We start from the raw sequence: 112,632 nt of genomic DNA, 5'->3' as shown, positions 1-112,632 counted from the left end.
GGACTTCGCCGGGAAGAACCCCGACAAGGTTCGTGACGGTATCGACAAGGCCGAGGCCGTCGTCAACGAGAAGACCGGCGGCAAGTACTCCGACCAGATCAAGAAGGGCGCCGACGCCGTCGAGGGTCAGCTCGGTGTCGACCAGAAGGCGCCGCAGGGTGGCGATGCGCAGTCGGCTCCGCGGGGCGACGCGTCCGCCCCGCCGGCGGCCGGGCAGACCCCGCAGGCCTGACCACCGGGCCTCAAAGAGTCTTCAGTGAAAGATCGGTGTTGCCATGACAGCACCGATCTTTCACTGGAGGCCGGCAGTGCGGGCTACTGCTTCCAGCTGATCTCCACCCGGCGGTTCATCGCGCGGCCCTGCGGGTCGTCCGAACCATCGGGCTTCACGTTGGGTGCGGTCGGCTGGGTCTGGCCGGCGCTGCGCACCTCGGTGCTCAGCCCGGGGATGAGGCGCTTCAATTCGTTCGAGACGGTGGTCGCGCGCCGCATGCCGAGTGCCATGTTGGCCTCCGGCGTGCCCTTGGAGTCGGTGTGGCCGACCACGCGGACGGTGCGCCCGCCGACCTCCGGGGCGATCGTCATAGCCGCCGCCTTCACGAAGACCGCGCCGGTCGGGCTGAGCCTGTCGCTGTCGAACTCGAACAGCACGTCGTCGAACGCCTCAACCGAGCTGCGTCCGCCCACATTGCAGACGCTGTAGCGACCGACCATCGTGCCCCGGTCGCCCGGCTTGCCGATCGTGGTCTGCTTGCCCGCTGCGTCGACGAAGATCGCGCCGCCGGTGTTGGCGTTGCCGCGCCGTCCGTCGCTGGTGACGAACGCGAGCTTCTTGTCGGTGGCGCAGGCGACCGATCCGTCAGCGGTGATCGCGATGACACCGGTGCGGTCGATCACCGAGCCGGCGCCCTGCCGGTTGACGGTCGCGCGGGCGGTGAGTCCGTTGCCGGCCCAGCTCGCTTGGCCGTTCTTCAGCGTGAGGGTGCCCTTGCCCGACTTGTAGGTGCCCGTCTTCGGGTCGCTGATCGCGGTGCCGGTGTCGACCACGTAGCGGGTGCCGCTGCGGTAGACGAAGGTCACGTAGCTGCCGCTCACGATCCAACCGCCGCTGGTGGTGAGGGTGTCGGCGCGTCCGGGATCGGTGGTCGGTGCCGGCGCGGTCGGGTGCTCGTCGGCCTCGGTCGAGCCCGAGCTGCTGGGCGAACCGTCGGACGAAGTACCGGACGAGCCGCTGTCGGACGAGGTCGACGACGCGCTGTCTTCCGCGGTCGACGTGGTGCTGGTGGCGGACGCGGAGTTCGGGCTCACCGTGGCGTCACGGGAGTTGCAGGCGGTGAGGCCGACGCACGTGGCGGCGACCAGCACGCTCGGGACGATTCGGCGGAATGAACGGTGTGACATCGGCGCCTCCTGGGGCGATCGCGGACAGTTCTCGAGCTTGGTCTCGAGCGTGTCTCGAGCGTGGTTCGGCGAGCAGTACGCCGGTTTCTCCCGCGGTGCGACGTCGGCCGGGTCGTTGTGGTTCCAACTGGGTCGCAGCAACCGGCCAAACGTTCCGAGCCGCGCAATATCCTTGTGCGCAAATCCCGCCGCAGCTTGGAAGGACGACCAATGGTCAGCACCCTGCACCCTCAGCCGCTGCGCGCCCACCGGGTCGCGCCGGCGGCCGGCGCGCTCGGCGGCATCGTGCTGCTGCCGGGGTTGCGGGAGATCGACGAGTCGGTGCCCGAGCTGGCGCACCGCCTCGCGGCGCAGCGTTACCTGGTGATGGTGCCCGAGTTGGTGAGCAGCCTCGGGCTCGATCCGGAGGCGGCGGCCGCGGCGGAGCAGTGCTGGCACGAGGTCGACCACGACGACTCCGTCAGCGACGTCCTCACCCTGGTGAAAGGTCCCGACTACAGCCGTTGGGCGGTGCGCGCGCTGCGGGCCACCGTCACCGCGCTGTCGCGCGAACCCGGCGTCGACGAGCGGATCGCGGTGATCGGTTACGGCACCGGCGGCGGGCTCGCGTTCACGATCGCGTCCGCCGACCCGCGGGTGCGGCTCGCGCTGGCCTACGACAGCGTCGGCACCGACATCGACCTCGTCGAAAACATCAAGGGTGCGGCGGTGAGCTTCTACGCCGCCGACAATGTCGCCGCGGCGCAGAGCCTGCCCGACCTGCGCGCCGCGATGCGGCGGGCCGGGGTGCCGTTCTGCGCCAAGCCCTACCCGGCCCGGCACCTGTCGTTGACCGACCTGGTCACGCCGCGTCCGCACGGCTCGGTGGCCGGCGACCTGTGGCAGCGCTCGCTGGCGATGCTGCGCTTGCATCTGGTCTGAGCGGCGCGCCCGACCGCGATCGATGGGCCATGCTTGGTGGCGTGATGCGCAACGGTGATGTCTCGTGGTGGTGGCGACAGGTCGGCGGTGCCCCCGGCGCCCGTAATCGGCGGCCTTCGCTGACCGGGGACGTCGAGGCCGACGTCTGCATCATCGGCGCCGGATACACCGGCCTCTGGGCCGCCTATTACCTCGCCACGGCAGACCCGACCCTGCGCATCGCGGTGGTCGAGCAGACCTTCGCGGGTTTCGGTGCCTCGGGCCGCAACGGTGGCTGGCTGACGGCCGCGCTGCCCGGCTCGCGGGCCGTGCTGAACAAGGTCGACGGGCCCGACGGCACCAAAGCGCTCGAGCAGGCGCTGCGCGACCAGGTCGACGAGGTCATCGCGGTCGCCGCGCGTGAGGGCATCGAGGCCGACATCGTGAAGGGTGGGGAGTTCCGGGTGGCGACCTCGGCGCCCCAACTCGGACGGTTGGAGCGCGCCTACGCGCACGAGCAGACCTGGGGCACCCCCGACGAGCACTGGCTGGAGGAGAACGAACTCGCCGACCGCATCCGAATGAACGGCGCGCTCGCTGCGATCTGGACGCCGCACTGCGCGCGCATCCATCCGGTCAAGCTGGTGCAGGGTCTCGCCGAGACCGTCGAACGGCTGGGCGTCATCATCTACGAGGACTCCGCGGTGACGGAGGCCGGTGAGGGGCTCGTCCGCACCGCTGCCGGCTCGGTCAGAGCGCCCGCCGTGCTTCGTTGCACCGAAGGATTCACCGCGCAGTTCCCCGGCAAACGCCGCACCTGGTTGCCGATGAACTCCTCGGTGGTGGTCACCGCGCCGCTCACCACCCAGCAGTGGGACGCGATCGGTTGGGAAGGGCGCGAGGTGCTCGGCGACGAAGCCCACGCCTACATCTACGCGCAGCGCACCGCCGACGACCGCATCGCCATCGGCGGACGCGGAGTGCCCTACCGGTTCGGTTCGCGCACAGACGATTTCGGCGTCACGCAGCAGATCACGATCGACCAGCTGCGCGGCTCGTTGGAGACGCTGTTCCCCGACCTGCAGGGCATCGAGCTCGACCACGCCTGGTCGGGCGTGCTCGGTGTGCCGCGCGACTGGACGGCGACGGTCACCTACGCCGACGGCTTCGGCTACGCGGGCGGCTATGTCGGTCACGGGGTCAACTCCGCGGCGCTCGCCGGCCGCACGCTCGCCGACCTCGTGCTCGGCAACGACACCCACCGCACGACGCTGCCCTGGGTGCAGCGCAAGGTGCGCAAGTGGGAGCCTGAACCGTTCCGGTACGCCGGGGTGATGGGGCTCTACGCGGCCTACCGGCAGGCCGACCGGCGCGAGTCGCTCACCGGCCGTCGCTCCGGCATCGCGGGGATCGCCGACAAGATCTCCCGCAAGCCCTGAGGAGGGCGAGCGCAGCGAGCCCGTTGCAAAGTCGCGCCTGACGCGAGTTACTGCGGCGTATCGGCCCGAACCCGTGAGTAAGTCGCGCCTGACGCGACTTCGTGCGACGTAAGACCTCAGCCGGTGCTCGGCCCGCCGGTGGAGGCCCAACTGCCGAGCGGCTCGTCGGGGTAGTCCTCGTCGGTGACGGTCTGGTCGATCAGCTCGAGCCCGCGCGCGGTGTAGGTGTGCAACGCGGCCGGGCCGTCGAGCGAACAGGTGTGCACCCACACCCGCGACACCGGCGGCACATCGTCGAGCTCGGCTGCGCGCCAGGCGCGTTCGATGCCGCGGGTGAGCAGCGCGGTGCCGAGGCCCTTGCCGATGGCGGCGGTCACGAGGCCGAAGTACTTGATCTCGATCTCGCTCGTCTCACCCACCGCCGACGCGCCGAGGTGCAGATAGCCCTGGGGCACGCCGTCCGCAGAGGCAATGAGGAAGGTGGTCGCCGGCGCCGCGAGGTCGGCGACCCACTGCTCCCGGGTCCAGCCGAGCCGGTCGGTCCAGCGCCACGGCCCGCCGACCATCGCGTAGAGGAATCGAGCGAATTCCGGTGTGACGCTCGATGTTTCGTCGACGCGAACGCCGTCCGGAAGATCGGTGCGGCCGGAGAGCGCAGCGGGGTCGCGCATCTCCAGCGTCCAGGTGGTGACCTCCAAAGCGCGGGTCAGCGGTTCAGCAGCGCGTCGATGCGCTCGATGGTCGCCGCGGTCGCCGCGGCGTCGCCGTCCGGGCCGTGCACGTCGGTGAAGAGATGGCCGCGTCCGGGGGTGACGAAGTCTTCGAACGAGGCGCCCTCGGCCTCGACCGACGCACGCAGCGCCGCGACGTCGTCCTCCTCGATCCACGGGTCGCTCTCGTAACGGTGCAGTTGCACGGGAGCGCCGGGCCAGCGTCCGAACGGTGCGGCCACGCTGTGCATCAGGATCACCCCGGCCGCCTGCGGACGGGTCGCGGCGAGCGTCTGCGCGAAGGCCGACCCCAACGAGAACCCGGCCAACGCTGCCTCGGCCGGCAGCTCGTCGACCACCGGCAGGATGCGCTTGAACAGGTCGCGCGCACCGACGCGGTCGCGGTATTCGATGCCGGCCGCCTCGTCGTCGAACACCTGACCGTCGTAGTAGTCGGGCACGGTGAGGGTGTGGCCGCGGTCGCGCAGCGCATCGGCGAACTCGAGCACCGCCGGGCGCAATCCGATCGCGGAGTGCAGCAGCAGGATGTGGGCCATCGTTGGTCTTCCTTCCGAGCGGGATCAGCCGAACAGTACGGCCGCTTCGTCCCAGCGGGACTGAGGCACCGATTTGAGGTCGCGGGTGGCATCGTGCAGCGGAACCGTCTCGATGTCGATCCCGCGCAACGACACCATGTGCCCCCACTTCGCGTCCATCACCGCGTCGATCGCGGCCAGGCCGAAGCGGGTCGCGAGCACGCGGTCGTACGACGTGGGCACGCCACCGCGTTGCAGGTGACCGAGGGTCATCACCCGGGTCTCGATGCCGGTCTGCTCCTCGATGATCGGGCCGAGCCATTCGCCGACCCCACCGAGGCGCGGGCGGCCGAACCCGTCGAGCGCGTCGCGCACGATCTCCGTGCCTTCGGGTTTGAACCCCTCGGCCACGACCACCAGCGGGGCCCGGCCGCGGTCGCGTGCGGCGTCGACCCACGCACAGATCTGCTCCATCGACACCGGCTGCTCGGGGATGAGGATGGCGTGGGCGCCGCCGGCGAGCCCGGAGTGCAACGCGATCCAGCCGACGTGGCGGCCCATCACCTCGACCACCATGCATCGGCTGTGTGATTCGGCGGTGGTGCGCAGCCGGTCGATCGACTCGGTGGCGATCGAGACGGCGGTGTCGAAACCGAAGGTGTAGTCGGTGGCCGAGAGGTCGTTGTCGATCGTTTTCGGCACCCCGACGATCGGGATGCCGTCGTCGTTGAGCATCCGGGCGACGGTGAGCGTGCCCTCGCCGCCGACGGCGATGATCGCGTCCATCTCGTGACGCTCCATCACCTCTCGCACCCGCGCGGAACCGCCGGCGCCCTCGGCGAAGGGGCCGATCCGGGAGGTGCCCAGGATGGTGCCGCCTTGTCGTGACAAGCCGCGGACGTCGTGGCGCGGCAGCGGTCGGATGTCGTCGTCGACGAGTCCGCGGAACCCGTCCCGGATGCCGAGGAACTCGACCCCGTAGATCCGGTCGCCCTTCATCACGGCCCCGCGGATCACCGCGTTCAGTCCGGGACAGTCGCCGCCGCTGGTCAGAATGCCTACCCTCACGGGCACCAGCATGGCTGCTACCAGCGGTTCGGAGAAACCACCGGGCCGAGTGTCCGGCATGCGGATGCGTGGTGGCACGGTGCGAGGATCGGCGGGTGACCGAACCCGATCTCGCAATGTGCCTGATGCTCGTGCTCGATCCGCAGCGCTCGCGGATCCTGCTGGGTGACAAGCTGCGCGGTTTCGGCCGCGGCAAGGTCATCGCCCCCGGCGGCAAGCTCGAACCGGGCGAAGAGGGCGTGGACGCCGCATGCCGGGAACTGCTGGAGGAGACCGGGGTTCGGGTCGAGTCGGCCGATGCACAGCTGGTCGCAATGCTCCGCTTCACCTGGGCGGACGGCTCGCGTCCGTTTGCGGTGGACGTCTTCGCCGCGTCCCGCTGGGTGGGGGAGCCGGTCGCGAGCGCCGAACTCGATCCGTTCTGGTGCTCGGTGAACGACATTCCGTATTCGCGGATGTGGGACGACGACCGCATCTGGTTGCCGAACGTGCTGCGGGGGCAACGGGTTTCGGCGCAGATCGGCTACGACCTGTCCGGACGGTTCGTGGACCGGGTCGAGATGGTGCCGCTGGAGGTGCCCGGCACGGTGCCGTCGGCACTAACGTGAGCCACCCCACACGACGAGCACGGAAGCCGACCGCCACGTCATGAGCACCATTTCGTACAGCCGCACGGGATCCGGTCAACCGATCGTGTTGATCCACGGCATCGGCCACCGCCGCACGGCGTGGTTCGACGTCTACGACCGGCTCGCCGCGCAGTTCGACGTCATCGCGATCGACCTCCCCGGGTTCGGTGAGTCGCCGCCGCCTGCCGCGCCCGACAGGTACGCGATGCTCAGCGTCGCCGAACAACTCGAGGGTCTTTTCGCCGATCTCGGCCTCGACCGCCCGCACGTCGTGGGCAACTCCCTCGGAGGTTTCCTGGCGCTGATCCTGGCGGCCCGCGGTTCGATCTCCAGCGCCGTCGCGTTGTCGCCGGCCGGGTTCATGGGCCGTTCGGGCAGTTTCGTCGCGGGAGCGGTGCTCATCGGGATGAAGGCGGCCAGCCGCAGTCCGCGTCCGGTGTTGCGGCTGTTCGCGAAGAAGCCGGCGTTGCGCCGGCTGGCTTTCTCGTCGCTCTACGTGCACCCCGAGCGGCTCACGCCGCAGGTCGCGTACGGCGACTCGATCAACCTGCGTGAGTCGCCGGGCTTCTGGCCGTGCTTCCGCCAGGCTGTCGGTCTGCGCATCGACGTCGACCCCGAGGTGCCCGTCACCGTCGGCTGGGGCGACAAGGACCGCCTGCTGCTGCCGAGCCAGGCCGAGGTGGCGCGTCGTCGCCTGCCGCACGCCCGCCACGAACCGCTGCCTGGCTGCGGGCACGTGCCGATGCTCGACGACCCGGACGCCGTGGTGCGGCTGGTCGTCGAGACGGTCGAGCGCGCCGAGACGGCCGACCACGCCGGCATGACGGCGTGACGCATCACTACGCCACGGCCCTGCACTGGGCGGGCTCCACCGGTGTCGGCTACGACGACTATCCGCGCGCGCACACCGTCGGGCCGGTCGACAAGCCGCTGCTCGAACTCAGCGCCGACCCGTCGTTCCGCGGCGACCCGACCCGCACCAACCCAGAGGAACTGCTGCTCGCCGCCGCGAGCAGCTGCCAGCTCTTGTCCTTCCTTGCCGTGGCGGCACGTGCCCGCGCCGACGTGGTGCGCTACGACGACGCCGCCGAGGCCGTGATGGACGACGACCAGAAACCCTTGTGGGTCAACGAGATCCACCTCAACCCGCAGATCGAGATCGCCGGTGACGTGCCGGTGGAGAAGTTCGAACGCTGGGTGCGGATCGCGCACCAGGAATGCTTCATCGCGCGGTCGCTCCGCTCGCGGCTCGTCGTGCGGGCGACGCTCGTGACCGCGGCGGGCAGCACCGTCGTCGAGGTCGCCGACTGAGCCCGCAACCCCCACGCGGCCCCGCCCGACCGCCCGTCCCATCCGCAACACTGCACCTCCGGCACACGCTGCAGCTGCAACAGCAGCGTCTGCCGGCAAGCGCAGCGTTTGCGGGTGGGACGGTGTGCACCATCCGCCCAGCCGGGGGTGGCATGCTCACGCTCATGACGACGAAGCCGACGACCAAGCCGACGGTCAAGACCGTCACCTTCCTCATCCTCGGCGCCGGCGGCGACCTCACCCAGCGACTACTGCTCCCCGGCCTCGGCAGCCTGCTCGCGGTCGAACCGGAGCGCGACGTGCGGGTGATCGGAGCCGACCGCGCCGACCTGACCGACGCCTCCTTCCGCTCGCTGGTGGGCGACCGCCTCAAGCAGGGCGGGGCCTCTGCCGCGACCGCCCGCAAGGTGTCGGGCAAGGCGCGCTACATCAAGGCCGACCTGCTCGACCCGTCCGCGCTCACCGACCTGATCGCTGCCGCGGAGGGCGAACTCGTCATCTACTTCGCTCTGCCGCCGGCCATCTCGATGAAGGTCAGCGCCGAGTTGGAGAAGCTCGACCTCCCGGCGAAGACCAGGCTTGGCCTGGAGAAGCCGTTCGGCAGCGACCAGACCTCGGCGCGCCGCTTCAACAAGCAGTTGCAGCGGGTGGTCGGGGAAGACCGCATCTTCCGGGTCGACCACTTCCTCGGCGTCTCCACCGTGCTCAACCTCATCGGTCTGCGCTTCGCCAACCGGCTGCTGCAACCGGTATGGAACTCCGAGCACATCGAGCGGGTCGAGATCATCTACGACGAAGACCTCGCCCTGGAGGGCCGAGCGGGTTACTACGACAACGCCGGCGCCCTGCGCGACATGCTGCAGAGCCACCTGCTGCAGATCCTCGCGATCTTCGCGATGGAGCCCATCGCCAGCCTCGACCCGCAGGAGCTCGCCGACCTCAAGGCGCAGGTGCTGCGTGCGACGTCGATCTGGGACGGCGACCCGCAGACCTACGCCAAGCGGGCCCGCTACACGGCCGGGTCGATCGCCGGCCGCGCCGTGCCCTCGTACGCCAAGGAGAAGGGTGTCGACCCCGCGCGGGGCACCGAGACCCTCGCTCAGCTGACCGTGCAGGTCGCCAACAACCGGTGGTCGGGGGTGCCGTTCGTGTTGCGCAGCGGCAAGGCGCTCGGTGCGGCGCGCAAGCAGATCATCGTCTACTTCCGCGATGTCCCTCACCTGCCCGTGGGCTTCGTCGGCGACCACACCGGCGACGCGATGATCATCGACCTCAAGCCCGGGCGCGTGTCGTTCAAGCTGTCGATGAACGCCGAAGGCGACCCCCTCGACCTCGAACAGAAGACGCTCACCGCCGAGCTGGCCAACGCCCAGATGACGGCGTACGGCGAAGTGTTGCGCTACTTGCTCGACGACAACCAGCTGCTCAGTGTGCGCGCCGACACCGCCGAACTCTGCTGGAAGATCGTCGCGCCCGCGATCAAGGCGTTCGAGGAAGACCGGGTGCCGCTGCAGCGGTACAAGGCCGGCTCCGACGGCCCGGCGGGCTGGCTGTCGGCCGATTCGGTGGCCATCGGCGCAACCGACACGGGTGCGTCCGACCTCACCGGCTCGCGGGGCGCCCGTGACAAGACGAAGGCGGCCCGGCCCGTCGCGAAGCTGGCGAAGTCGCCCGGAGCGTAGCGTTCGAGCGGACTCGACGGCTGCGGGTTCATGGGATCCACAGCCGTCGAGACCCCGCCCAACTCGTCGGTAACTTAGTCTGGTGGAGCCCGTGTCCCGCCCCGAAGGAGGAGTCGCCATGCCACTCGCCGCAGAACTCAAGGACCGTTACGACGTCGTCGTGGTCGGTGCGGGTCTGTCGGGTATCGACGCGGGATACCGGCTGCAGACGATGTGCCCGGACAAGGACTACGTGATCCTCGAGGGGCGCGAGCAGATCGGCGGCACGTGGTCGCTGTTCAAGTACCCGGGAGTGCGGTCCGACTCCGACATGTTCACCCTCGGGCTGCCGTTCGAGCCGTGGACGGGTGAGAAGTCGATCGCCGACGGCGCCGACATCCGCGACTACCTGGAGCGCACCGCCGCGAAGCACGGCATCGGCGAGCGCATCACCTACCGCACCAAAGTGACTGCGGCGTCGTGGGATTCGAGCAGCGCGGAGTGGACGCTCACGTTGTCCACCGCCGAGGGAGAGCGCACCGTCCGGGCCGGGTTCATTTACCTGTGCTCGGGCTACTACGACTACGACCAGGGCTACACCCCCGACTTCGCCGGACGCGACGACTTCCGCGGGCAGGTCATCCACCCGCAGTTCTGGCCCGACGACTTCGACGCCGCCGGCAAGAAGGTCGTCGTCATCGGTTCGGGAGCCACCGCGGTCACCTTGGTGCCGGCCCTCGCCGAGCGTGGCGCCCAGGTGACGATGCTCCAGCGCACCCCGTCGTACGTGCTCGGGTTGCCCAACCACGACCCGTTCGCCGCGTTTCTGCGTCGCACCGTGTCGCCCGACAAGGCCTACACCGCCATCCGGATGAAGAACGCCGTGCAGGCGCAGGCCCTCTACCAGGCCAGTCGGCGGGCACCGAAGACCGTCGGCAACATGCTGCGCAAGGGTGTGCTGTCGCAGGTGCGCGGGTCGAGCGTGACCGAGAAGGACTTCACCCCGCCGTACGGTCCGTGGGACCAGCGCCTGTGCGTCGTGCCCGACGGCGACCTGTTCAAGACGCTGCGCGACGGCAGCGCCCGCGTCGTCACCGACACCGTCGATGCGTTCGTGCCCGAAGGCATCCGCACCGGGTCGGGCGAGGTGATCGAGGCCGACGCCATCGTCACCGCGACCGGGCTGCGGATGCTCGCCGGCGGCGGCATCGACCTCACCGTCGACGGCGCGAAGGTCGAGTTCGGCACCCGCTACGTCTACCGCGGCCTGATGATGAACGGCGTGCCCAACGCCGCGATGTGCGTCGGCTACACCAACGCGTCGTGGACGCTGCGGGCCGACCTATCGTCGCAGTACGTCTGCACCTTCCTCAATCACCTGCAGGCGCAGGGCTACGCGTTCGGATACCCGCACGTGGCCGACCCGATGGCGGCCCGCCCGGCTCTCGACCTCAACAGCGGCTACGTGCTGCGCGGCATGACCGACTTCCCCAAGCAGGGCGACCGCGCACCGTGGTTCCTGCACCAGAACTACCTGCGCGACCGACGTGACACCAAGCGGGCCGACCTGACCAAGGACATGGTTTTCGTGCGTCCGGGGCAGGCCCACGACATCGAGGAGATCGCCGCACCCGCGGTTGTCTGAGGAGTCCATGCAGTTCGCACACGAGCCGGCCGATGAGGCAGGCGGCCTCCGGGTCGCCCTGTCGTCGTACCGCAGCAAACCCCACTCCGGCGGCCAGGGCATCTACGTGCGCAACCTGTCGCGCGAACTCGTCGCACTCGGTCACAGCGTCGAGGTCTTCAGCGGTGCGCCGTTGCCCGAGCTCGACCCGGGTGTCGGCCTGACCAAGGTCGAGGGGCTCGACCTCTACCGCGAACCCGACCCGTTCCGGCGTCCGCACCTTCGCGAATTCCGTTCCGACCTCGACGTGCTCGAGTACGCCACGATGTGCACCGCCGGCTTCCCTGAGCCGCGGGTCTTCAGTCTGCGCCTCGCGCGGATGCTGCGCTCGCGGGTCGGCGATTTCGATGTGCTGCACGACAACCAGACCCTCGGCCCGGGCATTCTCGCGCTCGAACGGCGCGGCCTGCCGGTGCTGACCACCATCCACCACCCGATCAGCCGCGACCGCCGCCTCGAACTCGAGCAGGCCACCGGGTGGGAGCGGCTCTCGAAGCGCCGCTGGTACGGGTTCGTCGCGATGCAACGCCGGGTGGCCCGCCGCAGTTCGCACATCCTCACCGTCTCCGAGGGCTCGGCACAGGACATCGTCACCGACTTCGCAGTGCCCGCGGAGCGCATCGACGTCGTGCCGGTGGGTGTCGCGGTCGACGTCTTCACCCCGCCCACGGCGCCGCGGGTGCCCGGACGGCTGGTCACCATTGCCTCGGCCGACGTGCCGCTCAAGGGCGTGCCGGTGCTCATCGAGGCGTTGCAGGCGATGGCACCGGACGCGTGGTCGGAGTTGATCATCGTCGGCACCGCGAGCGAACGCACCCAGAAGTCGCTCGCCGATGCCGGCCTGCTCGACCGGGTGAGCTTCCGCTCCGGCATCCCCGACGAGGAACTGGCCGCGCTCATCGGGTCGGCCCAGGCGCTCGTCGTGCCGTCGCGCTACGAAGGCTTCTCGCTGCCCGCCGTGGAGGCGATGGCCTGCGGCACGCCCGTCGTGGCGTCCGCCGTCGGTGCCCTGCCGACCCTCGTCTCGGGTGGGGCTGGGGTGCTGGTGCCACCGAACGACTCTGTCGCACTGGCAAATTCACTGACCGAGGTGCTCGCCTCGCCGTCCCGACGGGCCGCCATGGGCGATGCCGGACGGCGTCGCGCGGTCGAGACCTACAGCTGGCGCGCCGTCGCCGAACAGACCGCCGAGCTCTATCGCCACGTGATCCGTGCGCGATCGCAGCAGGGGACGAACAAGGAGAACAACTGATGCTGACCGTCGATTTCGACAAGTTCCCGGTATCACCGGGCATGAGCCTCATCGACGTCGGGGCGGGGCAGGGGCGCCACTCGTTCGAGGCCTACCGCCGCGGCTGCAATGTCACGGCGTTCGACATGAACGAGGCCGACCTCGTCGACGTGAAGTCGATGTTCGGTGCGATGGAGCTGGAGGGGGAGGCCGGCTTCCCCGCGATCGCGCAGGTGCAGGTCGGTGACGCCCGGCAGATGCCCTACGACGACGACAGCTTCGACCGGGTCATCGCCTCGGAGATCCTCGAGCACATCCACGAGGACGAGCAGGTGATCGCCGAACTGTTCCGCATCACCAAGCCCGGTGGCCTGGTCGCCGTCACGGTGCCGCGCAACTGGCCCGAGCAGGTCTGCTGGAAGCTGTCGGACGAGTACCACGAGGTCGAGGGCGGACACATCCGCATCTACAAGGCGTCGGAGCTGGTCGACAAGCTGCGCCGTGCCGGCTTCGTCCCCTACGCCCAGCACCACGCGCACGCCCTGCACGCGCCGTACTGGTGGCTGAAGTGTGCCGTCGGCACCGACACCGAGAACTTCGCGACGAAGGCCTATCACAAGCTGCTCGTGTGGGACATGATGTCGGCGCCGCTGGTCACCCGGGTGGCCGAGCGCTCGCTCGACCCGGTGCTCGGCAAGAGTTTCGTGGTCTACCTGCGCAAGCCGGAGCATCGGTGACTTCGGCGGCGGGTTCGGCGCTGCTGCGCGCCGAACTCCCGGGCGGCATGACCGGCGAGCAGGTGCGCTCGATCGGCGATTTCATCGCCGCCCAACAACAACCGGACGGCGCGCTGCCGTGGTTCACCGGCGGTCACCTCGATCCCTGGGACCACGTCGAATCGGCGATGGGTCTCACCGTCGTCGGACGCCACGACGAGGCGATGCGTGCCTACGTGTGGTCGGCCCGCACCCAGCGCGCCGACGGCTCGTGGCCGATGCGGCAGACCGACGGTGTCATCGACGATGCCGCGGCCGATACCAACCAGTGCGCCTACATCGCGGTCGGTGTCTGGCACTACTTCCTGGTGACCGGGCAGACCGCGGCGTTGGCCCGCCTCTGGCCGACGGTCGAGGCCACGATCAACTTCGTGGTGCGCGGCCAGTTGCCCAGCGGCGCGATCTCGTGGGCGATGGACCCCGAGCGCCGGTGGGCCGACGAGGCGTTGCTCACCGGGTCGGCCAGCACCCTGCAGTCGATCGAGTGTGCCTGCCTCATCGCCGAGACGCTCGGGCACGACCGTCCGCGCTGGCGGGCCGCCGGGCGCACGCTGCGCGAGACGATCCGGCATCGTCCGGAGGCGTTCGCCGATCGCAGCCGCTTCTCGATGGACTGGTACTACCCGGTGCTCGGCGGGGCGGTGCGCGGCGACGCGGCGCTCGCCCGTCTGGACGCCGGTTGGGAGACCTTCGGCTGGCCCACGCGCGGCATCCGGTGTGTCAGCGACGAGCCGTGGGTGACCGCCGCGGAGACGGCCGAGCTCATCGCGACGCTCGATGCTGTCGGTGAAACCAACAGGGCGGCAAGCCTTTTCGCTGACGTGCAGTTCTTGTTCGACGAGTCCACCGGCGGCTACTGGACCGGCATGAACATCCCGAACGGCGAGGTCTACCCGGTCGAGCAGACCGCATGGTCGGCGGCGGCGGTGCTGCTCGCGGCCGACGCACTGACCCAGGCGACCGGTGGTTCGGCGATCTTCCGTGACGCCGGCAGATGGAACGGCTGGGGCGGCGCACTCGAAGGAGCAACAGGATGACCGACACCCACATCCCGGCCGAGTTGGCCGACGCGGTGGCCGCGACCAAGGGCTTCATGCCGGTCGACGAGGGCCAGGCGATCTACACGACGGCCCTGGCTGCGCGGGTCGGCACCTGGCTCGAGATCGGCACGTACTGCGGCAAGTCGACCCAGTTGCTCGCGCACGCCGCGCGCCGGGTCGGGTCGCGGCTGGTCACCGTCGACCACCACCACGGGTCGGAGGAGAACCAGCCCGGCTGGGAGTGGCACGACACCTCGATGGTCGACGAACGGACGGGCCGGCTCGACACGCTGCCGACCTTCCGTCCGGTGCTCGACGCGTACGCCGATGTGCTGAGCGCCGTCGTCGCCGACACCACCGTGGTCGCCGGTTGGTGGGGGTCGCCGGTGGAACTGCTGTTCCTCGACGGCAACCACACCGAACAAACCGCCCAGCACGACTACCGCGCGTTCGCGAAGCACCTCGTGCCCGGCGGGCTGCTGCTCGTGCACGACGTCTTCCCCGACCCCGCGGACGGCGGCCAGGCCCCCTGGCACGTGGTGCAGGCCGCGCTCGCGGACGGCTTCGAGCAGGTCGCGCAATTGGGCTCCCTTCGCGTCCTCCAGCGCTGACCCACACCCCGCGAAAGTTTGCAGGTTTGAGCAGTTGGCTCGCGTGTCTTGCAAAACTTTCGCGGGGTTGGGGGCCCGCGAATGTTTGCAGGTTTGAGCAGTTGGCTCGCGTGTCTTGCAAACTTTCGCGGGGAGGCTACTCCGGTCCGCCTGGGTTGCAGTAGGCCGCGATGACATCGTCCATCGACACGGTCGGGCGCCAGAGTTCGAGGTTCCAGGTCGGCTTGCCACGGGCGTAGCGCCAGTGGCAGTCGAACTGCCGCTGCATCGACACCGTGTTCGCGGTGGGGGCTCGGCGGACGACCTCGTTCCAGGCGGCGGCCTCGGCGGCCTGGTCGGTCACCGTCCGGCCGGCCGTCGTGGGCGTGAGGATGAGGTCGTTGCCGTGCCGACCGGGCACCCACTGCAGAGTGCCGATGTACGGCGGGCCGGGCTGGGTGGTCGACGAATCGGTAGTCGACACAGCCGAACTCGCGACCGGAGGCGTTGACGCAGTCGGCTGGGTCGCCTGGCTGGACGTCGCGGTGGAGGTCTGCGTGGACGTCGCTGCAAATGTCGCAGCAGCGGTCTGCGTCGGGCTCGACCCACCGCTCGAACACGCCGCGCAGCCGAGCGCAAGCAGCGCTACGGCGACGCGGCGCATGCTCAGTTCTGCGAGCCGCCCTCGGCGGCCTGCTGCTCGGCGATCTCGGCGTGGATCTTGTCCATCGGCAGCTCACGGATCTGGCCGATCAGGTCGGACAGCATCGCCGGGGGCATCGCGCCCGACTGCGAGAAGACCATGACGCCCTCGCGGAAGGCCATGATCGTCGGGATGCTGCGGATGTTCATCGCGGCACCGAGTTCCTGCTGGTCTTCGGTGTCAACCTTCGCGAACACGATGTCGTCGTGCTTGGCCGACTCGGCGTCGTAGACCGGCGCGAACATCTTGCACGGACCGCACCAGTCGGCCCAGAAGTCGACCAGCACGATGTCGTTGTCCTGGATGGTCTGCACGAAGTTGTCGGTGGTCAGGGCGGTGGTGGCCATCGGTGGCCCTCCTCGAAGCTGGAAGTCTCGTTTCCCATGTTCCAACGTCCGGGCGGCGCAGGCATTCCCCGAGGTGTCGCTGATTACGCTGGCCGGGTGACCTCCCTGATCAGCTGCACCGTCCGTGACGGCATCGCCGACGTCCGTCTCGACCGGCCGGAGAAGTACAACGGCCTCACCTTCGAGTTGTTGCGTGAACTCATCGCCACCGCGCACCGGCTGCGGGGCGACCGCACGCTGCGTGCAGTGGTGATCAGCGGCAACGGCGACGCGTTCTGTGCCGGCCTCGACTTCGCGTCGGTTTCGAAGAAGCCGTGGCAGATGCCGGTGGGGATGCTCCCGGTGCCGTGGCGCGGCACCAACACCTTCCAGGAGGCGTGCTGGGCCTGGCGGCGTGTGCCGGTGCCGGTGATCGCCGCGGTGCACGGCCACTGCTACGGCGGTGGCATCCAGATCGCGCTCGCCGCCGACTTCCGCTTCACGACCCCTGATGCGAAGTGGTCGGTGATGGAGGGCAAGTGGGGGCTGGTGCCCGACATGTCCGGCGTGCGGTCGCTGTCGCAGTTGGTCGGAGTCGAGACCGCGAAGCGGCTGACGATGACCGCCGAGGTGATCAGCGGACAGCAGGCCCACGACCTCGGCCTGGCCGGCTGGGTGACCGACCAGCCGCTCGACGACGCGTTCGCGTTCGCGCGCGAGTTGGCCACCAAGTCGCCTGACCAGTTGGCCGCCGCGAAGCGCTTGTTCGACTGGCACCACGCCTCCTCGGCCCGGCGCACCTTCGCGGCCGAACGCCGCGAACAGGTGAAGCTGCTGCTCGGACGAAACCACAAGATCGCGCGCACCGCCGGGATGAAGCGCGAGACCCCGCAGTACGTCGACCGCGGCGCCCGCTGACCGCTGTCCGCTGACCGCCGTCCGGCCCGGGTGTCCGATCGACGCCGAGGCACCCGGCAGGCACTCGAGGTCTCAGACGACCTGACTGCCGGGCGTCGGCCCGTCGCCGCGGTGACGCATCCACCACTGCGACGCCCGGAGTTCGACGGCGGAGTCGACCCGCACCTGGTGACCGAGCATCCCGAGCGCCATCAGCGCCTCGGCGCGGTATCTCGGGTCGGTGCACAACACGGTGAGTCGCGCTGCGGCCTCCTGCACGCCCCCGCGTCCGGAGGCGACGATGCCGTTGGTCACGACGTGCGGGTCGGGGGAGTCGAGTAGCCGGGTCAGCTGCACCCGGTCGTCGGGTGCGACTTGGCGCAGCATGTTGGCCGCGGCGTGGCGGGCGATCGGGTCGGGGGAGGAAGTGGCGACCTCCACCGCGGTCAGCGCGACCGCGTCGCGGTAGGGACTGGCACTGATGAGCTGATTGGCCATTTGCTGCTTCTCCAGCAACACCTCCGACAGCGCCTCCTGCAGCAGCCTTTCGATCATCGCGTCGTGTTCGATGCCCGAGGTGCGCCGCACGGCGTCGACGTACTGCTCGTAGTGAGGCGGCTTTTCGACGTAGCTGCGCCGGGTCCACACCGGCGCCGGCGGGTAACCGAGTTCGGACATCGTCGTCGGTCCAAGTCGCCCGGCCAGCATGTAGCCCATCTCCTGCTCGGCCGCAGAGCCGTCGTCGACCAACAGCCGCAACCGCGGACGCAGCCGGAACACGTCGTCCCGGCTGAGCTCGACGCGTCCGATCATCGTGGCGAGGCCGTACGCCAGCCCGAGCGAGCGTTCGTCGTCGCCGGGCACCAGCCGGTCGATCAACGACCGCGCGATACCCGGTCTGGTCGCTTGCGACAGCGCATCCCACCCGTTGCGGGCCAACGGCACGCCCGGCTCGGCGATCGCGCTGACGATCTCGGCCTCGACCGGTTCGGCGAACAACGGGTCGGCGAGCAGGATCGACAGGGCCGACCACCGGCTGGAGTAGTCGAAGTGCCCGGACCGCAGCATTTGCACACTCAGCGTGTAGGCCCAGCGCCGGACGGTCGACTCGGCGGGTGGTGTGACACGGGGGTCGGTGAGCAGCTCGGCCAGGGCGATCCAGTCGGCGCCGGTCGCGATGTCGGCGACGATCCGCTCGTCGAGCTGCGACAGCCGCCGGAAGACCTGCGCCCGGTCGGCGGGTTGGCGGTCGACCGCGTGGATCCGGGCGGTCTGCTGCATGCCGCCGACGGCGCCGAGCAGTTCGCCGGGCGCGAGGCCGAGTGCCCGTTCGTACGCGCCGACCAAGCCCAGGGACGTCGTCACCCGGCCGCTCTCCCACAGCGACACCTGTGAGGCGTGGCGTCCGGGATAACCGACCTCGGTGAGCCGGTCGACGAAGCGTTCGGCGGTGGTCGATCCCCACGGCGAGGCCAGCCGGCTGACCCGCAGCAGCCAGGCGGTGCGGGCGGTGACGTCGATGACAGGGTCGAGCAGGTCGCGTCCGTCGACCGGCAGCCGACGCGGTGCTCCGCGAATACGTGCCCAACCCATGAATCACCCCTTGCCCGGGTCGAACCCCTCTCGACCGACCGGGCCAGGGTGACGCACGTGGTGGCGTGTGCGCCAGTCCCTCAGCCGAAATTTCTTCGATTGTCCAAGCAGCGGAACGCCCTCCCGGGATGAGGTCGACCCCGTTTGGTGGACATCCTGATCGTCAGGTTGAGGCCGTTCGCACAGACGCCCCAGTTCGTCGACCGCGCCTGACGTCCTGCGTCGGCGCAGCCCGGAGCAGACGCGCCGAGCACGAGGGCCGGCCCCGATCCGGGTGAACGGTCAACCCAGGTTCAACCGGTCGAGGAAGCCCTCGACATCGGCGACGGTGAGCGTGGCATTGGGGTGGGTGATGAACCCGGTGGGGTCGATTCCGCGGACCGTCTCTTTGAACGACAGGCACACCGCCGCGTCCGCGTTGGTCGCGAAGGTGACCCCTCGGTCGGCCAGCGACAGATGGGCCGGTCCGGCGGTCTTGAGGAACGAGAACCCGCCGGTCCGCTGCGCGGTGTCGATGTTGGCGAGTTCGGTGCGCAACTGCCACGGACCGAAGCGCACCCGCAGTACGTCGTCGCCGATCTCGGCCCATGCCGTGCGCGCAGTGACGCCGAACGGAAGCCCTGCGACCCGGTAGGCGCGGGTGAAAGCGAACGGGAATCGGGTCGGCGTCCCGCGCCGGGTCGGTCGGGTGTGGTCGCCGGTCACAAGGAGCGCAGCGGACGGTCTAGAAGTCCGGCAGTTCCGCGCGTCACCAGGTGGACGGCGCGAATCGTCGTGCTCATCACAGTCATGCGGCTGATGTTAGGAGGCGGGGAGCATGCCCGCTACACCCCTACCGGCCATCGACGTGAGGAGCGCCAGGGCCGCCGTACACCCGCAACGCGTCTACGATCGACGGTCCGGGTATGGGCTGGAACGGGGACGAAGGGGGCACGGATGGCAGTCGATCGGGACGGTGTGGAGCGGACGCCCGACGGGCGATACCTGGTCGTCGGCGGCCGCAAGTGGCGCGCCGCCGACCCGTCGATCCCGGACGACCTACGCGTCCAACTGGTCTCGGTGCTGATGCGTGGCCGACGGCTGGTGAAGACCTGCGGTGACCTGGCCCGCCCGGTGGTCCACGACGCGAAGGTCGCGCTCGGTGAGCGTGGCCGACCCTGGTGGGACACCGACGTCGAGGGGCAGCAGGAACGCCTCGCTGCGACCATCCGCACCCTGCTGCGGCACCGAGCCGAGGGGGCGACCATCTGCCCGAGTGAAGCTGCGCGGGTGGTCGGCGGTCAGCAGTGGCGAGAGCTGATGCCCCTCACCCGGGAAGTGGCTGTGGGTCTCAGCAGTCAGGGCATCGTCGAGGGTCGGCAAGGCGGCCGGGTCATTGATCTCCAGGACGCTGTCGGACCGGTCAGGCTGGCTGCCGGGCCCCGCTTCGAACGAGGCCCGGACTGACGTTCGTGGTCGGCGCATCCTCCATCGCCCTGTGCACCGCGCCGGCCCGGTCCGACCGGACATACTCGATCCGTACGCGCCGCGGGAGAGCGGCGCATCGTCCTGACAACGAGGGGAATGCGTGATGTCACCCACCACCCACGACGTGGTCGTCATCGGAGCGGGGCTCGCCGGGCTGCAGTGCGCCCAGCGACTCGCCGGCGCGGGCGTCGACGTCCACGTCCTGGAAGCCGACGACCATGTCGGCGGACGGGTCAGCACCGACGTCGTCGACGGGCATCTGTGCGATCGAGGTTTTCAGGTGCTCAACCCGTCCTACCCGCGGGTCAGACACGACATCGACGTGGATGCGCTCGGGCTGAGCCGGTTCGGACGCGGGGTGGAGGTCGTCCGTGACACCGGGCGGGTCGCCCTCGTCGACCCGACCAGGAAGCCGGGCGCGCTTGGCTCGATGGTGCGCTCGGGATACCTGACGCCAGGTCAGCTCTCCGGCCTCGTCCGCTGGGCCGCGCCTGCACTCGGACCGGTCGGCAGGCTCGTGCGCGACGAACGAACCTGGGCGAAGTCGCTCGACGACGCGGGTCTGCACGGCGGGCTGCGCACCGAGGTCGTCGAACGGTTCGTCGCCGGCGTCGTGCTCGACGGCGACGGGAGTTCCTCTGCAGCCTTCGTGCGCCTGTTGGTGCGCTCGTTCATCCTCGCCACACCGGGTCTTCCGCGGGACGGCATGCGGGCGCTGCCCCAGCAGATCGTGGCCGAGCTGGGCGACTGCGTCACCACCGGGGTGCGGGTGACCGCGGTCGACCAGCGCTCCGACCACGTCACCATCCGAACCGCCGCGGAAAGCGTCACCGCCCGCAAGGTCGTGGTCGCGGTCGGCCCGCAGCACCTCGCGGACCTCGTCGATCTGCCCGCGCCGCAGACCAAGGGGTTGGTGACGTGGTGGTTCAGCAGCAAGGAGCGGCCGGACAGCTCGGACATGCTCGTCCTCGACGCCCGCACCGACGCGGCCGGTTTCGTGAACACCGCCGTCGTGAGCAACGCCGCCCCGAGCTATGCGCCGGCAGGGCGGCACCTCATCCAGGCAACCGCGGTCGACGCGTTGGGCGTGCCGTCCGACGCCGAGGTGGTGCGCAGGCTCGGGTCGATGTACGACTGTCGCGCCCAGGACTGGGATCTGCTGGTGCGGCACGACATCCCGCACGCGCTGCCGGCGCAGCCCGCCCCGATCGAGATGCGCAAACCGGTGCGGGCGGGTGACCACGTGTTCGTCGCCGGTGACCACCGCGACACCGCGTCGATCCAAGGAGCCCTCGCATCCGGCACGCGCGCCGCCCGCGAAGTGCTGGCCGATCTCGGCGCTGGAGGGTGAGACGTAGCGCGCCGGATCAGGACAGGCCGAGCCGGGCCGACGTCACCTCACGCATCTCGACCTTGCGCACCTTGCCGGTGACCGTCATCGGGAACTCCTCGACCAGTTCGACGTAGCGCGGCACCTTGTAGTGGGCCAGCTGCCCGTCGCAGAACTGCTTGAGCGATTCGGCGGTGATCGGCTCGGCGCCGGGTCGCATCCGGATCCAGGCGCACAACTCCTCGCCGTACTTCTGGTCGGGCACCCCGATCACCTGGGCATCGACGATGTCGGGGTGGGTGTAGAGGAACTCCTCGATCTCGCGCGGGTAGATGTTCTCGCCGCCGCGGATCACCATGTCCTTGATGCGGCCGCTGATCTGCACGTAGCCGTCGTCGTCCATCACCCCGATGTCGCCGGTGTGCATCCAGCCGTCCTCGATCGCCTCGGCGGTCTTGTCGTCCTGGTTCCAGTAGCCGAGCATCACCGAGTAGCCCTTGGTCAGGAACTCGCCCGACTTGCCGCGCGGCTGGGTCTCGCCGGTGACGGGGTCGATGATCTTGATCTCCAGGTGAGGGCCCACGAAGCCGACCGTGCCGACCTTCTGCTCGAAGGTGTCGTCGGTGCGGTTCTGGGTCGACACCGGGGAGGTCTCGGTCATGCCGTAACAGATCGTCATCTCCTCGATGCCCGTGGCGATGAGCTTCTTCATCAGTTCGGCCGGGCAGGGCGAGCCGGCCATGATGCCGGTGCGCACCTTCGACAGGTCGTAGTCGGCGAAGTTCGGCAGGCCCCACTCGGCGATGAACATCGTGGGCACGCCGTAGAGCGAGGTGCATTGCTCGTCCTGGGTGGCCTGCAGCGTGGCGGCGGGGTCGAACCCTGGGGCCGGGATCACCATGCAGGCGCCGTGTGAGGTGCACGCGAGGTTGCCCATGACCATGCCGAAGCAGTGGTAGAAGGGCACCGGGATGCAAACCCGATCGGCCTCGGTGTAGTCGCAGCGCTCGCCCACGAAGAAGCCGTTGTTGAGGATGTTGCGGTGCGAAAGGGTCGCTCCCTTCGGGAATCCCGTTGTGCCCGAGGTGTATTGGATGTTGATCGGGTCGTGGTTGTCGAGTCCGACTTGCGCCTGTGCGAGTTCGTCGGCCGAGACCTGATCGGCGCCGGCGAGCAGGTGCTCCCATTCGGGGGTGCCGAAGTAGATCGCATCGCGCAGGTCGGGGCAGTCGCCGCGCACTTCCTCGATCATGCCGCGGTAGTTGCTGGTCTTGAACTCGCTCACCGCGAACACCAGCGAGATGCCCGACTGGTTCAGCACATACTTCAGTTCGTGCGCCCGGTAGGACGGGTTGACGTTGACCAGGATCGCGCCCATCTTCGCGGTCGCGTACTGCACCAGCACCCACTCGCTGCAGTTGGGCGCCCAGATCCCGACCCGATCGCCCTTGGTCACCCCGGCCGCCATCAGCGCGCGGGCCAGCCGGTCGACGTCCGCCTGCAGTTCGCGGTAGGTCCACCGCTTCCCCTGGGCCACGTGGACGAGCGCCTCGCGGTCGCCGAACCGGGCGACGGTGGCGTCGAAGTTGTCGCCGATCGTCTGCTCGATCAGCGGGGTGTCGGTCTCGCCCTTGGTGTGGGACACGGTCTGGGTCATCGGCGAACCTCCGGTCGGGTGTCGGTCGCCCGCCAGCCTAGTGAGCCGGGTCACACGGCGATGGTGTGGCCACCGGTCACCCACCGCGAAGAATCCGCGTGAGTTTGTGGGGTTCGCGCACGCGACGAACCCCACAAACTCACGCGGATTCTGCAGGCGGGCTGTTCGGATGCGGGCAGATCCCGCACCGCGGCGACGACCTGACAAGATCGGACGCATGGCCGCCAGCTTCGATTTCCGCAGTGCCTACGCCCACGGTTACGCCCGGATCGCCTCGTGCACCGTGCCCACCTCGATCGCCGATCCCGACACCAACGTCGCGACGGTGATCGAGCAGGTGCGGGCGCTGCACACCCAGGGGGTGGCGCTCGCGATCTTCCCCGAACTCGGCCTCAGCGGCTACGCGATCGAAGATCTTCACCTGCAGGACGTCGTGCTCGACCGGGTGCTCGCGGCCATCGACACCCTGGCCGCGGCGACGAAGGACCTGCGGCCGATCGTGGTCGTCGGCGCACCACTGCGCAACGGCAACCGGCTCTACAACTGTGCGGTGGTGGTGCAGGGTGGCGAGGTGCTCGGGGTGGCGCCGAAGTCATACCTGCCCAACTACCGCGAGTTCTACGAGAAGCGACACTTCGCGGCCGGCGACGAGTCGTTCGGCGACTCGATCGCCTTGGGCGGCAAGCAGATTCCGTTCGGACCCGACCTGCTGTTCGAGGCTGTCGACGTGCCCGGTCTCGTCGTGCACGTCGAGGTCTGCGAAGACATGTGGGTGCCGGTGCCGCCGTCGTCGATGGCCTCGCTCGCCGGTGCGACCGTGCTCGCCAACATCTCCGGCAGCCCCATCACGGTCGCCCGCGCCGAAGACCGGCACCTGCTGTGCCGGGCGCAGTCTGCCCGCTGCCTGGCGGTGTACGCGTACGCCGCGTCGGGCCAAGGGGAGTCGACCACCGACCTCTCGTGGGACGGCATGACGATGATCTACGAGTGCGGCGACCTCCTCGGGCAGACCGAGCGGTTCCCCGACGGTCCGCGCAGCACCGTCGTCGACATCGACCTCGACCGCATCCGCCAGGACCGCCTGCGCGACGGGTCGATCGACGACAACACACGCACGCACGGTGAGGTGACCGGCGCGTTCCGCACCGTCGAGGTCATGCTCGACCCGCCGTCCGGTGACATCGGGCTGCTGCGCAAGGTCGACCGCTTCCCGTTCGTGCCCGACGACGAGTCGCGCCTCGCGCTCGACTGCTACGAGGCGTACAACATCCAGGTGTCGGGCCTGGTGCAACGGTTGCGTGCGATCGGCGACCCGAAGGTGGTCATCGGGGTGAGCGGTGGGCTCGACTCCACCCACGCGTTGATCGTCGCGGCCCGGGCGATGGACCAGATGGGTCGCCCGCGCACCGACATCCTGGCCTACACGATGCCCGGCTTCGCGACGTCCGACTACACCAAGTCGAACGCGTACAAGCTCGCCGAAGGGCTCGGCGTCAGCTTCGCCGAACTCGACATCCGACCGACCGCCACCCAGATGCTCAAGGACATGGGCCACCCGTTCGGCGACGGCGAGCCGGTGCACGACGTGACCTTCGAGAACGTGCAGGCCGGCCTGCGCACCGACTATCTCTTCCGGATCGCCAACAAGGAGAACGGAATCGTGCTCGGCACCGGCGACCTGTCCGAGCTCGCGCTCGGCTGGTGCACGTACGGCGTCGGCGACCAGATGTCGCACTACACGGTCAACTCCGGCATCCCGAAGACGATGATCCAGCACCTCATCCGGTGGGTGGTCGACGAGAAGCTGTTCAACGACGAGACGGGTGCGGTGCTCACCGACATCGTCAACCAGGAGATCAGTCCCGAACTCGTGCCGACCAAGCCGGGCGAGAAGATGCAGTCGACCGAGGACAAGATCGGGCCCTACCCGCTGCAGGACTTCAACATCTTCTACACGCTGCGCTACGGCTACCGGCCCAGCAAGATCGCCTTCCTCGCCTGGCACGGTTGGAAGGACGCCGAGACCGGCCAGTGGCCGGCCGGCTACCCGCAGGAGAAGCAGATCGCCTACGACCTGGCGACGATCCGCTCCTGGCTCGAGGTCTTCCTCCAGCGGTTCTTCGCGTTCAGCCAGTTCAAGCGGTCGGCGCTGCCGAACGGACCGAAGGTGATGGCCGGCGGGTCGGTGTCGCCGCGCGGTGACTGGCGGGCGCCGTCCGACGGCAACGCGCAGGCCTGGCTGGCCGATCTGGAAAAGGTGCCCGGGCAGTAATCGCCCGTTCACCTCCGATTTCCCGGACGTCCCCGTGATTTCCCGGATGTCGGGGGATCGGGTTAAGTTCGGAAGATGGTCTCCTCACCCTCGCTCCAGGTGCGCGGCGCGGCCTGGCTCGCCCAGGTGAGCGACGAGGAGGTCATTGCCCACGTCGGACGCTTCGCCTACGAGCGAGCGCTGGGCTATGTCGACGCCGAGCGCGTCGAGTCGATCAACGTCGGCGACAACGGACGGCTGCTGATCGGCACCATCTCCGGTGGCGCGGTGCGGCCCTACACCGCGATGTTGACGGTGCCGCGCGTCGGCGCCCCCGCGCGCGAATGGAGGTCGCGCTGCTCCTGCCCGGTGAAGCAGGCCTGCAAACACGTCGCGGCGATGGTGCTTGCCGGACGCGAGGCCCTCGGCGGTCACTCCCGTCCCGAACCCGACGGCAACGAGACCTGGCGCGAGTTCACCGACCGGTTCCTCGGTGACGACGAAGGCTCCCAGACCTTCACCGACGCCGACGCGCTCGGCCTGCGCATCCAGCCCACGATGGCACCCCGGTCCGGCACCGACTCCTCCCCGCGCACCCGCTTCGAGCTGGTGCCGTGCCGGCGCGGCAAGACCGGCCGCTGGAACATGTCGATCGAGTGGACCGACGTGCGCACCGACGCCCGCAGCACCGGCCGCCGGTTCTTCGTGCCCGAGCAGTCGCAGGCGCTCGCCCGCATCCTCGAACGCTGGCGTGCCGGCGGCAATGTGATGACCCGCGCACCCCGGTTGACCCTCGACGAGCTCGGCGGCGGCGTCTGGGACGACCTGCAGTTGGCCGTCGCGGCCGGCGTCGAGTTGCTGCCCGCGTTCGCCCACCCCGACGCCACGGTCGAGTTGTTGTCGAGCCCGGTGCGCACCGACGTCCGGTTTGCCGACGGGCCCCACGGCGAACTCATCGGCCGCACCGAGATCGACCTGCACCGGCCCGGACGGCTCGTGCTGATCGGTGACCCGGTGCACGGTCTGGTGATCGTCGAAGACCAGAGCCTCGTGCTCGCCGGGCTCGACCGGCCGATGTCGTCGATGGCGCAGTGGTTGGCCACCAACGGGCCGGTCACCGTGCCCGAGGCGATGGCCGACTCGTTCCGCGAGGCGCAGCTGCCGAAGCTGGCGCGCCGCTACGGCGTGGTCTCCGGCGGGTCGATCGACCGTCCGCGGGCCGCGCTCGTCGAGCCGCTGCGGCTGCACCTGCGGGTCGAGCGCGAGTCCGACACCGCCGTCCGGGTGAGCACTCGGGTGCGTTATCCCGGTGGCGAACTGCACTCGATGGCGCTCGACGCCACCGCGTGGGCCGGTCGCGACCGGTCGGCCGAACGGGTGCTGGTCGAGCAACTCGAGGGCGTGCTGCGACGCGCGTCGATGCTCGAGGCGATCGGCGGCATCGGGTGGTGGCCCAAGGACGTCGAGGTCTTCTGCGACTTCGCCGCGGTGAAGTTCACCAACCTGTTGGCCGAACTCGACGACCACGACCTCGTGATCATCGAGCGGGCCGACGACCTGCCGATCTTCGAGGAGGCGCAGGACGAACCGCTGATCGAGATCGGCGCCGAGGAGTCGGACGACATCGACTGGTTCGACCTGCGGATCGAGATCACGGTCGGCGGCGAGAAGGTGCCCTTCGAACCGCTGTTCCGGGCCCTGGCCCGGGGCGACGACCTGCTGCTGCTTGATTCCGGCACGTGGTTCTCACTCGATCACCCTGAGCTGCAACGGCTTTCGTCGCTCATTTCCGAGGCGAGGGAGCTGTCCGACCGGCGCGGTGACGGCCTCAGCCTCAACAAGTTCCAGCTCGGCTACTGGGACGAACTCGTCGAACTCGGGGTCGTCAGCAGCGCGTCGTCGGCGTGGACCGAACGGGTGGCGGCCGTCAACGCCGTCGGACGCAGCGAGCCGCCGGCGGTGCCGAACGGGTTCAAGGCGACCCTGCGTCCGTACCAGGTGGACGGCTATCACTGGCTCGCGAGCATCTGGGACGCCCAGCTCGGCGGTGTGCTTGCCGACGACATGGGTCTGGGCAAGACCGTGCAGACGCTGGCGATGTTGGCTCGTGCCCACGAGGCGGGCGAACTGACCGACCCGGTGCTCGTCGTGGCGCCGTCGTCGATGGTCGGCACCTGGGTGCGTGAGGCCGCGACCTTCGCGCCCGACCTGCCGGTGGTCGCGGTCCGCAACACCGCTGCCAAGCGTCCGGAACCGTTGAGCGACACCGTTTCCGGTGCCGCGATCGTGGTCACCTCCTACACCGTGCTGCGGTTGGACGCCGACGAGTTCAGGTCGCTGGGTTGGCGCGGTCTGGTGCTCGACGAGGCGCAGTTCATCAAGAACCACCAGAGCAAGACCTTCCACGCGGCCAAGCGGCTGCGCTCGCCATTCACCCTGGCGATCACCGGCACCCCGCTGGAGAACTCGCTGATGGATCTCTGGTCGATGCTCGCGCTGGCCGCACCGGGGCTCTTCCCGAAGCCGGAGCTGTTCTCCAGCACCTACCGCAAGCCCATCGAGTCGGGCGCCGAGCCCGACAAGCTCGACATGCTGCGCCGCCGGATCCGTCCGTTGATGATGCGCCGCACCAAGGAGGTCGTCGCCGCCGACCTGCCGCCCAAGCAGATCCAGCTGCAGGAGATCACGCTCACCGGCAAACACGAGGGCTACTACCGCCGGCAGCTGCAGAGGGAGCGGCAACGCATCCTCGGTCTGCTCGACGACCCCGACGCCAACCGCATCGCGATCCTGTCGTCGCTGACGCGGTTGCGGCAGATCTCGCTCGACCCGAGGTTGGTCGACGACGAGTACACCGCACGCGAGCCGAGCGCGAAGATCGGATTCCTCGTCGACCAACTGCGCGAACTGTCGGCCGAGGGGCACCGGGCGCTGGTGTTCAGCCAGTTCACCTCCTACCTGCGGCTGGTCGAGTCGGCGCTGCACGACGCGGCGATCACCACCACCTACCTCGACGGTTCGACCACCAACCGGCAGGCGGTCATCGACGAGTTCAAGGACGGCGACGCCGCGGCGTTCCTCATCTCGCTCAAGGCCGGCGGCGTCGGACTCACCCTCACCGAGGCCGACTACGTGTTCGTGCTCGATCCGTGGTGGAACCCCGCCGCCGAGGCGCAGGCCATCGACCGCGCCCACCGCATCGGTCAAGACCGCCCGGTGATGGTCTACCGCCTCGTCTCCCAGGGCACGATCGAGGAGAAGGTCGTCGAACTGCAGGAGCGCAAGCGTGACCTGTTCGCTCGGGTCGTCGACGGCGGCGAAGGCGCCAGCGGTGCCATCACTGCCGACGACATTCGCGCGATGCTCCAGGACGGCTGACCCACTGCACCGTGACCAGGCAGTCACGGGTCAGGCCGCAGACGCGGTCTTGGCGTAGTCCCACGTGACGCCGGTGGCGGTGAGGTTGTCGCGGTGCACGATCCGGTGATGTGTTGTGCAGAGGAGGGCACTGTTCTGAAGTGAGGTTCGCCTCCGGCCCACCAGGATTCGACGTGGTGGACTTCGCACATGACGGGTGGTCGGTCGCAGCCGGCGTAGGTGCAGTGTTTGTCGCGGTGGATGACGGCGCGTCGTAGTTCGTTGTCGACGAGTCTTCGTTTGCGTCCGACGTTCAGGGGTTGGTTCTTAGATCCGAGGACCATCGGCAGGATGCCTGCGTCGCAGGCGAGTTGTCTCACCGTGTCGGGGGTGATGCCGACGCCGGTGTCGGTGATGCCGAGGCCGGCGAGGATGCCAGCGAGGACTGCGAAGTCGATGGTGACGACCAATGTTGCTGATCCGCGGGTGTTGACCTGTCCGTCGGCGTCGACTGCTTCGGCGCCGAGGCCGAGCAGAAGTAGGAGGGCGTCGACGCGGCGTTTGCCGGGGGTGCGGGGGTCGGGGTCGCCGGTCTTGCGGGAGTTGCCGTTCTCGTCGGGGGTGTGGCGGTGGTGCGGGTTGTCGCAGCAGTCGGACTTCGGTGACGGTGCGGCCAATGCCTGGATGGCTTGGATGAAGGCTTGGGCGTGGTCGGGGGACAGGTCGGCGATGAACCGGATCATCCCTTCGGGCAGGTCGGTCCAGGACAATGATTCGACGTTTTGGAGGGCGTCCTCTTTCTCGTCCAACACGTCGTCGCCGTATTGGGCGAGGATCCGTTTGGTGAGTTCCCGGACGGTTTTCGCACCGGAGCCGGGGCCGAGGGTGAGTAGCCAGTCGTAGATCTCGTCCCATTCCGCGTTGGGCAGGACGGCTTTGATCTTGTCAATGGTGTCGAGGCTGGTTTTGGCGATGGTGGTGTTGACCTGTCCGGTGATGACCGCGTCGATGAGTTTCTGGTGCCGGGGTGTTTGGGCGGCGTCGGCGAGTTTGCGGATCCGCGTGGCGTGCGCGGGTTCCATGCCGGATCGCCACAGTTCCTCGCAGGAGTCTTCGGTCGAGCCCTCGGTCGAGCCGCCGGTCGAGTCGGTGGTCGCTTCATCGACGGGTTCATCAATGGGGACCAGCGGCCCGGACACCGTGACCGTTTCGGCGCCGAGCAGCGCGGAGGCGGCTTCGCCGGTGGACAGGCGTTGAACCCATTGGGTCGCGTCGGCTGCGGTGGAGCGGTAGACCGCACCGCGTTTGATCGCGTCCGCGGTGAGTGCGACCACGGTCGCTTCAGCTTGTTGCATCACCAGCAGAGCCGAGCGGGTGACGTCGGTGAGTTCGGCGTCGGTGAGGTTTGCGGGCAGGTGGGCGAGGCGGGTGATCGATTCGAGTGAGGACGTGATGGCCTCGGCGCAGGCGGCGGCTTCACCGGGGTACGAGTCGTACCGCTGGTCGAACTGTTCGTCGATGCTCATGCGCGGATCCCCCTCCCCGGGTGTGCCGTCCGGAATGCCTTCATCGTACGTCCGTTCGAACCGGCGCACAAGGGTTCAGGACACGAATTTCGCTGAAAGACAGAAGAATTCGCTACCGTTCGGTATCCACAGCCCCTCGAAACCCTTGGTTCATCCACAGGGCGACTGGCCGTGCAGCACCACCACCCGCAAGCCGCAGACCCGTCCACCCGCAAACATTCGACCCGCCCACCCCGCAAACGCTGCACCTGCCGACAGAGGCTGCTGTTGCAACAGCAGCATCTGTCGGGAACCGCAGCGTTTGCGGGAGGGTGTGCGGCCTCTGCGGGACGGGTCGAGCCGGTAACGTCCCGCGCATGAAGAACCCGTTGCGACGCGACCCCGAATCCTTCACCGGCAAGCGAGCCCTGGTCACCGGCGGTGCGTCGGGTCTCGGGCTGGCAATGACGAAGGAACTGGTGGCGGACGGCGCGAAGGTGCTCGTCGTCGACGTGCACGAGGTCGCGCCGGAGGGCGTGCTGCCGGCCGGCGTCGAATACCGGCAACTCGATGTGCGATCGGACGAGGCGTGGGAGGAGACCCGCAACTGGGTCGAGGCCACCTGGGGCGGGCTCGACCTACTGTTCAACAACGCGGGAGTCGCCGCCGGCGGACGGATCGATGTCGAGTCGATGGCCAACTGGCACTGGATCATCGACATCAACCTGCTCGGCGTCGTCCGCGGCTGCCGCACGTTCGTGCCGATGATGCGCGAGGCCGGTGGCGGTCACATCGTCAACACCGCATCGCTCGCCGGTCTGGTTCACGCCCCCACGATGGCGTCGTACAACGCGGTGAAGGCAGCGGTCGTCGCGGTGTCGGAGACGCTGCGTCACGAACTCGCCCCCGACAACATCGAGGTGTCGGTGATCTGTCCGTCGTTCTTCCGCACCAACCTCGCAGATTCGTTGCAGGGCAAGGATGTCGAGACTGAACAGAGCGCGGTCGACCTCATCACCAAGGCGCCGCGTTCGGCGGAGCAGGTGGCGGCGAAGGCGCTCGAGGGCGTGCGGCAGCGCAAGTTCATCGTGCTGACCGACGCCGACGGCGTGGCCGCCTACAACGCGAAGCGGTATGCCCGCAAGGCGTACGACGCCGCGATGATCCGGTCGGCCAAGCAGGTGCGCGCCGGTAAGGACCCGATGGGCGAAGTCGGCAAGTTGCAGGAGCGGATGCGCCGCCGACGTGGCTGATCCTGCCCGGCGGCCGCGCCGATCTTCTGGCCGTGCCGCTGCCCGAGCCGGCGGTTACGTGGTCTGGTTGGTCGCCGAGGCCGGCTTCGTCGGCACGCTGCCCTGACCCCACGACGGGGGCTGCTGGCCCTGCTGACCCTGCTGGCCCTGCTGACCCTGCTGCGTCGACTCCGAGCCGCACCCGTTCGGCATCGTCCCGCCCGGGAACTCACCGCCGCCCGGGAATCCCATGCCGCCGCGTCCGCCGGGCCCCATCTGGCGACCGTCACCCCCACCGATGCTCGACCCGAGTGGGACGGACGCCGACGCCCCGGCGGCGCCGGCCGACGCCAGCCCGATCGCCATCGCCGCAACCACCGCGGTCTTCTTGCCCGACCAACGTCGCTGGTTGGCTTCGGGCACGCTCAGTTCGCGCTCCTGCGTGACCGAGGCCGGCTTCATCTGCGCGGGCGACTGACCTGCGGGCGACTGCTGAGCGGACGACTGCTGCGCGGGCGCACCGGCGAACGGGTCGTGGGCAGAGCGGGGGTGATCGGCAGGGTTCATCGAGACCTCCAGTGACGTGGTGTCGGGACGTGGTGTCGGACGGGAAAGACGATGGCGCCGTCCGCTGTGGCACGCCTGTGTCGCCGGTGTCACCCGGCGATGGGACGAACTACCCATGGCGCATCACCGACGGCGGGAGGACAGTGGAAACCACGAGGTCGGGCGACCTCGTGAACGGGGGTTCGGATCATGGACTTTTCACGTCGTTCGCTGCTCGGAGCAACGACCGGTGCCGCCTTCGGCGCGATGGTCGGACGCGCCGCACCTGCCACCGCACTCGCCTCGGCGGCGCCCGACTGGACGGCGCTCGACCGTGCCGTCAGCGGTCCGGTGTACCGACCCGGATCGAGCGGTTACGGCTCCAGCAAGTTGATCTTCAACACGCGCTACGACGGTGCGACGCCGTTGGCGGTGGTGCGGCCGGTCGCGCAGGCCGACATCCAGCAGACCGTCGCGTTCGCCCGGCGATACGGGCTGAAGATCTCGCCGCGCTCGGGCGGACACTCCTACGTCGGTGCCTCGGCGGCGTCGGGCACGATCGTGCTCGACCTGCGCGGCATGGCCTGGGGCTCGATCATCACCGGCACGTCGGTGCAGGTCTTCACCGGGTCGACGCTGTACCCGGTGAAGGCCGCGCTCGCCGCGCGCGCACTGGCGATCCCGACCGGCACCTGCCCGACCGTCGGCGTCACCGGACTCACCACCGGCGGCGGCATCGGGGTGGAATCCCGACGCTGGGGGATGACGTGCGACCGTGTCACCTCGATGACGGTGGTCACCGGAACCGGTGCGGCACTTCGGATTTCGGCATCGGCGCAGCCCGATCTTTTCTGGGCGTTGCGCGGTGGCGGCGGAGGCAGCGCCGCGATCGTGACCAGCCTGACCTTCGCAACCCACAGCGCCACCGCCAAGGGCACCTTCCGACTGACCTTCCCGAGTTCGGCTGGTGTGGCCGTGCTGAACGGGTGGGCCCGATGGGCCGCATCGACGGGGCTCGGACGCTGGGCCAACGTGCATGTCAACGCGCTCGGCAACGGCGGGATCTCGATCAGCGTCGTCGGTTCGACCGAGGCCGGCGACGAGCGAGCCGCTGCCGCAGCCCTCGTCTCGGCGATCGGCGTGCGCGCATCGTCGGCGAGCTACCAGCAGCTGTCCTACCTGTCCGCCGTGCGCTACTTCGGCGGTGGTACGACCTCGGCGCGGCAACCGTGGTCGGCCGGCTCCGACGTGTTGCGCGGCATGAACACCGCGGTCGCCTCCGCGCTGCTGGGCACCATGCGGGCGCGCTCGGCCGCGGGTGGAACCGGGTCGGCGATCATCGACCCGCTGACCGGCGCAGTCTCAACGCCGTCGGCGACGGCGACCGCCTTCCCCTGGCGCGACCATCTCGCGACGGTGCAGTGGTACGTCGGCGGCACCAACTACACCTCCGCCTACCGGTGGATCGGCCAGGCGCACGCGGCGCTCGCGCCCTACTCGACCGGCGGCTACGTGAACTATCTGGAGGCGGGCGCCTCGATGGGGCGCTACCTCGCCGGCAACCTGGCCCGGTGGCGTTCGGTGCGCAGCACCTACGACCCCGCCGGCGTGCTCGCAGCCCCGATCGCCCCCTGACGAATGTTTGCACGACACGCGACGGCCGCGCGCGGATCTGCACACTTTCGCGGGTGGGTCAGACCAGCCCGGCCTTGGTGACGAGCACCGCGACCCCGACGCGTCCGCCGACACCGAGCTTGCGTTGCGCATTGGCGAGGTGTGTCTTCACCGTCGCCTCGCCGAGGTAGAGCTTGGCGCCGATCTGCGCGTTGGACAGTCCGCGGGCGACCTCGACGGCGACGTCGCGTTCGCGCGCGCTCAACCTCGACAACGCCGCGCTGGCCGCGTCGCGATCGCTGCGGCCCTCGTTGAGCACGTCGAAGACGTAGGGCACCTTGTCGGGCGACAGCACCCCCGCGCCGGCGTGCACCGTGCGGACGGCCTGGACGATGTCGGCGGGGTTGGCGGTCTTGAGCAGGAACCCGGCCGCGCCGCCGGCGATCGCGCGCCGCACCACGTCGTCGGTGTCCCAGGTGGTCAACACGATGATCCGTGGCGGGTGCGGCAGCCGGTTGAGCGCCGCGGTGGTGACCAGGCCGTCCTGCCGCTTCATCCGTACGTCGAGCAGCACCACGTCGGGGTGGTGCCGGTGGATGGCGTCGATCACCTCGTCGCCGTCGGTCGCGGTGCCCACCACGTCGATGTCGGGTGCCGAGCCGACGATCAGCTCGAGCCCGGCGATCACCATCGGGTCGTCATCGACGATGAGCACTCGGATCGGTCGAGGGTCGGTCATCGGCTCACCTTCTGTTCGGCCGGACGGAACTGCCACGGCAGACGCACCAATACCCGGAACGCACCGTCGTCGTCGACCCACGCCCACGACTGACCACCGCATTGGGTGACGCGTTCGTGGATGCCGGTCAGGCCGTTGCCCGGGCGGAACGACGCCCGGGTGCCTGGGGTGCCTTGGGTGCCCGGCGCCATCCGGTTGGCCGTCGAGATCTCGATGCCGCTCGACGGACGCGCCTCGAGGTGCAGCCGGATCATCTCGTGCGGGGAGTGCTTGCGGGCGTTGGTGAGGAGTTCCTGAGTGATGCGGTAGACGGTGTGGCTCACCTGTTCGTCGAGGGGCGAGGAGTCGTCGATGAAGATCGACGACGCCACCGGGCTGCCCGCGGCGAGCGACTCGTCGATCAGCCGGGGCAGGTCGTTGAGAGTGAGCAGCGCCTTGCTGACATCGGGGTCGCCGGGCTCGCGCAGCAGCCCGAGCAACGACCGCAGGTCGGCCATCGACTGCTGGGCACTCTCGCGCACGACCCGCGCGCTGCGCGCGATCTTCGGGTTGTCACCGGCGGCCATCTCCAGCGCCCCGGCGTGCAGGTTGAGCAGCGACAGCCGGTGACCGAGGGCGTCATGGATCTCGCGGGCGATGCGCTCGCGCTCGGCGCGCCGGGCCACCTCCTCGCTCAACCGGCTGATCTCGACGGTGGCGATCGCTTGGCTGCGGGTGGTCGTGTCGAGCGCGCGCCGGCTGCGCAGCAACGCCACGATCAGCACGTCGGCCCCGACGAGCACCAGGGTGATGATCAGCACCAGCCACCACGGGAACGCGGTGTCTTTGGCATAAGGAAAAACGCTGCGCCACATCGAGGACACCGACGGCACGCCGTCGTGTACGTCGCGAGCCACCGAGACTCCCACAGCGACCGTGGCCAGCGCGGTGGCCGCCGCGGCGCGTCGTGGTGCAGTTCCCAGCAGCAGCACAGTGAACAGCCCGGCGAGCGGCAGGAATCCGTCGATCGGCAACACGATGGTGGCGATGCACCCGGCGAGGAAGATCTGCCACGGCCAACGCCGGCGCCAGACGAGGCACACGCAGATGGACACCGCGACGAACCAGCCGAGCAGGCTCCAGCCGTTGGTTTCGGTCTGCACGTCGGACGAAGTGACACCGGCCTGCCGGGCGTCGTAGTAGGCGACGCCGAGCGTGGTGGAGCAGATCGCCATCAGCACGAGCGTGGTCGTCCGCACCCGGCGCCACGCTCGTGCGCTGCGTCCGGACGAGTCGTTCATGCGCCCAAACATAGGGGCACGCACCGACAGCCGGATCCCCCGATCGGTGCGGCCGTGCCGGGCAGGCTCCCCCGATCGGTGGAGGCAGGGCGAGCCTGCGGACGGAGGTGGCAAGGGGCCGTGCCGGCGTCCACTTGGGGCATTCAACCGAACACCCTCGGAAAGGACCCGAAATGAACGCTCAGCAGCACCCCGGCAACGGTCAGAACCCCGTCCAGAACAACGGCCAGGCGCCGGGCAACGCCCAGGCACCAGGCAACGGCCGGCAGTGGCACGGCCGGCAGCCCTCGCCGTACAACCAGCAGGGTCACCTGCCGCCGGCGCCGCCGTACGTCGGCGCGCCGCAGAAGAAGAACTGGTTCCTGCGCCACAAGGTGCTCACCGGGCTCGGCGCTCTCCTCCTGGTCGGCGGCGGTGCGGCGGCCGCCGGCGGTGGAGGGGACACCTCGACCGACACCGCGTCGACGCAATCCTCGTCGATCTCCCCGGAATCGTCTGCGGCACAGTCGAGTTCGTCCGCTGCGACGAGCGGGGCGACGACCAAGGCGACGACCGGCGCAACGTCCGAGGCGGCGAAGAAGAACACCACCCCCGGCCTCAACACCCCGGTGCGCGACGGCAAGTTCGAGTTCACCGTCACCAAGGTGCAGACCGGCGTCAAGAGCGTCGGCGACCAATACCTCGGTCAGCAGGCGCAGGGGCAGTACGTGCTGATCACGCTGACCGTGAAGAACATCGGCGACAAGCCGCAGACGATGTTCGACAGCAACCAGGAGCTCACCGACGCCCAGGGCCGCACCTTCAGCCCCGACTCGACGGCGGCGATCTACATGAAGAACAACGAGATCTGGATGAAGGAGATCAACCCCGGCAACCAGATGAGCGGCACGCTGGTCTACGACATGCCGGCGGGTGCCAAGCCGGCCTCCATCGAGCTGCACGACTCGATGTTCTCCGGCGGCACGAAGGTGTCGCTCACCCAGTGACCGCGCGGTCGTCCCGCTCTTCGCACCAGGGGCGAAGAGCGGGATCCGCGTGTGGACGACGGTCCATCAGCGCGACCTAAGCGACCCACAGCAGCCGCATAGCCGGCGCCGCCACGGTGGTCGGCATGGACGACGCCATCGCGCAGCTGCGCACCACAAATCCCCAGTCGCAACCACGCAGCCTCAGTCGCTGGCGACCGACGCGTGCCACCTCTGCCGACTCGGCAGCCGCAGAACGCGGTGAGCGTGGCGCACCCGGCCACTCCGGCGGACGGTTCGCCCGGGTGGTTCGGGGCGCCGACACCGACCCGCGGTGGGCGCGTCCGGCGTTGCTGGGACTGTTGCTCCTCACCGCGATCGCCTACTTCTACAACCTGACGGCGAGCGGTTACGCCAACTCGTTCTATTCCGCAGCGGCACAGGCCGGTTCGCACAGCTGGAAGGCGTTCTTCTACGGATCGTCCGACGCCGCGAACGCGATCACCGTCGACAAGCCGCCGGCTTCGTTGTGGGCGATGGCGCTGTCGATCCGGGTCTTCGGGCTGAACTCGTTCGCGATCCTGCTGCCGCAGGTGCTCATGGGCCTCGCGACCGTCGGCGTCGTGTACGCGACGGTGAAGCGCTACTTCGGCGCCGCGGCGGGTCTGCTGTCGGGCGCGGTGATGTCGCTGACCCCGGTGGCGGTGCTGATGTTCCGCTTCAACAACCCCGACGCACTGCTCGTGCTCTTGATGGCGCTCGGTGCCTGGGCCACGATGCGCTCGATCGAGAAGGGCTCGGCCAAGTGGATGATGCTGGTCGGCGTCTTCATCGGGCTGGGCTTCCTGACCAAGACGCTGCAGGTGCTGCTCGTCGTGCCGTTCTTCGGCATCGCCTACCTGGTTGCCGCCAACACCACCCTTCGGCGTCGCGTCGTCGGGGCGGTCGCGGGTGTTGCCGCGATGGTGTTGTCGGCCGGCTGGTGGGTCGCGATCGTCGAACTCGTGCCGGCATCGATGCGGCCCTACATCGGTGGCAGCCAGGACAACTCGTTCCTCTCGCTCACCTTCGGCTACAACGGTTTCGGCCGTCTGAACGGCAACGAGACCGGCTCCGTCGGCGGCGGCAACGGCTGGGGCACCACCGGCATCGGCCGCATGTTCAGCAGCCAGATCGGCGGGCAGATCTCCTGGCTGATCCCGGCCGCACTCGTGCTGCTCGTGGCCGGTCTGGTGATCCGCGGACGCCGTCCGCGCACGGACCTGCGGCGTGCCGCCTACCTGGTGTGGGGCGGTTGGCTGCTGGTCACCGGCCTGACCTTCTCGTTCATGGCGGGCATCTTCCACGAGTACTACACCGTCGCTCTCGCCCCGGCCGTCGCCGCTGTCGTGGGCATGGGTGCGGCCGAGGCGTGGGAGAAGCGTGACGGCTGGTTCGGACGCGGCACGCTCGCCGCGGCGACCGTCGCGGCGTCGGTCTGGGGCTGGGTGCTGCTCAGCCGCACCACGGCGTACGGCGACTGGCTGCGCTTCGGAGTGCTGGCTGTCGGCCTGGCCGCGGCGGCGCTGATGCTGGGGCTGAACCTGTTGCACCGCAAGGCGATTCCGTTCGTGGTCGCGGGTGCGATCGTGGCCGGTCTCGCGGGCCCGGCGGCGTACTCCTGGACCACCTTGCAGACCGGGCATGTGGGCTCGATCGTGACGGCTGGCCCGAGCACCGGCGGCATGGGTGGCATGGGTGGCGCTCGCGGCGGCACCCCGCCCACCGGTGGCTTCGGCGGAGCCCCGGGTCAGGGCACGAACGGCACCGGTGGCACGAACGGCACGACCCCGGGTGCTCCTGGTGGCACCAACGGAGGCACCAACGGAGGCACCACGGGTGCACCCGGCGGTACCACGGGCGGCGCCACCGGCACCGGCCAGACCGGCGGCATGGGCGGTCTGCTCAACGCCAGCACCCCGAACACCGCGGTTGTGGCTGCGCTGCAGGCGGATTCGTCGAAGTACACCTGGGCGGCGGCCGCGATCGGCAGCCAGAACGCGGCCGGGCTCCAGCTCGGCAGTGGTCAACCGGTGATGTCGATCGGCGGCTTCAACGGCAGCGACCCGTCACCGACCCTGGCCCAGTTCAAGCAGTACGTCGCCGAGGGCAAGATCCACTACTTCCTCGCCGGTGGCGGCATGGGCGGGGCTACGGGCGGCGGCTCGAACACCGCGTCGCAGATCAGCTCGTGGGTGACCGCCAACTTCAAGTCGGTCACGATCGGCGGCACCACCTTCTACGACCTCACCCAGCCGCTCTCCGGCAGCTGAACGGCCCTGTGCAAGAAAGGAGTTGAATCATGACCGTACTCGTCGACATGCCGCAGGAGAAGGTGAATCCGGCGCCTCGCACCGGGCCGTTGGGGCACCCCGTCCTCGACGTGGTGATCCCGGTCTACAACGAGGAGGTCGCGCTCGAGGCGAGCGTGCGCACGGTGCACGACTACCTCGTGCAGCACTTCGCCTACCCGTTCCGGATCACCGTGGCCGACAACGCCTCGACCGACGGCACCTTCCAGAAGGCCCGCGCGCTCGCCCGGCACCTGCCGAGTCTGCGGGTGGTGCACCTGGAGCGCAAGGGGCGCGGCCGGGCCCTGAAGCAGGTGTGGTCGGAGTCGGACGCCGCGGTGCTGGCCTACATGGACGTTGACCTGTCGACCGACCTCAGTGCGCTGGCGCCGCTGGTCGGGGCGTTGATGTCAGGCCACTCCGACGTCGCCATCGGCTCCCGGCTGGCGCGCGGCGCCAACGTCGTCCGAGGGCCCAAGCGGGAGTTCATCTCGCGCTCGTACAACCTCATCCTGCGCGCCACCTTGCACGCCCGGTTCAGCGACGCACAGTGCGGTTTCAAGGCGATCCGGGCCGACGTCGCCCGCGAACTGTTGCCGATGGTCACCGACACCAGTTGGTTCTTCGACACCGAGTTGCTGGTGCTGGCGGAGCGGGCGGGGCTGCGCATCCACGAGGTGCCGGTCGACTGGTACGACGACCCCGACAGCCGCGTCGACATCGTCAGCACCACCCGGGACGACCTTGCCGGCGTGTGGCGGATGCAGCGTGAACGCCGAGGCCTCGCGCCGCAGCTGGCCGATGTGCGCGACCGGATGGGACGGGGCGCCCTGCTCGATCCGCCCCGCGGCTGAGCTACTCGTTCGGCTCGGGCGGCATCTGCGCGCCGTCGCGTTCGTCGCGGGCGGCCCAATCGAGCAGCACGTCCAATCGGTGGGCGACCTCGTCGATCTCGGCGGTGAGGTCGCCCACCTGCGCGTAGCGGGCCGGCACCGTGGCGATGGTGCACTCCCGCGGGTCGATGTCGGCCAGTTCGTCCCAGTCGAACGGGGTGGACACCGTGCCTTCGGGGTTGCCCCGCACCGAGTAGGCCGACGCCATCGTGTGGTCGCGGGCGTTCTGGTTGTAGTCGACGAACAAGGAAGCTGGGTCGCGATCCTTGCGCCACCACGTGGTCGTGACGTCGCCGGGTGCCCGGCGCTCCACCTCCCGGGCGAACGCCAGCGCGGCGCGACGAACGTCCTGGAATCCCCACTCCTGCTCGATCCGCACGTAGATGTGCAGCCCTGACCCGCCGCTGGTCTTGGGGAAGCCGCGAATTCCCAACTCGTCAAGGAGTTCCCAGCAGACGTCGGCGACGCGTCGCACCCGGTCGAACCCGCACTCGGGCATCGGGTCGAGGTCGATGCGCCACTCGTCGGGCTTCTCGATCTCCGGGCGTCGGGAGTTCCAGGGGTGGAACTCGACCGTCGACATCTGCACTGCCCAGATCACCTGTGCGAGCTCGGTGACGCAGAGCTCGTCGGCGGTGCGTTTGTAGCGCGGGAAGAAGACGCGCACGGTGTCTATCCACTCGGGCGCGCCGTGCGGCAGCCGCTTCTGGTGCACCTTCTCCCCGGAAACGCCGGTCGGGAAGCGGTGCAGCATGCACGGACGGTCGCGCAGCGCGCGCACGATGCCGTCACCGACCGACAGGTAGTAGTTGACGAGATCGAGCTTCGTCTCGCCCCGAGCAGGGAAGTAGACCCGGTCGGGGTTCGACACCGACACGATGCGCTCGCCGACCTCGATCTCGACCTTGGGGGAGCTGCTGCGCCGTCCCGGTAAGGCTGCCATGGTCCGAACCTACGCGTACCCTTGGGCGCCGTGAGTGAGAAGCCGAGCATGTTCCGGATCATCGCGCTGCGGGTCGCGGCGGCGATGGTGGCAGTCGTGGCGGGCCTGTGCCTCGTGGTGACCGTGCTGGCCGCGATCGTCTGGGCCAAGGGCGGGTCGGACGCCGACGGCATGCCGGCGCTCGCCGGCGGCTTCTTCGCCGGCTTCCTGCTCTGCCTGGCAGCGTTCTGGATGGTGCGTCGTCGCTCGGTGCGGGTGGAAGCCCTGCTCGACGAGCCGGAGCCCGGTCAGGTCGAGGGCACGTAGAGCGACGGCAAGGAGTGCACCCGCCGGCGGTAATGCCAGATCAGATGGGTGTGGCCGGTGATGCGGACGCGTGCCAGCCGGCAGCGTCCGCTGCGGATGTCGTCGAGCACGACCCAGTCGTCGTCGCCCGGATACGGGTGGTCGCGCACCCATTCGACGAACATCTGCGCGTCCCAATTTGCGCTCTGCCCCGAGGTCGTCGCCATGGCGAACTCCGTTGTGCGCGTGCGCCATTCGGGCAGCATTCGGATCTCGGGTCGCACGTGGGTCATGCCGTCGACCCGCTTCATCGCGAGGATGCGACCGGTGTGGCGGGAGCGCAGTTCGTCGAAACCCTCGGGCGTGCGACCGCGCAGCAGTTCGCCGACGACCCCGCTCTGGCGCGCGGCCAGTTCGTCACGAGCCGACACGGGCGACTCCCCGGGCGACGGCGCAGTCGATCCGGTCGAGGTCGTGCAGCACCGCTTCGGCGCGCACGTCGGCGTCCCGTTCGAGCATGATCCCCGGCACCGTTGCGCCGCACGAAACTCGATGTGCCACGTAGGCGCTCAGCAGTTCCGACACCGCGTCGGGCACGGGGTGGGCGTGGGTGTCGATGTAGAGACCGTCGCGTTCGGTGCCGCCGGCGACGTGCACATAGGCGACGGCGTCGAGCGGGAATCGCAGCAGTTCCTCGTGGGCATCGGTGCCACGCGAGACCGCGCTCGCGTGCAGATTGGCCACGTCGAGCACCACCCGGACGCCGGTGCGGCGCACGATCTCGCCGAGGAACTCCGGCTCGTCCAACTCGTCCTCGGGCCAGCTCAGCAGCGCTGCGATGTTCTCGATCGCGAGCGGAACGGACAGCTGCTCCTGCGCGATCTCGATGTTCTCGACGACGACCTCGAGCATCGGCCGGGTGCGCGGCGGCGGCATCAGGTGGCCTGCCTCGAGCACGTCGCCGTGCAACGAATCGGGCGTCTCGGCGGCCCGCACGAACGCCAGGTGTTCGCTCACGAGTGGCGCGTCGAAGAGTGTCGCGAGCTGCGAAAGTCGTTGCAGTCGAGCCGGATCCGGAGTGGAGGCGTCGGCTAGGCCGAGGGTGACGCCGTGCGGGATCACCGTCACCTGCTCGGCCAGCTTCATCAGTGCGGCCGGAGGACGGTCGGGGTCGACGTTCTCGGCGACGACCTCGGTGAACTGCAAGCGCCCCTGCCCGGCGAGGTCTGCGAGCTCGGACGCGATCGGCGCGCGCCACGCGATCGCGGTCCCTCTCGGCATTGGCCTCATGGGTTCGATGGTAAGTCGCGGCGGCTGCCACATGTCGTACGGAGAGATCAGGTGAGGTTTGCCCGAATGCGGGCAGATTCTTGGATTCCCGTGCGAGACGGGTGCACGATCGTCCGGTGCCCGACCAAGAGCTCGTCCGCCGGATCGCCCAGACCACCGGCCTGTCGCCCGCGGAGGCGGCCCGCGTGATCGACGACGTTCTCGCCTGGCACGACGAGACCGTCGAGGACTTCGTGCGGCGTCGCCACCGACATCACCAGACCTACGGCAGACGCAACGACGAGATCTTCGAACTCATCGGCGACGAACTACGGCACGCCCGGTTCGCCGCCCCCGAACTGACCGTGCGCCAGCTGCGGCGCATCGTCTACGGCTGAAGGGAACACAGGAATGTGCGGAATCGTGGGCTATGTCGGCCCCGACCAGGCGGTGCCCGTCATCGTCGAAGGCCTCACCCAACTCGAGTACCGCGGCTACGACTCCGCCGGTCTTGGTGTGCTCACCGCACGCGGGCCGAAGATCGTGCGCGCCGTGGGGCGAGTGCGCGACCTCGAAGCGAAGCTGCCCAAACGGCTGTCGTCGACGATCGGCATCGGGCACACTCGCTGGGCCACCCACGGTCCTGCCACGCAGGCCAACGCCCACCCGCACCAGTCGGACGACGGTCGGATTCTGTTGGTGCACAACGGCATCATCGACAACGCTGCACAACTGCGCGCACGTCTGGTGGCTGAGGGCATCGAGTTCGCGAGCGACACCGACACGGAAGCTCTCGCGCACCTGATCGCCCGGTCGCAAGCGTCGACCCTCGAGGAGCAGGTGCTCGATGCCCTCTCCCAGGTCAGCGGCACCTTCGCCATCGCGGTCGTCGATTCCACCCAGGCCGACCGCATCGTCGTGGCCCGCCGGGGCTCCCCGCTCGTGCTCGGGGTCGGTGACCACGAGATGTTCGTTGCCTCCGACCCGGCGGCGATCGTGCGGCACACGTCCAGCGTGGTGCACCTCGACGACGGTGAGTGCGCCGTCGTCACGGCTGACAGCTTCCGCACCTTCACCGCCGAGTCGTCCGACACGGGCAAGCAGCCGCAGACGGTCGACGCCGAGGCGATCGCGGCTGAAATCGGCGAGCACGCCTCGTTCATGCACAAGGAGATGTTCGAGCAGCCGGAGTCGTTGCGTCGCATGCTCTCCGGACGCCTCGACCATCGGTTCGCGACGGTGCGCCTCGACGGTCTGGGCCTCGACCCACGTGACCTGCGATCGTTCAAACGGGTGAAGGCCATCGGGTGCGGGTCGGCCTACTACATCGGCCAGTTGGGGGCATCGCTGATCGAAGACCTCGCGCGCATCCCGGCCGACGCCGAACCGGCGTCCGAGTTCCGCTACCGCAACCCGATCATCGAGCCCGACACGCTCTACGTCGCGGTGAGCCAGTCGGGCGAGACCGCCGACACGCTGTTCGCCGTGCAGGAGATCCAGCGCAAGGGTGGCCACGTCGTCGGACTGGTGAATGTCGTCGGCTCGTCGATCGCGCGCGCCTGCGGCGGTGGCATCTACCTGCACGCCGGACCCGAGGTGAGCGTCGCCTCGACCAAGGTGTTGACGCACATGGGTGTCGGCTTCGCAATGCTTGCCGTGTTGCTCGGACGTGTTCGCGACCTCTCGCACTCCGACGGCGCACGCATCCTTGCCGGGTTGGAACGCATCCCCGATCAGGTGCGCGAGATCCTCGACCGCGAGGCCGAGATCGGTGCGGTTGCCGATGTCGTTGCCGATGCGACGTCGGTGTTCTTCATCGGACGGGTGCGTGGCTACCCGGTCGCGCGCGAGGGTGCGCAGAAGCTCAAGGAGATCTCGTACCTGCACGCCGAGGCCTACCCCAGTAGCGAGCTGAAGCACGGCCCGTTGGCGCTGATCTCTGCCGAGATGCCGACTGTCGCGATCGTTCCGGACGACGAACTCGTCGACCGCAATATCGGTGCGCTCCACGAGGTTTCGGCACGACAGGGCCCGCTGGTGGTGGTCACCCACGAAGCCGTCGAGATCGACGTCGAGGTCGCCCGCATCGACGTGCCGAAGAACGAGCGCGAACTCGACCCGCTGCTGATGACCGTGCCGTTGCAACTGCTGGCTCATCAGGTGGCCACCCGCCTGGGTCGCGACATCGACCGGCCGCGCAACCTGGCGAAATCGGTCACCGTCGAGTGAGTTGGTGTCGAGCTGCTGTGAGCTGAAGTTGGTGCGGCGGCGGGAGTTGGTTGGGCGAGCGGGAGATGGAACTCCCGCAGGCACGACCAACTCCCGTTACCGCACCAACTCACGACCCCAGTCGCACCGTCGGCCCGCTCCACCGCGACCGCAACCACCGATCGTGGCTGGCCACGAGCACCGTCGCCGGGGCGTCGAGCAGTGCCGCCTCCAGTTCCTCGACCAGCCCGAGCGAGAGGTGGTTGGTCGGCTCGTCGAGCAGCACCAGGTCGGGGCGCCCCGCGATGAGCATCGCCAGCGCGAGGCGCTGCTGCTGGCCGAGGCTGAGCTGTCCGATCGGCCTGCGGGCGTCGCGGGGCGGCAGTAGCCCGAGGGCGTTCAGGCCGGGCTGCGACTCGTCATCGCCGTACGCCTGCAGCGGGGTGAGGTGCGGTTCGGCGAAGCTGATCTCCTGACGAAGGAATCCGATTCGCCGGGCCGACACCTCGAGCGTGCCGTGACCCAGGGCGAGCTCGCCCGCGATCGCCGCGAGCAGGCTCGACTTGCCCGAGCCGTTGGCCCCGGTGATCAGCCAGTGTTCACCGGCGCACACGTCGAGCCGCCCGATCCGGAAGCGACCGGCCACGGCGGCGTCACGCGCCGACACCCACCCCGCGCCGTCGGCCGAGAACGTGCCGCCGAACCGCAGGGTCTTCGGTGGCTTGCTGATGCGCGCCCGCTCGATCGCTGCGATGCGCTGCTCGGCGTTGCGCCGACGCCGCGACACCGTGGCCTGCACCCGCGACCCCTTGAACGCGTAGATGAACTTGTCGCCGTCACTGGCCGGACGGTCGTGGGCCACGTCGAGGTCGGTGGTGCGTGCGGTGACCCGAAGTTCGTTCAACTCCTGCTGTTGCGCCTCGAAGGCCTCCTGCCAGCGCGCCCGGGCCCGCGCCTTCTCGGCGAGGTAGTCGGTGTAGTTGCCGGTGTAGGTGCGGCCGCCTTCGCCGTCGGTGCCGAAGTGGGTGCGGTCGAGGTCGACGATCGAGGTGCACACCGTGTCGAGGAAGGTGCGGTCGTGGCTCGCGGCAACCACGACGCCGCCCATCGATCGCAACTCCTCCTCCAGGAAGGCGAGGGCGCCGTCGTCGAGGTGGTTGGTCGGTTCGTCGAGCAGCACGCAGTCGGGCCGGCGTGCGAGCAGCGCGGCAAGGGCGAGCCGTCCACGCTGCCCACCCGAGAGCGTCCCGACGGGGCGGTCGTGGGGCAACTGCTCGAGACCGAGGAGCGCGGCGGCGCGCTCGGCCCGCGCGGTCGCGGTCCAGGCGTCATGACGGGTGGCCCACGCGAGCACCTCGTCATATCGATCGGCGGCGCCGGGTTGCTCCAATCCGGTTGCCAGCTCTTCGAGTTTGCGCACCGCGGCGTGCAGCGGCGCGAGCGCGTCGTGCAACACCCGGGCGATCGTGTGCTCCGGATCGAGTCCGCCGTCCTGCGCGACGTAGCCCAGATCTGCCGGTGTGTGCACCGCGCCGCGGGTCGGCGGCTCGACACCAGCGGCGAGGCGCAGCAGCGTTGACTTGCCCGAGCCGTTCTCGCCGACCAGCCCGACGCGGTTGCCGGCGGACGCGGTGAGTGAGATGCCGTCGAGGATCCACCGTCCGTCGTAGGTGACGGCGATGTCGTCGAGCAGGAGAGTGGGAGAGCTGGTGGTCATGGAGCCTCGTGAAGGGGTCGGCACGATGCGCCGCCGGGCAGGGCCGCGAGCGGGGCGATGATCCGATCAGTTCTCCATGGCCCGTCCAGTCTGAAGGGTGGGACGGGAGGCAGCCAACCGGTTTTCGGCGGCGCCGGTTGTTACCGGTGGGTAGCAAAGCTGGCTAGCCTTGGGCCGGACGTTCGTGAGGAGAGTCACATGAGTAGTGCAGTCCCCCGCCGGGTCGGCGTCACCGACGTGGCGAAGGGGCTGGTCGGCTTCCTGCCCGACCTGCCGCTGCTCGCCCGGGAAGCGCCCGGGCTCGTGCTGCGCAAGCCGAGCCACACCGCCTCGATCGGCCTGCAGTTCCAGCGCACGGCTCACCGCTATGCCGATCGCGCGTTCCTCAAGGGCGCCGGCCGGGAACTCACCTACCGCGAGGCCAACGAGTTGGTGAACCAGTACGCCCACCTGTTCGGCGAGCGTGGCGTGGGGCGCGGTGACGTCGTCGGCATCAACTCCGCCAACGACGTCGAGAACGTGCTGGTCATGCTCGCCGTCGTGAAGCTCGGCGCCGTCGCCGGTCTTATCAACTACAACCAGCGCGGGGAGGTGCTGGCGCACAGCCTGCGAACCCTCGACGCCGCGCTCGTGGTGATGGCCGACGACCTCGACGAGGAGTTCGCGAGCTCCGGCGAGATCGCCACGCAACAGCAGGTGATCCACTACAGCGAACTGCCCTCGCTCGTGCAGGGCCGCCCCGCCGACGACCCCGCCGTCGTGAACCAGGTGAGGGCGAAGGAACGCGCCCTGCTGATCTTCACCTCGGGCACCACCGGCATGCCCAAGGCGTCGGTGATGACGCACTACCGCTGGTTGAAGTCCTACTCCGGCCTAGGGGCGCTCGGGGTGCGGCTGCGCCCGACGGACACGCTCTACTGCGCCCTTCCGCTCTACCACAACAACGCGGTGACCGTCGCCCTCGGTGCGGTGCTCGCCGCGGGGGCTGCGATGGCCGTCGCGCCGAAGTTCTCCGCCAGCAGGTTCTGGGACGAATGCCGCACCTACGACGCCACGGCGTTCGTCTACATCGGCGAACTGTGCCGCTATCTGCTCGCCCAGCCCGAGCGGTCGGACGACCGCGACCACAACATCCGGGTGATCGTCGGCAACGGCTTGCGGCCGGACATCTGGGACCAGTTCCAGCAGCGGTTCGGCATCGGTCGTATCGCGGAGTTCTACGGCGCGTCCGAGTGCAACATCGCCTTCATCAACGCGTTCAACATCGGGCAGACCGCCGGCACCTGCCCGCTGCCCTACAAGGTCGTGGCCTACGACCCCGAGACCGGTGCGGCCACCCGCGACGACGCCGGACGCCTCGCGACGGTGAAAACGGGCGAGGTCGGGCTGCTGATCAGCAAGGTCACCGACCGCGCGCCGTTCGACGGCTACACCGACGACGCCGCCACCGAGAAGAAGCTGCTGCGCAACGGATTCAAGGACGGCGACTGCTGGTTCGACACCGGTGATCTGGTGCGCAATCAGGGGCTCACGCACGTTGCGTTCGTCGACCGGCTGGGCGACACCTTCCGCTGGAAGGGCGAGAACGTCGCCACCACCGAGGTGGAGGCCGCGCTCGCCCGCGCACCCCAGGTGGCCGACTCCACCGTCTACGGCGTCGACGTGCCGGGTTGCGACGGCAAGGCGGGCATGGCCGCGATCGTGCTCGCCGACAGCGAGACCTTCGACGGTGCGGTGCTCGCCGACCACGTGCGCAGCGAGTTGCCGGCACACGCCCGGCCGCTGTTCGTGCGGGTGGTGGAGGCCCTCGAACACACCTCCACCTTCAAGTCGCGCAAGGTCGAGCTGCGTGACCTCGGGTTCGCCGCCGGCGACGAGGCCGTGCACGTGCTCACCAAGGACAAGGGGTATGTGCCCGCCTACGACGGCTACGTCGACGAGATCGTCGCCGGCACCGCGGGCTGACCGAACTCGAGACACGACAAGCCGGCCCCGGGTGATCGCCCGGGGCCGGCTGCCGTTTTCGGTCGCAGCGGAAGGGGTCAGCGCGCCGCGACGGTGTGTGCGAAGGGGTGTGCAGTGCTGCGCGCGCTCGCCGTGGAGACCGACTTGCCGGCTGGCTTCAAGCCGCAGTCGCGCTTGCCGTCACCGTCGTGATCGGCCCGGTTTCCCTGCGCCGCAGCGGTGTTCACCTTCTTGGCGGTGAGCGGAGCCGGGCGTGAACTGCTGCGTGCCGGTGCGCCGTGCGTCCGGTCGGCGTCGCGAGTGGTCGACGGGGTGGATGAACCCGTCGACGTGGTGCCGGCTGTCGTCGTGCCCGTGCTCGTCGAGGTGCCGGTGGCCGACCCCGTCGAGCCGGTCGAACCGGTCGAGCCGGTCGAGCCGGTCGAACCGGTCGACCCGGTCGAGCCGGCCGAGCCGGTCGAGCCCGTCGACGTGGTCGACACCGCGCCGAGGGACGCCCAGCACGACTGCGACGCGGCCCACGGTGCGGTGCCCTGCGCGTTGTAGAGCTCGATCGCCGCGGCGTCCTGCACCGACGCGGGCGCCGACTTCGCTGTGGCGTAGCCGGCGCTTGCCGACAGCGACTGCCAGGTGCTGGTGAGGAACTGGTAGGCGCCCGACGCGGAGCTGCTGGGGTTCTGGGCCTGGTAGTTGTTGCCGCTCTCGCAGTAGCGGATCTTCGCGAGCACGTCGGGCACGGTGGCCGCCTGGGCGGGCGCTGCCGCTGCGGCGACGCCGAGCAGGGCGAGGCCGACGGTGCCGCCGATCGCGGCGCGGCGCCAGGGGAGCGTCCGCTTCGTGGTGTCCTTCATGGTGGTGTCCTTACTCTCGTAGGTTCTGGGGACGGTGACGAGGGTGCACTCGCGCAGATGTCCGTTCTCTGATGACTTCCTGCGCGGGTGTACACGTGGCACCAACGGCGTCCACAGTGATCGGACAGTCCGTCTTCCTACCGTCGCGGCCATGAAACTGCTCGTCCTGGACCGATCCGGCGCCGTCGGCCCGCGCCTGCACGCCTCGCTGGAGAATCGCGGCTACGAGGTCGACAGCACTTCCGAGTCGTCGATTGCGCTGTGGCACAGCGGAATCGGGAATATCGATGCGGTCGTTATCTGCTGCGATCGACCCGGACTCGACGACCTCGCCAAGGTCGCCGAGCTCGGCGGCAACCCCGACCGCATCCCCGTCGTGGTGCTCGTTGCGGCCGCCGACGACACCGACGTCGTGCGGGTGCTCGACGCCGGCGCCGACGACCTGTTGTGTTCGCCGGTGAGCGCCCGTGAGTTCGATGCGCGGCTGCGGGCGATCGTGCGACGGGCAACTCCGCGGGCCGGTCCGTCGCTCGAGGTGGGCACCCTCCGCCTCGAACCGCAGGAGCGCCGGGCCTGGCGCGACGACCACGAACTCGAGCTCTCACCAAGGGAATTCGACCTGCTCGAGGTGTTCATGCGACACCCCGGCAGGTTGCTCACCCGCGAGTTCCTGCTCGACGGCGTCTGGGACATCGCCTATCTGGGCCGCTCGAACGTGGTCGACCAGGGCGTCAGTCATGTGCGCCGCAAGATCGACCGTCCGTTCGGGCGCGACGATCTGCAGACCGTCCGCGGTGCCGGGTATCGCCTGCGGGCGAGCTGAACATCGAAGGCCCCTCCGCCTGCTGGGGCGGAGGGGCCTGATTTTCGATGACCGGACGGAGCCGAAGGAGAAGACGGCATCGGCCGGTGGCTATGGGTCAGACGGCGCGCAAAGTGCCGTCGCTACCGACCCGGTAGCTGATCGACCTCCCGTCACGGCGTGGCAGGTCGATGGGGGAGACGGCCGAGACGGCGGGCGCCGGGGAGACGACTGCGTAGTTGGTCGTCTTCACCCCGGCTGCCTCGGCCTGGGCGGCCGGCATGACCGACGCCCCGACGAGTGCGACGGAGGTCGCGGCAAGAACACCGCGCCAGACGCGCTTCGAGGTGGACAGTGAGTTGGTGGCTGCGGTGTTCATGAAGAAGAGACTGCCGACGGTGTCTATGCACTTCCTGTGCGAAGACTACGACTGCGCGATGCGCGTTTTCAGCGTCCTTGCGCGGCGTCCGAGTTCGCCGGGGGAGTCAGCTCTCGACGAACGGGGTGACCTGCCGAACACCGCGGCCGACCGATTTGGCGCCCGCCTTGGTCGCTGAGGTCAGGCCCTGGGTGAGCAAGGTCAGGCCGGCACCGACGAGCCAGACGTCCTTCGCCACGCCGGTACCTTCCTGGGTCGGACGGATGCCGTCGGACTGGGTCATGCCAGGGGTCTTGAGGTACATCCGAACCAGACTCGCGCCGAAGCCGGTAAGCGCCGCGCCGGCGACAACAGGGGAGACCATCGGAGCAAGAAGCAGCGCACCGACTCCAATTTCGCTGTAGGACAGCACCTTTGAGAACGTCTTCGGGTCCATCGAGTCGAAGACGCCGGGGTAGGCGGTCTTCGCGCCGTTGTGCAGAAACGCGGCCGTACCCTCGTCGACCTTCAGCTTGCCGACCCCGGAGTTGAGGATGAAGGCGCCGGTGGTGACGCGCAGCGGCATCTGTGTCAGGTTCATGGACTACTCCTCATGGTGGATGACTGGACAACAAAAACACTAGATCTCAGACGCTTGTCGATGGCGCTTCGGGCAGCGTGATCCGAGGCGCACGTCGACCATGGCCTGGCAGGTGCCGACCCCGAAGTGCCCGGACGCCGGGAGGTGCTCGCCGCCTGCCGCGCCGCAGACCCGTTAATCCTGGGCTTCGCCGAGGCGCGCTTCGGGCGTGAGCTCGGCGCGGAGACCGCCGCCGGTCGCAGCCCGGGCAAGAGCGCGACCCAGCGCCGGTGCCTGCTTGAACAGATTGTGACCGGCCACAAAGAAGACAGAGCCTGCCTCCCACACGGCCACGCCGTCCTCACTCCAGGGGAGGTCGGTCACCCAGCAGTGAAGGAAGTCGCGCGGCTCTGGGTGGAGACCGAGCAGCGCCCGTGTCACGTATTCGCGTGCGCGTTCGTCCAGCGATCGAATCGCCGCCGGGTCGATGAAAGTTCCGTCGTCGCGGACGCCGACGGTGTCGCTGAGTCCGACCGAATAGCTGCTGTTGCCCGGTAGCGGCGTCGCGTAGACGCCGACTTCGCCGAAGACGCCGCTGCTGTCCTGCAGGCACGCGACTCGTGCCGGGGCGGCGGCTTTCACGTCGAAGGTCAGCCGGACGTGTGCGGCAAGGCGAACCGGCAGCGACAGGCCGACGCTGCGGGCCAGGCGGGCGGTTTCGCGGCCGGCGCACACGACCACCTTGGAGTGGACAGCCCGGTCGGTGACGCTGCGCACCTCGACCGTCCCGTCGGCGCGGGGATCGATCGAGATGACCTCACCAGTGGTGATCGCATCTGCGAGGGCACCCGTGAGTGCCGTGATCGCGGCGCGGGTGCGGATCGCGCCGCCCGAGTCGTCAAGCACCGCCGGCCCCGAGTACCCAGCGAGCAGCGGCATCCGTTGGGCGACCTCGGCCGCGTCGATCTCGCGTGCTTCTACGCCGCCGACCTGATCCAGCACGCGCAGCCGCGCCAGGGCGCTGTCTCCGATCGCCACGACACCGTCTGATGAGACCAGCTCGACGTCGAAGTGTTCGGCCCACTCATCCCATACGCCGCGGCTTTCGCGCGCGAAAGTGACGAGTCGGGGGTCGTCGTGAGCATGCCGGAAGATCCGCGACTCGCCTGCGGACTGACCCGTCCCGGGCAGACCAGCCTCGTACAAGCGCACCGGCACGCCCTGCTCTCGCAGCGCGTACGCCGTCGACAGACCGACGATCCCGCCCCCGATCACTGCTACCTCGGGTGAACGCGTCGTGGCAACGCCGTCGTCAGTTCCTGTCATCGCGGTTCCTCGATCTATTGGTGATTTGCGATAGGCCGCAGAAGAAGGGGCCGCTGCCACGACGTCAGCGGGCTGTGTAAGCCCGAAGTCACCGCGTGCAGCGACCCCTCCTGTCTGGGCCGGTACTCCCGGTCTGTGGTGTCAGGCGGGGAGTTTGGAGCCCAGTACGTCGAGCTTCTCGATCGTCGGTTCGGAGAACAACGTGCCGGTCTGCTCGCCGAGAGCTACCGCAACAGGGCCGGACAGGTGGGCGTCACGTCCGGCGTCGTCGGGGAACACGTCGAAGATCCCGAACGAGGTCGGCCCGAGGCGGATCGCGAACCACGCGGTGGTCGCCTGCTCGTCCTCGACAAGCGCACGGCCGCTGTCAAGGAACTCCTTCACGTCGTCCTCCTTGCCGGGCAACGCGTCAAACCTGACCAGCAATCCCTTGGTCACACTCATGACTTCTCCTCTTCCTTTGTGGTGCCTGCGAGTTGGGACACGATCGCCTCGGAGAACGCCGACAGGTCCTCCGGTGAGCGGCTGGTGATGAGATTCTTGTCGATCACCACGTCCTGGTCGACGACGTCGGCTCCGGCGTTGCGCAGGTCGGTGCGAATGCTCGGGTACGACGTCAGGGTGCGACCCGCGGCCACGCCGGCCTCGATCAACGTCCACGGCCCGTGACAGATCGCCGCCACTGGCTTGCCGCTCTCGACGAAGTCGCGGACGAAGGAAACGGCGTCCTCGTCGACCCGGAGCTGGTCGGGGTTCACCGTGCCGCCGGGAAGCAGCAGGGCGTCGTAGTCGCCCACCGAGGCGTCGGCGACCAGCCCGTCGACGGTGAATGTGCCCGCTTCATCCAAGTCGTTCTCACGGGCCTTGATCTCGCCGTCGTGGATCGAGAGGACCTCGGTCTGAGCGCCCGCGCGGTCCAGTACTTCGCGGGGTTGCTCGAGCTCAACGCGTTCGACGCCGTCGGCGGCGAGGATCGCGACCCTCTTGCCCTGAAGATCTACTGCCATATCAGTTTGCCTTCTTCCGTTTCACATGCCGGGCTTGATGACGACCTTGGTCCAACCCTTGGACCTGGAGTCGAAGTTCCTGTAGGCGTCGGCAGCCTGGTCCAGGGAGATCTCGTGGGAGACGATCCAGGACGGCTTCGCCTTGTCAGCCGCGATGAGGTCTCGCAGCCGGCGGTTGTACCTCTTGACCGGGCACTGGCCGTTGCCCATGGTCTGTCCCTTGAACCAGTGGGTGCCGAAGTCGATGGCCGCCTTGCCCTGCTTGGCCAATTCGCTCTTGGCCCCCGGGTCCTCGGGGACGAACACGCCGACGGTGCCGATCCCGCCGGTGAACCGGACCGAGTTGATGAGCATGTTCAAGGTGGCAGCCGGGTCTTCGTTGCCCTCAGGGTCGTGGGCCTGGTAGCCGACACACTCGCAGCCACGGTCGGCTCCGAGCCCCATGGTCTCGTCCAGCACAGCCTGCACGGGGTCGACCTTGGAGTCGTCGATGGCGATCGCTCCGATCTGCTCGGCCAGCGCGAGGCGGTCAGGGTGGCGATCGACCACCATCACCTTTGCGGCGCCCTTGATCGTCGCGGACAGGGCGGCCATGAGTCCCACGGGGCCGGCCCCGGCGATCACGACGCTGTCGCCCGGGATCACGCCGGCCATCTCGGTGGCGTGGTAGCCGGTGGGGAAGATGTCGGAGAGCATGACGTAGTCGTTCTCCTTGTCCTGCGCGTCTTCACCCAGGCGCAGCGCGTTGTGGTCGCCGAAGGGCACCCGGAGCAGTTCTGCCTGCCCGCCGCCGTACGGGCCCATTTCGGCGAAGCCGTAGGCCGCACCGGCGGCCGACGGGTCAGGTTGCGTTGTCAGGCAGTAGTTCGTGAGCCCGCGCTCGCAGTTCTTGCAGAACCCGCACGAGATGTTGAAGGGCAGCACGACCCGGTCGCCCACCTTGATCTTCTCTACTCCCTTGCCGATCTCCACCACCTCTCCCATGTTTTCGTGGCCGAACGTCCGGCCCTTCTCGAAGGAGGTGCGCCCCTCGTACATGTGCAGGTCCGAGCCGCAGATGTTGGTCGTTGTGATCTTGACCAGCACATCGGTGGGCCGTTCGATCTCGGCGTCCGGAACGTCCGTGACCGCGACATCTTTGGGTCCCTGATAGACGACAGCCTTCATGGCGAATCTCCAATCGTTGTGTCGGTGACTCCGACCTGTCCACACTCGTCGCCGACCACCGGGAAGTCATGGGCGCACCAGGCCAAAGTCCCGGGGCACGGTTTGGGTCGAGTGCACAACTCCCCGCGGGTGGGTGTGCTGGGCGAGGGGTACGGTGAGCGCGACGCTGCCCCCGAGAGTTGATGAGGACCGATGAGCTCGCACGGATTCGGACTGGATCCCGGGATACATCCGTGCTGCATGTACCGAGGCGTCGCGGCTCAGCGCGACGACCTGTGGGGTAAGTACGGAACAGGGGGATCCCGGGCGGGCCGGCCAGGGATCAAGAGATGACCGTCTGCGAGCCCGCCACAACCGGAACCGTTGTGTCAACCGGTGAGCTGGATCTGCGGCGTGCCCTCACCGGCCTCGAGGGGCTGCTGGTGATGTCCATGGCGATGATGCAACGTCACGACGTGGACGAGGTCATCAACGTCCTGAACGGTGAGGTCGAGTCGGTGACCGGCTGCCAGTTGGTTCACGTCACCTTCCAGCGGGACCGGGAGTGGATCACCCTGCCCCCCGGGGAGCCAACGAAGCCGGCGGAACCGAGCCCCTCAACCGGTGAACGGGTATTCGTGCAGGACAACGGCGACTCCTGGACGTCGACGACGGCTGTGGCGGTCGTGAACGGCGCCCCGGGCCAACTGGTCCTTCGCAGCTTCGCCCGGCCCGACTCCGAACAAATGTTCGTCATCGAACGGTTGGGCGATCTCCTCGGGACGGCGCTCGCGGACGCGCAGGTGCACGAGCGCCACCGCCGACGCGCCCACGAACTCGATGCAGCCAATAACGAGATGGCGCGCACCGTCGCGGCGCTGCAGCACCGTGAGGGGGTGCTTGAGGAGTTCGCCCGACTGTCCACGACCGGGACTGAGCTCGACGTGGCCACCTCACTCAGCCGGCTCACAGGCTCCGCTGTCGTGCTGCGGGACAGATTCGGGCACGAGACGACCCGGATCACGGTTGCCGGCCGGTACCAACCGGTCCTCGAGCGAACCTCGCTCGAGGAGGTCATCGGCGGACGCCCCGAACTCGGCACGATCGAACTGGAGGTACCACCGGACAAAGACCGAGGCGACGCATCATTCGCTCTGCGGTACGCGGGCGTCGCACTGGGGCTGCTGAGGGCTAAGGCCGCAGCGATGAATGAACTGGAGAACCGACTGAGTCGAGACCTCCTCGACGACCTTCTTGGAGGGCTCCCGGCCGCCGTTGCCGTGGACCGGGCTTCCGCTCAGGGCCACGACCTTGGCGTTCCGCACGACCTGATCGTGTGCGCGTGGTCCTCCGAGCGGGGTCACGGCGGGCACGACCGCGACGTCGATCACCTCCGGATGGCCATGGCTCGTCAGGGACTGCCCTGCTTGGTCGTCTGGAACCGGGGACTGGTCGTCGCCCTCGCCCATCGAGGTGTCGACATGGGCCGCTTGTTCAACGACTTGTCGCGCGCCTACGGCGACACCAACGGTGTGATCGCCAAGGGGGAGCCGGCCAACTCGCCGGAACAGATCCCACGTGCGTATGAGCAAGCCCAACGAGCTCTCAGGGCTCGTCAGCAGTCCCACAGTCCGTATGGCTTCATCGCCTACGCCGACTTGGGAGTAGATCGGCTGCTCGCCCTCGACGGCAACGCTGAGGAAGTCGAGCGCCTCATCAGGGACTGGCTCGGCGACCTATTGATCTACGACCGTCGCCACGGCACCGAGCTCGTCCCCACGCTGGCGGCCTACCTTGACCACGGGGGCAAGTACGCCGACACGGCAACGACGCTCACCATCCACCGCAACACACTGCGCTACCGAATCAGCCGCATCACCGAGATCTCGGGCCACGACCTCAACGACGTCGAGACACAACTCAACCTCCACCTGGCGACACGCGCGTGGCGACTGCGCCGTGCCTCCGTCGGCGAGCCCCCGCGAAACGCCGTCCGGTGAGGTAGTCCCAAGCCGTAGTTGCGAGAGTCTGCGCGGCGATGGCACCGGACGATCAGGAGTCGTCGACCGGGCCGATCGCCGGGTGGTGCCAGAGTTCCCAGCTGGTGTGCAGCAAGCAGACGAGGGTCAGCCCGGCGAGCGCCGCCAAAGCTGGCGCCACCACCGCGACCGGGATCAGCGAAGCAGCCCCCACTGCGGCCACCAGGCGACTGGTGGCGAGCTGGTGGTGGTCGCGCCATCGGTAGGCGACGTCGCCGACGTAGAACATCGCGACGCCACCGGTGAGGGCGACGGCCGTCACAACGCTCGGCCGCGCAAGAGCGGCTTCGGCGCCAGCGTCTACCCCGACGATCGCCTCACCCAGCGCGATGATGATGATCAGCCCACGTTGTTGTAGAGCAAACCGAGAGCGGGCACGGCCACCTCGCGCTCGGCGGTCGGGTCGTCGCGACCGGGACGCCGGCCGGCATCGCGCAGGCCGACGTGACCGCGCCCTACCTCGCGCGGACATGAAGCTAACTGCGGTCGCCGCTGGGCACGTCGACAAGGATGACAACATGACCGTCTACCTCGCTTGGACCTCGGAAGACCTGGCCGACCTAGCCGACCTGGAGGGGCCGTGGCATGAAGGGATGCTCATTGCCCCGGGACTTATCGCCGTGGACAGCACTGAATCGCTGTCAGCCGTATATCACGCCATCAAGTGGTCCCTACGACGTGAGGCTTCGCTCATCGTGGTCCCCGTGCACCAGACGCCCAAGTCGCGGGGCATGGCCGTCGGAACTACTACCTGGTTGCGTGAGCGGACCCCGAGGCAACCGACCGGCGCGAGTGAGCAGGCCTGACTTCATCTGAACGATCGCCACTGCGTTGACGGAGCCACACCGGACTCCTTACCCAGGCGCCAGTGTTCCAACGCGGCCCGTGTCACCCGCCCGTAGCCCCGGCGATCGCGAGGTCGACGAGCTCGACGAGCCGCCGCTCGACGGTCCCGCGGCTTGCCCGCGCCGTCCGGGTCCGGTTCAGCTCGAGGATCGCCCCGGCGACGATGAGCCGGGCCGCCGCCTCGGCGCGCTCGGCGCCGGCGTCCTCGTGCAGGGTCCGTGCGATCTCCCGCTCGAGGCTCGCGACGAGCTCGATGACCTCGCCGCGGTGGGGACCCTCGGTGCCGAAGAGGAGCTCACGGGCGATGGCCGCGCTCGTGTCGGGGTCCTGCAAGGCCCGGGTCGCTAGCGGCTCGAGGAGCTGGCGGACACGCGCGGCCGGGGCCTGCCGGCCGGTCCGGGAGCGCAGCACCGCGGGGATCGTGTCGGCGTACTCGTCGGCGACGACCATCATGAGCAGCTCGGCCTTCGAGGCGGCGTACTGGAAGACGGTACCGACGGCCACGTCGGCGCGGTCGGCGACCTGCACGACGGTCATGCGCTCGAAGCCGTTCTCGCGCAACAATTCTCGGGCGGCTCCCAGGATGCGGGCGCGCTTGTCCGCCTTCGCCCGCTCCCGCCGTCCGAGGGCCGGCGACTGCGCCCGGTCAGGGTCGGCGGATGTGATCTTCGGCATCCCTTCATCGTAGCGGGGTACAAATTTGAAGGGCGTTCATGTTTGAATGAATTACACGAATCGACAAGGAGCACTCCATGGCCACGATGACCGCTGTCCGCGCCGACCTCCAGGCACACACCGTCTCCGTCGAGGAGGTGCCCGTCCCCACGCCCGGCCCCGGTGAGATCCGCATCGCCGTCAAGGCCGCCGGCGTCTGCCTCTCGGACGTCCACCTCGTCGAGGGAACCATCTCGCCGCTCTTCCTCGACGGGCACGTGGTGACCCTCGGCCACGAGGTCGCCGGCGTCGTCGACGCGCTCGGGCCCGACACGCACGGCCCGGAGGTCGGCAGCCGAGTGCTCCTCCAGGGCGGGCACCGGACCCGCGAGGGACGCGTCCTCACCCGCGGCGTCGACTACGACGGCGGCTATGCCGACTACGCCGTGGCCCGCGCCGAGACGGTCGTCCCGATCCCGGACAGCCTCCCCTTCGAGCAGGCCGCGATCATCCCGGACGCGATCTCGACGCCCTGGGCAGCGGTGAGAACGACTGCGCACGTCCACGCCGGTGAGGCCGTCGGCGTCTGGGGTCTCGGCGGACTCGGCACGCACGCCGTCCAGCTGCTCCGGATGAGCGGGGCCGCCCCGATCATCGCCGTCGACCCGATCGAGGCCGCGCGCGACCGCGCCGTCGCCCTCGGAGCCGACGCCGTCGCCTCCCCGGACGAGGCGCCCGAGGTCATCGCACGCCTCGCCCCGGCCGGCCTCGACGCAGCCTTCGACTTCGCCGGAGTCGGCCCGGTCCGGACCCAGGCGCTGCGCGCCCTCGGGGTGCACGGCCGGCTCGTCGTCGTCGGTCTCGCCGGCAAGGGCTTCGAGATCGAGAGTGACACCGCGTTCGCCTGCAAGGGCCAGGCCGTCCTCGGCCACTACGGCAGCGAGGGCAAGCACGTCCTCGAGCTCGTCCACCTCCTCGAGCACCAGCGGCTGGACTTCTCGACGAGCGTCACCCAGACCTTCCCCCTCGACCAGGCGCCCGAGGTCATCGACCGGCTCGAGCGCAAGGAGGGCAACCCGATCCGCTTCGTCCTCATCCCCTGAGCCCTGCCTCGGCAGACGCATCCGGACCCGCAACCGCACGACGGCATTCGCACACGGAAGGACAACCATGTACTACGCAAGTGGCAACTACGAGGCCTTCGCCCGCCCGCGCAAGCCGGAGGGAGTCGACGCCAAGCGCGCCTACTTCGTCGGCGCCGGCCTCGCCTCGCTGTCCTCGGCGGTCTTCATGATCCGCGACGGCCAGATGAAGGGCGAGAACATCACGATCCTCGAGCGGATCAGCCTCCCCGGCGGAGCGCTCGACGGCATCCGCAAGCCGAAGAAGGGCTTCGTCCTGCGCGGTGGTCGCGAGATGGAGGACCACATGGAATGCCTGTGGGACTGCTTCCGCTCGATCCCGAGTCTCGAGGTCGAGGGCGCCTCGGTCCTCGACGAGTTCTACTGGCTCAACAAGGACGACCCCAACTACAGCCTCCGTCGCCAGACCGAGAAGCAGGGCCGACCCGTCGAGAGCGACGGCAAGTTCACCCTCTCCGCGCAGGCACAGAAGGACCTGACCCGCGTCTTCCTCGCGACGCGGGAGGAGATGGAGGGCAAACGGATCAACGAGGTCTTCGGCAAGGACTTCCTCGTGAGCAACTTCTGGCTCTACTGGCGCACGATGTTCGCCTTCGAGGAGTGGCACAGCGCCCTGGAGATGAAGCTCTACCTGCACCGCTTCATCCACCACGTCGGTGGCCTGCCGGACTTCTCCGCGCTGAAGTTCACCCGCTTCAACCAGTACGAGTCCCTCGTCCTGCCGATGACGCGGTGGCTCATCGACCAGGGGGTCACCTTCCAGTTCGACACCGAGGTGACCGACGTCGACTTCGACATCACGGCGGCCCGCAAGCGCGCGACGAGGATCCACTGGGTCCGTGAGGGCGTCGAGGGTGGCGTCGACCTCGGTCCCGACGACCTGGTCCTCATGACGATCGGCTCCCTCGTCGACAACTCCGATGACGGCGACCACCACACGCCGGCCCGGCTCGACGAGGGCCCGGCGGCGGCGTGGGACCTGTGGAAGAAGGTCGCCCGCAAGGACCCGGCATTCGGCCGCCCGGAGGTCTTCTGCAGCAGCATTCCCGAGACGAAGTGGGAGTCGGCGACGGTCACGACCCTCGATGAGCGGATCCCCGAGCACATCCGCCGGATCTGCGGCCGTGACCCACTCTCCGGCCGCACCGTGACCGGCGGGATCGTCACGGCGCGCGACTCCTCGTGGCTCCTGTCGTGGACGGTCAACCGTCAGCCGCAGTTCAGGGCCCAGGACCCCGGTCAGGTCGTCGTCTGGGTCTACGCTCTCTTCAGCGACGTCCCCGGCGACTACGTGAAGAAGTCGATCCAGGAGTGCACGGGCGAGGAGATCGTCCAGGAGTGGCTCTACCACATGGGTGTCCCCGTCGAGGAGATCCCCGAGCTGGCGGCCGACGGCGCGACCTGCGTGCCCGTCATGATGCCCTACGTCACGAGCTTCTTCATGCCTCGCAAGGCCGGCGACCGCCCCGACGTCGTCCCCGAGGGGGCGCAGAACTTCGCCTTCATCGGCCAGTTCGCGGAGACGAGCCGGGACTGCATCTTCACGACCGAGTACTCCGTCCGCACCGGGATGGAGGCGGCCTATTCGCTACTCGGCATCGAGCGAGCCGTCCCCGAGGTGTGGGGGTCGACCTACGACGTGCGGGCGCTGCTCGACGCCTCAGCCCGACTCCGCGACGGCGACCCGATCAAGGTCCCTGGCCCCGCGCGGGTGCGCTCCAAGCTCGTCGACCGGCTCGACGACAACCAGATCGGACGCCTCCTCGAGCAGGCCGGGCTCCTGCGCGGCTGAGCGCCAGGCGCCGATCGTGCGGCCCGCCTCGGTGGCGACCCGCCGCGCGAGCCGGTGCTGGCGCCGGATCTCGCCCTCGTGCTCCCGACGCCGGTCCTCCTCGCTTCCGGTGAGCAGCGTGGGGACCGGCCGGGAGTGGTCGGCCTCAACCGAACTCGTCGGTGCCGGTCCCCTACCGAAGATCAAGGGCGTGGAGCCAAAGGACATCCAGTCGTCCGCTCAGGTCTACCGCTGGCGATCCAGTCGCTCAGGCGGTCTCGGGGGTGGTGCGGCCCTTCCACGCGTCGCGCAGCACCTGCCACTTGCCGGGCTTGCCCGACTCATGGCGCTCCCAGAACTCGTCCGGCAGCGACAGCTTGGCGATCTTCTTCCAGGTCTGGGCGAGCTGGGTGCCGAGCGGGCCCGTCGTGTAGTGCAGGTTGTACCGGTCGCAGATCTCGCGCACCTTCGGCGCCACCTCGATGTAGCGGTTCGAGGGAAGGTCGGGGAACAGGTGGTGTTCGATCTGGTGGCTCAGGTTGCCGGTGAGGATGTGGAACAGCGGGCTGCCCGACAGGTTCGCCGATCCGAGCATCTGGCGGATGTACCAGTCGCCGCGGGTCTCGCCGTCGAGCACGTCCTCGGTGAACACGTCGACCTCGTCGGGGAAGTGACCGCAGAAGATCACCGAGTGGGCCCACACGTTGCGCACCATGTTGCCGGCGACCATTCCGGCGAGCGACCACTTGCCGGAGCCGGTCAGGCTGGCGACGAGCGGCGTGGCGATGTAGTCCTTGAGCACCTGACGCACGGCCTTCGCCTTGAGCGCCTCGACGTCCTCGTTGAGCTGCTCGCGCGACTTGGCACCGGTCTGCACCTGGTCCCACTCGAGGTCGTAGGAGGCGATGCCCCACTCGAAGGCCGGCGCCAGAACACCGTTGACGAGCACGTTGAAGACATCGCGCTTCTGCCAGGGCTGCTCGTCGCTGATACGCAGGATGTTGTAGCCCACGTCGCGGTCCTTGCCCATCACGTTCGTGTACGTGTGGTGCAGGTCGTTGTGGGTGTGCTGCCAGCCGCGGGCCGGGGCAACGAAGTCCCACTCCCAGGTGGTCGAGTGGATGTCAGGGTCGCGCATCCAGTCCCACTGGCCGTGCAGCACGTTGTGCCCGATCTCCATGTTCTCCAGGATCTTGCCGAGGGAGACCCCGGCGACCCCGAGCGCGAACATCGGCTTGTGCTTGCCGAAGATCAGCGCGGTGCGGCCCGCGATGTCGAAGGTGCGCGCGATCTTGATGACCTTGCGGATGTAGGCGGCGTCGCTCGCGCCGCGCTTGGCGAGCACCTCGTCGCGGATCGCGTCGAGCTCGCGACCGAGCTCGGCCACCTGCTCGTCGGTGAGGTGCGCGGCCGCCTTCGGACGGGTGGTGGTGCCGCCCTCGGTGGGCAGCACACCGGTCCGCTTCTTCTCCGAATCGGTGTAGATCGCGGTGCGTCGCTCGACGACGCTGGCGTTGGTGATCGTCATGAAAGCTCCTGACTCTCAGGGTGATTCGTGGGGTGCAGGTCGGTCGTGGTCATCGTCAGATCTCCAGGTGCACGGGTCCGACGGCGGCGGTGATGCAGGTCTGGATGAGCTCACCCTCGTCGGCGTGGATCTCGCCGGTGCGCAGGTCGCGCACCTGGCCGGAGACCAGTGGGGTGAGGCAGGTGCGGCAGATGCCCATGCGGCAACCGCTCGGCATGATGACGCCCGCTTCCTCGCCGACCTCGAGGATCGGGGTGGAGCCGTCGGCGACGGCCTCCTTGTCGGAGCGGGCGAAGGTGATGCGTCCGCCGTCGGTGTCGGACGGCACAAGCTGGGCAGGCGCGAAGCGCTCCACTTGCAGGCCGTGCGGCAGGCCGGCGTTGGCCCAGAACTTCTCGGTGTCGTCGAGCAGTTCGATCGGGCCGCACACGTAGGCCTTGCGTGAGCGCCAATCGGGGCAGACCGCATCCACCTGGGCGGCGTCGGAGAAGTCGAGACGTCCCTGGGTGGCGGTGAATCGGGTGACGACGTGCAGGCCCGGGTAGTCGCGCTGCATCGCGCGCAGCTCGTCGAGGAAGAGGGCCTCGCCTTCGGTGCGGGCGGAGTGCACGAGCACCACGTCGGCGTCGCGTCGCTTCGGCACGAGCGTGCGCAGCATCGACATCACCGGGGTGATGCCGCTGCCCGCGGTGATCATCAAGAGCGGACGTGGGCCGGTCGGCAACACGAACTCGCCCTGCGGCGGAGCGAGGAAGAGGATGTCGCCGACCTTGGTGTGCTGCACCAGGTGGCTGGAGACGCGTCCGATGGCCGTCACCGTGATCTCCGGGTCGTGCCCTTCGGGCGCAGACAGGGAGTAGGAGCGCCACTGGCGCACGCCGTTGATCTCGACACCTATGCGCGCCCACTGGCCGGCCAGGTGTGGTGCCCAGCCGCGTCCGGGGCGGATAGAGATGGTGGCCGAGCGGGTGCCCTCGCGGCGCACGGCCGTGACGACGCCGCGCAGCTGGCGAGCGGAGGACAACGGGTTGATGACCTGCAGGTAGTCCTCCGGGGTCGCCGGTGACGTCAGCACCGAGACGGCGCGGTGGATCGCCTTTCGAACTCCCATGCTTTCCAGTGTGGTTGGCGCGGGCGGCTGAAGCGGTGAGTTGGAAAGCAGAATCTCGGAGTGAAATTTGTGCTCTCGCGATAAAATGGAGCCAATCGTCACCCCACATTTACCGCGAAGGCAGCTGATGACCACAACTGTCACAGTTTCCCCCGCCGGGCGCCCCCAGCCGTGGGCGCAACTGCCTGCCGCGATCAGCGACATCATCGGACCGGTGCTTCCCGATCTGGTCGAGACGATCGTCGACAACATCCCGCGCGAGATCGTGGAGTATGCCCGGCCGCTCGACGGCGAGTTCGGCGCCGCCGTCCGGCGCGGGGTCGAGGTCGCGTTGCAACGCCTGCTGCTCGAACTACCCGGCACCGACCAGCCTGCCTTCACCCCGGAGGCACAGGCGGTCTACCGCGCGCTCGGCATCGGCGAGGCGCGCACCGGCCGATCGCTCGAAGCACTGTTGTCGGCGTACCGGCTCGGCTCGCGGCTCTCGCTGCGCATCGTGTCCGAGGCGGCCATCGAGGCCGGAGTCGACTCGCGCGTGCTGATGCACCTCGGTGAGGCGCTGTTCATCTACTTCGACGAGATCTCGGCGGCCAGCGTCGAGGGCTACGCCGAGGAGCAGTCGCGGCAGGTCGGGCAACGTGACAGGGCTCGTGCCGCGCTGCTCAACGCGTTGCTGGCGCCCCGCTCGGACGAGGTGGAGGTGCGTCAGCTCGCGGCGCGCGCGGGGTGGACGATTCCCGACCGGCTGATCGCGATCGTGCTGCCGTTGGACAACGCGGAGGGCTTGCGGTTGCGGCTCGGCGAGCGGTCGCTCGGCGCCGCGCGGGGTGGTCAGGCGGTCGCCGTCGCGCCCGAGCCGCAGTCGGCGCGCGCCCGACGCGAGCTCGAACTCGCTCTCGCCGGACGCAGCGCGTGGCTCGGCCCGGGGCGCCCGTGGACCGCGGTGTCGGAGTCGCTCAAGGCGACGATGGCGGCGGTCGGTGTGCCGCCGGTAGCCGAACCGCGGTGGGTGGTGGAGCACACCGTCGAAGTGATGGTGGCGGCGCAGCGTGACCTCGTCTCCGAACTCGCCCGGCGACGACTCGCCCCGCTCGACGATCTGGGCGAGGGACAGCGCGAACGGCTGCTGGAAACACTCGAGTCGTGGCTGCGCTGGCGCGGTGAGCGCAAGAAGATCGCCGACGAGTTGCACGTGCACCCGCAGACCATCGGTTACCGCCTCGGTCAGTTGCGCGAACTGTTCGGCGAGGTGCTGGAGGACCCGAAGGCGCGGTTCGAGCTGGAGCTGGTGCTGCGCGCCCGCGCGTGAGTGCTTCCCCGCTCGGCCGGCACCGCATCTTGCCAACTGGTGCGCATCTGGGTGCGGGCCCGTGGCAAGAAGCGCACCAGTTGGCAAGATGCGGTGTCGGCCGAGCGGACACCGTGCCGGGGCACCTGCCGTTCACCTGGGTAGGGACAATGGGGGCATGCGGTTGATCCTGATCCGGCACGGGGAGACCCCGGCCAACGTGCAAGGTTCCCTCGACACCACCCTGCCTGGTCCGGGGCTCACCGACCGAGGCATCGAGCAGGCCGAGGCGATCCCTGCGGCCCTGCACGGCGAGCAGATCGACGCGCTGTGGACCAGTCGTGCTCAGCGCACCCAGGAGACCGTCGCGCCGCTGGCCTACCACCTCGGTCTGCAGCCGCAGGCTCTTGTCGGCGCACACGAGATCCAAGCGGGCGAGTTGGAGAAGCGCACCGATCCCGACAGCGTCCACGCCTACCTGACTCTGATGGGCGACTGGGCCGACGGCGAACTCGATCGGCGGGTGCCCGGTGGTGAGTCCGGCCACGAGGTGCTCGCCCGTTATGACGAGAGCGTCCGCGAGATCGAGGCGTCGGGCGTCGACACCGCGGTGTTGGTCAGCCACGGCGCGATCATCCGCTTCTGGACCTACCAGCGGGCCGACAACATCAAGGACTCCGATCTCCACGCCCAGCCTTTGCCCAACACCGGCATCGTTGTGCTCGAAGGAGATTCGGACTCCGGCTGGACCGTCGTGTCGTGGCTCGGCACGGCCCTCGCGGGCACCGGTCCCGACGACCCCGACCCGTACGACGGCCCGACCGGTCACCCGTTCGAGGACTGACCCTCACGTCAGGGTGGTGCTGATGGCCGGTTGCAGATGCTGCACGCCGATTTTGTGCGCGCCACCAGCGCGTTGCATGGTGGACGGATGTTCTTGAAGCACGACCCCCGGCGCGCGGCAACCACGAGCATCGCCCTGGCCGCGACGCTCGCGCTCGCGGCGTGCACCGGTGGCGGTGGCACGTCCACCAGCTCGCAGCCGTCCACCAGCAGCACGACGAGCGGCCCGAGCAACGCGAGCAGCACAACTGACCCGACGTCGGTCGCGACCGAGTCGGGCAGCTCATCTGCAACCCCGGCCACTTCGTCGTCGGCCACCGCGACCTCGAGCACCACCGCGGCGTCCAGCACTTCGACCGCGACGTCGCGAGCGACCTCGACCACATCGTCGACCAGTGCGACCTCGACCCCGGCCGCACCGACCACGAAGAAGGCCGGCGCGTCGCAGGCGCTCATCAACTCGTGTGTCAACGCCAACTCGCGGTCGAACAGCGCGGTGACGATCTGGAACAACGCGGTTCGCTCGCAGAAGGCGGCCGACCTCGACAGCGCTGCGAACAATTTCCGCTCCACCGCCACGTACTTGCGCACGCTCACCAAGGAGCCGGGCGACAAGCAGTTCACGCCCCTGGTGTGGAAGGTGGCCAAGGACTTCGACGACATGGCCGACGCCCGCAAGGCTCGCCGTACGGTCTCGACCTCCACGTACAACACCGACGCGCAGAAGCTGCGTCAGTACTGCACCACCAAGATCTCGGCCTGATCCCACTGCGCGCACCGACACCCGCCGCACCCGAACTTCGCCGCCCCCAAGTCCGCAGACGCTGCAGTTCTCGGCACACGCTGCTGTTGCAGCTGCAGCGTGTGCCGGCAAGCGCAGCGTTTGCGGGGGTCGTGGGTGTTCAGGTGAGCGAGTCGAGCAGGTCTTCGGCGGCCTGGCGGGCTCGTCCCGCCGCGGCGGCATGCTCCTTGGCGGTGGCCAACGCGGCGCGTGCTGCTTCGACCGCGGCCTGCGCCTGCTGCTCCAGCGCCACGCACTGCTCGTAGACGGCGCGCGCGTTCGCCGGGTCCGGCGCATTGCTCGGTGATGCGGACGGCGCTGCGCTCGGTGAGGCGGACGGCGCCGCGCTCGGCGCGCTGACGGGCCCAGCGGCAGGCTCGCTGCGCGCAGGCGCCGGGGCGGGCTCCGGTTTCGCGGCGGGCTCCGGCTTTGACTCCTGCCGCCCGCCCGACGAGTCGTCGTGTCCACGGGTGGGCTTGGCGGCGCGCTGGGCCTCACGTTCGGCGAGCTGCGCGAGCCTCGCCTCCTGCAGCTCACGTAGCGGCACCGCCACCGCCTCGGCCACCTCGACCTCGCCGAAACCGCTGTACGACAACGGATTCACCAGGTGCCCGCTGCACACGGCGTCTTCGGCCTCGGCCGATGCGAGGGCGGCGGTGAAGGTCTGGGTCAATTGGTCCTTGGCTGCGGCGCCGGTCGCACCGAACGACTCGGTCTCGGCGAGCAACTCGCGGATGAGTGAGCTGCGCTCGGCGCCCAGCTCCTTGAGCGCAGCCGTGTCCATCCGGGCGGCGGCATCGCGCATCCGTTCACCGAGTTCGCAAAGCGCGGGGATGTCAGGCGGATCTTCTTGTCGGGCAAGCTGATTGATCGCAGCCGCAGCCGCTGAAGGCTTGCGCAGAGCGCCGATCGTCTTCGGCAACTCCTTGTCGGCCTGTTTGCGAGCGGCAGCCACCAGGCGTTTGCGGGTCGCGACGAACTCGGCCGGATCGCCGGCGTAGAGCTCGTCGATCGCGTCGCCCAGGGTGACCTCGTCCATGCGACTCAATGTAGAGGGGGGTCGAAGGGCGGGACATCGCCCGGAAGCCGTCCGCAGGCGTTCGGGGCGGGATAGCGTCGGGGCCACCCAGGGCAAGAACTGTAGGACCGAGTGCAGGAGTGCAGCGCATGGACGCGGACGTCATCGTCGTCGGAGCCGGTCTCGCCGGCCTGGTCGCCACCACCGAACTGGTCGCGGCCGGTCGCAAGGTGTTGGTGATCGACCAGGAGAACGAGGCCAACCTCGGCGGTCAGGCGTGGTGGTCGTTCGGCGGGATTTTCCTTGTCGACTCCCCGGAGCAACGCCGGATGGGGGTGAAGGATTCGCTCGACCTCGCCTGGCAGGACTGGCAGGGCAGTGCCCAATGGGACCGTTTCGCAGGCGAATCCGACGAAGACCACTGGGCGAAGCAGTGGGGTCGGGCCTACGTCGAGTTCGCGGCGTCGATCAAGCGCGACTACCTCCTGTCCCGCGGGGTGAAGTTCACCCCGCTGGTCGGCTGGGCCGAACGTGGCGACGGCCGGGCCCTCGGTCACGGCAATTCCGTGCCCCGCTTCCACGTGCCCTGGGGCACCGGCACGGGCATCGCCGAGCCGTTCGTCCAGGCCGCTCGCGAGGGTGCCGCCAAGGGTCTGGTGACCTTCGCCCACCGGCACCGCGTCGACGAGCTGGTGCGCGGCGGCGGCGCCGTCACCGGCGTCCGCGGACGCGTGCTCGCACCCGACGCGTCCGCCCGCGGCGTCGCCAGCAACCGCGACGAGGTCGGCGATTTCGAGTTCACCGCGTCGGCGGTCGTCGTCTCGTCCGGCGGCATCGGGGGCAACCACGACCTCGTCCGCAAGCACTGGCCCGACCACCTCGGCACCCCGCCGAAGCACATGATCACCGGCGTGCCGGCGTACGTCGACGGGCGGATGATCGACATCACCGCCGCAGCCGGTGGCCGCCTGGTCAACCGCGACCGCATGTGGCACTACGTCGAGGGCATCCACAACTGGAACCCCGTCTGGCCCGGCCACGCCATCCGTATCCTGTCGGCGCCCTCGCCGATGTGGTTCGACGCGCTGGGCCGGCAGTTGCCCGCGCCCTACCTCCCGTCGTACGACACCCTCGGCACGCTGCGCTACCTGCGCACTACGCCGGACATCGAGCAGTACGACCACTCCTGGTTCGTGCTCACCAGCACGATGCTCGCCAAGGAGTTCGCGCTGTCGGGATCGGAGCAGAACCTCGACCTCACCGACCACGACGTGAAGGCGGTGCTGAGGTCGCGCATCGGCAAGGGCGCGCCCCGTGAGGTGCAGGCCTTCGTCGACCACGGCGAGGACTTCGTCGTGGCCGACACCCTGCTCGACCTGGTGGCGAAGATGAATGCGCTCACCGACGAACCGCTGCTCGACGTCGACCTGATGCGCCGGCAGATCGAGGCCCGCGACCGGGAGATCGCCAACGCCTACTCCAAGGACTTCGCGGTCAACGCGATCCACAACGCCCGTCGCTACCGCGGCGACCGGATCGGTCGGGTCTCGGCGCCGCACCGCATGCTCGACTCCAAACACGGTCCGTTGATCGGTGTGCGCCTCAACGTGCTCACCCGCAAGACGCTCGGCGGCATCCAGACCGACCTGGAGTCGCGGGTGCTCGGCGCCGACGGCGCGCCGGTCGAGGGGCTGTACGCCGCGGGTGAGGCGGCCGGCTTCGGCGGCGGCGGGGTGCACGGCAAGAACGCCCTCGAGGGCACCTTCCTCGGCGGCTGCATCTTCTCGGGTCGGGCCGCCGGCCTCTCGCTGGCCAAGGCCGCCCTCTGACCGGGCGGCCGCCCGAGGTGGCAGGCTGTCACCGTGCGTGACTCCCACCGTCCCGAGCAACAGCCGACGGCCATCAAGGTCGTCGAGACGCAACGCCCCAAGCGTCCGCTCGACGACGTCAGTTTCGGCGTGCAGGTGGCCGCCTGGTGGTCGCTGTGTTTCGTGCTGATCATCGGCGGGGTCGTCACCCTCGCGTGGCTGCTCGACCGGATCAGCCTGGTCACGATCACCGTCACCGTCGCGATCATGATCTGCGCGCTGCTGCAGCCGCTGGTGGCGCTGCTGGTGCGGTTCAAGGTGCCGCGCACGCTCGCCGTGCTCATCGTCTTCCTCGGCGGCATCGCGGTGATCAGTTGGCTGATGTGGTTCGTCATCAGCCAGATCGCCTACTCCAAGGACAACCTGCTGTCGCAGTTGGACGGCGGTCTCGCCTCCATCCGCGACTGGCTGGTCAACGGGCCGTTGAAGATGACGCCGAAGCAGGCCGACCGCTACTCGGTGCAGCTCGGGCAGACGCTGCAGGAGCAGTTCGGCGGGTCGTCGGCCGCTCTGGACCGGGCCACCGGGGCCATCGGTGTGCTGTCGGGTGGCGTGTTCTGTTTGTTCGCAACGCTGTTCATGCTGTTCGACAACGGACGCATCTGGGGTTGGGTCGTCTCGATGTTCCCCGACCACATCCACGACCACGTGCAGGAAGCCGGGCAGGCCGGCTGGCGCACGCTCACCGCGTACATGCGCAGCCTGGTGTTGCTCGCCGCGATCAACGCCGTCGCGATGGTGCCGGTGATGATGATCGCCGACATGCCGTTGGTGGTGCCGTTGGCGGTGCTGCTGTTCCTCGGCTCGTTGGTGCCGCTGATCGGGGTGCTGGTCGCCGGCGTGGTCGTGTGTCTGATCGCATTCGTCAGCCAGGGGCTGACGACGGCCATCGTGGTGGCGATCGCGTTGGTGCTCATCGTGCAGTTGTTCGGCAACCTGCTCAACCCGATCATCCTGGGCAAGGCCGTCGACATCCATCCGTTGGCGATCCTCGTCGGCGTCACCGGCGGCACGCTGGTGGCCGGCATCTTCGGTGCGTTCGTGGCCGTGCCCTTCGTCGCGGTGGTCAACAACGCGATCCGGGCGGTGCGCGAGCATCACGGGTCGCGGTCGTCGGGGGGATCGGACGATCTGTTCGACGACCCGACCGAAGGTTCGGCGACAGCGTGAGCGCACGCAAGCCCGGCAAGGTGCGCCGGGCCGGCCTGCGGGTCTTCAAGGCCCTGCCACCGGGGCTCAGTCACCGGTTGGTGCGGGCGGCGAAACCGACGTACGCGTTGGGTGCGATCGCGCTCATCGAGTGGGACGGCAAGGTGCTGGCCCTGCGCCAGTCGCACCGCCGCGGGCACTCTCTGCCCGGCGGGCTGGTCGACCGCGGCGAGCAGCCCGCCGACGCCGTCCGCCGGGAGGTGCTGGAGGAGACCGGGTTGGTCATCGACCCGGGCGACATCGTCACCGTCGTGTTCGACCCGCGGATCCGGCACGCCGACGTGATCTTCCGGGTGATCTGCGACGCCGAGCCGCAGGTGCGTCCGGCCAGCGAGGCGTTCGCGCACCACTGGCTCGACCTGTCGGGCTGGACCGACGGCGACCGGGCGACCGCCCGCATCCTGCGCGCGGTGCGAGCCGCGCACGCGACGCCCCAACCCGGCCGACTGCTCAGCGGGGGCTGACCCGCCCCGGTGCGAACGCGGCGACGATCGTGCCGATCCCGACCGCGACTGCACCGGTCAGCAGCGCCGGTCCGATCGCTCCGTCGTAGCCGGTCGGGCAGATCGTGCCACCGGTCGACTCGAACACCGCCACCAGCGGCGCCGGAAGGAAGCTGGGATACGCCGAACCCGACTCGGTGACCTGAGGTCGGCCGGGCTCACCTTCGAGGGTGGTTAGGCTTGCCTTATGTCTGATTCTCCCCGGCCGCGCCGTGTGCCCAAGACCGTCACGGTTGCCCGAACCGAGTCGATCACCCGCGACCTGGTGCGGGTCCACTTCTCCGGCGCCGAACTGGAGCCGCTGGCCTACACCGATCACTACGTGAAGATCCTGTTCCCGCCGGCCGGTGCCGACTACCGATGGCCGTTCGACCCGGAGGAACTGCGCGAGACGCTGCCGCGGGAGCAGTGGCCGGTCACCCGCACGTACACCATCCGTTCGTACGACCCCGCGCGTGGCGAACTCGCCATCGACTTCGTCGTGCACGGCGACTCCGGGCTCGCCGGCCCGTGGGCGGCGACGGTGCAGCCCGGGGAGTCGATCGGCTTCCTCGGCCCGGGCGGAGGGTGGCGCCCCAACCCGGACGCCGATGTGCACCTGCTGGTCGGCGACGAGTCGGCGCTGCCGGCGATCGCCGCCGCGCTGGAGCAACTGCCCGACGGCGCCCGGGCCCTGGTGTTCGCGGAGGTCGCCGACGCCTCCGCGCACGTGCCGCTGCGGGTCATGCCCGGGGTGGAGGTGCAGTGGGTGCACCGCGACGAGGTCCCGGCGGCCGACAGCAAGGGGAACGGCGCAGGGCACGGCAGTGCGTACGGTCGCGGTCTGGTGTCCGCGGTGCGTGCGGCCGACTGGCCGGACGGCGTGGTCGAGGCATTCGTGCACGGCAACGCCGACATGATCCGCGACCTACGTCGCTACCTGTTCCTCGAGCGGCAGGTGCCGCGCGAGCGGGCATCGATCTCCGGCTACTGGCGCTCGGGCCAGAACGAGGATGCGTGGCAGGCCGGCAAGCGTGACTTCAACGCACAGATGGAACGGGACGAGGCCGACCGGGCCGCGCCGCAGAGCGTGCGCTGAAGACCTCCGGTGACCGGGCCCGCTGACCGGGCCCGCTGACCAGGCCGGTGACTACGCCCGGTGAGCCCTGCCCGTTACCCGCGCAGCAGCCCGACCTCGCGGGCGCGGGCGACCGCGGCCGTGCGCGAGTCGACGTCGAGCTTGTCGAAGATGTGCACGAGGTGCGACTTCACCGTGGCCTCCGACAGGAACAGCGCGCGGGCGACCTCCCTGTTCGACGCGCCGTCGGCGACGAGCCTCAGCACCTCGGTTTCGCGCGCGCTGAGCCTGGGTGCCGGACGCCGCAGCCGCGCCAGCAGCCGATCGGCCACCGCCGGCGCCAGCACGGTCTCACCGCGGGCCGCGCGCTCGACGGCGTCGACGAGGTCGGCCGCGGGTGCGTCCTTGAGCAGATAGCCGGCGGCGCCGGCCTCGACCGCCCGCAGGATGTCGGCGTCGGTGTCGTAGGTGGTGACGATCAACACCTGCGGCGGCGTGGGCAGAGCCAGCAGCGCGCTGGTGGCAGCGACACCGTCCATGCCGTCGCCGAGTTGCAGATCCATCAGCACCAGATCGGGGCGCAGGTCGCGGGCAAGCGCGATCGCCTCGGCGCCCGAGGCCGCCTCAGCGACGACGTCGATGCCCGACGCCTCGAGCAACATCCGCAGCCCGGCCCGCACCACCGGGTGGTCGTCGGTCACCAGCACGCGGGTCATCGGGCGCCTCCGCGCGGCAGCGGGATCTCGGCGTGCACCGTGGTGCCCTCGCCGGGCGCCGAGACGATGTCGAACAACCCGCCCGCCTCCTCGGTGCGAGCACGCATCGCGGCGATGCCGTAGCCGCCCTGCTGGCTGGGCACGATCGGCCGGTCGGGATCGAACCCGTCGCCGTCGTCGCGCACGTCGAGGCGCACCGCGAGACCGTCGGCGGTGAGCGTGACGACCGCCCGCTGCGCGTTCGCGTGCTGACGGACGTTGGCCAAGGCGCCCTGCGCGATGCGCAGCAACGCCACCTCGGTGGTGGTCGGCAGGCTCGCCACCGCGCCGTCGGTGACGAACTCGACCCGGGTGCGTCCGGTCTGCCGCTCGACCAGCCGTCCGAGCGCCGCGACCAGCGGTGCGTGGTCGAGTTGGGGCGGAGTGAGCGCGTGCACCACGGTGCGGGCGTCGCCCAGACCTTCGGACGCGGTCTGCTCGATCCGGGTGAGGATGTCGCGCAGCCGTTCGGCGTCGGCGTTGCCGGACAGCCCCGCGCGCGAGAGCAGCACGATGCTGGAGAACCCCTGCGCGAGCGTGTCGTGGATGTCGCGGGCCACCCGGGTGCGTTCGTCGAGCCGTCCGGCCTCGCGTTGCGCGCCGGAGAGTGCGTCATGGGTAGCGATCAGATCGCCTTGCGCCGCAACGAGTTCGGCGTTGAGTTGCCGTCGCTGCTCGCTCTTGGCGCGCAACTGTCGGTAGAGCCACGACATGCCGACGGCGACGATCGCGCCCATGCACGGGCCGAGCACGCTCGGCACCGCGGCGGTGCCCGGGCTGCGAAACTGGGCGGTCACCACGACCGCCGTGCCGGCGGCCACCGCGAGCAGCCCGAACGGTTTGGGCAGCAGGTGCAGCGCCAGGAAGAACAGCGCGAACGCCACCCAGGACAGCTCGGTGCTCGCCGCGACCAGCCCGACCCAACCGATGAAAAGCACTGCGAACCAGGCGACTCCGAGCGATCGGGAACGACCCTCGGCGACGAGACCGAGCAGGTACCAGGCGCCGAGCAGCACACACCCGATCACCAACGGAACCGGGTGGGTGGCCTCCTGCGCGCCGCGGATCGTGCCGACTACCAGCAGCAATGCGAACAGCGCGTGCATCGCCCATTTCATGGCGGCGACGACGGGGCTGTCGCGGGGCACCTCGTGGTCGTGGGTCGTGCGGTCGAAGGTGACGGCGGGATCGGACTCAGGCATCGACACCGACGGTACTGCGGGCGGTGGCCCCCGCGACAGCCGCGGACATCCATCGAATGGTTGATGTCCGAACCAACTTCCTGCGCGATGTCGAAAGGGGGTGCTGCGCGGTGCACTGGAGTAGTTGACGGCGCACCGTGTCCGGTGCCCGCACGAGACGTAGAGGAGTTGACGAGGTGTTCCTGGCGATCCGGGACCTGTGGTGGGCGCGGGGCAGGTTTGCGCTCATGGTGACGGCGGTGTCGTTGATCACCGCGCTGGTGGTGATGCTCAGCGGGCTCACCGAAGGACTTTCGCGACAGTCGATTTCGGCGGTGACGTCGTTGCCCTCGGCGCAGATCGCGTTCGAGCGGCCGGGCGACGGGCAGAGTCTGTCGTTCAACTCCAGCCGGGTGACGCCGCAGCAGGTGCAGACGGCACGCGCCCAGTCGGGAGTCACCTCGGCCGACCCGCTCGGCATCGCCACGACCCGGGCGACCGTCGGCGGCTCGGCCACCCAGGTGACGATTTTCGGGGTCGACCCGGGCAGCGCGGCGGCCCCGCGCGAACTCCTCGCCGGCAACACCGTCGTCTGCCGCGACTTCGCCGAGGAGCACGGGCTGCGGGTCGGCGACCAGGTGACCGTCGGCGATGCGACGCTGCGGGTGGCCGCGTTGGCCGACAACGCCTCCTTCAGCCACCTGCCGGTGCTGTGGGTTCCGCGCACGGTCTGGGCGGCGACCGGCGGAGCCTCCGGCGCCGGTTCGGTGCTGCTGGTCGACACCGCGTCCGGGTTCGACCGGGCGGCCTTCGACGCGGCCACCGGCTTGTCGGCGCAGACCCCGAAGGAGTCGCTGTCGGCGATCGGGTCGTACTCGGCCGAGAACGGTTCGCTGACGATGATCCGGGTGCTGCTGATCGCGATCAGCGCCCTGGTGATCGGCGCGTTTTTCACCGTCTGGACGGTGCAGCGCGAGACCGACCTCGCGGTGCTCAAGGCGATCGGGGCGAAGACCTCCTACTTGGTCGGCGACGCCCTGGGACAGGCCCTGCTCACCCTCCTCATCGGCGGGCTGATCGGGGCGACGGTGGCGGTCGCCGCCGGCCTCGCGGTGGCCGGCACCGTGCCGGTCGTCATCGAGGTGGCGACCGTGCTCAACCCGTTGATCCTCTTACTCGTCGTCGGGCTGATCGGCGCGGCCGCCGCGCTGCGCCGCGTCATCACCGTCGACCCGATGAACGCTCTGGCAGGTGCGCGATGAAGGTGCTCGAACTCGACCACGTCTCAATGGAGTTCCCCGACGGCGACGGTGTCGTCATGGCGCTCGACGATGTCTCGTTCACGGTCGACGGCGGTGAGTTCGTCGCGGTGACCGGCCCGAGCGGGTCGGGCAAGTCGACCCTACTGGCCGTGGCCGGTCTGCTGCTCACCCCCACCTCGGGGCGGGTGCTGCTCGACGGACGCGAGGTCACCGGGAAGCGGCGATCGACCCGAACCGATCTGCGCCGCAACCGGATCGGCTTCGTCTTCCAGCAACCGCACCTGCTCGGGTCGCTCACCGCCCGTGAGCAACTGGAGATGGTGGCCCGGCTGTCGGGTGACCGTTCGGCCGCTGCCAAGAAGCGCGCACTGTCGCTGCTGGACGAGGTGGGGTTGTCGGCCGTGGCCGACCGGCGTCCGGCGGCGTTGTCGGGTGGTCAGCGCCAGCGGGTGGGCATCGCCCGGGCCCTGATGAACCAGCCGCAGCTGCTGCTGGTCGACGAACCGACGTCGGCGCTCGACCACGACCGGGGGCTGGCGATCATCGACCTGCTGCGCGGCCTCACCGTCGAGCGCGGCGTCGGCACCGTCGTGGTCACCCACGACCTCGCCACCCTGGGCGAGCACGACGAGGTCGTGCGCATCGTCGACGGCCGGATCAGCGAGCCGGTCGCCCGCTGACCGGACGCGTCGGCATACTGTGAATGGGTGATGAGGCTCGGGGGAACGAAGATCGGACGACGCGCCTTCCTGGTCGCCGCTGCGGCGGCCGGGGTGAGCGCGTGCAGCGGCAGCGGTGGCGACAGCACGTCGACGACCGGCAGCACGAAGGGCGCGACGCCGGTCGGGACCACCTCGACATCGGCTCCCACGCCGATGCCTACAGCGACGCAGGCGACCCTGCCCGGCGGCGGCCGCACCATCCTTCCCGGACGTCGCCTGGTCGGCTACTGCGGGATGCCGGGCGCACCCGCGCTCGGCGAGCTCGGAGTCGGCAATGACCTGCAGGCGCAGATCGACAAGATGCTCAAGGTCGTGAAGGACTACGACGACGGCACCGCGAAGCCGCTGCCGGTGATGGAACTCATCGCCACCGTCGTGCACCCCTACCCGGGCAAGGACGGCATGTACCGCGAGCGGATGCCGGCCGCGGTGCTCGACGAGTGGACCAAGGCTGCCAAGGACAACGGGTCGATCCTGTTGCTCGACATCCAGCCCGGCCGTGCCTCGTTCCTCGACGAGGCCAAGGCCTTCGAGAAGTGGCTGCTCGAACCGCACGTCGGGCTCGCGCTCGACCCCGAGTGGGCGATCCTGGCCGGGCAGACCCCGGGCAAGCACTTCGGCACGACCACCGGCGCCGCCGTCGACGAGGTCGCGAAATACCTGGCCGACCTGGTCGCCGAGCACGACCTGCCGCAGAAGGCGCTCGTGGTGCACGTGCTGCGTCGCTCGATCTTCACCGCCGAAGACGGGTTGAAGGACCACCCCGGCGTCGCAGTGATCAAGTCTGTCGACGGCATCGGCGTGCCGCAGGACAAGATCAAGGCCTACGACATCGTCATGAAGGACACCCCGCCGCACATCCACGCCGGGTTCAAGATCTTCTACTCCGAGGACACCGCCGGCGGGGGTCCGTTGATGCAGCCGGCCGAGGTGCTGGCGCTGACGCCCAAGCCCGACTACGTGATGTACGAGTAGCAGGACCGCGCCGACGAGGCCACTCCTCGTCACCGAGGGAACGCCGCGGGAGGAGTTCCCTCGGTGACGAGGAGTTCCGTCGGCGGAGAACTAGAGGTACTGCCCCGTCGGGTGCTCGTCGTCGTGCCCGGAGGGTTGCTCGGCCCGCTGGGGGAGCCCGCGACGCACGGCCTGCAACTGCGCCTGCGACGCCATCTGTTGCGCGACGATCGCGGTCTGGATGCCGTGGAACAACCCCTCGAGCCAGCCCACGAGTTGGGCCTGCGCGATGCGCAACTCCGCGTCGCTGGGCGCCTCGTCACCGAACGGGAGCGTGATGCGGTCGAGTTCCTCGGCGAGTTCGGGAGCGATGCCGTCCTTGAGCTCGGCGATCGATCGGGCGTGGATGTCGGCGAGCCGCTTGCGGCCTTGCTCGTCGAGTCCGGCGGCTCGCACCTCCTCCAACAGTTGCTTCACCATCGACCCGATGCGCATCACCTTCGCCGGTTGCTCGACGAGTTCGGTGGGGTTCTCGGTGCGGCGTTGCGGCTTCGACCCCTCGGCCCCAGCTTCCGCCGACGTCGGATCGGCCACGCCCATGCCCTCGGGCGTGATCACGACGAAGCGGCCGTGTTCGTCGGATGCGGCAGTCGGGTTGGAGTCGTCGCTCATGTTCCCCATCCTGCCCCAGCACGGTGATCGGACGACGGGGGAACCGTCGGCCGATCACCGGGAGCCGCGCCTCAGGTTGCCTCCCGGCGGATGACCGACGGGTTGGAGCGGGTGACCGCCATCGCTGCCACCGCTGCCACCAGCGGCACGCCGATGAGTGCCGGTGCCAGGAACGCCCACGGGATGGCGATCACCGGACCGGTGGTGTCGGCTGAGGCGTCCGTGCCTGTCGTCAACGGCCAGGTCGGCCTCACCCGTGCTGACGAGTCCGTCGCGCTCCAACCGGCCGAGGTTGTTGGTATCTGGGTCGAAGTCGGCCCTACAGGTGGAACAACGCCGAGATCACGATGATCACCGGCACCGACACGAAGGTGCTGATGAACACCACGTCGCGGCTGAGCGTGACCGCGCGGTTGTACCTCACCGCGTACGTGAACACGTTCTGCGCCGTCGGCAGGGCGGCGAGCACGACGACCGCGAACAGGTGCGGTCCGTCGAGACCGAACACGAACGCGCCGACCAGCCACGCGAGCAACGGTTGCGCCGTCGTCTTCAGAGCCACCAGCGTCCAGACCTGCGGCGCCGAGCCGCCGGTGGCGGGTTTGGGACCGAGGCGCAACGACACGCCGAACGCGATGAGCATCGACGGCACGGCCATGCTGCCGAGCAGGTCGATCGGGCGGGCGAGCACGGTCGGCAGTGTCGTGTCGGTGAGGGTGAGCAGGAGGCCGGCGATCGCGCCGAGCGTGATCGGGTTGCTGCCCATCCGGCCGAGGCTGCGCAGCGGGGTCGGACGCTCGCCGCGGGCATCGGCGTCGAGCACCGCCATCGCCACCGGGGTGAGGATCAGCAACTGCAGCAGCAGCGTCGGCGCGACCCACGCGACGTCGCCGAGCACGTACTGGGCGATCGGGATGCCGAGATTTCCGGCGTTGACGTAGCCGGCACACAGGGCACCGATCATGCTGGCGCCCAACGAATCCCGCCACTTCGCGCGGGTGATCAGCAGGTAGATGACGCCGACACCGATGGCGCCGACCGCCGCCGTTGCCAGGTTGGGGGAGAGCACCGCGTCGAGCGGGGTTCGTTGCATGACGCTGAGCAGCAGAGCCGGGGAGGCGACATAGAACGCCACCTTCGACAGCACGTTCTGCGCCTCGATGCCAAGCACCTTGAGGTGGGCCAGCAGCCAGCCGACGGCGACGACGGTCGCGATGATCGAGAAACCTTCGAGCACGCCGGCCACGGATCGATCCTGGCATTCCCGCTGCCGAGGTCGGCACCGTAGGGTCGGATCCATGCGTGCTGTGACACTTCCGAAGTTCGGTGACGAGTCGGTGCTGACGGTGGCGGAGGTGCCCGACCCCGAGTTGCGCGACGGCGAGGTGCTCGTGCGCGTCGCGGCGGCCGGGGTCAACCGGGCCGACCTGATGCAGCGGATCGGCGTCTACCCGCCGCCGAAGGGCGAGTCGGAGATTCCGGGGCTGGAGGTGAGCGGCACCGTCGAGGCGCTCGCCGACGGGGTCGAGGGCTGGAAGGTCGGCGACGAGGTGTGTGCGGTGCTCGCCGGCGGCGGCTACGCCGAACTTGTCGCGGTGCCGGCCGGCCAACTCCTGCCGATCCCGCAGGGCGTGTCGCTGGTGGAGGCCGCGGGCCTGCCGGAGGTGGCGTGCACGGTGTGGTCGAACATCGTCATGACCGCCCACCTGGCCGACGGCGAGGTGTTCCTGCAGCACGGCGGCAGCAGCGGCATCGGCACGATGGCGATCCAGGTGGCCCGCAGCCTCGGCGCCACCGTCGCGGTGACCGCCGGGTCGGCCGAGAAGCTCGAGCGCTGCCGCGAACTCGGCGCGCAGATCCTCATCGACTACAAGCAGCAGGACTTCGTCGCGCAGATCCGCGAGGCGACCGGCGGCCGCGGCGCCGACGTCATCCTCGACGTGATCGGCGCGAAATACCTCAACCGCAATGTCGACGCGCTCGCGCCCGACGGACGGCTGGTGATCATCGGCATGCAGGGCGGGGTGAAGGCCGAACTCGACATCGCCAAGCTGCTCGGCAAGCGCGGCTCGGTGATCGCCACCTCGCTGCGCGGCCGCGACAAGGCCGACAAGGCCCGCATCGTCGCCGCCGTGCGCGACAACGTCTGGCCGCTCGTCGAGGCCGGCAGGATCACCCCGATCATCGACCGCACCCTCCCGCTCGACCAGGTGGCCGACGCGCACCGCCTGCTAGACCAGTCGACCCACGTGGGCAAGGTGCTGTTGACCCTCTGACCTCCCGCCAATGTTTGCGGATCTGTGCGCGTGGGTCGCGTGTCGCGCAAACTTTCGCGGGTACGGTCAGTGGTGGCCGAGGCGGCGGCTGAGCGTGGCCGCGCTGGCGGTCACCTCGCGGGCCAACTCGGCGCGGGTGGCTGCGTCGAGGTCGTCGGTGAAGGTGCAGGCGAGGCCGGCTGCGGGGAGGCCGGTGTGGTCGAGCACGCAGGCAGCCACCGACGCCAATCCCTTTGTGACAGTGCCGTTCTCCTGTGCATAGCCGCGCGCTCTCACCTGTGCCAGCTCGGAGCGCAGCACGGTGAGCGACGTCGGGCCGGCGCCGTTGCGCTGCACGAAGTCGTCGCGTCCGGGGAAGAGCGCACGCACCTGGGCGGACGGTAGATATGCCAGCATCACCAAGCCCGACGCGGTGAGGGTCGCGGGCAGTCGCACCCCGACGTCCGTCACCAGCATCGGGCGCTCAGGCGCGCGCTCCTCGATGACATAGAGCACGTCGCGCCCGTGCAGCACCGCGAGGTGTGCGTTCTGGCCGGTGCGGTCGACGAACGATCGGACGGCGGGCAGCGCAACGCGCTGCAGCGGCGCCTGCCGGGTGTAGGCCGAGCCGAGTTCGTACGCCGCCGGGCCGAGTCCGAAGCGGCGGTCCTCGGCGTCGTGGCTGACCAGGCCGGCGTCGGCGAGCACCCCGAGCAGCCGGTAGGTGGTCGACCGGGGGAGCCCGAGTTCGCGGGCGAGGTTCGCGCCCGGCTGCGGCGTCGCCTTGGTCGCCAGCAACTGCAACAGGGCGATCGCGTCACTCGCCCCCGACACGACGCCCCACCCCCACACCCCCAACCCGCAAACGCTGCGCTTGCCTGCAGACGCTGCCGTCGCAACAGCAGCGTCTGCAGGCAAGCGCAGCGTTCGCGAGGGGGTAGGCGATTTTCATGGATGAACTGTCTCAAATCTGGGACGGAATCGATACCCGAATGGTTTTCCGCACCCCCACGTCGGCAGTGCAATGGATCACATGGCAACCACGCAGCACCCGCAGCCGGGCGAATCGGTCGCAGTGTCCTCCCACGCATCGCTGCCGCAGCGCGCGCCGCGCGACCTGTTCGTGCAGGACGGCGACCAGTACGTCGTGCGCACGGTGCAGGTCGGCATCGGCGCCGTGACGATCGACGACGTCGTCGCGGTGGCCCGGTACGACGCGCCGATCGCGCTCACCGACGACTCGCGGGCCGAGGTGGCCAAGTCGCGCACGATCATCGAGGGTCTCGCCGGCGACACCGTCGCCCACTACGGCGTGAGCACCGGGTTCGGGGCGCTCGCCAATACGAGTATCCCGCCGCAGAAGCGCCAGCAACTGCAGCGTTCGCTGGTCGCGTCCCACGCCGCCGGGTCGGGCCCACTGGTCGAGCGCGAGGTCGTCCGCGCGCTGATGCTGCTGCGCATCTCGACGTTGGCCACCGGCCGCACCGGCATCCGCCCCGAGACCCTCGACACCTACGTGTCGATGCTCAACGCCGGCATCACGCCGTGCGTGCGCGAGTACGGCTCACTCGGGTGCTCCGGCGACCTGGCCCCGCTGGCCCACTGCGCGCTCGCGCTCATGGGGGAGGGCGATGTCGCGCTCGCCGACGGCACGCTCGTCTGCGCGGCCGAAGCCTTCGAGCAGCACGGCATCGCACCCGTCGTGTTGCAGGAGAAGGAGGGCCTGGCCCTCATCAACGGCACCGACGGCATGCTCGGCATGCTCTGCCTCGCGATCCACGACCTGCGGATGCTGCTGACCACCGCCGACCTCACCTGCGCGATGAGCATCGACGGACTGCTCGGCACCGACGACGTGTTCGCGGCCGACCTGCAGGCGCTGCGCCCGCACCCCGGCCAGGCCCTGTCGGCCGAGAACCTGCGGAACCTCATGAAGGACAGCGGTATTCGGGAGAGCCACCGCGACCCGCACGCCTGCACCCGGGTGCAGGACGCCTACTCGATGCGCTGCACCCCGCAGGTCAACGGTGCCGCCCGCGACACCCTCGCCCACGCGGTGCAGGTGGCCGAGCGCGAACTCGCGGCCGCCGTCGACAACCCCGTGATCACCCTCGACGGACGCGTGGAGAGCAACGGAAACTTCCACGGCGCGCCGGTCGCCTACGTGCTCGATTTCCTCGCGATCGTCACCGCCGACGTCGCCAGCATCAGTGAGCGGCGCACCGACCGCGCCCTCGACGTCGCCCGCAACCACGGGTTGCCGCCGTTCCTCGCGCACGACCCCGGCACCGACTCCGGCCACATGATCGCGCAGTACACCGCCGCCGGCATCGTCTCGGAGATGAAGCGACTGGCCGCCCCGGCAAGCGTCGACTCGATCCCGAGCAGCGCGATGCAGGAAGACCACGTGTCGATGGGGTGGGCCGCCGGCCGCAAGCTGCGCCGCAGCGTCGACGGACTCCAGCGGGTGCTGGCCGTCGAACTGCTCACCGCCGCCCGGGCGATCCGCTTGCGCGCACCGCTGCAGCCGTCGCCCGCCGTCCGCGGAGTGCTCGACGCGCTGGACGCGGGTGTGCCGGGCCCCGACCGCTTCCTGGCTCCCGAGATCCAGGCCGCTTTCGACCTCATCACCGCCGGTGGCGCGATCGGCGCAACCGGCCTCGACCTCAACTGAACTCGCTCAACCGAAGGAGATCATCATGGAAGGTGCACGTCCGGTGCGCGCCCCGCGCGGAACCGAGATCTCTGCCAAGTCGTGGCAGACCGAGGCTCCGATGCGGATGCTCATGAACAACCTCGACCCGGAGGTCGCCGAGCGCCCCGACGACCTGGTGGTCTACGGCGGCACGGGCCGTGCGGCCCGTAGTTGGGCGGCGTTCGACGCGATCGTCGAGACGTTGAAAGACCTCGAACCCAACGAGACCCTGTTGGTGCAGTCGGGCAAGCCGGTCGGCGTGATCACCACCAACGAGTGGGCGCCGCGCGTGCTCATCGCCAACTCCCACCTGGTGCCCGACTGGGCCACCTGGCCGGAGTTCCGCCGGCTCGAGGCCGAGGGCCTGATGATGTATGGCCAGATGACCGCCGGGTCGTGGATCTACATCGCCACCCAGGGCATCCTGCAGGGCACCTACGAGACCTTCGCCGCGGTGGCGAAGAAGCGGTTCGACGGCACGCTCGCCGGCACCATCACCCTCACCGGTGGCTGTGGCGGCATGGGCGGCGCCCAGCCGTTGGCGGTCACCCTCAACGGCGGCGTCTGCCTCATCGCCGACGTCGACCGCACCCGCCTGGAGCGCCGGGTCGCCAAGCGCTACCTCACCGAGATCGCCGACGACCTCGACGACGCGGTCCAGCGCGCCAACAAGGCCCGTGAGGAGAAGCGCGCCGTCTCGATCGGCATCGTGGGCAACGCCGCCGAGATCTTCCCGCAGCTGCTCGAGCGGCACCGCAAGGGCGACATCACGATCGACGTCGTCACCGACCAGACCTCCGCCCACGACCCGCTGTCCTACCTGCCGGTCGAGGTGTCGGTGCAGGAGTGGCAGCGCGAGGCCGAGGGCGACCCGACCGGCTTCACCAAGAAGTCGCGCGAGTCGATGGCCCGCCAGGTGCAGGCGATGGTGGAGTTCCAGGACGAGGGTGCCGAGGTCTTCGACTACGGCAACTCGATCCGCGACGAGGCCCGCACCGCCGGTTACAACCGCGCGTTCGCGTTCCCCGGCTTCGTGCCCGCCTACATCCGCCCGCTCTTCTGCGAGGGCCTCGGCCCGTTCCGTTGGGTGGCCCTGTCGGGCGACCCGGAGGACATCAAGGTGACCGATGAGGCCCTCAAGGAACTCTTCCCCGAGAACGAGCACCTGCACCGCTGGCTCGACGCCGCGGGCGAGTTCGTGGAGTTCGAGGGCCTGCCGGCACGCATCTGCTGGCTGGGCTACGGCGAGCGGCACAAGGCCGGCCAGCTGTTCAACCAGTTGGTCAAGGAGGGCAAGGTGTCGGCGCCGATCGTCATCGGACGCGACCACCTCGACTCCGGCTCGGTCGCCTCGCCCTACCGCGAGACCGAGGGCATGCTCGACGGTTCCGACGCGATCGCCGACTGGCCGCTGCTCAACGCGCTCACCGCGACCAGCTCCGGCGCCACCTGGGTGTCCCTGCACCACGGCGGCGGCGTCGGCATCGGCCGCTCGATCCACGCCGGCCAGGTGGGTGTCGCCGACGGCACCGACCTCGCCGCGGCGAAGCTCACCGCGCTGCTGACCAACGACCCGGCGATGGGTGTCTTCCGGCACGTCGACGCCGGCTACCAGCGCGCGGTCGACGTGGCCCGCGAGCGGGGCGCACGGGTGCCGATGGAGCCCACCGTCCGCGACGCCGACGATGCGGACGCGGCGCAGCGCGCGGCGACGCAGAAGGCCGCGAGCTCCAAGGCACCGAAGGCCGGCGACTGACAGACCGTTGCACCGGGGAAGGTCGGCGGCAGCCGGCCCCGACCTTCCCGCTTCGGCGCCGGACGAACGCGTCCGGCCGACCGATCACCGCCGCGCCGACGGCGCGTTTCTGACAGGACCTCCGGGTCCACGAACGAGAGGGGCTCAGCACATGGCCTCCGCCTCCGGTGTCGAGCAGCGCAGCATCGACTACGTGCCGCGCAGCGAGCGACACGGCACCCCGTCCAGCCAGTTCACCCTGTGGTTCGGCGCCAACATGCAGATCACCGCGGTCGTCGACGGCGCCCTCGCCGTGGTCTTCGGCGCGCACGCGCTGTGGGCGATCGTCGGCCTTTTCATCGGCAACCTCGCGGGTGGGGCGGTCATGGCGCTGCACTCCGCGCAGGGTCCGAAACTCGGTCTGCCGCAGATGATCTCCAGCCGCGCGCAGTTCGGCGTCTTCGGTGCCGCGCTGCCGCTCGTGCTGGTCATCCTGATGTACCTCGGCTTCGCCGCCACCGGCACCGTGCTGTCGGGGCAGGCGATCAACAAGATCCTGCATGTCGACGCCACGTGGGTCGGCATCGTCATCTTCGGTCTGCTGACCTTCGTCGTCGCGGCCTTCGGCTACCGGTGGATCCACCGGCTCGGACGCGTCGCGACCGTCATCGGCATTCTCGGGTGGGCGTGGATCACCTTCCGCATCTTCACCGAGTACAACGGCGCCGACCTGCTGGCCAACCCCACCTTCGGTTTCGTGCCGTTCCTGCTCGCCGTGTCGCTCGGCGCCGGGTGGCAGCTGACGTTCGGCCCGTACGTCGCCGACTACTCCCGCTACCTGCCCGAGGAAACCCCGGCGACGCGCACCTTCAACGCCACACTCTGGGGTTCGGTGCTCGGCTCGATGTGGTCGATGACGCTCGGAGCGCTCATCGCCTCGATCCCGAAGTCGGGCTTCCTCGGCAACCAGGTCGGCTTCGTCGGCACCCTCGCCGGCGGCGGGGCGATCGCGATCGTCCTCTACTTCGTGATCGTGGTCGGCAAGCTCACCGTCAACACCCTCAACGCGTACGGCGGTTCGATGACGATGCTCACCACCGTCACCGGCTTCTCCAAGAAGGCCGTCGTGAAGCCGGCGATGCGCATGACGTTCGTCTTCGTCTTCCTGGCGCTGTCGGTGATCGTGGCGCTCGCCGCGTCGGCCGACTTCCTCGACAACTTCCGCAACTTCGTGCTGTTGCTGCTGATGGTCTTCACCCCGTGGAGTGCGATCAACCTGATCGACTTCTACCTGGTTTCCAAGGAGCGGGTCGACATTCCCGCGCTCTACGACCCGGACGGTCGGTACGGCAGGTTCAACGTGCCGGCGCTCGCGACCTACGTGATCGGCATCGTCGTGCAGATCCCGTTCCTCGCGCAGAGCATGTACACCGGTCCGCTGACAGACAAGCTCGGCGGCGCCGACATCAGCTGGATCATCGGCCTCGTCGTGCCGGGAGTCATCTACTACTGCTGGGGTCGGGCGACCAACCGAGCACCGGAGCACACGATCTACCCGGCCGACGCCGATCTCGCCGAGCCGGGGGCGGTCGGCGAGCGGTGACGTGGGTGCAGCAGTTACTCCGACAGGTCGGCGACGGTGGCGTCGAAGTGTGCGATGACGTCGTCGCCGCCGACCGTCAGGCCGACGCCGTGGGCGCCCCCACCGAGCGAGATGCGGCGGCCGCGCAGGTGCTCGTCGGCGTAGACCGGCAGCGCACGCTGCGACCCGAACGGGGTGATCGTGCCGCGCTCGTAGCCGGTGACCTCGCGAGCGGTCGCGGCGTCGGGCATCGAGAGCCGGTTGGTGCCGAGCAGCGCCCGCACCTTCGGCCAGGCGAACTGCCGGTCGCCCGGCACGAGCACGAAGACGTACTGGTCGTCGCTCACCCGCACCACCAGCGTCTTGATGAGGTCGCGCGGCTCGATGCCGCGGGCCGCTGCCGCCTCCTCCAGGCTCGACACCTTGCCGTCCCGGGTGACCTCGTGGGCGATGCCCGCCGCCTGCACCGCTTCGATCGCCGCTGTCGTGACCTGCTCAACCATGAATGGAGCAACCGATGACCGAGTCCGACTATTTCGACACCCGGTGGGCCGAACTGCTCCCGGTCGGCCGTGACGGCGGGTCCGGGGGCTACCGCCGGTTCGCCTGGACGCGTGAGGACCACACCCTGCGCGAGTGGTTCGCCGGCGAGTGCGCGGCGCTCGGGCTCGACCTCACGCTCGACCGGATGGGAAACCAGTGGGCCTGGTGGGGCAACTCCGACGAGACCCCGGGTGTGGTCATCGGGTCGCACCTCGACTCGGTGCCGGACGGCGGTGCGTACGACGGTCCGCTCGGCGTCGTGTCCGCGCTCGCCACGGTGAAGGCGTTGCAGGACAGCGGCTTTCATCCGAGCACGCCGATCGGTGTCGTGAACTTCGGCGACGAGGAGGGTGCGCGGTTCGGCGTGGCCTGTGCGGGTTCGCGGGTGATCAGCGGGGCCATGACCGCCGAGCGCGCGCTCGGCCTCACCGACGCCGACGGGGTGACGATGGCGCAGGCGTTGGAGAAGGCGGGCCGCTCCACCGACATCGGCGCCGACCCGCAGACGCTACGCCGCATCGGGGCGTTCGTCGAACTGCACGTCGAGCAGGGCAAGGCGCTCGCGCTGATGGACCCGGCGACCTCGGCGGTCGCCGTCGGCACCGACATCTGGCCGCACGGACGGTGGCGGGCCGACTTCGCCGGGCGCGCCGACCACGCGGGCACCACCGCCCTCGCCGATCGGTCGGACGCAATGCTCGACGCGGCTCGGTTCGCACTCGCGGCCCGCGAGGCGGCAGCCCGGCGCGACGGTGAACAGCGTTGTGTCGCAACGGTCGGCAAGCTCGACGTGGTGCCGGGTGGGGTCAACGCGATCCCGTCGCACGTCACGGCCTGGCTCGACGCGCGCTCGTCCGACGAGTCGCTCGTGCTCGGGGTCATCGAAGACCTCGAGGGCCTCTTCCCGGACGCCCTGCGCGAGGAGTCGTGGACGCCCACGACCCGCTTCGACGAGGCGCTCACGCTGCGCGTGCGCGACGTGCTCGGCCCCGACACCCCGATGCTCGGCACCGGCGCCGGCCACGACGCGGGCATCCTGGCCAATGCGGGCGTGCCGACGACGATGCTGTTCGTGCGCAACCCGACCGGCTCGTCGCACACCCCCGAGGAGTTCGCGGAGGCCGACGACTGCCATGCCGGTGTCGAGGCCCTCACCGCGGTCGTGCGCGACCTGGCAGGAGGGTCGCGATGAGCAGGTTCTGGTGCGAGTACGCCATCCTGCCCGGCGGCCTGGTCGCCGGCGTCCGGTTGACCGTCGACGACACCGGTCGTTTCGCGCTGGTCGGCCAGGGCGATCGCCAGGACGGCGACTCGATCCTGCGCGGCGTCACGATGCCCGGCTTCGCCAACACCCACAGCCACGCCTTCCACCGCGCGCTCCGCGGCCGCACGCATGACAACGGCGGCACCTTCTGGACCTGGCGCGAGCGGATGTATCACGTTGCGGCGCAACTGAACCCGGACAACTACCTCGCCCTCGCCCGGGCGACGTACGCCGAGATGGCACTGGCCGGCATCACCACCGTCGGGGAGTTCCACTACGTGCACCACCAGCCCGGTGGCACGCCGTACGCCGACCCGAACGAGATGGGCAAGGCGCTGCAGCAGGCCGCCGCGGAGGCCGGCATCGGCATCACGCTGCTCGACACCTGCTACCTCGCCGGCGGACTCGGCAAGGACGGACACACCCCGCTGAACGACGAGCAGCTGCGATTCGGCGACGGCGACGTGGCGGCGTGGGGCAAGCGGGTGGCCGACCTGCACCACACCGACGGGTTCCGGGTGGGCACGGCGATGCACTCGGTGCGCGCTGTGCCCTTCGAGCAACTCAAGGAGGCGTCGGCGGTGGCTCGGCAGGTCTGCGACGCGCCGTTCTCGATCGACCCGTTGCACGTGCACGTGAGCGAGCAACCGGCCGAGAACCAAGCCTGCCTCGACTTCTACGGACGCACCCCGGTGCGCCTGCTCGCCGATGCCGGACTGCTCGACGGCAACCTGTCGGCGGTGCACGCCACGCACCTGACCGACGACGACATCCGTCTGCTCGGCGACGCCGGTGCGTGGGCGAGCTTCTGCCCGACCACCGAGCGCGACCTCGCCGACGGCATCGGGCCGGCGAAAGCGCTGCGCGACAACGGCGTCCGCATCTCGCTCGGCAGCGACCAGCACGCCGTGATCGATCTCATCGAGGACGCCCGCGCGGTCGAGATGCACGAACGCCTGGTGACGAACGAGCGCGGCCGGTTCACCCCGGCGCAACTGCTCGGCATGGCGACCGAGCACGCCGGCATCGGCTGGGCCGACACCGGACGCCTGGAAGCGGGTCTGCGCGCCGACTTCGTCACCGTCGGTCTCGACTCGGTGCGCACTGCCGGGTCCGACCCGGCGCAGATCATGTTGAGCGCCACGGCCGCCGACGTGCACACGGTGGTGCGCGCAGGCGAGACGATCGTCTCCGAAGGGCTGCATCGTCTCGGCGACATCGGCGCCCTGTTGACCGAAGCCATCGCACCCCTGTGGGAGGACAAGTGAGCACCACCCTGATCACCGGCATCGCCGAACTCGTCACCTGTGACGACGAGCGTGAGGGCGAACTCGGCATCGTGCACGACGCCGCGGTCGTCGTCGACGGCGAACAGATCCGCTGGGTCGGCGCGGCCGCGCAGGCGCCCGACGCCGATGAGCGCCGCGACCTGGGCGGGCGCGCCGTGCTGCCCGGCTTCGTCGACTCGCACACCCACCTCGTCTTCGCCGGCGACCGCAGCGCGGAGTTCACCGCGCGGATGACCGGCGAGCCCTACGACGGCGGTGGCATCGCGGTATCGATGGCGGCCACTCGCGGCGCGAGTGACGAGGAGTTGCGCTCACTGATCGGCGCCCGGCTGGAGCAGATGCGCGCGCAGGGCACGACCTCGTGGGAGATCAAGTCGGGTTACGGGCTCAACGTCGAGCATGAAGCCCGATCTCTGCGCATCGCAAAGGAATTCACCGACGAAACCACCTTCCTCGGCGCCCACGTGGTGCCGCCGGAGGCGCGCGAGGATCGTGCGGCGTACGTCGACCTGGTCGCCGGCGAGATGCTCGAGGCGTGCGCCCCGCACGCGAAGTGGATCGACGTGTTCTGCGAACCGAACAGCACCTACGCGTTCACCGGCGAGGAGTCGCGGCGGGTGCTCGAGGCCGGTGCCGCGAAGGGTCTCGGCCTGCGGGTGCACGGCAACCAGCTCGGACCCGGCCCCGGCGTGCAGCTCGCGGTCGAGCTCGGCGCGGCGAGCGTCGATCACTGCACCTTCCTGTCCGACGACGACGTCGAGGCGGTGGCCGGGAGCGACACCGTGGCCACGGTGCTGCCGGGCGTGGAGTTCTCCACCCGCATGCCCTACCCGCGGGCGCGCGACCTCATCGACGCCGGAGCCACGGTGGCGCTGGCCAGCGACTGCAACCCGGGCACCTGCTACTCCAACTCGATCCCGTTCGTCATCGCACTCGCCGTCCGCGAAATGCGCCTGACTCCGGCCGAGGCGGTCTGGGCCGCGACCCGGGGCGCCGCGAAGTCGTTGCAGCGCAGCGATATCGGGGTCGTTCGCGTGGGCGCCCGGGCCGACCTCGCGGTGCTCGACGCGCCGAGCTACCTGCACCTGGCCTACCGCCCGGGGGTGCCGATCGCGTCGGCGCTCTGACCGACTGCACTGGTTGTCCACGAGCGCACTGGCCACAACCAGTGCAGTCGTGAACAAGTAGCCCCGGCTCAGCCCTTGCTGATTGAGTAGTGCACGGTCTTACCGTCCACTGAGGTGACCGTGGCCTTGAATTTCTGCGTGGTGCCGTCCACCTTCGCCTCGCAGTCGGTGGTCGCGCCCTTCTTGGCCTTGAGGTTGTCGTCGCACTTGACGTCCTTGATGTTGGTGCCGCTGCTGGAGATCCGCGACTCAATCTGCTTCTCGACGTCGGACTTCTTCACCGCAGCCTCGCTGCTGCAGGCGGTGACACCCCCGATGAGCAGGGCGCTGGTCAGTGCGGCGGCGGCGCCGCGACGGACTCGGCTGGTCATTGTCTGTTCCCTCCGGACGGATGCGTGGATTCCCATCGGCGATCCTACGCAGCCGTGGCCGGTCGGTGCGGTTCGGTGGCTCACCATTCGGCGAGCAGTCGCACCGGCTGTTCCACCGCGTCGGCGACGAACCGCAGGAACCCGCCGGCCGACCCGCCGTCGCACACGCGGTGGTCGAAGGTGAACCCGAGCTGGGTCACCTTTCGCACCGCCAACTGCCCGTCGACGACCCACGGACGGTCGATGATGCGTCCGACGCCGAGCATCGCCGCCTCGGGGTGGTTGAGGATCGGCGTCGACCCGTCGACCCCGAACACGCCGTAGTTGTTGAGCGTAAAGGTGCCGCCGGTGAGCTCCGCGGGTGAGAGCTCACCGGAGCGAGCCCGCGCGGTGAGGTCGGCCATCGCGTCCGTCAGTCGGCGGGCGGACATGGTGTGGGCGTCCTTGACGACCGGCACCACCAGACCGCGCGGTGACTGCGCGGCGAACCCGAGGTTGATGCCGCCGTGCCGCACGATCTCCTCGCCCTCGACCGACGCGTTGAGCTCGGGGAACGTGCGCAGACCGGCCACGCAGATGCGCCCGAGCAGGCCGAGCTGGCCGACACCGTGATCGCGCAGTTGGTCGCGCACGGTCATGAAGTCGGTGGCGTCGACATCGACCCACGTGGTGGCATCGGGGATCTCGCGGCGCGAGGTGGCGAGCTTGTCGGCAATGACCTTCCGGACGCCGGTGAGCGGGATGCGCTCGTCGGCGAGTGCCGGGGTGGTCGCTGCGGTGGTTGCCGCAGTGGTTGCGTCGGACGCAGGCGCCGTCGCAGCGGGCGCCGATCGGGCGATGGCCGCCTCGATGTCGCTGCGCCGCAGCACCGCGCCCGTCGCCGGTCGCAGGTGGTGCAGGTCGAGCCCGTGGTCTCGGGCGAGGCGCCGCACGATCGGTGAGATCACCTGCGGTGCAACGGCTTCGGCAACAGCCACTGGCGCCTCCACTGGCGCCTCCATCGGCGCTGCCATCGTGGGGACGGCTGGTCGACGGGAACCTCGTCGGCGGCGGGTTTGCTGGCCGTGTCCGGTGCCGTAGCCGATGAGCACGGCGCCCGAGCCTTCGTCGGCCGGCGCGCCGGAGTCGGCAGGCGCGCCGGAAATTGCCGGTGCACCGCTCGACACGGTGATCAGGGGTGCGCCGACCGCAACGGTGTCGCCGGGCGCACCGTGCCGGGTGGCGACGGTGCCGGCGTAGGGGATCGGCACCTCGACGGTGGCCTTGGCGGTTTCGACGACCACGACGTTCTGGTCGATGCTCACGTCGGCGCGGTCGTCGACCAGCCACTCGACGATCTCGGCCTCGGTCAGGCCCTCGCCGAGATCGGGAAGGTTGAAGATGCGTTCAGCCACAGCACACTGCCTTCGGGGTCCCCGCGACGTATCGGAGCGAGGAACGAGCGGAGAACTTCGTGGGACCAAGGGCGGGGAGGGTGAAGACAAACTCAGCCACGGGCGCCCTCGCTGAACGTCGTATCGGGCTGGTCGTCGAACTGCAGCCGGTCGATGGCGTCGAGGATGCGGTCGACGCCGGGCAGGTAGGTGTGCTCGAGCATCGGCGCCGGGTAGGGCGTCGGCAGGCCGCTCACCCGCAACACGGGTGCCTCGAGCGAGTGGAAGCAGCGCTCGGAGATGCGCGAGGCGAGCTCGCCGGCCACCCCGGCGAACCCCTGGGCCTCGCTCACGACCACGCAGCGTCCGGTGCGCCGCACCGATGCCAGCACGGTCTCGTCGTCGAGCGGCACGATGCTGCGCAGGTCGATCACCTCGACGTCCCAGCCCTCCTGCTCGGCCGCGTCGGCGGCCTTGAGCGCCAACGGAACCGACGGTCCGTAGCTGATGAGCGTGACCTCCTTGCCGGGGCGACGGACGGCCGCCCGGCCGACCGGCTCGACCGGGCTGGAGGTGTCGACCTCGGCCTTGCTCCAGTAGAGGGCCTTCGGCTCCATGAAGATCACCGGGTCGGGGTCGGCGATCGCCTCGCGCAGCATCCAGTAGGCGTCCTGCGGGGTGGCGGGCGTGTAGACCTTCAGGCCGGGCGTGTGGGCGTAGTAGCCCTCGCTGGAGTCGCAGTGGTGCTCCACTCCGCCGATGCCGCCGGCGTAGGGCACCCGGATGACCATCGGCAGCGTCACCTTGCCGCCGGTGCGGTTGTGCATCTTCGCGACGTGCGAGGCGATCTGCTCGAACGCCGGGTAGGCGAACGCGTCGAACTGCATCTCGACCACCGGCCGAAAACCGGTGTAGCAGAGCCCGATCGCAAAGCCGACGATGCCCGACTCGGCCAGCGGGGTGTCGAAGCAGCGGTCTTCGCCGAAGTCGCGGGTGAGGCCGTCGGTGACGCGGAAGACACCGCCGAGGGTGCCGACGTCTTCGCCGAAGACGAGCACGTCGTCGTCGGCGGTCATCGCATCGCGCAGTGCCTGGTTGATCGCCTTCGCGAAGGTGAGGGTGGTGGGGCCGGCCACCGCGGGCGCGGGAGCGTCGATCGTGGTCATCGGGTCACCTCTTCGGCTGCCTGCATCTCGGCATGCATCTCTGCCTCGACCATCGCGCGGGCCTCGGCGACCTGCGGTGTGGGCGACGCGAAAACGTTGTCGAACAACGACATCGGGTCGACCTCGGGGTCGGTGTTCATCCGATCGCGCAGGTCGGTGGCAAGCGCCTCGGCCTCCTGCCGCACGGCGTTCGCCTGGTCGTCGTTGAGCAGGCCGGACGCGCGCAGGTAGGCCTCCAGTCGGGCGATCGGGTCGCGTTCGAGCCACGCGGTCACCTCGTCGCCGGAGCGGTAGCGGCTCGCGTCGTCGGCGTTGGTGTGCGCGTCGAGGCGGTAGGTGTGCGCCTCGATGAGGAACGGTCCGCGGCCCGAGCGGCAGTGGTCGAGCGCCGCGTCCATCACGGCCATGACGGCGGCGGGGTCGTTGCCGTCGACCTGCTCGCAGGCCACGCCGTAGCCAATTGCCTTGTAGGCCAACGACGGTGCCTTGGTCTGCTTCGACAGCGGCACGCTGATCGCGTACTTGTTGTTCTGCACGAAGAAGATCGCCGGCGCGTCGAACACCGCGGCGAAGTTGAGCGCTTCGTGGAAGTCGCCCTCGCTGGTCGCGCCGTCGCCGATGAATCCGAGCGCGACGCAGTCTTCGCCGCGCCGCTTCAGGCCGTAGGCGGTGCCGGCGGCATGCACCAACTGAGTGGCCAGCGGTGTGCACTGGGCCGCGGTGCGCTGCGCCAACGGGTCGTAGCCGCAGTGCGCGCTGCCGCGCAGCAGGGCGAGCACCTCGGCCGGGTCGATGCCGCGGGTGACCAGGGCCATCGACTCGCGGTAGGTCGGAAACACCCAGTCGCGGGCGGTGAGGCTGCGGATCGCGCCCACCTGGCAGGCTTCCTGACCGCGCGAGGAGGGGTAGACGGCCAGCCGCCCCTGCTTGGTGAGCGCGGTCGCCTGCAGGTCGAACCGGCGTCCGAGCACCATGTGCCGCCAGACGTCCTGCAGTCGGTCGGCCGACGGCATCGCGTAGGGGCGACGGGTGCCCGATTGCTCGACCGGCGCACCCGTCGGATCGAGCAGTTGCACCGGGCGGGGCGAGGGCAGCAGCGCCTCGACCGACGTCTCATGGAGTGTGTCCCGCATCACACCATCGTCTTCCAGTCGTGGCGATTGGCTCAAGTTTGTCGCAGATTGGTGGACAATCGGTTCATGAATCCAGCGGCAGAGGGCAGATCGTCCAGGGGTGAGGTTGCCACGACTGGGTCGGCTGGACGTTCGGCAGCCGACCTCGACGCGGTCGACCGACGCATCCTCGCCGCCCTCGCCGAAGACTCCCGCATCTCGGTGCGCGCCCTCGCCGAGCGGCTGCACCTGAGCCGAGCCGGCGCGTACGCCCGCATCGAGCGGCTGCGCGAACGCGGGGTGATCACCGGGTTCACGATCTCGATCGACCCGGCGACCGCGGGCCTCACCACCACCGCCTATGTCGCGATCAACATCGAGCAGAACACCTGGCGGGCCGTGAGCGCGGCCCTGGCCGAGCTTGCGTACCTCGATCGGATCTCGCTCATGGGTTCGGAGTTCGACGTGCTGGTGCAGGTGCACGCCCCCGACAACGCCGCGTTGCGCACCCTCGTGCTCGAACGCATCCAGGCGATCCCGGGCGTCATCGGCACCCGCACCTGGCTGGTCTTCGACGAGATCCCCGGCCGCGGGCGCAGCTGGGCCGACTGAGCGACTTCCCCGCAGACGCCGGGCGGCCCCAGTGAAAGATTGCTGTTGTCAGGACAGCAGCGATCTTTCACTGGGGGCGGCTTGCGCGAAGGACGCTCCCGCCGATGCAGGAGCGCCCTTCGACCGGGCGGACGGCGTTCAGGCCTTGGCGGCCTTCGCCACCGCCTTCTCGCGCTCCTTGGCCACGACCTGCGGCGGGTGGCCGGCCGACTTGGTGTAGTAGTCGGCAGCCTTGCGCTCGGCGAGGGCACGCAGACCCTGCGCCACGGCGGCCGACACGAGCGTGAAGACCGCGATCTGCTTGGCGTTGTAGTTGGGGTCGTGCTTGCCGACCGGTGCCGGGTTGCCGGTGGCCGCCTGCCAGCCGGCCGTCGTCGCCTTCGACGCGACCTTCGTCGCCGCGACACCTGCGACGGCGGCGATCACCTTCCACACCACGGATCCCATTCGTTCCTCCTGTCAGCGGCCCCGATGGCCGGTCGTCATTTCTTCACCTCCGAGCCTGCCATGTTTTGCCGCGGGCGTGACCGTGTAGCGTCTGTGGTGGAAACGACAGGGGAGCGCACGGTGCGCTGAGAGTGCGGCAGAGGGCCGCAGACCCTCGAACCTGATCCGGTTAGTACCGGTGTAGGAAGTCGAGCCCCTCCTTGCATCCCGAGGAGGATCCGTTGTTCCGAACGTCCCGCACAGTTCTCGTCGCCGCCGTGGCCGGCGTGCTCTCCGTCTCGCTCGCGTCATGTTCGACGACCGGCGACTCCGGCTCCGACACCTCGTCCGCGAGCTCGTCCGGCAGCTCGGCCGGTGGGTCGAGCGCGCCGAAGCAGACCACCGTCCGACTGGTCACGCACGACTCGTTCGTCGCGCCCAAGGAACTGCTCGCCCAGTTCACCAAGGAGACCGGCTACCAGGTGCAGGTGCTCGCATCGGGTGACGCCGGCAAGCTGGCCAACTCGGTCGTGCTCGCCAAGGGCAACCCCACCGGCGACGTCGTCTTCGGTATCGACAACACCTTCGCCTCGCGTGTCGTGGACGCCGGCGCGCTCACGCCGTACACCTCGGCGAAGCTGCCACAGGGCGCCGACAAGTACGCGCTCACCGGTGAGGCGGCCAAATCGCTGACCCCGATCGACTTCGGCGACGTGTGCGTCAACGTCGACGACGCGTGGTTCGCCGCCCACAAGAAGGCGAAGCCCAACTCGCTCGACGACCTCACCAAGCCCGAGTACAAGGATCTCTTCGTCACCCCCGGCGCGGCCACCTCGTCGCCCGGCATGGCCTTCCTGCTGGCCACGATCGCGAAGTACGGCGACAACGGGTGGCAGGACTACTGGAAGAAGCTCAAGGCCAACGGGGTGAAGGTGACCAGCGGCTGGAGCGACGCGTGGAGCGTCGATTACACCGCCGGCGGTGGCAAGGGCAGCCGTCCGATCGTGTTGTCCTACAACACGTCTCCGGCCGACACCGTCAAGGACGGCAAGGCCACCACCTCGGCGATGACCGACTCGTGCTTCCGTCAGGTCGAGTACGCCGGCGTGCTGAAGGGCGCGAAGAACGAGCCCGGTGCGCAGGCGTTCATCGACTTCCTGCTCGGCAAGACCTTCCAGGCCTCGATGCCGGCCAACATGTACGTCTTCCCGGTCGACCCGGCGGTCGCGATCCCGGCGCAGTGGAAGGCGGCCGTCACCGTGCCGGACAAGACCCTCGAGGTCGACCCGGCCAAGATCACCGCCAATCGCGACAAGTGGCTGCGCGAGTGGCAGGACACCGTCTCCGGCTGACATGCGTCGACGCCCCGGGCGAACGCTCCTCCCGGCGCTCGCAGCACTGATCCCACTCGCCTTCCTGGCGGTGTTCTTCCTGCTGCCCGTGGCCGCGATGATCGCCCGGGGCCTCCACCCCGACGGCCGGTGGACCCTCGGCCCCGCGCTGGAGGTGCTGAGCCGCCCGCGCACCGGTCGGGTGCTGTGGTTCACGCTCTGGATCAGCACGCTCGGCACCGCGATCACCGTGCTGCTCGGGGTGCCGATCGCCTACGTGACCTACCGCCTCGCGCTGCCGCTCACCGGGCTGGTGCGCGGGCTGTTGGTGATGCCGTTCGTGCTTCCGACCGTGGTCGTCGGCATTGCCTTCCGCAGCCTGCTCGCGAAGTCCGGGCCGCTGGGGTTCCTCGGCTGGGACGGCTCCTGGCAGGCCATCCTCGCCGCGCTGGTCTTCTTCAACATCGCGGTCGTCGTGCGCACCGTCGGCGGACGTTGGCAGTCGCTCGACCCGCGCCAGGCCGAGGCCGCGGCCGCGCTCGGCGCGGGTCCCTGGACGGTGCTGCGCACGGTGACGCTGCCCGCGCTGCGTCCGGCGATCGTGTCGGCCGCGATGGTGGTCTTCCTGTTCTGCGCCGGGTCGTTCGGCGTGGTGCTGACACTCGGCGGCGTGCGCTACTCGACCGTCGAGACCGAGATCTACCTGCTCACCACCAACTTCCTCGACCTGCAGGCCGCGGCGGTGCTCAGCCTGTTGCAGGCCGCCGTCGTGATCACGCTGCTGCTCCTCACCGAGCGACTCACCGCCGGCAGCCCGAATCGCCTGCGTGGCAACGGCGCCCGTCAACGCGTCCGCCGCGCCGACCTGCCCCACCTGCTCATCACCACCGCCGCCTGCCTGTTCGTGCTCGCGCCGCTGGTCACGCTGGTGCTGCGCTCGCTGCAGGTCGGCGACGGGTGGGGCCTCGACCACTACCGGCGGCTCACCGAGGTGGGCTCGGTGCCGACCCTGCAGGTGACGGTCTGGCAGGCGCTGCTCACCTCGATCCGGGCGGCCGTCGACGCGACGCTCATCGCGGTGCTGCTCGGGCTGCTGGTCAGCTTCGTCATCACCCGGCGCGCCGACTCCGCCGGCGGACGGCGCGTACTGGCCGCGCTCGACGCCACCTTCATGCTGCCGCTGGGCATCTCCGCGGTCACCGTCGGCTTCGGCTTCCTCATCGCGCTCGACGAGCCCCCACTCGACCTGCGGTCGGCGCCGCTGCTGGTGCCGATCGCGCAGGCGCTGGTCGCCCTGCCGCTCGTCGTGCGGGTGGTGGCGCCCGCGTTGCGATCGGTCGACCCGCGGCAACGCGAGGCCGCGGCCGCTCTCGGCGCGGGGCCGTGGCGGGTGTTCTGGGACGTCGACCGCCGGGTGTTGCTGCGTCCGCTGCTGGCCGCGATCGGCTTCGCGTACGCGGTCGCTCTGGGGGAGTTCGGCGCCACGAGTTTCCTTGCGCGGCCGACGAATCCGACGCTGCCCGTCGTCATCTACCAACTCATCGGGCACCCCGGTGAGGACTACTTCGGGATGGCGCTGGCGGCGTCCGTCATCCTGGCGACGGTGACGGCCGTGATCATGACCGTGGTGGAGCGGCTGCGTGGTCGCTCGGGAGGTTGGTGAGATGACGCAAGGTCTGGTGGTCGACGACGTGACCGTGCGGTTCGGCGAGCAGGTCGCCGTCGACGCGGTCGATCTCGATCTCGCCGTCGGGCAGGTGTTGTCGGTGCTCGGCCCGTCGGGGTGCGGCAAGTCGACCCTGTTGCGGGTCATCGCGGGCCTGCAGACGGTGCAGTCGGGCACGGTGCGGTTCGCCGGCGCGGACGTCACCGCGGTGCCGACCCACAAGCGCGGGTTCGGCCTGATGTTCCAGGACGGCCAACTCTTCGACCACCTCGACGTGGCCGGCAACATCGCCTATCCGCTACGCCGGCAAGGAGTTTCGCGCGGCGACCGGGCGGCGCGGGTGGCCGAACTGCTCGATCTCGTCGGGCTCGGCGGCTATGCGAAGCGTCGGGTCAGCACGTTGTCCGGTGGCCAGCAGCAGCGCGTTGCGCTGGCGCGAGCCCTGGCGCCGCGTCCGCGGTTGTTGCTGCTCGACGAGCCGCTGTCGGCGCTCGACCGCGACCTGCGCGAGCGCCTCGCGGCCGATCTGCGGACGATTCTGGTGGCTACCGGCACCACCGCGCTGCTGGTCACGCACGACCACGACGAGGCGCTCACGGTCGCCGACCGCTTGGCGCTCATGGTGGCCGGCCGCATCGTCACCACCGGCCCGGCCGACAAGGTGTGGCACGCCCCGGTCGACCGCACCACCGCCCGCCTGCTGGGCTACCGCGACGAGGTCGACGCGGCGTCGTGGTCGGCGGCCGGCCTGCCACAGCTGGTGGGGGAAGGCTCGATCATGCTGCGCGACAACGCTTTCCGGGTCGATGCCGACGGGCCGCTCAGCGCGCAGGTGAAGGAGTCGGCAGTGCGCAGCAGCGGTGCTGCGTTGCGGGTGGACATGGAGGGCGTCGGCGTCGTGTCGGCCGTCGCCGACGACCCCGCAGGACTCGCCGTCGGGCAGCGGGTGCGGCTCGTGTTCAACCCGCACGCCTCGGCCCGGCTCCCCGTCGAGCAGAGCACCACGGCCGACCTCGGCGCATAGGATGGCCGCCGTGATCGTGCGATGAGGCCCCTGTTCGACATCCACTGCCACGGCGCGTTGGGCCACGAGTTCGGTGGCAGCGTCGAGGGCAATCGGATCGCGGCCGCCCACCACCGCGACGCGGGCACGACGACGATGTTGGCCAGCCTCGTCTCGGGGACCCCCGACATGATGGAACGCTCCGTGCGCTCGCTCGCACCGCTGGTGGCCGACGGCACCGTCGCCGGCATCCACCTGGAGGGCCCGTTCCTGTCGCACGAACGCCGCGGCGCCCACGACCCGGGCGTGCTGACCGACCCCGACCCGGCTCTGATCGACCGCCTCGTCGACGTCGCCGGCGCACCGGGAGTGTTGCGGCAGATGACTTTTGCGCCCGAACGTCCGGGTGCGCAGGTTCTGGTCGATGCCCTCGTCGCACACGACATCACCCCCGCGATCGGACACACCGATGCCGACGCCGCCACCGTGACCGCGACCATCGGCCACGTCGTGGAGCGCAGCGGCCGACCCGCACTGGTGACCCACCTGTTCAACGGAATGCCGCCGATGCACCACCGCGCCGGCGGCCCGGTCGCCGCGGCGCTCACGTCGGCGGCACGCGGTGAAGCGCTGGTCGAACTCATCGCCGACGGCGTGCACGTCCATGCCGAGGTGGTGCGGATGGTCTTCGAGACGGTCGGCCCGCAGGCCATCGTGCTGGTGTCGGACGCGATGTCGGCCACCGGTCTCGCCGATGGCCCCTACCGCATCGGCGAACTCGCGGTCGAGGTCATCGACAACGTCGCCCGGCTCACCGAGGGCGGCTCGATCGCCGGCAGCACCACCACGCTTTCCGGTTGCGTCGACTGGTGCATCGAGCAGGTCGGGCTCCCGGTCGACGACGTGTTCGAAGCGGCGAGCAGCACGCCGGCGCGAGCCGTGGGGGTCGACGCCGCCCCGTAGCCACAGTCGAGCGGGCCTTGTCGCACCACGCACGTACGATCGCGCCGTGGACTACGAGGAGATCGAGGCACTACGCGAGCGGCACGCCGCGTGGCGGTTGCTGCGAGCCGGCAACGCGAGCCTCGCGCTGTCGTTTCTCGGTGAATTCTTCGCCGACGGCAATCGTGGTGCCACCCCGGCCGGCGAGGTTGCCAGTGCGTTGGACGACCGCCTCTACGCCCTCAACGCCACCGTCGCCGCGGAGGGCGACGGCGTGCGTTTTCCCAAAGACCCGGTCTCCTACCTGGAAGACTGGTCCGCTCCCGCAGCTGGTTACCTGCGCCGCTTCTACCCGCCCGACGACGACGAGATCCATTACGAGGTGACGCCGGCGTTCGAGAAGGCCTACTCGTGGGTGACATCGCTGGGCCGCCGCGCATTCGTCGGCACCGAATCGCGTCTGCACACGGTCGTGGATCTCTTGCGGCAGATCGTGCACGGCACCGAGGCCGACCCGCAGGCGCGGCTCGCCGAGCTCCAGCGCCGCCGCGCCGAGATCGACGCCGAGATCGCCGATGTCGAAGCGGGACGGGTCGAGGTGCTCGACAGTGCTGGTGTGCGCGACCGGTACCAGCAGTTGGCCGCCACTGCGCGCGACCTGCTGGCCGACTTCCGCGAGGTCGAAGACAACTTCCGCCAGCTCGACCGGGCAGCTCGGGAGAAGATCGCGGCGTGGGACGGCTCCAAGGGCGAGTTGTTGGGGGAACTCATCGGCACCAGATCGCAGATCAGCGGTTCCGATCAGGGGCGCAGCTTTCAGGCGTTCTATGAGTTCCTGCTCTCTGCGCAGCGCCAGGAGGAACTCGGTGAGCTGCTGTCCAAGGTGTCCGCGCTCGACATTGCCGACGCCGACGCGCGCATCTCCGGCGTCCATCACGACTGGTCCGAAGCGGCCGAGCGCACCCAGCGCACGGTGCGGCGGCTCTCCGAGCAACTGCGCAGGTTTCTCGACGATCAGGTGTGGCTGGAGAACCGCAGGGTGCTCGACCTCGTCCGCTCGATCGAAGCGGCAGCCCTCGATGTGCGTGAGCGCCCGCCCGCGGTGGGCCTGGAGGTCACCGTGCCGGGCATCGACATCCTCCTGCCGTTCGAGCGCCCGTTGTACCAACCGCCCGTCGCCGTCGAGGTCGACTCTTCGGTCACCACCGCTACGGAAGATGTCGACCCGACCCTCTTGTTCGCGCAGACCTACGTCGACAGTGCGCGGCTGCTGGCCAACGTGCGTGACGAGATCCCGCCGCGTTCGTCGGCTCTGCTCGCCGATATCGTCGCGGCGCATCCGATCGAGCAAGGCATCGCCGAGATCGTCGGCTACCTGGCACTGCAGGATGATGAGGTGACGATCGAGATGGACCTTGCGCAGGAGACGACTCTTGTTTACCCCGACCCCGATGACTCGAGTGTCATGCGGCGAGTCCGGCTACCCCAGGTCACGGTGAGGCGTCGATGACCGACGAATACGACACCGGCGCCGCGATCATTCGGCTCATGCAAGGCGTTGTCTACAAGGAGTCCGACGAGTCGACCTGGCAGGCTCTCGGACGCTTCGGCCCCGCGGTGCGGGATCACTTCGCAACCATCGGCCTCGACGTGGTGATCGACGACAACGAGGGTTTCGCCTACCTCGTGTCGCGACCCGACCAGGAAGGCGAAGACCCGTTGCCGCGCCTGGTGCGTCGACGCGCACTGACCTACCAGGTCAGCCTGTTGCTGGTGCTGCTGCGCAAACGGCTCATCGAGTTCGAGACCAGCAGTTCCGACGCCCGACTGGTGCTGACCACCGACCAATTGGTCGACCTGCTGCGCGTGTTCGGCACCGAATCCACCAACGAGGCGCGGCTGGTCGACCAGGCCGAGACGACGATCCGCAAAGCCGCCGAGCTCGGATTCCTGCGGCCGTTACGCGGGCAGCGCGACCAATGGGAGGTGCGACGCATTCTCAAGGCGTACGTCGACGCGCAGACCATGTCCGATTTCGCCGGCAAGCTTCGCGAGTACGCAGGCAAACGTGACGACGATGAGTGACGCGCTCTTCTCCACGCTCGAACTCTCGTCGAGCGAGGGCGCCGGTTATCGCTTGCGCCAGCTCGAAGTACTCAACTGGGGCACCTTCGATCGACAGGTGTGGCGCCTGACACCCGGCGGCGAGACCTCCTTGCTGACCGGTGACATCGGCTCCGGCAAGTCGACGCTGGTCGACGGGCTGACCACGCTGCTCATGCCGGCGCATAAGGTGGCCTACAACAAGGCGGCCGGCGCCGAGTCGAAGGAACGCACGCTGCGTTCGTACGTCGAGGGCCATTACAAGTCGGAGCGGATCGAGAGCACCGGTCACACCCGGGCCAAGGGACTGCGCGAGGGCCGTCGCAGCTTTTCCGTGGTGTTGGCGGTCTTCACCAACGAGGGCTACGACGAGACTGTCACCCTGGCGCAGGTGTTTCAGCAGCGCGAGAGCAGTGGGCAGCCCTACCGCTTCTATGTGACCGCCACCAAGGCGCTGTCGATCGCTACCGATTTCACCGACTTCGGCTCTGACCTGCGCGATCTGCGCAAGCGCTTGCGGGCCGGCGGTGCGGACGTGTGGGACGACTTCCCCAAATACGCGACCGCCCTACGCCGGTTGCTCGGCATCCCGTCGGACCAGGCACTGGAGTTGTTCCACCAGACGGTGTCGATGAAGTCGGTCGGCAACCTCAACGACTTCGTGCGTGACCACATGCTCGAACCCAGCGACGCGAGCGCTCACCTGCGCGACATCATCGATCACTTCGGCGACCTGACCAAGGCCCATGACGCGGTGCGCCGCGCGCGGCTTCAGCTGGAAGCGCTCGAGCCGGTGGCCAATACGACTGCGCGGTACGACAAGACACAGGCTGATCGCGCCGAGCTGGAGCGTGAGCGCGATGCGGTGGGACTGTTCATGGCCCGACTGCGCTGCGACCTCCTCACTGTTGAGATCCAACGGCTCGATGCCGACGGTCAGCGGTTGTCGGGCGAACATGACGACGCGAAAGCCCAGCAGTCGAGCCTGGCTTCCGCACGCGAGGAATTGATCGAGGAACGTGCGCGGGCCGGAGGCGACCGGATCGGTGAGCTGGAGCGGCTCGCTCGAGAAGCGCGAGCCCAAGCAGAGACTCGACAGCGCTCCCGGGGGCAGTTCGACGGCGCCGTGGCCGAAGCGGGGCTCGACCCGATCAATTCGAGGGATGAATTTTCGCAGCTGACAACACTTCTGGCGCAGCGCCGACCAGAGTTGGCGACCCAGAAGCGTGAGCTCGATGCGGCCGTCGCCGACGCGATCAGCGCTGATCGGGAGATCACCGCACAGGCCGCCGCGGTGCGTGCCGAGCTCGACGACCTGCAGGGGCGCACCAGCAACCTGCCGACCGAGCAGTTCCAGCTGCGCGCTCAATTGTGCGCCGATCTCGGCCTCACCGAACACGACCTGCCCTACGCCGGGGAATTGCTCGACGTGCTCGAGGAGCACAGCGAGTGGCGCGGCGCCGCCGAACGAGTGCTGCGGGGCTTCGCACTTTCGCTGCTGGTGCCCACCGAGCACTACGACGACGTGACCCGTTGGGTCAACGGGCGCCGACTGACCTTCGCCGGACGCGGGAGACAGGCGCGGGGCGCACGGCTGGTGTACGAGCGGGTGCCAACCCGGCAGGTGCCGTTGCAGCGCCGCAGCGGCGAACAACTGTTGCTCGGTGATTGCCTGGAGATCCGGGAAGGGGCGTTCGAGGGCTACCTGCGTAACCAGTTGATCCGACGAGCTGATCACCTGTGTGCCTGGAGCCTGGAGGAGTTCCGCGCCGCCGATCGTGCGGTCACCCGGCAGGGGCAAGTGCGCTCGGGCGACCGGCATGAGAAAGACGACCGGCACCGGGTCGACGACCCGCGTCGATGGGTGCTCGGTTGGGCCAACGAGCGCAAGATTGCGGCGCTGCGCGGTGACCTGGAGCAGTTGGAGGGTCGTCACGTCGAGCTGGAAGCCGAGCTTGCAAGGCTGACGGCGCAGCGCGACGAGATCCAGGTGCGGCAGGAGGCCTTCTCGCGGCTTGGTTCCTTCGTGTCGTGGGCCGATCTGGACGTTGCCGAGGCGGTCGCGCGAGCCGAGGAGTTCGACGCCGAACGCGCGCGGCTGGAGTCGGGCTCCTCACGGTTGTCGGAGATCACCCGCGCGCTCACCCGCAACCAGGAGCAGGCGCAGGAGGTGAGCACGCAACTGGAGCAGCTGACCGGCCGGTTGGCTACGATCGCCAGCCAGAAGCAGCAGGCGCAGCAGGCGCTCGATGCCGCGGGCGCCTTCATTTCGGGCCACAGCGCCGACGTGATCGCCGCTGCCGAGGTGAGCTTTGCCTTGTTGGACAAGCGGATTGCGTCCGCCCGTCCGCGCACCGCGGCCGAGTGCGACACTGCCGAGCGACTGCTGGCCGAAGACCTGTACAAGCGGATCGACCGGCTGACCCGTGAACTCGGTGGGCTCGGTCAGAGCTTGGGCCAGTACATGAACGACGTGCTCGGCAGCTGGCCCGAGCTGAGAGCCGACCTCGACGCGAGCGTCGACGCGCGTGCCGATTTCGTCACATACCGCGACCAGGTCGCCACCGACGACCTGCCGCGCTTCGAGAACGACTTCAAGGATCAGCTCAACATGAAGGCGATCCAGGAACTTGCCGGATTCAACAACTGGCTGGGCCGTCAGGCTGACGACATCGACAAGCGCGTCAGCCGAATCAACGAAGCGCTCGGCGCGGTGCCCTACAACCCGGGGCGCTACATCCGGCTGGAGAAGGCTGCGACCGACAACCACGACGTTGCACTCTTCCGGGCCGATCTGCGCAACCTCACCAACGACAGCCTGTCGGTTGACGGCGACCAATACTCCGAGGAGCGGTTCCTGGAGGTGAAGCGGCTGATCGAACGCTTCCGCGGGCGAGACGGCCACACCGACTCCGACCGGGCATGGACCCGACGGGTCACCGACGTGCGCAACTGGTTCGTCTTCTCGGCGTCCGAGCGTGACAGTGACACCGACCAGGAGTGGGAGCACTACAGCGATTCCGACGGAAAGTCGGGTGGGCAGAAGGAGAAGCTCGCTTACACCATTCTCGCTGCGTCGCTGGCCTACCAATTCGGATTGTCCTGGGGCGCAGACAAATCCAAGGACTTCAGGTTCGCGGTCATCGATGAGGCATTCGGTCGCGGGTCCGACGTGTCCACCAGGTACGCGCTCGACCTGTTCGCCAAGCTCGGTCTTCAGCTGCTGATCGTCACGCCGCTGCAGAAGGTGCGAGTCATCGAGCCCTACGTCAAGGCGATCGGCTTCGTCGACAACCCGACCGGCACCAGTTCCCGCGTGCAGACGATGACGATCGAGGAATATCACCAGCGGCGCGACGGTCACCGGGCGTGAGCACCCCTTGGACCGAACCCGCGGACATCACGCGAAAGGTGCGCCGCTCGTGGGACAGCGGTGCACTCCTGCAGGCCTACGCCGAAGATCGGCCGTTCGTGCCGATCGAGGTGCCGATCCGCGGCCCCCGGCCCTCGCAGATCGGTGACGATCTGGGCGCCGTCCGCGACTGGGTGGGCCGGCTCGATGCCGGCCGACGCGACGACAGCCGCTACTGCCTCGATTGGGCCGACGTCGGTGGTCGCAGCATTGGCCGCAACCGGCTACCGAGCCGGGCGCGAGTGACCTCTTGGGATCAAGCCTGGGCGTTGCTCGGGGTCGCCGCCCAGGTGCGCCGGTACGACGCAGCGTTGCGCGAGGTCGAGGGCGCGGCGGCGGTGCGCGACTGGGTGGTGAACCATCCATTACGAACGCTGGAGATCGCGAGTGATCTGCGCGGCATTGTCGCTGCCTATGAATGGCTCGCGGCGCAGCGCGGTTCTGGGCGTTACCTGCGGGAGATCAGCGCACCCGGTGTTGACACGAAGTTCGCCGAACGGCACCGCGGCGTGCTCGCCCAGATCCTCGGGGTCGCAGGCACGTCGCTCGGCTTCCTGCGCGGTTTGGGCCTGGCGACAAAGCCGGAATTCGTGCGGTTGCGGCCGGCGTCGACGCTGGGGTTGCCGGCGCAGCTGACCGAGCTCGCGCTGCGCAGCGAGGAACTGGCGCGGCTGTCACTGGCTCCACGGCGCGCGATCGTGGTGGAGAACGAAATCAGCTATCTCAGCGTCGACGTGCCACCCGACGGGATCGTGTTGTGGGGCAAGGGTTTCGACGTCGATCTGGTTGGTCGCCTGCCATGGCTCGCCGAAGCTGACATCGACTACTGGGGTGACATCGACACGCACGGCTTCGCCATTCTGGATCGACTGCGTGCCTGGCTGCCGCAGACCCGGTCGGTGTTGATGGATCGCGAGACCTTGCTCCACCACCGTGACCGGTGGGTGAGTGAGGAGCGGCCGACCTCGGCGGCGCTGGCTCGGCTGACCCTGGCGGAGGGGCAGCTGTACGCCGCGCTGGTCAGCGACGATCTCGGCAACCGGGTGCGACTCGAGCAGGAACGGATCGACTGGCACTGGGTGGAACGTGCGCTGCGCGACCGGGGCTGACGAGTAGCAGAGCCTTCGACGGCACGGCCGCTGCTCGTCCGTGCCGTGCCAGCGCCCCCGGGCTTGAGCTAGGCGGGAAACTCCCGCACGGTCAGGGCCTGCTCGACCCGTCCGACCGGGCCGTCCTCGTCGTGGATCGTCGAGGACGTCAGCCCCAGGCCGGTCGGGCCGAAGGTGACGGCGGTGTCGAGGCCCACCCAGCCGCGGCGCGGGGCGCGCACGAGGTGCAGCGACAGTTCGACGTTCGGGTACATCAGCTTCTTCGGGTCGATGCGCACGGCAATGCCGTTGGCGGTGTCGCAGCGCGTCACCAGTTCGGCGAGCGCACCCACCTCTTCACCCTCGATCAAGGTCGGGTGGGTCTTGAGCCACACCTGACGCCGCCCGGGTCGGCCGCCCGGCAGCTCGCGCGTGATGAGCGAGGCGATGTAACCGCCCGGCCAGGTCAAGGTGGCGTCCTCGACGGCGCCGGCCTCCGGGCCGTTTATCGTCGGCAACTCGCTGCCGGCGTAGGCCGAGGTGTCGCTCATCGCGAGGCGCCACGCACGGGCACGGATGATCACCCGTGACTCGATCGTCAGCGTCGCCTCGAGCAGTTCGATGGTGCGACCAGGTCGAATCGTCGTCACCTCGACGTGCGAGGGCGCGAGCGGAATCATCCCGAAGATCTCCCAGGTGATGCGGGCGATCTGCAGGTCGTCGCGTGGTTCGTGCTGCTCGATCATGGCGGCCATGAGCGCGCTCGCCACCGCCATGTGCTGCTCGTGCTCCTGCCACGCGCCTTGGGTGTGCAGCGTGGGCTCGAAGGTGTTGGCGTCGATCCGCCGGTAGTACGCGTTGGTCACCCGGCTCAGGTTAGTGGTCGGCTTTAGTGGTGAGCGGACACTCGCGCTGCAACTCGACCTCCCGCGGGCGCAGACTCCCCGGAATTCCGGGGCAGTCCGCGGCGACCCGCGTCGACCTGCAGCGCGGGTGTCCGCCTGTCCGGTGAAGACAGCCGAACCCACCCGCGGGGCGAGGCTAGGGTGGCTGCCGATGAGTGCAGCGGCTGCCGGACGCGTCGGCAATCGATACGAGTTGCGCGCCCGGATCGCCGGTGGGGGGATGGGCGAAGTCTGGCGCGCCCACGACGAGGTGCTCGACCGGCCGGTTGCGGTGAAGATGCTGCACGCCGGGCTGGCCGGTGACCCCGGCTTCCTGGAGCGGTTCCGGGTCGAGGCCCGCAACGCGGCGAAGCTCTCCCACGGCAATATCGCGCAGGTGCACGACTACGGCGAAGACGCCGGGTCGGCCTACCTGGTGATGGAACTGGTCGAGGGCGAGCCGTTGTCGGCGCTCATCAAGCAGCGTGCACCGTTCTCGCCGGCCGATGCCGTCGCGCTGCTGGTGCAGGCCGCGGCCGCGCTCGAGGCCGCCCACCGCAAGGGCATCATCCACCGCGACGTGAAGCCCGCCAATGTCGTCGTCGACGCCGACGGGGTTGCCAAACTGACCGACTTCGGCATCGCCCGCGCCCTCGGCTCCGCTGGCATGACCCGCGCCGGCGAGGTGCTCGGCACCCCGCAGTACCTCCCGCCCGAAGCCGCCCTCGGCCACGAGATCGGGCCGTTCTCCGACGTCTATTCGCTGGCCGTCGTCGCGTTCGAGATGCTCAGCGGGCACTGGCCGTTCACCGCCGACACCGCGGTCGGTCTCGCGATGGCCCACGTCAGCCAGCCGCCTCCGCCGCTGCCCGCCGGGGTGCCCACGAGCATCGCCGACGTTGTGCACCGTGGACTGGCCAAGGAACCTGCAGACCGTTACCCGGGCGCGGCGCAGTTCGCCGACGCGTTGTCCGAAGCGCTTGAGCAGGTGCCCCCCGCGTTGGTCGACGAAGACATCTCCGAGGTGTCGACCACGGTGTTCCGACGCCCCGAGGTGCAGCCGGAGACCGGCGCCGAGCCGTCCGCCGAGGCAGATGCCGAGCACGGCGCCGAGCCCGCGGGCGAAGCAGCGTCCGGCCTCGAACCGAGCACCGAGCTCGACGCCGAACATGACGCCGACCCCGAAGTGCTCGCCGCGCGCACCACCACCGTCCACCCCGAGGCCCAGCACGGCCGGGCGCTGCTCGCGCCGGGCCAGAACTCCACCGTGCCTGGGCGGTTCGTCGAGGTCACCGTGTCGGTGGCCGCGGGAGTCGGCGAGCAACTCGACCCGGTGGCGTTCGAGCTCGACGCCCACGGACAGGCGCTGGGCGACAGTTCGTTCGTGTTCTTCAACAACCCGGTGTCCGGTTCGGGCGCGGTGTCGTTGTCGCAGAACGGGATCCGCATCGACCTCGACCAGCTCCCCGACGAGTGCGAGGCCGTGGTCGTTGCGCTCGCCGACGACCACCCGATCGGTGAGCAGCAGCTCGAGGCGAGGGTTGCGATTGGTGAGGTCGAACTCGCCCTCGACACACGGGTGCTCAGTGCCGAGCGGGCGGTGATCCTCGCCAGGATCTATCGCCGCGACGGCATGTGGAAGCTGCGCAACGTGATGGCCGGGTGGGCCGACGGGCTCGAACCCCTCGTCCGTGCGTTCGGCATCGACGTCGCCGACTGACAAACCACCGAAGACGCTGCACTTCCGGCAGACGCTGCTGTTGCAGCTGCAGCCTCTGCGAGGAAGTGCAGCGTTTGCGGAGGGGCGGCTCAGTTGAGGGCGGCCTCGACGTGCAGCCGGGTCGTCGGGAAGAGCGGCACGTCGGCGTCGTCCTTGGTGATCAGCAGTTCGAGCTCGGTCGAGCCGAGGATGATGCCCTCGGCGCCGGCGTCGACGAGGTCCTGCATCACCGAGCGGAAGTAGCGGCGCGACTTCTCGGTGACGATGCCGACGCACAACTCGTCGTAGATGATCCGGTTGACTTCGCCGACGGCGCTCTTGGCCGGGGTGTGCACAGTGAGGCCGTGGCCCTCGAGACGCGCGCGGTAGAAGTCCTCGTTCATCGTGAACGCGGTGCCGAGCAGGCCGATCTGCTTCATGCCGGAGTTCTGGGCCGCGCCGGCCGCCGTGTCGGCGATGTGCACCAGCGGCACCTCGATCGCCTCGGCGATTCGGTCGGCCACGACGTGCAACGGGTTGGAGCACAGCAGCACGACGTCGGCTCCGGCCTTGGCCAGTCGGTCGGCCTCGTCGGCGAGCCGGGCGCCGAGGGCGTCCCAGTCGCGGGAGTCCTGCAGCGCCTGGATCTCGGCGAAGTCGAGGCTGTTGACCAGCACCCGGGCCGAGTGCAGGCCACCCAGCCGGGAGTGGACGGTTTCGTTGGCGAGGCGGTAGTACTCGGCGGTCGACTCCCAGGAGAGGCCGCCGATCAGGCCCAGGGTTTTCGGGTCGCTCATGGGCCAAGCCAACCATCCGCGCGCGCCGAACGGTCGACCTTCTCACCATTGACCGTCCACGGTTCGGCGGTCGATCCTTGACCGGTGCGAGCCGCCACCCATAAACTTCCACTCTGCGTAATGAAAGTTCCGAATAATGGAACGCGCGAGCGGGGAGAGCCATGACGACACCATCGAGCTTCAACGCCCTGAGCGACGACCAGGTCGACGCCGCGTTGCGGGCCTGCCTGCCGGTCGACCGCTGGGTGGCCGAGGTGGCCGCCGGCCGCCCCTACGACTCGCGCAACGCCCTGCTGCACGCCGCCGAGGGCGCGGCCGCGCAGCTCGACGACGACGAACTCGCGGCGGCACTCGCCGGCCACCCGCGCATCGGCGAGCGGGCCACCAGCCCCGAACACCAGGCCGAGGCGTCGGCCAAGGAACAGACCGGCGTCGACCGCAGCGATGCCGCGGTGATGCACCGGCTGCAGGTCGGCAACCAGGCCTACGAAGACCGCTTCGACCGGGTCTTCCTGATCCGCGCGAAGGGCCGCACCGCCACCGAGATCCTCGCCGAGTTGGAGCGCCGGCTGGAGAACGACGACGAGACCGAACGCGAAGAGACCGTGACGCAGCTGCGCCAGATCGCACTGCTGCGTCTGGAGGAGGTTGCGCACTGATGGGCACGTTGAGCACCCACGTCCTGGACACCAGCCGCGGCAAGCCGGCCGAAGGCGTCCGCATCGTGTTGGAGACCCTGGCCGGCGAACGGATCGGTGCGGGAGTGACCAACGCCGACGGCCGTGTCGGCGAGATCGGCCCGGAGCGGCTGGAGGTCGGCGACTACCGCCTGACCTTCGGTGCGAAGGAGTACTACGACGCGCTCGGCACCGAGTCGTTCTATCCCGAGATCGCCGTGGCGTTCACGATCGGCGACGCCGAACAGCACTACCACGTGCCGATCCTGTTGAATCCCTTCGGTTTCAGCACCTACCGGGGTAGCTGACCGATGACCCGGGTGGTCATCGCACCGGACAAGTTCAAGGGCACGCTCACAGCCGCCGAGGTCGGCGCAGCGGTGGCTCGCGGGATGCGTTCGGCGATGCGCGACCTCGACATCGCGATCGTGCCGGTGGCCGACGGTGGCGACGGCACGATCGCCGCGGTCGAGAGCGCCGGTTTCACCCAGGTCGGCCTGCACGCCGGCGACCCGGTCGGCCGCACCATCGCCACCCGTTACGCCCGCCGCGGCGACGACGCCGTCATCGAGATGGCGGAGGTGTCGGGCCTGGCGATGCTCGGGCGCGACCTCGCGCCGATGGACGCGTCCAGCGCCGGTCTCGGTGAGGTCGTCGCCCACGCGCTCGACGCCGGGTGCCGCACCCTGGTCGTCGGCATCGGCGGCAGCGCCTCGACGGACGGCGGTGCCGGGCTCGCGCAGGCGCTCGGCGCCCGCATCCTCGACGCGTCCGGCGCCGATGTCGCCCCCGGCGGCGGTGGTCTCGCCGATGCGGCCACTCTCGATCTCACCGGGCTCCACCCCGGGCTGCGCGAGGCCACGGTGCTCGTGGCGTGCGACGTCGACAACCCGCTCACCGGTGCGCGCGGCGCGGCCGCGGTCTACGGACCGCAGAAGGGCGCCTCGCCCGACCAGGTCGCCGCGCTCGACGCCACCCTCGGCCGGTGGGCCGACCTCGTCGCGCGGACGACCGGCCGCGACCAACGCGAGGAGCCCGGTGCCGGCGCGGCCGGCGGGGTGGGCTTCGCGATGCTCGCGCTGCTCGGCGCGACCCTGCGTCCGGGCACCGACCTGCTCTTCGACATGGTCGGCCTCGCCGATGCCCTCGACGGCGCCGACCTGGTCGTCACCGGCGAAGGGGCGCTCGACGAGCAGACCCTGCACGGCAAGGCCCCGGCGGCCGTCGCGGCACTCGCCGCCGAGCGAGGGATCGCGGTGGTCGCCGTCTGCGGTGTCGACAAGCTCGACGACACCGGACACGCCGAGCTCGGTGTGCGCCAGTCCTATTCGCTCACCGATTTCGCCAGCGACCTCGACGACGCCATGACCAACGGCGCCGCCCTGCTCGAGACGATCGGTGCGCGCCTCGCCACGGACCAGCTGGCCGGTTGACCGCCGAGCCCAGCACGCCCGTCCGAGCGGCGCACACTGCCACCAGACCCGAACCGACAAGTGAAGGACCGACGATGAGCAACACCTACTACGTGCCGACCGGCGGACTGCCCGCTCAGACCGACCTCACCACCGATCGTGCGATGTTCACCGAGGCCTATGCGGTGCTTCCGCGCGGCACGATGCGCGACATCGTCACCAGCCTGCTGCCGTTCTGGGAGAAGACCCGGCTCTGGATCATCGCCCGGCCACTGTCCGGTTTCTCCGAGACCTTCTCGCAGTACATCGTCGAGGTGGCCCCCGGCGGCGGCTCCGACAAGCCCGAGCTCGACCCGTCGGCCGAGGGCGTGTTGTTCGTCGTCGGCGGTGAACTCCAGCTCGATCTTACGGGGGGCAAGCACGACCTGCGTGCCGGCAGCTACGTCTTTCTGCCGCCGCAGGCCCAGTGGACGCTGCACAACACCAGCGCCGCGAACGCGTCGTTCCACTGGATCCGCAAGGCCTACCAGCGGGTCGAGGGCATCGACGTGCCCGAGGCCTTCGTGACCCACGAGGACGACGTGCCGGGCGGCGAAATGCCTGGCACCGAAGGGCGTTGGACCACCCAGCGGTTCGCCGACCCGACCGACGTGCGGCACGACATGCACGTCAACATCGTCAACTTCGAGCCCGGCGGCGTGATCCCCTTCCCGGAGACCCACGTCATGGAGCACGGCCTCTACGTG

The 112,632-nt window shown here is 69.3% G+C and carries 108 protein-coding genes and 1 riboswitch (2 of these 109 running past the window's edge); of the genes, 62 read left to right on the top strand and 46 right to left on the bottom strand.

Features of this window, described 5'->3' with window-relative positions:
• Window positions 1-232 carry the 3' portion of an antitoxin gene (locus DFJ65_RS01040; RefSeq protein ID WP_211308327.1) on the top strand. It extends 32 nt beyond the left edge of the window, so the window shows 232 of its 264 coding nt (coding positions 33-264); its start codon lies off the left edge, out of view; the stop codon is at window positions 230-232.
• 83 nt (window positions 233-315) lie between these two features.
• Here DFJ65_RS01040 and DFJ65_RS01035 read toward each other — a convergent pair whose 3' ends face one another.
• Entirely contained in the window at window positions 316-1,401 is a 1,086-nt protein-coding gene (locus DFJ65_RS01035; protein WP_147301263.1) for an OmpA family protein, read from the bottom strand.
• A gap of 210 nt (window positions 1,402-1,611) precedes the next feature.
• Between DFJ65_RS01035 and DFJ65_RS01030 the strand changes: the two genes are divergently transcribed.
• Window positions 1,612-2,322 (top strand): dienelactone hydrolase family protein, encoded by a 711-nt coding sequence (locus tag DFJ65_RS01030; protein WP_115921409.1) that lies wholly within the window; start codon window positions 1,612-1,614, stop codon window positions 2,320-2,322.
• 44 nt (window positions 2,323-2,366) lie between these two features.
• Complete coding sequence (locus tag DFJ65_RS01025) at window positions 2,367-3,740, top strand: NAD(P)/FAD-dependent oxidoreductase (protein WP_211308474.1); 1,374 nt, start codon at window positions 2,367-2,369, stop codon at window positions 3,738-3,740.
• Window positions 3,741-3,856: 116 nt separating this feature from the next.
• Here DFJ65_RS01025 and DFJ65_RS01020 read toward each other — a convergent pair whose 3' ends face one another.
• From DFJ65_RS01020 to DFJ65_RS01010, 3 genes are read right to left on the bottom strand one after another with little or no spacing between them, the layout of a single operon-like run.
• Window positions 3,857-4,438 carry a GNAT family N-acetyltransferase gene (locus DFJ65_RS01020; protein ID WP_115921407.1) on the bottom strand — a complete coding sequence of 194 codons (582 nt, stop codon included), beginning with the start codon at window positions 4,436-4,438 and terminating at the stop codon, window positions 3,857-3,859.
• 8 nt (window positions 4,439-4,446) lie between these two features.
• Entirely contained in the window at window positions 4,447-5,007 is a 561-nt protein-coding gene (locus DFJ65_RS01015) for a dienelactone hydrolase family protein (protein WP_115921406.1), read from the bottom strand.
• Between the two features lie 24 nt (window positions 5,008-5,031).
• On the bottom strand, window positions 5,032-6,054 hold the full coding sequence (locus DFJ65_RS01010; RefSeq protein WP_115924032.1) for a 6-phosphofructokinase: 1,023 nt from the start codon (window positions 6,052-6,054) through the stop codon (window positions 5,032-5,034).
• 95 nt (window positions 6,055-6,149) lie between these two features.
• On the opposite strand from DFJ65_RS01010, the gene DFJ65_RS01005 reads away from it, so the two are divergent.
• From DFJ65_RS01005 to DFJ65_RS00965, 9 genes are all read left to right on the top strand, one after another.
• Entirely contained in the window at window positions 6,150-6,662 is a 513-nt protein-coding gene (locus tag DFJ65_RS01005; RefSeq protein ID WP_147301262.1) for an 8-oxo-dGTP diphosphatase, read from the top strand.
• A gap of 40 nt (window positions 6,663-6,702) precedes the next feature.
• The gene (locus DFJ65_RS01000; protein WP_115921404.1) at window positions 6,703-7,515 is read left to right on the top strand and encodes an alpha/beta fold hydrolase; all 813 of its coding nucleotides are present in this window, start codon (window positions 6,703-6,705) and stop codon (window positions 7,513-7,515) included.
• The gene (locus DFJ65_RS00995; protein WP_115921403.1) at window positions 7,512-7,994 is read left to right on the top strand and encodes an OsmC family protein; all 483 of its coding nucleotides are present in this window, start codon (window positions 7,512-7,514) and stop codon (window positions 7,992-7,994) included. Before DFJ65_RS01000 ends, DFJ65_RS00995 begins: the two co-directional genes overlap by 4 nt.
• 164 nt (window positions 7,995-8,158) lie before the next feature.
• Entirely contained in the window at window positions 8,159-9,676 is a 1,518-nt protein-coding gene (locus DFJ65_RS00990; protein ID WP_115924031.1) for a glucose-6-phosphate dehydrogenase, read from the top strand.
• A 118-nt stretch (window positions 9,677-9,794) separates the two neighbouring features.
• A complete protein-coding gene (locus DFJ65_RS00985) occupies window positions 9,795-11,300 on the top strand; it encodes a flavin-containing monooxygenase (RefSeq protein ID WP_115921402.1) in 1,506 nt (501 codons plus the stop codon).
• Window positions 11,301-11,307: 7 nt separating this feature from the next.
• Window positions 11,308-12,591 carry a glycosyltransferase family 4 protein gene (locus tag DFJ65_RS00980; protein WP_115921401.1) on the top strand — a complete coding sequence of 428 codons (1,284 nt, stop codon included), beginning with the start codon at window positions 11,308-11,310 and terminating at the stop codon, window positions 12,589-12,591.
• A complete protein-coding gene (locus tag DFJ65_RS00975) occupies window positions 12,591-13,307 on the top strand; it encodes a class I SAM-dependent methyltransferase (protein WP_115921400.1) in 717 nt (238 codons plus the stop codon). Before DFJ65_RS00980 ends, DFJ65_RS00975 begins: the two co-directional genes overlap by 1 nt.
• Entirely contained in the window at window positions 13,304-14,383 is a 1,080-nt protein-coding gene (locus DFJ65_RS00970) for a prenyltransferase (protein ID WP_245949904.1), read from the top strand. Before DFJ65_RS00975 ends, DFJ65_RS00970 begins: the two co-directional genes overlap by 4 nt.
• Window positions 14,380-14,997, top strand: a complete 618-nt coding sequence (locus DFJ65_RS00965; RefSeq protein ID WP_115921399.1) for a class I SAM-dependent methyltransferase — start codon at window positions 14,380-14,382, stop codon at window positions 14,995-14,997. The genes DFJ65_RS00970 and DFJ65_RS00965 overlap by 4 nt, the downstream gene beginning before the upstream one ends.
• A 136-nt stretch (window positions 14,998-15,133) precedes the next feature.
• Here the strand turns inward: DFJ65_RS00965 and DFJ65_RS17290 are convergent, their stop codons facing one another.
• Window positions 15,134-15,460, bottom strand: a complete 327-nt coding sequence (locus DFJ65_RS17290) for a DUF2599 domain-containing protein (RefSeq protein ID WP_170143950.1) — start codon at window positions 15,458-15,460, stop codon at window positions 15,134-15,136.
• Window positions 15,461-15,642: 182 nt separating this feature from the next.
• Window positions 15,643-16,026: a thioredoxin gene (trxA, locus tag DFJ65_RS00955; RefSeq protein ID WP_115921397.1), complete on the bottom strand. Its 384-nt coding sequence runs from the start codon at window positions 16,024-16,026 to the stop codon at window positions 15,643-15,645.
• A 96-nt stretch (window positions 16,027-16,122) separates the two neighbouring features.
• Here trxA and DFJ65_RS00950 point away from each other — a divergent pair, with 96 nt between their 5' ends.
• Window positions 16,123-16,923: a crotonase/enoyl-CoA hydratase family protein gene (locus DFJ65_RS00950; protein ID WP_245949901.1), complete on the top strand. Its 801-nt coding sequence runs from the start codon at window positions 16,123-16,125 to the stop codon at window positions 16,921-16,923.
• A gap of 72 nt (window positions 16,924-16,995) precedes the next feature.
• Here DFJ65_RS00950 and DFJ65_RS00945 read toward each other — a convergent pair whose 3' ends face one another.
• Together DFJ65_RS00945 and DFJ65_RS00940 are read right to left on the bottom strand one after the other, a co-directional pair.
• Entirely contained in the window at window positions 16,996-18,495 is a 1,500-nt protein-coding gene (locus DFJ65_RS00945) for a HEAT repeat domain-containing protein (RefSeq protein WP_115921395.1), read from the bottom strand.
• Between the two features lie 282 nt (window positions 18,496-18,777).
• On the bottom strand, window positions 18,778-19,200 hold the full coding sequence (locus tag DFJ65_RS00940) for a hypothetical protein (protein ID WP_115921394.1): 423 nt from the start codon (window positions 19,198-19,200) through the stop codon (window positions 18,778-18,780).
• Between the two features lie 231 nt (window positions 19,201-19,431).
• On the opposite strand from DFJ65_RS00940, the gene DFJ65_RS00935 reads away from it, so the two are divergent.
• Window positions 19,432-19,941 carry a DUF3253 domain-containing protein gene (locus tag DFJ65_RS00935; RefSeq protein ID WP_115921393.1) on the top strand — a complete coding sequence of 170 codons (510 nt, stop codon included), beginning with the start codon at window positions 19,432-19,434 and terminating at the stop codon, window positions 19,939-19,941.
• 124 nt (window positions 19,942-20,065) lie between these two features.
• Window positions 20,066-21,313, top strand: coding sequence for an NAD(P)/FAD-dependent oxidoreductase (locus DFJ65_RS00930; RefSeq protein WP_115921392.1), 1,248 nt, complete (start codon window positions 20,066-20,068; stop codon window positions 21,311-21,313).
• Between the two features lie 16 nt (window positions 21,314-21,329).
• On the opposite strand, the gene DFJ65_RS00925 is transcribed toward DFJ65_RS00930, so the two are convergent.
• Window positions 21,330-22,949: an AMP-binding protein gene (locus tag DFJ65_RS00925; RefSeq protein WP_115921391.1), complete on the bottom strand. Its 1,620-nt coding sequence runs from the start codon at window positions 22,947-22,949 to the stop codon at window positions 21,330-21,332.
• A 217-nt stretch (window positions 22,950-23,166) separates the two neighbouring features.
• On the opposite strand from DFJ65_RS00925, the gene DFJ65_RS00920 reads away from it, so the two are divergent.
• Both DFJ65_RS00920 and DFJ65_RS00915 read left to right on the top strand, forming a co-directional pair.
• Complete coding sequence (locus DFJ65_RS00920) at window positions 23,167-25,221, top strand: NAD(+) synthase (protein ID WP_115921390.1); 2,055 nt, start codon at window positions 23,167-23,169, stop codon at window positions 25,219-25,221.
• A gap of 75 nt (window positions 25,222-25,296) precedes the next feature.
• A complete protein-coding gene (locus DFJ65_RS00915) occupies window positions 25,297-28,578 on the top strand; it encodes a DEAD/DEAH box helicase (RefSeq protein ID WP_115921389.1) in 3,282 nt (1,093 codons plus the stop codon).
• A 23-nt stretch (window positions 28,579-28,601) separates the two neighbouring features.
• On the opposite strand, the gene DFJ65_RS00910 is transcribed toward DFJ65_RS00915, so the two are convergent.
• Window positions 28,602-30,083 (bottom strand): HNH endonuclease, encoded by a 1,482-nt coding sequence (locus tag DFJ65_RS00910; protein WP_115921388.1) that lies wholly within the window; start codon window positions 30,081-30,083, stop codon window positions 28,602-28,604.
• 356 nt (window positions 30,084-30,439) lie between these two features.
• Here DFJ65_RS00910 and DFJ65_RS00905 point away from each other — a divergent pair, with 356 nt between their 5' ends.
• Window positions 30,440-31,315, top strand: a complete 876-nt coding sequence (locus DFJ65_RS00905) for an SDR family NAD(P)-dependent oxidoreductase (RefSeq protein WP_115921387.1) — start codon at window positions 30,440-30,442, stop codon at window positions 31,313-31,315.
• 54 nt (window positions 31,316-31,369) lie between these two features.
• Here DFJ65_RS00905 and DFJ65_RS00900 read toward each other — a convergent pair whose 3' ends face one another.
• Window positions 31,370-31,861, bottom strand: coding sequence for a hypothetical protein (locus DFJ65_RS00900; protein WP_115921386.1), 492 nt, complete (start codon window positions 31,859-31,861; stop codon window positions 31,370-31,372).
• A 189-nt stretch (window positions 31,862-32,050) separates the two neighbouring features.
• Here DFJ65_RS00900 and DFJ65_RS00895 point away from each other — a divergent pair, with 189 nt between their 5' ends.
• Complete coding sequence (locus DFJ65_RS00895) at window positions 32,051-33,475, top strand: FAD-binding oxidoreductase (protein WP_115921385.1); 1,425 nt, start codon at window positions 32,051-32,053, stop codon at window positions 33,473-33,475.
• A gap of 58 nt (window positions 33,476-33,533) precedes the next feature.
• On the opposite strand, the gene DFJ65_RS00890 is transcribed toward DFJ65_RS00895, so the two are convergent.
• Window positions 33,534-34,193: a response regulator gene (locus tag DFJ65_RS00890; RefSeq protein WP_115921384.1), complete on the bottom strand. Its 660-nt coding sequence runs from the start codon at window positions 34,191-34,193 to the stop codon at window positions 33,534-33,536.
• The gene (locus DFJ65_RS00885) at window positions 34,190-35,473 is read right to left on the bottom strand and encodes a sensor histidine kinase (RefSeq protein ID WP_170143949.1); all 1,284 of its coding nucleotides are present in this window, start codon (window positions 35,471-35,473) and stop codon (window positions 34,190-34,192) included. The genes DFJ65_RS00890 and DFJ65_RS00885 overlap by 4 nt, the downstream gene beginning before the upstream one ends.
• Before the next feature lie 173 nt (window positions 35,474-35,646).
• On the opposite strand from DFJ65_RS00885, the gene DFJ65_RS00880 reads away from it, so the two are divergent.
• From DFJ65_RS00880 to DFJ65_RS00870, 3 genes are all read left to right on the top strand, one after another.
• Window positions 35,647-36,459: a DUF4352 domain-containing protein gene (locus DFJ65_RS00880; protein ID WP_115921382.1), complete on the top strand. Its 813-nt coding sequence runs from the start codon at window positions 35,647-35,649 to the stop codon at window positions 36,457-36,459.
• Window positions 36,460-36,584: 125 nt separating this feature from the next.
• Window positions 36,585-38,750, top strand: a complete 2,166-nt coding sequence (locus DFJ65_RS00875) for an ArnT family glycosyltransferase (RefSeq protein ID WP_115921381.1) — start codon at window positions 36,585-36,587, stop codon at window positions 38,748-38,750.
• A 29-nt stretch (window positions 38,751-38,779) separates the two neighbouring features.
• Window positions 38,780-39,622: a dolichyl-phosphate beta-glucosyltransferase gene (locus tag DFJ65_RS00870; RefSeq protein ID WP_115921380.1), complete on the top strand. Its 843-nt coding sequence runs from the start codon at window positions 38,780-38,782 to the stop codon at window positions 39,620-39,622.
• A gap of 1 nt (window position 39,623) precedes the next feature.
• Here the strand turns inward: DFJ65_RS00870 and ligD are convergent, their stop codons facing one another.
• Window positions 39,624-40,604 carry a non-homologous end-joining DNA ligase gene (gene ligD / locus DFJ65_RS00865; protein ID WP_115921379.1) on the bottom strand — a complete coding sequence of 327 codons (981 nt, stop codon included), beginning with the start codon at window positions 40,602-40,604 and terminating at the stop codon, window positions 39,624-39,626.
• Between the two features lie 30 nt (window positions 40,605-40,634).
• Here ligD and DFJ65_RS00860 point away from each other — a divergent pair, with 30 nt between their 5' ends.
• Complete coding sequence (locus tag DFJ65_RS00860; protein ID WP_115921378.1) at window positions 40,635-40,910, top strand: hypothetical protein; 276 nt, start codon at window positions 40,635-40,637, stop codon at window positions 40,908-40,910.
• On the opposite strand, the gene DFJ65_RS00855 is transcribed toward DFJ65_RS00860, so the two are convergent.
• A complete protein-coding gene (locus DFJ65_RS00855) occupies window positions 40,892-41,320 on the bottom strand; it encodes an SCO6045 C-terminal-like domain-containing protein (RefSeq protein ID WP_115921377.1) in 429 nt (142 codons plus the stop codon). The two genes, DFJ65_RS00860 and DFJ65_RS00855, sit on opposite strands and share 19 nt — an antisense overlap.
• Window positions 41,307-42,170 (bottom strand): MbnB/TglH/ChrH family RiPP precursor modification enzyme, encoded by an 864-nt coding sequence (locus DFJ65_RS00850; RefSeq protein ID WP_115921376.1) that lies wholly within the window; start codon window positions 42,168-42,170, stop codon window positions 41,307-41,309. Before DFJ65_RS00850 ends, DFJ65_RS00855 begins: the two co-directional genes overlap by 14 nt.
• A gap of 125 nt (window positions 42,171-42,295) precedes the next feature.
• On the opposite strand from DFJ65_RS00850, the gene DFJ65_RS00845 reads away from it, so the two are divergent.
• Together DFJ65_RS00845 and glmS are read left to right on the top strand one after the other, a co-directional pair.
• Window positions 42,296-42,556, top strand: a complete 261-nt coding sequence (locus tag DFJ65_RS00845; RefSeq protein WP_211308326.1) for an HU family DNA-binding protein — start codon at window positions 42,296-42,298, stop codon at window positions 42,554-42,556.
• A gap of 13 nt (window positions 42,557-42,569) precedes the next feature.
• Entirely contained in the window at window positions 42,570-44,387 is a 1,818-nt protein-coding gene (gene glmS, locus DFJ65_RS00840) for a glutamine--fructose-6-phosphate transaminase (isomerizing) (protein WP_115921374.1), read from the top strand.
• A gap of 109 nt (window positions 44,388-44,496) precedes the next feature.
• Here the strand turns inward: glmS and DFJ65_RS00835 are convergent, their stop codons facing one another.
• Window positions 44,497-46,083: an ABC-F family ATP-binding cassette domain-containing protein gene (locus DFJ65_RS00835; RefSeq protein WP_115921373.1), complete on the bottom strand. Its 1,587-nt coding sequence runs from the start codon at window positions 46,081-46,083 to the stop codon at window positions 44,497-44,499.
• A 198-nt stretch (window positions 46,084-46,281) separates the two neighbouring features.
• On the opposite strand from DFJ65_RS00835, the gene DFJ65_RS00830 reads away from it, so the two are divergent.
• A complete protein-coding gene (locus tag DFJ65_RS00830; protein ID WP_115921372.1) occupies window positions 46,282-48,048 on the top strand; it encodes a long-chain-acyl-CoA synthetase in 1,767 nt (588 codons plus the stop codon).
• A gap of 77 nt (window positions 48,049-48,125) precedes the next feature.
• On the opposite strand, the gene DFJ65_RS18210 is transcribed toward DFJ65_RS00830, so the two are convergent.
• Entirely contained in the window at window positions 48,126-48,899 is a 774-nt protein-coding gene (locus DFJ65_RS18210) for a transglycosylase family protein (protein WP_115921371.1), read from the bottom strand.
• 151 nt (window positions 48,900-49,050) lie between these two features.
• Between DFJ65_RS18210 and DFJ65_RS00820 the strand changes: the two genes are divergently transcribed.
• Window positions 49,051-49,722 carry a response regulator transcription factor gene (locus DFJ65_RS00820; RefSeq protein ID WP_115921370.1) on the top strand — a complete coding sequence of 224 codons (672 nt, stop codon included), beginning with the start codon at window positions 49,051-49,053 and terminating at the stop codon, window positions 49,720-49,722.
• Window positions 49,723-49,819: 97 nt separating this feature from the next.
• On the opposite strand, the gene DFJ65_RS00815 is transcribed toward DFJ65_RS00820, so the two are convergent.
• The 7 genes from DFJ65_RS00815 to DFJ65_RS17285 all read right to left on the bottom strand — a co-directional run bounded on the left by DFJ65_RS00815 (window position 49,820) and on the right by DFJ65_RS17285 (window position 54,660).
• Entirely contained in the window at window positions 49,820-50,080 is a 261-nt protein-coding gene (locus DFJ65_RS00815) for a hypothetical protein (protein ID WP_115921369.1), read from the bottom strand.
• 106 nt (window positions 50,081-50,186) lie between these two features.
• Window positions 50,187-50,660 (bottom strand): hypothetical protein, encoded by a 474-nt coding sequence (locus DFJ65_RS00810; RefSeq protein ID WP_115921368.1) that lies wholly within the window; start codon window positions 50,658-50,660, stop codon window positions 50,187-50,189.
• A 174-nt stretch (window positions 50,661-50,834) separates the two neighbouring features.
• Complete coding sequence (locus DFJ65_RS00805; protein ID WP_115921367.1) at window positions 50,835-51,914, bottom strand: NAD(P)/FAD-dependent oxidoreductase; 1,080 nt, start codon at window positions 51,912-51,914, stop codon at window positions 50,835-50,837.
• A 192-nt stretch (window positions 51,915-52,106) separates the two neighbouring features.
• Window positions 52,107-52,409 (bottom strand): putative quinol monooxygenase, encoded by a 303-nt coding sequence (locus DFJ65_RS00800; protein ID WP_075818624.1) that lies wholly within the window; start codon window positions 52,407-52,409, stop codon window positions 52,107-52,109.
• Window positions 52,406-52,972, bottom strand: coding sequence for a type 1 glutamine amidotransferase domain-containing protein (locus tag DFJ65_RS00795; protein WP_115921366.1), 567 nt, complete (start codon window positions 52,970-52,972; stop codon window positions 52,406-52,408). The genes DFJ65_RS00800 and DFJ65_RS00795 overlap by 4 nt, the downstream gene beginning before the upstream one ends.
• Window positions 52,973-52,993: 21 nt before the next feature.
• Complete coding sequence (locus DFJ65_RS00790; protein WP_115921365.1) at window positions 52,994-54,139, bottom strand: glutathione-independent formaldehyde dehydrogenase; 1,146 nt, start codon at window positions 54,137-54,139, stop codon at window positions 52,994-52,996.
• A gap of 368 nt (window positions 54,140-54,507) precedes the next feature.
• Window positions 54,508-54,660, bottom strand: coding sequence for a hypothetical protein (locus tag DFJ65_RS17285; RefSeq protein WP_170143948.1), 153 nt, complete (start codon window positions 54,658-54,660; stop codon window positions 54,508-54,510).
• Between the two features lie 204 nt (window positions 54,661-54,864).
• Here DFJ65_RS17285 and DFJ65_RS00785 point away from each other — a divergent pair, with 204 nt between their 5' ends.
• Window positions 54,865-56,118 (top strand): PucR family transcriptional regulator, encoded by a 1,254-nt coding sequence (locus tag DFJ65_RS00785; RefSeq protein WP_147301261.1) that lies wholly within the window; start codon window positions 54,865-54,867, stop codon window positions 56,116-56,118.
• Window positions 56,119-56,170: 52 nt separating this feature from the next.
• Here the strand turns inward: DFJ65_RS00785 and DFJ65_RS17280 are convergent, their stop codons facing one another.
• Entirely contained in the window at window positions 56,171-56,419 is a 249-nt protein-coding gene (locus DFJ65_RS17280) for a hypothetical protein (protein ID WP_170143947.1), read from the bottom strand.
• Between the two features lie 256 nt (window positions 56,420-56,675).
• Here DFJ65_RS17280 and DFJ65_RS00775 point away from each other — a divergent pair, with 256 nt between their 5' ends.
• Complete coding sequence (locus tag DFJ65_RS00775) at window positions 56,676-56,963, top strand: hypothetical protein (protein WP_115921362.1); 288 nt, start codon at window positions 56,676-56,678, stop codon at window positions 56,961-56,963.
• A gap of 82 nt (window positions 56,964-57,045) precedes the next feature.
• Here DFJ65_RS00775 and DFJ65_RS00770 read toward each other — a convergent pair whose 3' ends face one another.
• Complete coding sequence (locus tag DFJ65_RS00770; protein ID WP_115921361.1) at window positions 57,046-57,678, bottom strand: TetR/AcrR family transcriptional regulator; 633 nt, start codon at window positions 57,676-57,678, stop codon at window positions 57,046-57,048.
• Window positions 57,679-57,755: 77 nt separating this feature from the next.
• Between DFJ65_RS00770 and DFJ65_RS00765 the strand changes: the two genes are divergently transcribed.
• Entirely contained in the window at window positions 57,756-58,760 is a 1,005-nt protein-coding gene (locus DFJ65_RS00765; RefSeq protein ID WP_115921360.1) for a zinc-binding dehydrogenase, read from the top strand.
• Window positions 58,761-58,827: 67 nt separating this feature from the next.
• Complete coding sequence (locus DFJ65_RS00760) at window positions 58,828-60,591, top strand: oleate hydratase (protein ID WP_115921359.1); 1,764 nt, start codon at window positions 58,828-58,830, stop codon at window positions 60,589-60,591.
• Window positions 60,592-60,838: 247 nt separating this feature from the next.
• On the opposite strand, the gene DFJ65_RS00755 is transcribed toward DFJ65_RS00760, so the two are convergent.
• Both DFJ65_RS00755 and DFJ65_RS00750 read right to left on the bottom strand, forming a co-directional pair.
• The gene (locus tag DFJ65_RS00755; protein ID WP_115921358.1) at window positions 60,839-62,098 is read right to left on the bottom strand and encodes a fatty acid desaturase family protein; all 1,260 of its coding nucleotides are present in this window, start codon (window positions 62,096-62,098) and stop codon (window positions 60,839-60,841) included.
• 55 nt (window positions 62,099-62,153) lie between these two features.
• On the bottom strand, window positions 62,154-63,209 hold the full coding sequence (locus DFJ65_RS00750; protein ID WP_115921357.1) for a ferredoxin reductase: 1,056 nt from the start codon (window positions 63,207-63,209) through the stop codon (window positions 62,154-62,156).
• Between the two features lie 127 nt (window positions 63,210-63,336).
• On the opposite strand from DFJ65_RS00750, the gene DFJ65_RS00745 reads away from it, so the two are divergent.
• Window positions 63,337-64,518 (top strand): PucR family transcriptional regulator, encoded by a 1,182-nt coding sequence (locus DFJ65_RS00745; protein WP_115921356.1) that lies wholly within the window; start codon window positions 63,337-63,339, stop codon window positions 64,516-64,518.
• Between the two features lie 157 nt (window positions 64,519-64,675).
• Window positions 64,676-65,341 (top strand): histidine phosphatase family protein, encoded by a 666-nt coding sequence (locus DFJ65_RS00740; RefSeq protein WP_115921355.1) that lies wholly within the window; start codon window positions 64,676-64,678, stop codon window positions 65,339-65,341.
• Between the two features lie 8 nt (window positions 65,342-65,349).
• Here the strand turns inward: DFJ65_RS00740 and DFJ65_RS00735 are convergent, their stop codons facing one another.
• A complete protein-coding gene (locus DFJ65_RS00735) occupies window positions 65,350-65,853 on the bottom strand; it encodes a hypothetical protein (protein WP_147301260.1) in 504 nt (167 codons plus the stop codon).
• Here DFJ65_RS00735 and DFJ65_RS00730 point away from each other — a divergent pair.
• Complete coding sequence (locus tag DFJ65_RS00730; protein WP_115921353.1) at window positions 65,837-66,103, top strand: hypothetical protein; 267 nt, start codon at window positions 65,837-65,839, stop codon at window positions 66,101-66,103. The two genes, DFJ65_RS00735 and DFJ65_RS00730, sit on opposite strands and share 17 nt — an antisense overlap.
• A 139-nt stretch (window positions 66,104-66,242) precedes the next feature.
• Here DFJ65_RS00730 and DFJ65_RS00725 read toward each other — a convergent pair whose 3' ends face one another.
• Window positions 66,243-67,160, bottom strand: coding sequence for a hypothetical protein (locus DFJ65_RS00725; protein WP_115921352.1), 918 nt, complete (start codon window positions 67,158-67,160; stop codon window positions 66,243-66,245).
• A 128-nt stretch (window positions 67,161-67,288) separates the two neighbouring features.
• On the opposite strand from DFJ65_RS00725, the gene DFJ65_RS00720 reads away from it, so the two are divergent.
• From DFJ65_RS00720 to DFJ65_RS00710, 3 genes are read left to right on the top strand one after another with little or no spacing between them, the layout of a single operon-like run.
• Window positions 67,289-68,968 carry an FAD-binding dehydrogenase gene (locus DFJ65_RS00720; RefSeq protein ID WP_115921351.1) on the top strand — a complete coding sequence of 560 codons (1,680 nt, stop codon included), beginning with the start codon at window positions 67,289-67,291 and terminating at the stop codon, window positions 68,966-68,968.
• 33 nt (window positions 68,969-69,001) lie between these two features.
• Complete coding sequence (locus DFJ65_RS00715; RefSeq protein ID WP_115921350.1) at window positions 69,002-70,177, top strand: AI-2E family transporter; 1,176 nt, start codon at window positions 69,002-69,004, stop codon at window positions 70,175-70,177.
• The gene (locus DFJ65_RS00710) at window positions 70,174-70,680 is read left to right on the top strand and encodes an NUDIX hydrolase (RefSeq protein ID WP_115921349.1); all 507 of its coding nucleotides are present in this window, start codon (window positions 70,174-70,176) and stop codon (window positions 70,678-70,680) included. Before DFJ65_RS00715 ends, DFJ65_RS00710 begins: the two co-directional genes overlap by 4 nt.
• Here DFJ65_RS00710 and DFJ65_RS17275 read toward each other — a convergent pair.
• Window positions 70,667-70,807 (bottom strand): hypothetical protein, encoded by a 141-nt coding sequence (locus tag DFJ65_RS17275; RefSeq protein WP_170143946.1) that lies wholly within the window; start codon window positions 70,805-70,807, stop codon window positions 70,667-70,669. The two genes, DFJ65_RS00710 and DFJ65_RS17275, sit on opposite strands and share 14 nt — an antisense overlap.
• Window positions 70,808-70,906: 99 nt before the next feature.
• Here DFJ65_RS17275 and DFJ65_RS00705 point away from each other — a divergent pair, with 99 nt between their 5' ends.
• Entirely contained in the window at window positions 70,907-71,797 is an 891-nt protein-coding gene (locus tag DFJ65_RS00705) for a siderophore-interacting protein (protein ID WP_115921348.1), read from the top strand.
• Between the two features lie 74 nt (window positions 71,798-71,871).
• On the opposite strand, the gene DFJ65_RS00700 is transcribed toward DFJ65_RS00705, so the two are convergent.
• Window positions 71,872-72,492 (bottom strand): response regulator, encoded by a 621-nt coding sequence (locus tag DFJ65_RS00700; RefSeq protein WP_115921347.1) that lies wholly within the window; start codon window positions 72,490-72,492, stop codon window positions 71,872-71,874.
• The gene (locus DFJ65_RS00695; protein WP_115924029.1) at window positions 72,489-73,733 is read right to left on the bottom strand and encodes a sensor histidine kinase; all 1,245 of its coding nucleotides are present in this window, start codon (window positions 73,731-73,733) and stop codon (window positions 72,489-72,491) included. The genes DFJ65_RS00700 and DFJ65_RS00695 overlap by 4 nt, the downstream gene beginning before the upstream one ends.
• Before the next feature lie 176 nt (window positions 73,734-73,909).
• Between DFJ65_RS00695 and DFJ65_RS00690 the strand changes: the two genes are divergently transcribed.
• From DFJ65_RS00690 to DFJ65_RS00680, 3 genes are read left to right on the top strand one after another with little or no spacing between them, the layout of a single operon-like run.
• Window positions 73,910-74,974, top strand: a complete 1,065-nt coding sequence (locus DFJ65_RS00690) for an FtsX-like permease family protein (RefSeq protein WP_115921346.1) — start codon at window positions 73,910-73,912, stop codon at window positions 74,972-74,974.
• Window positions 74,971-75,654 carry an ABC transporter ATP-binding protein gene (locus DFJ65_RS00685; RefSeq protein WP_115921345.1) on the top strand — a complete coding sequence of 228 codons (684 nt, stop codon included), beginning with the start codon at window positions 74,971-74,973 and terminating at the stop codon, window positions 75,652-75,654. The genes DFJ65_RS00690 and DFJ65_RS00685 overlap by 4 nt, the downstream gene beginning before the upstream one ends.
• Before the next feature lie 30 nt (window positions 75,655-75,684).
• Entirely contained in the window at window positions 75,685-76,671 is a 987-nt protein-coding gene (locus DFJ65_RS00680; RefSeq protein ID WP_211308324.1) for a hypothetical protein, read from the top strand.
• Window positions 76,672-76,761: 90 nt separating this feature from the next.
• Here the strand turns inward: DFJ65_RS00680 and DFJ65_RS00675 are convergent, their stop codons facing one another.
• The 3 genes from DFJ65_RS00675 to DFJ65_RS00670 all read right to left on the bottom strand — a co-directional run bounded on the left by DFJ65_RS00675 (window position 76,762) and on the right by DFJ65_RS00670 (window position 78,568).
• Window positions 76,762-77,322, bottom strand: coding sequence for a bacterial proteasome activator family protein (locus tag DFJ65_RS00675; protein WP_115921344.1), 561 nt, complete (start codon window positions 77,320-77,322; stop codon window positions 76,762-76,764).
• A 71-nt stretch (window positions 77,323-77,393) separates the two neighbouring features.
• A complete protein-coding gene (locus tag DFJ65_RS17270) occupies window positions 77,394-77,558 on the bottom strand; it encodes a hypothetical protein (RefSeq protein ID WP_170143945.1) in 165 nt (54 codons plus the stop codon).
• Between the two features lie 83 nt (window positions 77,559-77,641).
• A complete protein-coding gene (locus tag DFJ65_RS00670; RefSeq protein WP_115921343.1) occupies window positions 77,642-78,568 on the bottom strand; it encodes an AEC family transporter in 927 nt (308 codons plus the stop codon).
• Window positions 78,569-78,620: 52 nt separating this feature from the next.
• Here DFJ65_RS00670 and DFJ65_RS00665 point away from each other — a divergent pair, with 52 nt between their 5' ends.
• Window positions 78,621-79,598, top strand: a complete 978-nt coding sequence (locus DFJ65_RS00665; protein ID WP_115921342.1) for an NAD(P)H-quinone oxidoreductase — start codon at window positions 78,621-78,623, stop codon at window positions 79,596-79,598.
• A 66-nt stretch (window positions 79,599-79,664) separates the two neighbouring features.
• Here DFJ65_RS00665 and DFJ65_RS00660 read toward each other — a convergent pair whose 3' ends face one another.
• On the bottom strand, window positions 79,665-80,411 hold the full coding sequence (locus DFJ65_RS00660) for an IclR family transcriptional regulator (protein ID WP_115924027.1): 747 nt from the start codon (window positions 80,409-80,411) through the stop codon (window positions 79,665-79,667).
• 199 nt (window positions 80,412-80,610) lie between these two features.
• On the opposite strand from DFJ65_RS00660, the gene hutH reads away from it, so the two are divergent.
• The 3 genes from hutH (at window position 80,611) to DFJ65_RS00645 (ending at window position 85,610) form a co-directional block, all read left to right on the top strand.
• Complete coding sequence (hutH, locus tag DFJ65_RS00655) at window positions 80,611-82,251, top strand: histidine ammonia-lyase (RefSeq protein WP_115924026.1); 1,641 nt, start codon at window positions 80,611-80,613, stop codon at window positions 82,249-82,251.
• A 25-nt stretch (window positions 82,252-82,276) separates the two neighbouring features.
• Window positions 82,277-84,028 carry a urocanate hydratase gene (locus DFJ65_RS00650; protein ID WP_170143944.1) on the top strand — a complete coding sequence of 584 codons (1,752 nt, stop codon included), beginning with the start codon at window positions 82,277-82,279 and terminating at the stop codon, window positions 84,026-84,028.
• Window positions 84,029-84,179: 151 nt separating this feature from the next.
• Entirely contained in the window at window positions 84,180-85,610 is a 1,431-nt protein-coding gene (locus DFJ65_RS00645; protein WP_115921341.1) for a purine-cytosine permease family protein, read from the top strand.
• A gap of 14 nt (window positions 85,611-85,624) precedes the next feature.
• On the opposite strand, the gene DFJ65_RS00640 is transcribed toward DFJ65_RS00645, so the two are convergent.
• Window positions 85,625-86,092 carry an aminoacyl-tRNA deacylase gene (locus DFJ65_RS00640; protein ID WP_115921340.1) on the bottom strand — a complete coding sequence of 156 codons (468 nt, stop codon included), beginning with the start codon at window positions 86,090-86,092 and terminating at the stop codon, window positions 85,625-85,627.
• Window positions 86,093-86,106: 14 nt separating this feature from the next.
• On the opposite strand from DFJ65_RS00640, the gene DFJ65_RS00635 reads away from it, so the two are divergent.
• Genes DFJ65_RS00635 through hutI form a run of 3 tightly spaced genes read left to right on the top strand, consistent with a single transcriptional unit; the run spans window position 86,107 to window position 89,812 of the window.
• Window positions 86,107-87,324: an allantoate amidohydrolase gene (locus DFJ65_RS00635; protein WP_115924024.1), complete on the top strand. Its 1,218-nt coding sequence runs from the start codon at window positions 86,107-86,109 to the stop codon at window positions 87,322-87,324.
• The gene (locus DFJ65_RS00630; RefSeq protein ID WP_115921339.1) at window positions 87,321-88,664 is read left to right on the top strand and encodes a formimidoylglutamate deiminase; all 1,344 of its coding nucleotides are present in this window, start codon (window positions 87,321-87,323) and stop codon (window positions 88,662-88,664) included. The genes DFJ65_RS00635 and DFJ65_RS00630 overlap by 4 nt, the downstream gene beginning before the upstream one ends.
• Window positions 88,661-89,812 carry an imidazolonepropionase gene (hutI, locus tag DFJ65_RS00625; protein WP_115921338.1) on the top strand — a complete coding sequence of 384 codons (1,152 nt, stop codon included), beginning with the start codon at window positions 88,661-88,663 and terminating at the stop codon, window positions 89,810-89,812. Before DFJ65_RS00630 ends, hutI begins: the two co-directional genes overlap by 4 nt.
• A 68-nt stretch (window positions 89,813-89,880) precedes the next feature.
• On the opposite strand, the gene DFJ65_RS00620 is transcribed toward hutI, so the two are convergent.
• The 4 genes from DFJ65_RS00620 to pdhA all read right to left on the bottom strand — a co-directional run bounded on the left by DFJ65_RS00620 (window position 89,881) and on the right by pdhA (window position 93,855).
• Window positions 89,881-90,183, bottom strand: a complete 303-nt coding sequence (locus DFJ65_RS00620) for a DUF4333 domain-containing protein (RefSeq protein WP_170143943.1) — start codon at window positions 90,181-90,183, stop codon at window positions 89,881-89,883.
• Between the two features lie 80 nt (window positions 90,184-90,263).
• Complete coding sequence (locus DFJ65_RS00615; RefSeq protein WP_115921336.1) at window positions 90,264-91,577, bottom strand: dihydrolipoamide acetyltransferase family protein; 1,314 nt, start codon at window positions 91,575-91,577, stop codon at window positions 90,264-90,266.
• Between the two features lie 92 nt (window positions 91,578-91,669).
• Complete coding sequence (locus tag DFJ65_RS00610) at window positions 91,670-92,722, bottom strand: alpha-ketoacid dehydrogenase subunit beta (protein ID WP_115921335.1); 1,053 nt, start codon at window positions 92,720-92,722, stop codon at window positions 91,670-91,672.
• Entirely contained in the window at window positions 92,719-93,855 is a 1,137-nt protein-coding gene (gene pdhA, locus DFJ65_RS00605) for a pyruvate dehydrogenase (acetyl-transferring) E1 component subunit alpha (RefSeq protein ID WP_115921334.1), read from the bottom strand. Before pdhA ends, DFJ65_RS00610 begins: the two co-directional genes overlap by 4 nt.
• Before the next feature lie 66 nt (window positions 93,856-93,921).
• Between pdhA and DFJ65_RS00600 the strand changes: the two genes are divergently transcribed.
• Window positions 93,922-94,446, top strand: a complete 525-nt coding sequence (locus tag DFJ65_RS00600; RefSeq protein WP_115921333.1) for an Lrp/AsnC family transcriptional regulator — start codon at window positions 93,922-93,924, stop codon at window positions 94,444-94,446.
• Window positions 94,447-94,584: 138 nt separating this feature from the next.
• Here the strand turns inward: DFJ65_RS00600 and DFJ65_RS00595 are convergent, their stop codons facing one another.
• A complete protein-coding gene (locus tag DFJ65_RS00595; RefSeq protein WP_115921332.1) occupies window positions 94,585-94,893 on the bottom strand; it encodes a DUF4235 domain-containing protein in 309 nt (102 codons plus the stop codon).
• A 97-nt stretch (window positions 94,894-94,990) separates the two neighbouring features.
• Window positions 94,991-95,097: riboswitch (TPP riboswitch) on the top strand.
• 17 nt (window positions 95,098-95,114) lie between these two features.
• On the opposite strand from DFJ65_RS00595, the gene DFJ65_RS00590 reads away from it, so the two are divergent.
• From DFJ65_RS00590 to DFJ65_RS00555, 8 genes are read left to right on the top strand one after another with little or no spacing between them, the layout of a single operon-like run.
• Window positions 95,115-96,224: a thiamine ABC transporter substrate-binding protein gene (locus DFJ65_RS00590; RefSeq protein ID WP_211308323.1), complete on the top strand. Its 1,110-nt coding sequence runs from the start codon at window positions 95,115-95,117 to the stop codon at window positions 96,222-96,224.
• A 1-nt stretch (window position 96,225) separates the two neighbouring features.
• A complete protein-coding gene (locus DFJ65_RS00585; protein WP_115921331.1) occupies window positions 96,226-97,866 on the top strand; it encodes an ABC transporter permease in 1,641 nt (546 codons plus the stop codon).
• Window position 97,867: 1 nt separating this feature from the next.
• Window positions 97,868-98,893, top strand: coding sequence for an ABC transporter ATP-binding protein (locus DFJ65_RS00580; RefSeq protein ID WP_115921330.1), 1,026 nt, complete (start codon window positions 97,868-97,870; stop codon window positions 98,891-98,893).
• A gap of 21 nt (window positions 98,894-98,914) precedes the next feature.
• Window positions 98,915-99,835, top strand: coding sequence for an N-acetylglucosamine-6-phosphate deacetylase (locus DFJ65_RS00575; RefSeq protein WP_115921329.1), 921 nt, complete (start codon window positions 98,915-98,917; stop codon window positions 99,833-99,835).
• 46 nt (window positions 99,836-99,881) lie between these two features.
• Window positions 99,882-101,324 carry a DUF3375 domain-containing protein gene (locus tag DFJ65_RS00570; RefSeq protein ID WP_115921328.1) on the top strand — a complete coding sequence of 481 codons (1,443 nt, stop codon included), beginning with the start codon at window positions 99,882-99,884 and terminating at the stop codon, window positions 101,322-101,324.
• Window positions 101,321-101,899, top strand: a complete 579-nt coding sequence (locus DFJ65_RS00565; RefSeq protein WP_115921327.1) for a DUF4194 domain-containing protein — start codon at window positions 101,321-101,323, stop codon at window positions 101,897-101,899. Before DFJ65_RS00570 ends, DFJ65_RS00565 begins: the two co-directional genes overlap by 4 nt.
• Entirely contained in the window at window positions 101,892-105,290 is a 3,399-nt protein-coding gene (locus tag DFJ65_RS00560) for an ATP-binding protein (protein ID WP_115924022.1), read from the top strand. Before DFJ65_RS00565 ends, DFJ65_RS00560 begins: the two co-directional genes overlap by 8 nt.
• The gene (locus tag DFJ65_RS00555) at window positions 105,287-106,438 is read left to right on the top strand and encodes a Wadjet anti-phage system protein JetD domain-containing protein (protein WP_115921326.1); all 1,152 of its coding nucleotides are present in this window, start codon (window positions 105,287-105,289) and stop codon (window positions 106,436-106,438) included. Before DFJ65_RS00560 ends, DFJ65_RS00555 begins: the two co-directional genes overlap by 4 nt.
• Before the next feature lie 68 nt (window positions 106,439-106,506).
• On the opposite strand, the gene DFJ65_RS00550 is transcribed toward DFJ65_RS00555, so the two are convergent.
• Window positions 106,507-107,283, bottom strand: coding sequence for a thioesterase family protein (locus tag DFJ65_RS00550; protein WP_245949899.1), 777 nt, complete (start codon window positions 107,281-107,283; stop codon window positions 106,507-106,509).
• Between the two features lie 190 nt (window positions 107,284-107,473).
• Here DFJ65_RS00550 and DFJ65_RS00545 point away from each other — a divergent pair, with 190 nt between their 5' ends.
• A complete protein-coding gene (locus DFJ65_RS00545) occupies window positions 107,474-109,021 on the top strand; it encodes a protein kinase domain-containing protein (protein ID WP_115921325.1) in 1,548 nt (515 codons plus the stop codon).
• Between the two features lie 89 nt (window positions 109,022-109,110).
• On the opposite strand, the gene DFJ65_RS00540 is transcribed toward DFJ65_RS00545, so the two are convergent.
• A complete protein-coding gene (locus DFJ65_RS00540; RefSeq protein WP_115921324.1) occupies window positions 109,111-109,797 on the bottom strand; it encodes an aspartate/glutamate racemase family protein in 687 nt (228 codons plus the stop codon).
• A 161-nt stretch (window positions 109,798-109,958) separates the two neighbouring features.
• On the opposite strand from DFJ65_RS00540, the gene uraD reads away from it, so the two are divergent.
• The 4 genes from uraD to DFJ65_RS00520 form a co-directional block, all read left to right on the top strand.
• Entirely contained in the window at window positions 109,959-110,456 is a 498-nt protein-coding gene (gene uraD / locus DFJ65_RS00535; RefSeq protein WP_115921323.1) for a 2-oxo-4-hydroxy-4-carboxy-5-ureidoimidazoline decarboxylase, read from the top strand.
• Window positions 110,456-110,782 (top strand): hydroxyisourate hydrolase, encoded by a 327-nt coding sequence (gene uraH, locus DFJ65_RS00530; protein WP_115921322.1) that lies wholly within the window; start codon window positions 110,456-110,458, stop codon window positions 110,780-110,782. Before uraD ends, uraH begins: the two co-directional genes overlap by 1 nt.
• 3 nt (window positions 110,783-110,785) lie before the next feature.
• A complete protein-coding gene (locus tag DFJ65_RS00525) occupies window positions 110,786-111,907 on the top strand; it encodes a glycerate kinase (protein ID WP_115921321.1) in 1,122 nt (373 codons plus the stop codon).
• 74 nt (window positions 111,908-111,981) lie between these two features.
• On the top strand, window positions 111,982-112,632 hold the 5' portion of the coding sequence (locus tag DFJ65_RS00520) for a bifunctional allantoicase/(S)-ureidoglycine aminohydrolase (protein ID WP_115921320.1). It continues 180 nt past the right edge of the window; 651 of the gene's 831 nt are visible here — the first part of the coding sequence; the start codon lies at window positions 111,982-111,984; its stop codon lies beyond the right edge, outside the window.

This window comes from Calidifontibacter indicus (genome assembly GCF_003386865.1).
Classification (GTDB): Bacteria; Actinomycetota; Actinomycetes; order Actinomycetales; family Dermatophilaceae; genus Yimella; species Yimella indica.
The sequence above is the reverse complement of the archived record's forward strand: the minus strand, read 5'-3'. Positions and strand labels throughout refer to the sequence as shown.

Excerpts from the sequence above, each read along its gene's own strand:
- DFJ65_RS00720 (WP_115921351.1), top strand. The coding sequence starts at position 67,289 with ATGGACGCGGACGTCATCGTCGTCGGAGCCGGTCTCGCCGGCCTGGTC.
- DFJ65_RS00810 (WP_115921368.1), bottom strand. The coding sequence starts at position 50,660 with ATGAACCTGACACAGATGCCGCTGCGCGTCACCACCGGCGCCTTCATC.
- DFJ65_RS00635 (WP_115924024.1), top strand. The coding sequence starts at position 86,107 with ATGACCGAGTCCGACTATTTCGACACCCGGTGGGCCGAACTGCTCCCG.
- DFJ65_RS00790 (WP_115921365.1), bottom strand. The coding sequence starts at position 54,139 with ATGAAGGCTGTCGTCTATCAGGGACCCAAAGATGTCGCGGTCACGGAC.
- glmS (WP_115921374.1), top strand. The coding sequence starts at position 42,570 with ATGTGCGGAATCGTGGGCTATGTCGGCCCCGACCAGGCGGTGCCCGTC.
- DFJ65_RS00675 (WP_115921344.1), bottom strand. The coding sequence starts at position 77,322 with ATGAGCGACGACTCCAACCCGACTGCCGCATCCGACGAACACGGCCGC.
- DFJ65_RS00700 (WP_115921347.1), bottom strand. The coding sequence starts at position 72,492 with ATGACCCGCGTGCTGGTGACCGACGACCACCCGGTGGTGCGGGCCGGG.
- DFJ65_RS00975 (WP_115921400.1), top strand. The coding sequence starts at position 12,591 with ATGCTGACCGTCGATTTCGACAAGTTCCCGGTATCACCGGGCATGAGC.
- DFJ65_RS00545 (WP_115921325.1), top strand. The coding sequence starts at position 107,474 with ATGAGTGCAGCGGCTGCCGGACGCGTCGGCAATCGATACGAGTTGCGC.
- DFJ65_RS00925 (WP_115921391.1), bottom strand. The coding sequence starts at position 22,949 with ATGACCCAGACCGTGTCCCACACCAAGGGCGAGACCGACACCCCGCTG.
- DFJ65_RS00685 (WP_115921345.1), top strand. The coding sequence starts at position 74,971 with ATGAAGGTGCTCGAACTCGACCACGTCTCAATGGAGTTCCCCGACGGC.
- DFJ65_RS00750 (WP_115921357.1), bottom strand. The coding sequence starts at position 63,209 with ATGGGAGTTCGAAAGGCGATCCACCGCGCCGTCTCGGTGCTGACGTCA.
- DFJ65_RS00600 (WP_115921333.1), top strand. The coding sequence starts at position 93,922 with ATGAATCCAGCGGCAGAGGGCAGATCGTCCAGGGGTGAGGTTGCCACG.
- DFJ65_RS00770 (WP_115921361.1), bottom strand. The coding sequence starts at position 57,678 with ATGCCGAAGATCACATCCGCCGACCCTGACCGGGCGCAGTCGCCGGCC.
- DFJ65_RS00745 (WP_115921356.1), top strand. The coding sequence starts at position 63,337 with ATGACCACAACTGTCACAGTTTCCCCCGCCGGGCGCCCCCAGCCGTGG.
- DFJ65_RS00580 (WP_115921330.1), top strand. The coding sequence starts at position 97,868 with ATGACGCAAGGTCTGGTGGTCGACGACGTGACCGTGCGGTTCGGCGAG.
- DFJ65_RS00905 (WP_115921387.1), top strand. The coding sequence starts at position 30,440 with ATGAAGAACCCGTTGCGACGCGACCCCGAATCCTTCACCGGCAAGCGA.
- DFJ65_RS00785 (WP_147301261.1), top strand. The coding sequence starts at position 54,865 with ATGTTCGTCATCGAACGGTTGGGCGATCTCCTCGGGACGGCGCTCGCG.
- DFJ65_RS00815 (WP_115921369.1), bottom strand. The coding sequence starts at position 50,080 with ATGAACACCGCAGCCACCAACTCACTGTCCACCTCGAAGCGCGTCTGG.
- DFJ65_RS00610 (WP_115921335.1), bottom strand. The coding sequence starts at position 92,722 with ATGACCACGATCGACGCTCCCGCGCCCGCGGTGGCCGGCCCCACCACC.
- DFJ65_RS00980 (WP_115921401.1), top strand. The coding sequence starts at position 11,308 with ATGCAGTTCGCACACGAGCCGGCCGATGAGGCAGGCGGCCTCCGGGTC.
- DFJ65_RS00765 (WP_115921360.1), top strand. The coding sequence starts at position 57,756 with ATGGCCACGATGACCGCTGTCCGCGCCGACCTCCAGGCACACACCGTC.
- DFJ65_RS00885 (WP_170143949.1), bottom strand. The coding sequence starts at position 35,473 with ATGAACGACTCGTCCGGACGCAGCGCACGAGCGTGGCGCCGGGTGCGG.
- DFJ65_RS00795 (WP_115921366.1), bottom strand. The coding sequence starts at position 52,972 with ATGGCAGTAGATCTTCAGGGCAAGAGGGTCGCGATCCTCGCCGCCGAC.
- DFJ65_RS00630 (WP_115921339.1), top strand. The coding sequence starts at position 87,321 with ATGAGCAGGTTCTGGTGCGAGTACGCCATCCTGCCCGGCGGCCTGGTC.
- DFJ65_RS01015 (WP_115921406.1), bottom strand. The coding sequence starts at position 5,007 with ATGGCCCACATCCTGCTGCTGCACTCCGCGATCGGATTGCGCCCGGCG.
- DFJ65_RS00775 (WP_115921362.1), top strand. The coding sequence starts at position 56,676 with ATGACCGTCTACCTCGCTTGGACCTCGGAAGACCTGGCCGACCTAGCC.
- DFJ65_RS00540 (WP_115921324.1), bottom strand. The coding sequence starts at position 109,797 with ATGAGCGACCCGAAAACCCTGGGCCTGATCGGCGGCCTCTCCTGGGAG.
- DFJ65_RS00665 (WP_115921342.1), top strand. The coding sequence starts at position 78,621 with ATGCGTGCTGTGACACTTCCGAAGTTCGGTGACGAGTCGGTGCTGACG.
- DFJ65_RS00705 (WP_115921348.1), top strand. The coding sequence starts at position 70,907 with ATGTCTGATTCTCCCCGGCCGCGCCGTGTGCCCAAGACCGTCACGGTT.
- DFJ65_RS00850 (WP_115921376.1), bottom strand. The coding sequence starts at position 42,170 with ATGCCGAGAGGGACCGCGATCGCGTGGCGCGCGCCGATCGCGTCCGAG.
- DFJ65_RS00985 (WP_115921402.1), top strand. The coding sequence starts at position 9,795 with ATGCCACTCGCCGCAGAACTCAAGGACCGTTACGACGTCGTCGTGGTC.
- DFJ65_RS01000 (WP_115921404.1), top strand. The coding sequence starts at position 6,703 with ATGAGCACCATTTCGTACAGCCGCACGGGATCCGGTCAACCGATCGTG.
- uraD (WP_115921323.1), top strand. The coding sequence starts at position 109,959 with ATGACGACACCATCGAGCTTCAACGCCCTGAGCGACGACCAGGTCGAC.
- DFJ65_RS00870 (WP_115921380.1), top strand. The coding sequence starts at position 38,780 with ATGACCGTACTCGTCGACATGCCGCAGGAGAAGGTGAATCCGGCGCCT.
- DFJ65_RS18210 (WP_115921371.1), bottom strand. The coding sequence starts at position 48,899 with ATGAAGGACACCACGAAGCGGACGCTCCCCTGGCGCCGCGCCGCGATC.
- trxA (WP_115921397.1), bottom strand. The coding sequence starts at position 16,026 with ATGGCCACCACCGCCCTGACCACCGACAACTTCGTGCAGACCATCCAG.
- ligD (WP_115921379.1), bottom strand. The coding sequence starts at position 40,604 with ATGGCAGCCTTACCGGGACGGCGCAGCAGCTCCCCCAAGGTCGAGATC.
- DFJ65_RS00620 (WP_170143943.1), bottom strand. The coding sequence starts at position 90,183 with ATGACCAGCCGAGTCCGTCGCGGCGCCGCCGCCGCACTGACCAGCGCC.
- DFJ65_RS00945 (WP_115921395.1), bottom strand. The coding sequence starts at position 18,495 with ATGGGTTGGGCACGTATTCGCGGAGCACCGCGTCGGCTGCCGGTCGAC.
- DFJ65_RS00930 (WP_115921392.1), top strand. The coding sequence starts at position 20,066 with ATGTCACCCACCACCCACGACGTGGTCGTCATCGGAGCGGGGCTCGCC.
- DFJ65_RS01025 (WP_211308474.1), top strand. The coding sequence starts at position 2,367 with ATGCGCAACGGTGATGTCTCGTGGTGGTGGCGACAGGTCGGCGGTGCC.
- DFJ65_RS00990 (WP_115924031.1), top strand. The coding sequence starts at position 8,159 with ATGACGACGAAGCCGACGACCAAGCCGACGGTCAAGACCGTCACCTTC.
- DFJ65_RS00895 (WP_115921385.1), top strand. The coding sequence starts at position 32,051 with ATGGACTTTTCACGTCGTTCGCTGCTCGGAGCAACGACCGGTGCCGCC.
- DFJ65_RS00835 (WP_115921373.1), bottom strand. The coding sequence starts at position 46,083 with ATGACCACCAGCTCTCCCACTCTCCTGCTCGACGACATCGCCGTCACC.
- DFJ65_RS00890 (WP_115921384.1), bottom strand. The coding sequence starts at position 34,193 with ATGACCGACCCTCGACCGATCCGAGTGCTCATCGTCGATGACGACCCG.
- DFJ65_RS00875 (WP_115921381.1), top strand. The coding sequence starts at position 36,585 with ATGGACGACGCCATCGCGCAGCTGCGCACCACAAATCCCCAGTCGCAA.
- DFJ65_RS00920 (WP_115921390.1), top strand. The coding sequence starts at position 23,167 with ATGGCCGCCAGCTTCGATTTCCGCAGTGCCTACGCCCACGGTTACGCC.
- DFJ65_RS00740 (WP_115921355.1), top strand. The coding sequence starts at position 64,676 with ATGCGGTTGATCCTGATCCGGCACGGGGAGACCCCGGCCAACGTGCAA.
- DFJ65_RS00525 (WP_115921321.1), top strand. The coding sequence starts at position 110,786 with ATGACCCGGGTGGTCATCGCACCGGACAAGTTCAAGGGCACGCTCACA.
- DFJ65_RS00640 (WP_115921340.1), bottom strand. The coding sequence starts at position 86,092 with ATGGTTGAGCAGGTCACGACAGCGGCGATCGAAGCGGTGCAGGCGGCG.
- DFJ65_RS00915 (WP_115921389.1), top strand. The coding sequence starts at position 25,297 with ATGGTCTCCTCACCCTCGCTCCAGGTGCGCGGCGCGGCCTGGCTCGCC.
- uraH (WP_115921322.1), top strand. The coding sequence starts at position 110,456 with ATGGGCACGTTGAGCACCCACGTCCTGGACACCAGCCGCGGCAAGCCG.
- DFJ65_RS00830 (WP_115921372.1), top strand. The coding sequence starts at position 46,282 with ATGAGTAGTGCAGTCCCCCGCCGGGTCGGCGTCACCGACGTGGCGAAG.
- DFJ65_RS00595 (WP_115921332.1), bottom strand. The coding sequence starts at position 94,893 with ATGGGATCCGTGGTGTGGAAGGTGATCGCCGCCGTCGCAGGTGTCGCG.
- DFJ65_RS00650 (WP_170143944.1), top strand. The coding sequence starts at position 82,277 with ATGGAAGGTGCACGTCCGGTGCGCGCCCCGCGCGGAACCGAGATCTCT.
- DFJ65_RS00880 (WP_115921382.1), top strand. The coding sequence starts at position 35,647 with ATGAACGCTCAGCAGCACCCCGGCAACGGTCAGAACCCCGTCCAGAAC.
- DFJ65_RS00935 (WP_115921393.1), top strand. The coding sequence starts at position 19,432 with ATGGCAGTCGATCGGGACGGTGTGGAGCGGACGCCCGACGGGCGATAC.
- DFJ65_RS00680 (WP_211308324.1), top strand. The coding sequence starts at position 75,685 with ATGAGGCTCGGGGGAACGAAGATCGGACGACGCGCCTTCCTGGTCGCC.
- DFJ65_RS00760 (WP_115921359.1), top strand. The coding sequence starts at position 58,828 with ATGTACTACGCAAGTGGCAACTACGAGGCCTTCGCCCGCCCGCGCAAG.
- pdhA (WP_115921334.1), bottom strand. The coding sequence starts at position 93,855 with ATGCGGGACACACTCCATGAGACGTCGGTCGAGGCGCTGCTGCCCTCG.
- hutH (WP_115924026.1), top strand. The coding sequence starts at position 80,611 with ATGGCAACCACGCAGCACCCGCAGCCGGGCGAATCGGTCGCAGTGTCC.
- DFJ65_RS00800 (WP_075818624.1), bottom strand. The coding sequence starts at position 52,409 with ATGAGTGTGACCAAGGGATTGCTGGTCAGGTTTGACGCGTTGCCCGGC.
- DFJ65_RS00585 (WP_115921331.1), top strand. The coding sequence starts at position 96,226 with ATGCGTCGACGCCCCGGGCGAACGCTCCTCCCGGCGCTCGCAGCACTG.
- DFJ65_RS00820 (WP_115921370.1), top strand. The coding sequence starts at position 49,051 with ATGAAACTGCTCGTCCTGGACCGATCCGGCGCCGTCGGCCCGCGCCTG.
- DFJ65_RS00725 (WP_115921352.1), bottom strand. The coding sequence starts at position 67,160 with ATGGACGAGGTCACCCTGGGCGACGCGATCGACGAGCTCTACGCCGGC.
- DFJ65_RS00575 (WP_115921329.1), top strand. The coding sequence starts at position 98,915 with ATGAGGCCCCTGTTCGACATCCACTGCCACGGCGCGTTGGGCCACGAG.
- DFJ65_RS00695 (WP_115924029.1), bottom strand. The coding sequence starts at position 73,733 with ATGCCTGAGTCCGATCCCGCCGTCACCTTCGACCGCACGACCCACGAC.
- DFJ65_RS00965 (WP_115921399.1), top strand. The coding sequence starts at position 14,380 with ATGACCGACACCCACATCCCGGCCGAGTTGGCCGACGCGGTGGCCGCG.
- DFJ65_RS00755 (WP_115921358.1), bottom strand. The coding sequence starts at position 62,098 with ATGACGATCACCAACGCCAGCGTCGTCGAGCGACGCACCGCGATCTAC.
- DFJ65_RS00900 (WP_115921386.1), bottom strand. The coding sequence starts at position 31,861 with ATGAACCCTGCCGATCACCCCCGCTCTGCCCACGACCCGTTCGCCGGT.
- DFJ65_RS01035 (WP_147301263.1), bottom strand. The coding sequence starts at position 1,401 with ATGTCACACCGTTCATTCCGCCGAATCGTCCCGAGCGTGCTGGTCGCC.
- DFJ65_RS00910 (WP_115921388.1), bottom strand. The coding sequence starts at position 30,083 with ATGAGCATCGACGAACAGTTCGACCAGCGGTACGACTCGTACCCCGGT.
- DFJ65_RS01030 (WP_115921409.1), top strand. The coding sequence starts at position 1,612 with ATGGTCAGCACCCTGCACCCTCAGCCGCTGCGCGCCCACCGGGTCGCG.
- DFJ65_RS00645 (WP_115921341.1), top strand. The coding sequence starts at position 84,180 with ATGGCCTCCGCCTCCGGTGTCGAGCAGCGCAGCATCGACTACGTGCCG.
- DFJ65_RS00560 (WP_115924022.1), top strand. The coding sequence starts at position 101,892 with ATGAGTGACGCGCTCTTCTCCACGCTCGAACTCTCGTCGAGCGAGGGC.
- DFJ65_RS00565 (WP_115921327.1), top strand. The coding sequence starts at position 101,321 with ATGACCGACGAATACGACACCGGCGCCGCGATCATTCGGCTCATGCAA.